This window comes from Devosia psychrophila (assembly GCF_000971275.1).
Taxonomy (GTDB): domain Bacteria; phylum Pseudomonadota; class Alphaproteobacteria; order Rhizobiales; family Devosiaceae; genus Devosia; species Devosia psychrophila.
On record NZ_LAPV01000170.1, the window covers coordinates 1 to 100,747 of the forward strand.

The 100,747-nt window shown below is 61.8% G+C and carries 84 protein-coding genes and 3 pseudogenes; 47 read left to right on the plus strand and 40 right to left on the minus strand.

The features are described from left to right. A partial coding sequence (locus tag WH91_RS19195) for a transposase (protein WP_046172632.1) occupies nucleotides 1-326 on the plus strand: 326 nt, incomplete at its 5' end. An 83-nt stretch (nucleotides 327-409) separates the two neighbouring features. Here WH91_RS19195 and WH91_RS19200 read toward each other — a convergent pair. The 8 genes from WH91_RS19200 to WH91_RS19235 all read right to left on the minus strand — a co-directional run bounded on the left by WH91_RS19200 (nucleotide 410) and on the right by WH91_RS19235 (nucleotide 14,455). After that, a complete protein-coding gene (locus WH91_RS19200; protein WP_046172633.1) occupies nucleotides 410-649 on the minus strand; it encodes a type II toxin-antitoxin system Phd/YefM family antitoxin in 240 nt (79 codons plus the stop codon). A gap of 116 nt (nucleotides 650-765) precedes the next feature. Continuing rightward, a complete protein-coding gene (locus tag WH91_RS19205; protein ID WP_158409612.1) occupies nucleotides 766-4,071 on the minus strand; it encodes an efflux RND transporter permease subunit in 3,306 nt (1,101 codons plus the stop codon). Nucleotides 4,072-4,103: 32 nt separating this feature from the next. Continuing rightward, entirely contained in the window at nucleotides 4,104-5,375 is a 1,272-nt protein-coding gene (locus WH91_RS19210; RefSeq protein ID WP_052952985.1) for an efflux RND transporter periplasmic adaptor subunit, read from the minus strand. Between the two features lie 15 nt (nucleotides 5,376-5,390). Next, on the minus strand, nucleotides 5,391-5,939 hold the full coding sequence (locus tag WH91_RS19215) for a PadR family transcriptional regulator (protein WP_046172634.1): 549 nt from the start codon (nucleotides 5,937-5,939) through the stop codon (nucleotides 5,391-5,393). Between the two features lie 193 nt (nucleotides 5,940-6,132). Next, entirely contained in the window at nucleotides 6,133-6,957 is an 825-nt protein-coding gene (gene cysQ, locus WH91_RS19220; RefSeq protein WP_052952986.1) for a 3'(2'),5'-bisphosphate nucleotidase CysQ, read from the minus strand. A gap of 71 nt (nucleotides 6,958-7,028) precedes the next feature. Beyond that, nucleotides 7,029-8,300 (minus strand): AGE family epimerase/isomerase, encoded by a 1,272-nt coding sequence (locus tag WH91_RS19225; protein WP_074797569.1) that lies wholly within the window; start codon nucleotides 8,298-8,300, stop codon nucleotides 7,029-7,031. Between the two features lie 272 nt (nucleotides 8,301-8,572). Continuing rightward, nucleotides 8,573-9,523, minus strand: coding sequence for a class 1 fructose-bisphosphatase (locus WH91_RS19230; protein WP_046172635.1), 951 nt, complete (start codon nucleotides 9,521-9,523; stop codon nucleotides 8,573-8,575). A 252-nt stretch (nucleotides 9,524-9,775) separates the two neighbouring features. Continuing rightward, nucleotides 9,776-14,455 (minus strand): NAD-glutamate dehydrogenase, encoded by a 4,680-nt coding sequence (locus tag WH91_RS19235; protein ID WP_052952987.1) that lies wholly within the window; start codon nucleotides 14,453-14,455, stop codon nucleotides 9,776-9,778. 303 nt (nucleotides 14,456-14,758) lie between these two features. Here WH91_RS19235 and WH91_RS19240 point away from each other — a divergent pair, with 303 nt between their 5' ends. Further along, complete coding sequence (locus WH91_RS19240) at nucleotides 14,759-15,796, plus strand: sulfate ABC transporter substrate-binding protein (RefSeq protein WP_046172636.1); 1,038 nt, start codon at nucleotides 14,759-14,761, stop codon at nucleotides 15,794-15,796. A gap of 249 nt (nucleotides 15,797-16,045) precedes the next feature. On the opposite strand, the gene WH91_RS19245 is transcribed toward WH91_RS19240, so the two are convergent. Together WH91_RS19245 and WH91_RS19250 are read right to left on the minus strand one after the other, a co-directional pair. Next, nucleotides 16,046-16,327, minus strand: coding sequence for a DUF6894 family protein (locus WH91_RS19245; protein ID WP_052952988.1), 282 nt, complete (start codon nucleotides 16,325-16,327; stop codon nucleotides 16,046-16,048). 68 nt (nucleotides 16,328-16,395) lie between these two features. Next, complete coding sequence (locus WH91_RS19250) at nucleotides 16,396-16,947, minus strand: flavin reductase family protein (protein WP_143078169.1); 552 nt, start codon at nucleotides 16,945-16,947, stop codon at nucleotides 16,396-16,398. Between the two features lie 105 nt (nucleotides 16,948-17,052). Here WH91_RS19250 and WH91_RS19255 point away from each other — a divergent pair, with 105 nt between their 5' ends. The 5 genes from WH91_RS19255 (at nucleotide 17,053) to WH91_RS19275 (ending at nucleotide 21,290) form a co-directional block, all read left to right on the plus strand. Beyond that, nucleotides 17,053-17,766: a helix-turn-helix transcriptional regulator gene (locus WH91_RS19255; RefSeq protein WP_428040670.1), complete on the plus strand. Its 714-nt coding sequence runs from the start codon at nucleotides 17,053-17,055 to the stop codon at nucleotides 17,764-17,766. Then, entirely contained in the window at nucleotides 17,763-18,254 is a 492-nt protein-coding gene (locus WH91_RS19260) for a group III truncated hemoglobin (RefSeq protein ID WP_342028114.1), read from the plus strand. Before WH91_RS19255 ends, WH91_RS19260 begins: the two co-directional genes overlap by 4 nt. Before the next feature lie 263 nt (nucleotides 18,255-18,517). Continuing rightward, nucleotides 18,518-19,378 carry a sulfate ABC transporter permease subunit CysT gene (cysT, locus tag WH91_RS19265; protein ID WP_046172701.1) on the plus strand — a complete coding sequence of 287 codons (861 nt, stop codon included), beginning with the start codon at nucleotides 18,518-18,520 and terminating at the stop codon, nucleotides 19,376-19,378. Continuing rightward, entirely contained in the window at nucleotides 19,368-20,237 is an 870-nt protein-coding gene (cysW, locus tag WH91_RS19270) for a sulfate ABC transporter permease subunit CysW (protein WP_046172637.1), read from the plus strand. Before cysT ends, cysW begins: the two co-directional genes overlap by 11 nt. Before the next feature lie 15 nt (nucleotides 20,238-20,252). Next, complete coding sequence (locus tag WH91_RS19275; protein WP_046172638.1) at nucleotides 20,253-21,290, plus strand: sulfate/molybdate ABC transporter ATP-binding protein; 1,038 nt, start codon at nucleotides 20,253-20,255, stop codon at nucleotides 21,288-21,290. A 130-nt stretch (nucleotides 21,291-21,420) separates the two neighbouring features. Here the strand turns inward: WH91_RS19275 and WH91_RS19280 are convergent, their stop codons facing one another. After that, nucleotides 21,421-21,861, minus strand: a complete 441-nt coding sequence (locus WH91_RS19280; RefSeq protein ID WP_082102277.1) for an Lrp/AsnC ligand binding domain-containing protein — start codon at nucleotides 21,859-21,861, stop codon at nucleotides 21,421-21,423. A 275-nt stretch (nucleotides 21,862-22,136) separates the two neighbouring features. Between WH91_RS19280 and putA the strand changes: the two genes are divergently transcribed. Beyond that, nucleotides 22,137-25,628, plus strand: a complete 3,492-nt coding sequence (gene putA, locus WH91_RS19285) for a bifunctional proline dehydrogenase/L-glutamate gamma-semialdehyde dehydrogenase PutA (protein ID WP_046172640.1) — start codon at nucleotides 22,137-22,139, stop codon at nucleotides 25,626-25,628. A 114-nt stretch (nucleotides 25,629-25,742) separates the two neighbouring features. Here the strand turns inward: putA and WH91_RS19290 are convergent, their stop codons facing one another. The 4 genes from WH91_RS19290 to WH91_RS19305 are packed head-to-tail and all read right to left on the minus strand — an operon-like array spanning nucleotide 25,743 to nucleotide 29,300. Further along, entirely contained in the window at nucleotides 25,743-26,498 is a 756-nt protein-coding gene (locus tag WH91_RS19290) for an ABC transporter ATP-binding protein (RefSeq protein WP_046172702.1), read from the minus strand. Beyond that, nucleotides 26,495-27,382, minus strand: coding sequence for an ABC transporter ATP-binding protein (locus tag WH91_RS19295; protein ID WP_046172641.1), 888 nt, complete (start codon nucleotides 27,380-27,382; stop codon nucleotides 26,495-26,497). The genes WH91_RS19290 and WH91_RS19295 overlap by 4 nt, the downstream gene beginning before the upstream one ends. Continuing rightward, nucleotides 27,382-28,284 (minus strand): ABC transporter permease, encoded by a 903-nt coding sequence (locus tag WH91_RS19300; protein WP_046172642.1) that lies wholly within the window; start codon nucleotides 28,282-28,284, stop codon nucleotides 27,382-27,384. The genes WH91_RS19295 and WH91_RS19300 overlap by 1 nt, the downstream gene beginning before the upstream one ends. After that, a complete protein-coding gene (locus tag WH91_RS19305; protein WP_244542398.1) occupies nucleotides 28,284-29,300 on the minus strand; it encodes an ABC transporter permease in 1,017 nt (338 codons plus the stop codon). The genes WH91_RS19300 and WH91_RS19305 overlap by 1 nt, the downstream gene beginning before the upstream one ends. Before the next feature lie 187 nt (nucleotides 29,301-29,487). On the opposite strand from WH91_RS19305, the gene WH91_RS19310 reads away from it, so the two are divergent. The 13 genes from WH91_RS19310 to WH91_RS19370 all read left to right on the plus strand — a co-directional run bounded on the left by WH91_RS19310 (nucleotide 29,488) and on the right by WH91_RS19370 (nucleotide 46,431). Further along, complete coding sequence (locus tag WH91_RS19310; RefSeq protein WP_046172643.1) at nucleotides 29,488-30,168, plus strand: helix-turn-helix domain-containing protein; 681 nt, start codon at nucleotides 29,488-29,490, stop codon at nucleotides 30,166-30,168. After that, nucleotides 30,165-31,748 (plus strand): ABC transporter substrate-binding protein, encoded by a 1,584-nt coding sequence (locus WH91_RS19315; protein WP_046172644.1) that lies wholly within the window; start codon nucleotides 30,165-30,167, stop codon nucleotides 31,746-31,748. Before WH91_RS19310 ends, WH91_RS19315 begins: the two co-directional genes overlap by 4 nt. A gap of 352 nt (nucleotides 31,749-32,100) precedes the next feature. Beyond that, nucleotides 32,101-33,207 carry a M24 family metallopeptidase gene (locus WH91_RS19320; RefSeq protein WP_046172645.1) on the plus strand — a complete coding sequence of 369 codons (1,107 nt, stop codon included), beginning with the start codon at nucleotides 32,101-32,103 and terminating at the stop codon, nucleotides 33,205-33,207. A gap of 99 nt (nucleotides 33,208-33,306) precedes the next feature. Beyond that, on the plus strand, nucleotides 33,307-34,308 hold the full coding sequence (locus WH91_RS19325) for a LacI family DNA-binding transcriptional regulator (protein ID WP_158409613.1): 1,002 nt from the start codon (nucleotides 33,307-33,309) through the stop codon (nucleotides 34,306-34,308). Nucleotides 34,309-34,599: 291 nt separating this feature from the next. Continuing rightward, nucleotides 34,600-36,513 carry an ABC transporter substrate-binding protein gene (locus WH91_RS19330; RefSeq protein ID WP_046172646.1) on the plus strand — a complete coding sequence of 638 codons (1,914 nt, stop codon included), beginning with the start codon at nucleotides 34,600-34,602 and terminating at the stop codon, nucleotides 36,511-36,513. Nucleotides 36,514-36,918: 405 nt separating this feature from the next. Next, nucleotides 36,919-37,911 carry an ABC transporter permease gene (locus WH91_RS19335; RefSeq protein ID WP_046172647.1) on the plus strand — a complete coding sequence of 331 codons (993 nt, stop codon included), beginning with the start codon at nucleotides 36,919-36,921 and terminating at the stop codon, nucleotides 37,909-37,911. Between the two features lie 29 nt (nucleotides 37,912-37,940). After that, complete coding sequence (locus WH91_RS19340; RefSeq protein WP_244542399.1) at nucleotides 37,941-39,059, plus strand: ABC transporter permease; 1,119 nt, start codon at nucleotides 37,941-37,943, stop codon at nucleotides 39,057-39,059. Continuing rightward, the gene (locus WH91_RS19345; RefSeq protein WP_046172706.1) at nucleotides 39,049-40,071 is read left to right on the plus strand and encodes an ABC transporter ATP-binding protein; all 1,023 of its coding nucleotides are present in this window, start codon (nucleotides 39,049-39,051) and stop codon (nucleotides 40,069-40,071) included. Before WH91_RS19340 ends, WH91_RS19345 begins: the two co-directional genes overlap by 11 nt. Beyond that, nucleotides 40,068-41,102 (plus strand): ABC transporter ATP-binding protein, encoded by a 1,035-nt coding sequence (locus WH91_RS19350; protein WP_046172648.1) that lies wholly within the window; start codon nucleotides 40,068-40,070, stop codon nucleotides 41,100-41,102. The genes WH91_RS19345 and WH91_RS19350 overlap by 4 nt, the downstream gene beginning before the upstream one ends. After that, nucleotides 41,102-42,955, plus strand: a complete 1,854-nt coding sequence (locus WH91_RS19355) for a DUF2264 domain-containing protein (protein WP_046172649.1) — start codon at nucleotides 41,102-41,104, stop codon at nucleotides 42,953-42,955. The genes WH91_RS19350 and WH91_RS19355 overlap by 1 nt, the downstream gene beginning before the upstream one ends. Next, nucleotides 42,952-43,962, plus strand: a complete 1,011-nt coding sequence (locus WH91_RS19360; protein ID WP_425285350.1) for a hydroxyacid dehydrogenase — start codon at nucleotides 42,952-42,954, stop codon at nucleotides 43,960-43,962. Before WH91_RS19355 ends, WH91_RS19360 begins: the two co-directional genes overlap by 4 nt. 196 nt (nucleotides 43,963-44,158) lie before the next feature. Then, nucleotides 44,159-45,799 carry an acyltransferase gene (locus WH91_RS19365; protein WP_046172651.1) on the plus strand — a complete coding sequence of 547 codons (1,641 nt, stop codon included), beginning with the start codon at nucleotides 44,159-44,161 and terminating at the stop codon, nucleotides 45,797-45,799. Next, nucleotides 45,796-46,431 (plus strand): ThuA domain-containing protein, encoded by a 636-nt coding sequence (locus WH91_RS19370; protein WP_046172652.1) that lies wholly within the window; start codon nucleotides 45,796-45,798, stop codon nucleotides 46,429-46,431. The genes WH91_RS19365 and WH91_RS19370 overlap by 4 nt, the downstream gene beginning before the upstream one ends. Nucleotides 46,432-46,570: 139 nt before the next feature. Here WH91_RS19370 and WH91_RS19375 read toward each other — a convergent pair whose 3' ends face one another. After that, the gene (locus WH91_RS19375) at nucleotides 46,571-47,287 is read right to left on the minus strand and encodes a class I SAM-dependent methyltransferase (RefSeq protein WP_052952990.1); all 717 of its coding nucleotides are present in this window, start codon (nucleotides 47,285-47,287) and stop codon (nucleotides 46,571-46,573) included. 294 nt (nucleotides 47,288-47,581) lie between these two features. On the opposite strand from WH91_RS19375, the gene WH91_RS19380 reads away from it, so the two are divergent. The 9 genes from WH91_RS19380 to ku (WH91_RS19415) all read left to right on the plus strand — a co-directional run bounded on the left by WH91_RS19380 (nucleotide 47,582) and on the right by ku (WH91_RS19415) (nucleotide 60,889). After that, entirely contained in the window at nucleotides 47,582-49,336 is a 1,755-nt protein-coding gene (locus WH91_RS19380; protein ID WP_052952991.1) for a putative bifunctional diguanylate cyclase/phosphodiesterase, read from the plus strand. 271 nt (nucleotides 49,337-49,607) lie between these two features. After that, entirely contained in the window at nucleotides 49,608-49,688 is an 81-nt protein-coding gene (gene kdpF / locus WH91_RS26235) for a K(+)-transporting ATPase subunit F (protein ID WP_082102279.1), read from the plus strand. 14 nt (nucleotides 49,689-49,702) lie between these two features. Next, nucleotides 49,703-51,412 (plus strand): potassium-transporting ATPase subunit KdpA, encoded by a 1,710-nt coding sequence (gene kdpA, locus WH91_RS19385; protein ID WP_046172653.1) that lies wholly within the window; start codon nucleotides 49,703-49,705, stop codon nucleotides 51,410-51,412. An 8-nt stretch (nucleotides 51,413-51,420) separates the two neighbouring features. Further along, complete coding sequence (gene kdpB, locus WH91_RS19390; protein ID WP_046172654.1) at nucleotides 51,421-53,475, plus strand: potassium-transporting ATPase subunit KdpB; 2,055 nt, start codon at nucleotides 51,421-51,423, stop codon at nucleotides 53,473-53,475. Between the two features lie 150 nt (nucleotides 53,476-53,625). Then, nucleotides 53,626-54,192 (plus strand): potassium-transporting ATPase subunit KdpC, encoded by a 567-nt coding sequence (gene kdpC, locus WH91_RS19395; protein WP_046172655.1) that lies wholly within the window; start codon nucleotides 53,626-53,628, stop codon nucleotides 54,190-54,192. A gap of 1 nt (nucleotide 54,193) precedes the next feature. Then, the gene (locus WH91_RS19400) at nucleotides 54,194-56,854 is read left to right on the plus strand and encodes a sensor histidine kinase (RefSeq protein WP_046172656.1); all 2,661 of its coding nucleotides are present in this window, start codon (nucleotides 54,194-54,196) and stop codon (nucleotides 56,852-56,854) included. Beyond that, nucleotides 56,851-57,534 carry a response regulator gene (locus WH91_RS19405; RefSeq protein ID WP_046172657.1) on the plus strand — a complete coding sequence of 228 codons (684 nt, stop codon included), beginning with the start codon at nucleotides 56,851-56,853 and terminating at the stop codon, nucleotides 57,532-57,534. The genes WH91_RS19400 and WH91_RS19405 overlap by 4 nt, the downstream gene beginning before the upstream one ends. Before the next feature lie 76 nt (nucleotides 57,535-57,610). Continuing rightward, nucleotides 57,611-59,908, plus strand: a complete 2,298-nt coding sequence (locus WH91_RS19410; protein ID WP_046172658.1) for a Tex family protein — start codon at nucleotides 57,611-57,613, stop codon at nucleotides 59,906-59,908. A gap of 102 nt (nucleotides 59,909-60,010) precedes the next feature. Beyond that, nucleotides 60,011-60,889 carry a non-homologous end joining protein Ku gene (gene ku, locus WH91_RS19415; protein ID WP_046172659.1) on the plus strand — a complete coding sequence of 293 codons (879 nt, stop codon included), beginning with the start codon at nucleotides 60,011-60,013 and terminating at the stop codon, nucleotides 60,887-60,889. Here the strand turns inward: ku (WH91_RS19415) and ku (WH91_RS19420) are convergent. Both ku (WH91_RS19420) and xth read right to left on the minus strand, forming a co-directional pair. Beyond that, nucleotides 60,886-61,707 (minus strand): non-homologous end joining protein Ku, encoded by an 822-nt coding sequence (gene ku / locus WH91_RS19420; RefSeq protein ID WP_046172709.1) that lies wholly within the window; start codon nucleotides 61,705-61,707, stop codon nucleotides 60,886-60,888. The two genes, ku (WH91_RS19415) and ku (WH91_RS19420), sit on opposite strands and share 4 nt — an antisense overlap. Before the next feature lie 80 nt (nucleotides 61,708-61,787). Beyond that, on the minus strand, nucleotides 61,788-62,558 hold the full coding sequence (xth, locus tag WH91_RS19425) for an exodeoxyribonuclease III (protein ID WP_046172660.1): 771 nt from the start codon (nucleotides 62,556-62,558) through the stop codon (nucleotides 61,788-61,790). A 149-nt stretch (nucleotides 62,559-62,707) separates the two neighbouring features. Between xth and WH91_RS19430 the strand changes: the two genes are divergently transcribed. Further along, nucleotides 62,708-63,196, plus strand: a complete 489-nt coding sequence (locus tag WH91_RS19430; protein WP_046172661.1) for a YidB family protein — start codon at nucleotides 62,708-62,710, stop codon at nucleotides 63,194-63,196. Nucleotides 63,197-63,238: 42 nt separating this feature from the next. On the opposite strand, the gene WH91_RS19435 is transcribed toward WH91_RS19430, so the two are convergent. The 4 genes from WH91_RS19435 to WH91_RS19450 all read right to left on the minus strand — a co-directional run bounded on the left by WH91_RS19435 (nucleotide 63,239) and on the right by WH91_RS19450 (nucleotide 68,203). Then, nucleotides 63,239-64,369 (minus strand): zinc-dependent alcohol dehydrogenase family protein, encoded by a 1,131-nt coding sequence (locus WH91_RS19435; protein WP_046172662.1) that lies wholly within the window; start codon nucleotides 64,367-64,369, stop codon nucleotides 63,239-63,241. 89 nt (nucleotides 64,370-64,458) lie between these two features. Continuing rightward, nucleotides 64,459-65,457, minus strand: a complete 999-nt coding sequence (locus WH91_RS19440) for an ABC transporter permease (protein WP_046172663.1) — start codon at nucleotides 65,455-65,457, stop codon at nucleotides 64,459-64,461. Next, the gene (locus tag WH91_RS19445) at nucleotides 65,454-67,085 is read right to left on the minus strand and encodes a sugar ABC transporter ATP-binding protein (RefSeq protein ID WP_046172664.1); all 1,632 of its coding nucleotides are present in this window, start codon (nucleotides 67,083-67,085) and stop codon (nucleotides 65,454-65,456) included. Before WH91_RS19445 ends, WH91_RS19440 begins: the two co-directional genes overlap by 4 nt. A 2-nt stretch (nucleotides 67,086-67,087) precedes the next feature. Beyond that, nucleotides 67,088-68,203: a sugar ABC transporter substrate-binding protein gene (locus WH91_RS19450; RefSeq protein ID WP_046172665.1), complete on the minus strand. Its 1,116-nt coding sequence runs from the start codon at nucleotides 68,201-68,203 to the stop codon at nucleotides 67,088-67,090. A gap of 269 nt (nucleotides 68,204-68,472) precedes the next feature. On the opposite strand from WH91_RS19450, the gene WH91_RS19455 reads away from it, so the two are divergent. After that, nucleotides 68,473-69,534: a LacI family DNA-binding transcriptional regulator gene (locus WH91_RS19455; protein ID WP_046172666.1), complete on the plus strand. Its 1,062-nt coding sequence runs from the start codon at nucleotides 68,473-68,475 to the stop codon at nucleotides 69,532-69,534. Nucleotides 69,535-69,567: 33 nt separating this feature from the next. On the opposite strand, the gene WH91_RS19460 is transcribed toward WH91_RS19455, so the two are convergent. Together WH91_RS19460 and WH91_RS19465 are read right to left on the minus strand one after the other, a co-directional pair. After that, entirely contained in the window at nucleotides 69,568-71,361 is a 1,794-nt protein-coding gene (locus tag WH91_RS19460) for a hydantoinase B/oxoprolinase family protein (protein WP_046172667.1), read from the minus strand. A gap of 5 nt (nucleotides 71,362-71,366) precedes the next feature. Continuing rightward, the gene (locus tag WH91_RS19465) at nucleotides 71,367-73,424 is read right to left on the minus strand and encodes a hydantoinase/oxoprolinase family protein (RefSeq protein WP_046172668.1); all 2,058 of its coding nucleotides are present in this window, start codon (nucleotides 73,422-73,424) and stop codon (nucleotides 71,367-71,369) included. 205 nt (nucleotides 73,425-73,629) lie between these two features. On the opposite strand from WH91_RS19465, the gene leuC reads away from it, so the two are divergent. Genes leuC through WH91_RS19495 form a run of 6 tightly spaced genes read left to right on the plus strand, consistent with a single transcriptional unit; the run spans nucleotide 73,630 to nucleotide 79,619 of the window. Next, nucleotides 73,630-75,048 carry a 3-isopropylmalate dehydratase large subunit gene (gene leuC / locus WH91_RS19470; protein ID WP_046172669.1) on the plus strand — a complete coding sequence of 473 codons (1,419 nt, stop codon included), beginning with the start codon at nucleotides 73,630-73,632 and terminating at the stop codon, nucleotides 75,046-75,048. Then, nucleotides 75,041-75,691 (plus strand): 3-isopropylmalate dehydratase small subunit, encoded by a 651-nt coding sequence (leuD, locus tag WH91_RS19475; RefSeq protein WP_046172670.1) that lies wholly within the window; start codon nucleotides 75,041-75,043, stop codon nucleotides 75,689-75,691. The genes leuC and leuD overlap by 8 nt, the downstream gene beginning before the upstream one ends. Continuing rightward, complete coding sequence (locus tag WH91_RS19480; protein ID WP_046172671.1) at nucleotides 75,688-76,326, plus strand: isochorismatase family protein; 639 nt, start codon at nucleotides 75,688-75,690, stop codon at nucleotides 76,324-76,326. Before leuD ends, WH91_RS19480 begins: the two co-directional genes overlap by 4 nt. Further along, complete coding sequence (locus tag WH91_RS19485; protein WP_046172672.1) at nucleotides 76,323-77,204, plus strand: isocitrate lyase/PEP mutase family protein; 882 nt, start codon at nucleotides 76,323-76,325, stop codon at nucleotides 77,202-77,204. The genes WH91_RS19480 and WH91_RS19485 overlap by 4 nt, the downstream gene beginning before the upstream one ends. Next, nucleotides 77,201-78,139 carry a 3-hydroxyacyl-CoA dehydrogenase gene (locus WH91_RS19490; protein WP_046172673.1) on the plus strand — a complete coding sequence of 313 codons (939 nt, stop codon included), beginning with the start codon at nucleotides 77,201-77,203 and terminating at the stop codon, nucleotides 78,137-78,139. The genes WH91_RS19485 and WH91_RS19490 overlap by 4 nt, the downstream gene beginning before the upstream one ends. Before the next feature lie 10 nt (nucleotides 78,140-78,149). Next, nucleotides 78,150-79,619: an NAD-dependent succinate-semialdehyde dehydrogenase gene (locus WH91_RS19495; RefSeq protein WP_046172674.1), complete on the plus strand. Its 1,470-nt coding sequence runs from the start codon at nucleotides 78,150-78,152 to the stop codon at nucleotides 79,617-79,619. A 248-nt stretch (nucleotides 79,620-79,867) separates the two neighbouring features. On the opposite strand, the gene WH91_RS25600 is transcribed toward WH91_RS19495, so the two are convergent. The 11 genes and pseudogenes from WH91_RS25600 to WH91_RS19535 form a co-directional block, all read right to left on the minus strand. After that, on the minus strand, nucleotides 79,868-80,740 hold the full coding sequence (locus WH91_RS25600) for an isocitrate lyase/phosphoenolpyruvate mutase family protein (protein WP_244542396.1): 873 nt from the start codon (nucleotides 80,738-80,740) through the stop codon (nucleotides 79,868-79,870). Nucleotide 80,741: 1 nt separating this feature from the next. Further along, nucleotides 80,742-81,364 (minus strand): annotated as a pseudogene (locus WH91_RS25970) (tripartite tricarboxylate transporter permease). After that, nucleotides 81,295-81,681: a tripartite tricarboxylate transporter permease gene (locus tag WH91_RS25980; protein ID WP_052952993.1), complete on the minus strand. Its 387-nt coding sequence runs from the start codon at nucleotides 81,679-81,681 to the stop codon at nucleotides 81,295-81,297. The pseudogene WH91_RS25970 and the gene WH91_RS25980 overlap by 70 nt, the downstream one beginning before the upstream one ends. Nucleotides 81,682-81,862: 181 nt before the next feature. Further along, nucleotides 81,863-82,150 (minus strand): annotated as a pseudogene (locus WH91_RS26240) (tripartite tricarboxylate transporter TctB family protein); the annotation flags it as partial. A 75-nt stretch (nucleotides 82,151-82,225) separates the two neighbouring features. Next, a complete protein-coding gene (locus WH91_RS24975) occupies nucleotides 82,226-82,870 on the minus strand; it encodes a Bug family tripartite tricarboxylate transporter substrate binding protein (protein WP_199533552.1) in 645 nt (214 codons plus the stop codon). 30 nt (nucleotides 82,871-82,900) lie between these two features. Further along, entirely contained in the window at nucleotides 82,901-83,233 is a 333-nt protein-coding gene (locus tag WH91_RS24980) for a hypothetical protein (RefSeq protein WP_199533553.1), read from the minus strand. Between the two features lie 2 nt (nucleotides 83,234-83,235). Continuing rightward, nucleotides 83,236-83,628, minus strand: a complete 393-nt coding sequence (locus WH91_RS24985; protein WP_199533554.1) for an ABC transporter permease — start codon at nucleotides 83,626-83,628, stop codon at nucleotides 83,236-83,238. A 644-nt stretch (nucleotides 83,629-84,272) separates the two neighbouring features. Continuing rightward, complete coding sequence (locus WH91_RS19525) at nucleotides 84,273-84,905, minus strand: NAD(P)-dependent oxidoreductase (RefSeq protein ID WP_046172676.1); 633 nt, start codon at nucleotides 84,903-84,905, stop codon at nucleotides 84,273-84,275. A 462-nt stretch (nucleotides 84,906-85,367) separates the two neighbouring features. After that, the gene (locus tag WH91_RS19530) at nucleotides 85,368-85,766 is read right to left on the minus strand and encodes a PAS domain-containing protein (RefSeq protein ID WP_052952995.1); all 399 of its coding nucleotides are present in this window, start codon (nucleotides 85,764-85,766) and stop codon (nucleotides 85,368-85,370) included. A 61-nt stretch (nucleotides 85,767-85,827) separates the two neighbouring features. Then, the gene (locus WH91_RS23760; RefSeq protein ID WP_199533555.1) at nucleotides 85,828-86,151 is read right to left on the minus strand and encodes a hypothetical protein; all 324 of its coding nucleotides are present in this window, start codon (nucleotides 86,149-86,151) and stop codon (nucleotides 85,828-85,830) included. Nucleotides 86,152-86,245: 94 nt separating this feature from the next. Continuing rightward, nucleotides 86,246-86,674, minus strand: a complete 429-nt coding sequence (locus tag WH91_RS19535; protein WP_046172677.1) for a fasciclin domain-containing protein — start codon at nucleotides 86,672-86,674, stop codon at nucleotides 86,246-86,248. A gap of 424 nt (nucleotides 86,675-87,098) precedes the next feature. On the opposite strand from WH91_RS19535, the gene WH91_RS19540 reads away from it, so the two are divergent. The 3 genes and pseudogenes from WH91_RS19540 to WH91_RS19555 all read left to right on the plus strand — a co-directional run bounded on the left by WH91_RS19540 (nucleotide 87,099) and on the right by WH91_RS19555 (nucleotide 89,946). Further along, nucleotides 87,099-87,683: a helix-turn-helix domain-containing protein gene (locus tag WH91_RS19540; protein ID WP_046172678.1), complete on the plus strand. Its 585-nt coding sequence runs from the start codon at nucleotides 87,099-87,101 to the stop codon at nucleotides 87,681-87,683. Nucleotides 87,684-87,786: 103 nt separating this feature from the next. Then, a pseudogene (locus WH91_RS19550) lies at nucleotides 87,787-88,805 on the plus strand (IS3 family transposase); the annotation flags it as partial. A 160-nt stretch (nucleotides 88,806-88,965) separates the two neighbouring features. Then, nucleotides 88,966-89,946: an NAD-dependent epimerase/dehydratase family protein gene (locus WH91_RS19555; protein WP_046172680.1), complete on the plus strand. Its 981-nt coding sequence runs from the start codon at nucleotides 88,966-88,968 to the stop codon at nucleotides 89,944-89,946. Nucleotides 89,947-90,030: 84 nt separating this feature from the next. Here the strand turns inward: WH91_RS19555 and WH91_RS19560 are convergent, their stop codons facing one another. After that, on the minus strand, nucleotides 90,031-91,026 hold the full coding sequence (locus tag WH91_RS19560; RefSeq protein ID WP_046172681.1) for a substrate-binding domain-containing protein: 996 nt from the start codon (nucleotides 91,024-91,026) through the stop codon (nucleotides 90,031-90,033). A 232-nt stretch (nucleotides 91,027-91,258) separates the two neighbouring features. On the opposite strand from WH91_RS19560, the gene WH91_RS19565 reads away from it, so the two are divergent. Together WH91_RS19565 and WH91_RS19570 are read left to right on the plus strand one after the other, a co-directional pair. Next, the gene (locus WH91_RS19565) at nucleotides 91,259-92,038 is read left to right on the plus strand and encodes an ATP-binding cassette domain-containing protein (protein WP_074797574.1); all 780 of its coding nucleotides are present in this window, start codon (nucleotides 91,259-91,261) and stop codon (nucleotides 92,036-92,038) included. 5 nt (nucleotides 92,039-92,043) lie between these two features. Beyond that, nucleotides 92,044-93,042 (plus strand): ABC transporter permease, encoded by a 999-nt coding sequence (locus tag WH91_RS19570; protein WP_046172683.1) that lies wholly within the window; start codon nucleotides 92,044-92,046, stop codon nucleotides 93,040-93,042. A 35-nt stretch (nucleotides 93,043-93,077) separates the two neighbouring features. On the opposite strand, the gene WH91_RS19575 is transcribed toward WH91_RS19570, so the two are convergent. Genes WH91_RS19575 through WH91_RS19590 form a run of 4 tightly spaced genes read right to left on the minus strand, consistent with a single transcriptional unit; the run spans nucleotide 93,078 to nucleotide 96,960 of the window. Next, complete coding sequence (locus WH91_RS19575) at nucleotides 93,078-93,986, minus strand: NAD(P)-dependent oxidoreductase (RefSeq protein WP_046172713.1); 909 nt, start codon at nucleotides 93,984-93,986, stop codon at nucleotides 93,078-93,080. 18 nt (nucleotides 93,987-94,004) lie between these two features. Beyond that, entirely contained in the window at nucleotides 94,005-94,661 is a 657-nt protein-coding gene (gene otnC / locus WH91_RS19580) for a 3-oxo-tetronate 4-phosphate decarboxylase (RefSeq protein WP_046172684.1), read from the minus strand. Then, complete coding sequence (otnK, locus tag WH91_RS19585) at nucleotides 94,654-95,922, minus strand: 3-oxo-tetronate kinase (RefSeq protein ID WP_046172685.1); 1,269 nt, start codon at nucleotides 95,920-95,922, stop codon at nucleotides 94,654-94,656. The genes otnC and otnK overlap by 8 nt, the downstream gene beginning before the upstream one ends. A 15-nt stretch (nucleotides 95,923-95,937) precedes the next feature. Beyond that, the gene (locus WH91_RS19590; protein WP_046172686.1) at nucleotides 95,938-96,960 is read right to left on the minus strand and encodes a LacI family DNA-binding transcriptional regulator; all 1,023 of its coding nucleotides are present in this window, start codon (nucleotides 96,958-96,960) and stop codon (nucleotides 95,938-95,940) included. A gap of 149 nt (nucleotides 96,961-97,109) precedes the next feature. On the opposite strand from WH91_RS19590, the gene ltnD reads away from it, so the two are divergent. The 4 genes from ltnD to WH91_RS23765 all read left to right on the plus strand — a co-directional run. Next, complete coding sequence (gene ltnD / locus WH91_RS19595; RefSeq protein WP_046172687.1) at nucleotides 97,110-98,027, plus strand: L-threonate dehydrogenase; 918 nt, start codon at nucleotides 97,110-97,112, stop codon at nucleotides 98,025-98,027. 2 nt (nucleotides 98,028-98,029) lie between these two features. Next, nucleotides 98,030-98,815, plus strand: a complete 786-nt coding sequence (otnI, locus tag WH91_RS19600) for a 2-oxo-tetronate isomerase (protein ID WP_046172688.1) — start codon at nucleotides 98,030-98,032, stop codon at nucleotides 98,813-98,815. Then, nucleotides 98,815-99,702 (plus strand): NAD-dependent epimerase/dehydratase family protein, encoded by an 888-nt coding sequence (locus tag WH91_RS19605; protein WP_046172689.1) that lies wholly within the window; start codon nucleotides 98,815-98,817, stop codon nucleotides 99,700-99,702. Before otnI ends, WH91_RS19605 begins: the two co-directional genes overlap by 1 nt. Before the next feature lie 884 nt (nucleotides 99,703-100,586). Beyond that, nucleotides 100,587-100,747, plus strand: a 161-nt coding sequence (locus WH91_RS23765) for a transposase (RefSeq protein ID WP_144408352.1), incomplete at its 3' end; no start/stop codon positions are given.

Sequence of the window (100,747 nt, forward strand, 5' to 3'; positions counted from 1 at the left end):
AGGGCATGATGCTCCATCTGGCGGAAATCTCAGCCGCCGTGGCACCGGGGGCCCATGCCGTGCTGCTACTCGATCAGGCCGGATGGCACATCTCCGCCGCACTCGTGGTGCCCGCCAATATCACCCTGTTGCCGCTGCCCTCGAAATGCCCCGAACTCAATCCGGTCGAAAACGTCTGGCAGTTCATGCGCGACAACTGGCTCTCGAACCGAATCTTCAAATCTTATGAGGACATCCTCGATCACTGCTGCTTTGCTTGGAACTGCCTCATCAAGCAGCCATGGCGCATTATGTCGATCGGGTTGCGCAAATGGGCACATGAGTGAGTATCGATGAGACTTGGTATTAGCTGTTCTGTATGTATCCAGATCACATCGTCCAGCGTTAAATAGATGCGGCTGGCCATGGCTTATTTCGCCAAAGCTTCATAAACCTTACCCCAACGCTTCAAGCTCTCGCCATGCAATTTTACAATAAGCGGGTTGACCCGCGGGATATTGCTCTCTGCAATCAGCGCTCCATACTGCTCTGACGACAAAACAACCGCCACGTCGCGCCCATTCTTTTGGATGCGCACCGGCTCGGCCTGCGCCATCTCCAGTACCTGCCCAAACTTGTTTTTGGCGTCGGTTGCTGAGATTTTTGCCATGACACTCTCCGTCAGCTAAAATAGCCAATGAAATATTGCCATTTTAATTTAGCGAGCGGCACGCAAACAAAAAAGGCCTGCATCGCTGCGGGCCTTTTCCAATTTATGTGCCGATCCTATTCGGCTGCTTCGGACCGATCCGGCTTGCTGGTGTTCTTTTCCTTGTCCACCAGTCCGGCGTCAGAGCTGACGATGTACCGCCTGCTGCCATCGGCGTCGGCGGGGATTTCCACGGCCATGCCATCGAACCCTGCCGGTGTTGCCATGGCGGGCTGACGGCCACGGCCCGAGACCCAGCGGGTCAGCCGGCCGAAATTATGCCCGGTACCCTTCATCTGGATCCAGATCACGCTTGGCGCAGTGATCATCACCGGCACCATGATAAGCGTCAGGAGGGTCGAGAAGAACAGGCCGGAGACCAGTGCCGCCGACAGGTGGATGAACCACGAACCAGCCAGGCCACCGACCACCACTTCGCGGCGGATGAAGTCGAATTCCACATTCGCCCACATCGGGATCACTCCCAGTGCGGTGAGGAATGCGGTGAGCAGCACTGGACGCACGCGCTGTGCGGCCGTCAGCAGCATCGCCTTCACTGGCTCGACTCCCTGGTGACGGTTGTAATCGTTGTAGGTGTCGATCAGCACGATGCCGTTCTTCACTACGATACCGGCTAAGGCAACGATGCCGAGACCCGTCATGATGGCCGAGAAGCTCATCCCCGTCGCCAGCATGCCTAGCAACACGCCGGCCACCGACATCACCACCGTCGAGAGCGTCACCATAACCTGGTAGAAGCTGTTGTACTCGAGCAGCAGGATAAAGAAGATCAGGAACAATGCCATGCCCAGTGCCTGCACGATGAAGGCATTGGCGTCTCCGGCCTGTTCCTCGGCGCCGGTATACTGGACGGTTATTGTATCAGGGAACGGTTGTTCCTTAACCCAGGCCTGCAGCTCTGCAACGCGGTCGGCGGCAAACACACCCTCCGGCAGGTCGGCCAGATTGGCAGCCACCGGCATCTGGTACACTTGGTTGCGGCGCGAGATATTGGCCACCTTCGGTACGGCTGTCCGAGTGATGAAGTTGCTGACCGGGATCATCCCCGTAGCCGTGGCAATCCGCATCGAGTCGAGCGCGTCGAACGTGCGCTCGTTTTCTGGCAGGCGCACCTTGATGTCGAGTTCCTTGCCGGTATCGGCATCTCGATAGGTGCCCAGGTTCACGCCGGAGGTGACGAGCTGCACATAGGGCGCCAGTTCACGCACACCGATGCCATACTTGCCGGCCTCGTTGCGGTCGATGGTGATCTGCCAGTCGATGCCGGGGGAGGGACGCCCGTCTTCGATGTCCACCGTGTTCGGCATGCCCTCGATATGCTCGCGGATCGCCGCCACGACGGGGACCAGATCATCGTAGTTCGTGCTTTCAACGCGAACATTGATGGCTTTGCCTGCGGGCGGTCCGTTCTCGGCTGCCAGCACCTGGATGTCGAGACCGGCGAAGCTTTTGACGCGCTCGCGGATGTCGGCGAAAATCTTCTCCGCCTTGACGCGGTTGTTGTAGCTGACCAGCTGCAACTGGAAGTTGCCGATGGTGTCCGGCGGCGTGGTGCTGAAGGCGCCGGTCGCGCCGAACTGCATGATCACGTCCTGGATGCCCTGGACCTGCATGATCTGGCCGCCGATATCGCTCATCATGTCGCGGACTTCTTCAGGCGAGTAGTTACCTCGTCCAACCACGGCCACGGTCGCAAATTCCGGTTCCGATGCAGGGAAAGCCTCGACGCCGGTCGGATTGGCGATATAGGTGGCGAAAATGCCAATGATGATGGCAAAGCCTACCGCCAGCGTCGGGATTGGCCAATGCAGCAGGTGCTCCATCGTCCGCACATAGATGCCGGTCAGTCCCTTGATCTTCTTGGGGTCGAACTTGTCGGCATACATGACCAGGTCGGCGGCTTCCTTGGCCTTGGGGTCGACATGGCTCGAAGCGATGAATGCGCCGATCACCGGCATGAAAATCAGCGCCGAAATCAGTGATGCGACCATGACGATGATCACGATCATCGGCAGGTAAACCATGAACTTGCCGATGATCCCCGGCCAGAACAGCAGCGGGATGAAGGCGCCCAGCGTGGTAAAGGTCGCGCCCAGCACCGGCACGAACATCTTGCGCACGGCCAAGATGAACGCTTCCTTCTTGGAAACGCCCTCCATCAGCTTTCGCTCGGCATATTCGACGACCACCACAGGGTCGTCGACCAGCACGCCCACCGCGATCACCAGGCCAAACATCACCATCATGTTGATAGTCATGCCCAGCGTCTGCGCCACGAGAAACGCCATCATGAACGACAGCGGGATCGACAGGCCGATCATGATCGCGGGGCGAATGCCCAGCGTCGCCACGCAAGTGATCAGCACCAGCGCCACGGCGGTCAGCACGGCCGCTTCAAGCGAGCGGAACATCGACGTGGTCGTTTCGGCCTGATCGAGGAAGAAGCTGTAATTGACGCCCTCTGGCCATGCCTTGGCCAATTCCTCGGTCGTTGCCCGCACCTTGGCGGACACGTCGATGATGTTGGTTCCAGTCTTCTTGGAAACGCCCATGATCAGGGCCGGGGAGCCGTTTACCGTCGTATACTCGGTGGCGTCGGCCAGCGTACGGGTAACGGTCGCCACGTCGCCGAAGGTCACGACCGTATTGCCGTCGGTCTTCAGCGGCAGGTCGTAGACGTCCTGCGGATTGGTGATCAGGCCGGGCACTTCGATATTGAACGAGCCCTGGCCGGTGTTGAGCGTACCGCCCGGCACCACCATGTTGTTGCGGTTGAGCGCGTCGAACAGCTGGCTTGCCGTCAGCCCGTAGGCTTCCAGACGCAGCAGGTCGATGCGGACTTCGAGGATTTCGTCGCGCGCGCCCGACAGTTCGGCCTCGCGAACATCGGCCAGGCCTTCGAGCGCGTCCTGGAGGTCTTCAGCGCGACGCACCAGTTCCTTCTCAGGCGCGCTGCCGTAGACGGCGACCGAAATAATCGGCTGTGCGACCAGATCGACTTCAGCAACAATCGGGTCATCGGCATCGGCGGGAAGCTTGGACTTCAGCGCATCCATGCGGGCGCGAGTGTCCGAAAGAACCTTGTCCTTATCCGCATTGATATCGAACTCGAGGAAAATCGAGGCGTGGCCGGTGGTCGAGGTTGATGTGATATTCTCGAGGTCCGGCAGCGTCGCCAGTTCCTCTTCGGCCGGCTTGGCCAGCAGTGCTTCCGCATCGCGCGGGGAAACGCCGGTCTGGCTGATCGAGACGTAGAGGTAAGGTACGTCGATGGCCGGAAAGCTCTCCTTGGGCAGAGAGACATAGGCCGAAATGCCGGCCGCGAGCATGATGACCATGACGGTCAGGACGACACGCGGCATCCGAAGGATTCTGACGATAAACTCGACCATGATCAGACGCTTTCTGCGCTAACGACGGGGGCGGCGTCGGCGGGAGAGGCATTGACTGCCTGTCCGGCATTCACATTTTCCTGGCCTACGGTTATCACGTCGGCGCTGGCCGGCAGGCCGCTGACCCACATGCCATCGCGGGTGTCGCTGACAATGGTGACTTCGTGGAATGCCACTTTGCCATTTTCCACAGTCCGCACGCCGAGCACGCCCTTGTCGTCAAGCGTCAGCACCGACTGCGGCAGCAGGTGTCCGAGCGTGCTGCCCAGCGTCACGGTTGCCTGGGCGGTGATGCCATCACGGATCGACAGGTCGTCATTGGCGAATTCGATTTCGACGGGGAAGGAGCGGGTTGCATTGTCGGCCGTCGAGGAAATGAACGTCACCTTGCCTTCGACCTCGGCGCCAGTCACCATTGTGATCTTGGCTTCGAGGCCCGTGCGCGCCAGCCCGATCCGCGATTCCGGCACCTGGCCGATGAACACCATTGGATTGAGCTGCACGATGGTCGCGCAGGGCTGGCCCTGCCCCAGCATGGAGCCAGCCACGGCAACCGGGTCCTGCACCATGCCGGCTACCTTAGCCTTGATTTCGGTGCGGTCGAGTTCGGCCTGGGCATTGTCGAGTCCGGCCTGTGCTGACGAAACCGCTGCCTTGGCGCCGCTCAGGGCAACCTCGACGGCGCGTCCGGTATTGGGAGCTGCAAGGCCCTTGGAACGGAGTTCGCTATTGGTATCGAAGTCGAGCTGCGCCTGAACCAGACCTGCGTTGGCCTGTTCGAGACTGGCCTGCCCCTGGGATACGGCGGCAACGCGCGTGCCCTGGTCCAGCGTGCAGAGGGCATCACCCACGGCAACCTGCTGGCCCTTGGTCACATGCACCGCATCAACGATGCCGGCGGTTTCGGCCATGGAGGTAACCGAGGACTTGGCCTGGGTGCGGCCGCGCAGCGGCACGTCGATCTGCATTGGCTGGGCGGTGTAGGTGACGGTGCGGACCGTCTGCAGCACAGCGTTTTCGCCGCCCTCGGCGTCATTGCGCTGCGCAATGGTCATAGCCGGATCAACCTCTGGTTCCGGATGTTCGGCCAGCACGCCGGCCTCGGCCAACGTATTGTGCAGCGGGCCGTGTTCGGATCCTTCGATCACCGAAACGATCGGCTTTTCGCCATTACCGGGGCCATTGCCGCCAACTACGAGAGTTCCTGTCGCCAACCAGCCACCGATCCCAACCAGGATCAGTAGTGCTAGGCCATAAGAAAACAGTGCACGCATGAAGTATTCGCCCCTTTACTCAGCCGCGTCTTTTTTCGGCTCGGCTCGCGCCAATGTGATCAGTTCGTGCATATGGGAGCGCATGTGCCTTTCGGCAAGCTCCATGATAGCACGTCCGTAATTGATGACCCATGTGTCACCGGCATTGCTGCCAAGCTCCGAGGCGGCCTCTTCAAGCTGCTTGCGGTTGTCCATGAGTTTCTGCAAAAATTCCTGGGACCGTGCCTCCACCAGATCGGCGGGAAGTATATGGGCAAAGCGCGCCAGCAATAGAAATGGGCTGCGGAACATGTCTGGCCCTAGGGGGCCTGAAAGTTCTTCGGCAAAAGCCTCGCGGCCCGCCTCGGTGATGCAATAGACTTTCTTGGCCGGCTTGCCGACCTGTTGCTCGGTCCGGCTGGTCACGAGCTTTTCGCTCTCCAGCTTGGCCAGGGCAGGGTAGATTGAGCCAAAGCTCGCTTCGACGAAATACGAGCACTCGCCATCGACGCAGCGCTGCCGGATATCATATCCGGTTGCTTCGCCCTCATAGAGGATCGATAAACATAGAGTTCTGACGTTCATGCGCGCTGGGTTCCGCGGACCTATGCTGGTCCGATATATGCCGGGTGTGTATAGGTCCGGCCTGGATCGCGCAAGTTGTACGGCCCGACTAATCGAGCAGATCAGTTAAGATCAGATTGCATGGCTCGTTCGAATATACGGCGTTCTTGAAGTTTCGACCGGATTCCCCCACGAAAACGCCAAGACCATTAGTCTAGGCGAGCAATCGCGTCATTTCCCCTGCCGCCCGTCGGGCCAGTTCCATGCTCGAAGCCGCCACGAAATACGGGTTCAGGAACGCCACGTTGTGCTTGCCATAGCGCATGCGCTCCCCATCTAGCGTGACGACCGCACCGCCGGCTGCCTCAAGCACCGCCTGTCCGGCTGCGGTGTCCCATTCGCAAGTTGGGGTAAAACGCGGATAGAGTTGCGCATCGCCGCGTGCCAAAAGACAGAACTTCAGCGACGATCCGACCGATACATCGGCTTCCACATCCAGAGTCTGGCACAGGCCCGCGAGTGCCGCATGCCCATGCGACCGGCTCGCCACGATCCGCAGCCGGTCGGCCGAAGCCACCGCGATGCTGGTTCGTTCCGACGCTGTCCCGCTCAGCGTGTTGCAGAACGAGGCGCCCGTCGCATCGCCAATGAAGGTTTCGCCCGTCACCGGCGCCAGCACGACACCCATCACCGGCAGGCCAAATTCCACCAGCGCGATATTCACCGTGAACTCGCCATTGCGCTTGATGAATTCCTTGGTGCCATCCAGCGGATCCACCACGAAATACCGATCGCCCAGCGTCGGGATAATCCCGGCCGCCACGCTCTCCTCGCCCAACACAGGAATGCCGGTCGGCCGAAGGTATTCAAGAATAATCGCCTCGGCCGCTGCATCCGCCTCGGTCACCGGCGAACCATCGGACTTGCTCACAGCGGTAATCGGGCGTGCATAAACGTCGAGGATCACGCGCGCCGCAGCTACCGCCGCGTCGAGCACCAGCGTCGTCAGTCCCTCGTCGGTCGGCATGGCAGTGGTCATCTGGCGTCCCACATATCTGGCCGCTGCTTTACGCTCCGGGCATTGCGCATGCAACACCCGGCCGCGCCGCGCTAGACGTGCGTCTTCATTGTATGATCCGCCTCGATAATCGCCTTGGTTAGGCTCCCATGAGCCGGATACAGCGGGATCAGGCATGCCTGCAGCGCGTGATAAATGTCCGGCTTGCCGACAAACAGCCGCGACGTCGGCGTCAGGTCTTCCTTCAACTCGCTGAGCCAGCCGCCGCGAGCGTGGTCGATCACATGGTTCTCGGCATAATCCCACAGCTTACGATACCAGACCTCGAAATAGTCGCTATTGTCATAGGCAGAAATATAAGCCGCCGCGCTGATCGCCTCGGCGACCGGCCACCACAGCTTCTCGCGCATGATCGGCTGGTTGTCCCAGTCCAGCGTGTAAAAGAACCCGCCGTGCTGCTTGTCCCAACCAAGCTCCACCGATTGGCGGAACAGCTCCCGCGCCGCCCCTGTCATCCACGACGAGTGCTTTTCACCGAGTATCCACAACTGATACAGCAGCCGCGACCACTCCAGCCAATGCCCCGGTGTTGAGCCGGAAGGGCGGAACATCTCGTTGCCCTCATAGCCCTTGTCGAGCACCCAGTTCTCATTGAAATGCTCAGCCACCCGATGCCCTAGCGGCACCGCATTCTTGAGAATGATCAGCTCGGCAATCCGCTCCGCCTTCTGCAGATAATCCTTGTTGCCCGTAGCCTCGAACGCCGCCATCAGCGCCTCGGTCATATGCATATTGGCGTTCTGCCCGCGATACGGCAGCAGTTGCGACCAGTCCTGATTATACTCATCCCGCATCGAGCCGGTCTTGTCGTCCCAAAACCGCGTGTCGATCACCTGCGTCACGTCGGCCAGCATCTGATCCGCAAGAGGATGTCCGACCAGCTTGGCACTCGACGCCGCCAGCAGCACGAAAGCATGCCCGTAAGCTTGCTTGGACCCATCGGTCACGCCGCTATCATCCAGCCCCCAAACATACCCACCATGCTTGGCGTCGCGATGATGGTCCCAGATATAACGCATCCCGTGATCGACGATCTCGTCCGACCCCGGCCGCCCCAGCAGGCTCCCCAGCACCGCGCAATGTACCATCCGCGTCGTCACATGGATTTGCCGTGTAGAATTGTCCACATCCAGCGGCACGCCTTCGTCGTCCAGCTCGAAAAACCCGCCCTTCGGATTGATCGATGGCGACTCGAAGAAGTCGTACAGATTGTTGGTCTGCCGCATCAAATACTGCTGATGAAACGGCCGCTGCGGCCACGGGCTAGAATTCGTCTTGGCAAGCGTCAACGGCACATCGGTCATAAAAGGCTCCTCACTACCCGAGCTATAGCCAGCCGTTGGCAACGTTGCAATTACGGAGGTCTAAAACCACACCCGGCGTGTGCGGCCCACCCCACCCTCAATCCCTCCCCATCGAGGGGAGGGATGCGCAAGCTTAGCCGTCAGTGTTCATCGCCTCCCTCCCCCTTGTGGGCTTCGAATGTGCCCAAAGGGCCAAATCGCTCCAGTGGAGCGATTTGAATGAAGAAGGATTGAGGGTGTGGGTAGTTTAGGCAGGGATATTCGAGGCAAACCTACCCCTTCGCGTACCAACCCTCGACCCGCGCAACTTCCTCCGCCGATCCCAATATCACCGGCACCCGCTGATGAATCCCCGTCGGCACCAGCTCCAATATTCCCTCGCGGCCAGTCGTCGATTTCCCGCCCGCGGCTTCCACAATCATCGCCATCGGATTGGCCTCATACAGCAGCCGCAGCCGGCCGCCCTTACCAGTGGTCTCGCTATCCAGCGGATACATGAAAATCCCGCCGCGCATCAAAATCCGATGGATATCCGCCACCATCGACCCCACCCAGCGCATATTATACCGCTTGCCCGCCGACCCCGTTTCGCCTGCAACATTCTCTGCCACATAGCCCTTGGTCGCTGCGTCCCAAAACCGTTCGCGGGCCGTATTGATCGCATACTCGCCTGACGCTTCAGCCACCGCCACCGTATCCAGCGTCAAGACGAACTGCCCCGCGCCATCCAGCGTAAACACCACCACACTCGCCCCAAACGTCAGCACCAGGCTAGTCGCCGGCCCATAAGCCGCATATCCGGCCGCCAACTGGTCCTTGCCCTGCTGCAGCAATCCCTTGCGCGCATCCAGGACCGAAAAAATCGTGCCCACGGTGACGTTTACGTCGAGGTTCGAAGATCCATCCAACGGATCGGTGGCCACCATGAAGTCACCCTGATTCTCCAGGTGAACCGCCTCATCCAGCTCTTCCGACACCAGAATCGAAATCTCGACATTTTCCCGTATGTGATTCAAAACAATGTCGTTTGAGATCACATCGAGCGCCTTCTGCGCCTCGCCCTGGACATTGGTATGCCCCGCCAGCCCGGTATGGCCCTCGATCGGCGCCAACCGCAAAACCGCAGCAATCTCCGCACTCGCCGCCGCCATCGTCGCCACCACCGACGCCAGTTTCGGATCGACAGTCTGTGCAGCAAGCCAGTCGGCAAGGGTCGTGGTCATGTAAAAACTCCAGGCAAGGGCAGGGTGCCCCAGTGTCCCCAACTACCGCCCAGAGGCAAGGCCAACTTTGGCATGAGTGTTGTTTCGACGGATCAGCACAAGAAGCGTCCTTGTCGGATACCCCCACCCAACCTCCCCCTGATAGGGGGAGGAGCTTGCCCGGTGACTGCCTGAGATAGTGCCCGAAACTGGATAGGATTCCTCCCCCTCATCAGGGGGAGGCGAGGTGGGGGTACCCCAAAAAAGGCCTCATCAGCTCTCCTGCGCCAAATCCGCCAACAGCCCTGCCGCCACGCTCAACCGAGACACCGTAAGCACCCCCTGCGTCAGTTCCTTCACCGCCTCAGCCGTCCGCGCGATCCCGGCCCGACCCATCCACGCCACCACGCCGCCCTCGGTCTTCAACACGTCCGCAGTCAAATCGCGCTGCGCCCGCATCAAATTAGCCAGCGCCCGGTCCAGTGCCATCCGGTCGAACCGGTCGCTGAGCCGGATATCCCGCCCCTGTTCCACCACAGGCCACAGGTTAAAGGTCGCGAACACCCCAAAGAATGCCGCCGCCCCGTCACCCACTGAAACGCCTGCGCGTTCGCTGACCAGCACGATATCGCTGGCATAGCTCAGCACCGGCAGCTCGGCGATCGACTGCGCCAAACCCTCGGATATACCCTGAGCCACCAGCGCTGCCACCGTCTCGGCAATCCGCTCGGCCAGCGAAGCCGGCAGCGTATGCGTCATGAGCCCGCGCAGCGCCGCCACCCCGGCAGCGTGCCGCTCGACCAGCCCGGCCAATCCCTGCGTCACATCGGAATTGCGCAGGAACCACAGGCTTTCCTGCCGCAGCAGGTTCATCACGGCGGCGTACAGTCCAAGCTGGACTTCGCCCGCCACCGCGCCATCAAGCCCATCGATAGCTGTATTCAGCGCCGTCAGACCATAGACGTCCCGCGTGGCGGCATAGGCCAACGCAACTTCGCCCGGGCTGGCACTCGTGGCCGCCGTCAATTCGCTGACAAATGCCGGCCCGCCACGATTGATCATCGCATTGGCCAGCACCGTGGCGATGACTTCGCGCTTCAGCCGATGCTGCGCCACCTGCTCCGGATACGCCGAACGCAGCGTTTCCGGGAAATAGCGATACAGCTCGCCCGCCAGGTAGCCATCGTCGATCGCCTCGCCCTCTAGCAGGTCCGCATAAAGCGTCAACTTGGCGTAGGCCAGGGTCACAGCCAGCTCCGGCCGCACCAATGCCGTGCCGCTGGTGGCTCGCGCATCGATCGCCGCATCCGTCGGCAAAAACTCCACCGCCCGGTCCAGCAGCCCGCGCTCTTCCAGCTGCTCGATCAGTTCCCGATGATCCGGCAACTCGTCCAGCCCCGCCTGCTGTGCCAGTGAAATCGCCAGCCCCTGCAGGTAATTGTTGCGTAGGCACAACGCCGCAACCTCACCGGTCATCGTGACCAGGAACGCATTTCGATCCTCAATCTCCAGCGATCCGTCGTTCAGCAGCGGCGCCAGCGCAATCTTGATATTGACCTCGAGATCGGACGAATTCACCCCCGCCGAATTGTCGATTGCATCGGTATTGATCCGGCCGCCCTTGAGCGCATAATCCACCCGCCCGCGCTGCGTGACGCCCAGGTTCGCCCCTTCGCCAATCACCTTGGCGCGCAGATCGGCGCCGGTAATGCGGATCGCGTCATTGGCCCGGTCGCCCACCTCGGCATCACTCTCCACCGCCGAGCGCACATAGGTCCCAATCCCGCCAAACCACAGCAGGTCCACATAGGCCTTCAAAATCGATGTCATCACCTCGGCCGGCGTTGCATGCGCCACATGCAGCCCCAGAGCCGCCTGCATTTCCGCAGTCAGCGCGATGGCCTTGAGAGACCGCGAGAACACCCCGCCGCCTACCGAAATCAGCCCCTTGTCATAATCCTGCCAGCTCGACCGGGGCAGGGCGAACAACCGCTGTCGCTCGGCAAGGCTCGTCACGGCATCCGGGCTCGGATCGATGAAAATATCGCGATGGTCGAATGCCGCGATCAACCGGATTTCGGGGCTCAGCAACATGCCATTGCCGAACACGTCGCCGCTCATGTCGCCGATGCCGACCACGGTGAAGGGTTCGCGCTGGATGTCGCGGTCCATCTCGCGGAAATGCCGCTTCACCGCCTCCCAGCCGCCGCGCGCCGTAATGCCCATCTTCTTGTGGTCATAGCCGGCAGAGCCACCCGAGGCGAACGCATCGCCCAACCAGTATCCACGCGAAATGGCGATGCCGTTGGCGGTGTCGGAAAAGCTCGCCGTGCCCTTGTCCGCCGCCACCACTAGATAAGGATCGTCCCCATCCCGCCGTATCACATCCGTTGGCGGCACCAGGGCGCCGTTGACCAGATTGTCCGTCAGATCCAGCAGCGCGCCGATGAAAATCTTGTAGGCGGCGACACCCTCGGCGGCGAAAGCCTCTCGCGCCATCCCGGCCACCAGGTGCTTTGGCACGAAACCGCCCTTGGCCCCCACAGGCACGATTACCGCATTCTTGACCTGCTGCGCCTTGACCAGCCCCAGCACCTCGGTACGGAAGTCCTCCGGCCGGTCCGACCAGCGAATGCCGCCGCGCGCAATGGCGCCAAACCGCATGTGTATGCCCTCGACGCGCGGCGAATACACCGAAATCTCGCGATACGGCCGCGGCGCCACCATGGCTTCGACCAGCGACGCGTTAAACTTGATCGCCAGCGCCGGCATCCGCTTGCCCTCGGCGTCGCGCTGGAACGCATTGGTCCGCACCGATGCTTCGATGAGGTTCACAAACCGCCTGATGATCGTGTCCTCGTCTAGCGACGCCATAGCGTCCAGCGCCGCCACGATGCGCTCCCTTCCCGCCTCGCCCGCCACTTCGCGCTCAGCCAATTCCGGGTCATGCAGCGCGTTGAACAGTGCCACCAGCGCGGATGCCGCCTCGCTCTGCTTCACCAGCACATTGGCAATATAGCGCTGCGAATACGACGTCCCGATCTGCCGCATGTAGCGCGACAGCGCACGCAGCAGGGCCGCGTCGTTCCAGCCGAGCTGAGACCGCGACACCAGCGCATTGAGCGCGTCGCTTTCCGCCAGCCCATCCCAAACCGCCAGCAGTCCTTCCTCGATTGCTGCACCGCGCGTCGCCACATCGAAGCTGCCCTCGGCCGGTTCCAGCACCATGTCGTGCAGATAGCGCTCGACGCCATCGCGCGGCACAATCGTATAGGTCCGCTCGTCGATCACCCGAAAGCCGAACGCTTCCAGCATCGGCACGCGGTCGCTCAGCGGAATGGCGCTTTCACGATGATAGAACTTCAGCCCCAGCGAGCCGTCGGCCCCGGTCCGCGTCCGCAGCCTGATCGCTACGCCGGCGCCGTTCCCCAGGCCGCGCATCACCTCTATATCGTCCAGCGCATCGGCCGCATTATTACGCGACTGATACGCCGCGGAAAACGCCCCGCGATAATCGCTGATCGCCGCCGGATCGACTGCCGTTGCCGCCAGAACATCGCCAAAATTGCTGGTTAGCGCCGAAACACGCTCCTCCAGTTCTGCCCGGCTCGGCTGCGGCGTCGGCCCGGCCACCCGGCCGATGATTACATGCAACCGCACCAGTTCCCCTTCCGGGAAATGCGGATAATAGGCTGAAACGCGCCCGTCATGGACCTGCGCCAGGTAACGCGCGATCCGGGCTCGGGCCTCGCTATCGTAGCGGTCGCGCGGCACATAGACCAATACCGAGACGAAATTGTCGAACCGGTCGATCCGCGGCAGCACCCGCACCCGTGGGCGTTCGTATAGCCCCGCAATGGCGGTGGCGAATTCAAACAATTGCTCGACGCCGATCTGGAACAGCTCGTCGCGCGGATAGCTATCCAGAGCGCTGAGCAGCGTGCGCCCGTCATGCCCCAGCGGATCGACGCCAGATTTGCGCATCACCTCGGCAATCTTGCGCCGGATGATCGGAACATCGGTATGCGGCGTCGCCTGCGCCTGCGCCGTGAACAGCCCGACGATGCGCAATTCGCCCAGCGCCGCGCCGTCACCGCCAAACAGCTTGATGCCCACATAATCCATATGCACGCGCCGGTGCACCCGCGCCCGCACATTGGCCTTGGTCACCAACAGCGCTTCGTTGCTAGCCATGAAGGCCGTATGCTGCGGCGTCGATTCCACAAAGGTCGGGCCGCTGCGCAGCACCTTGAATTCCGGATCGCGCAAAATCCCCAGCCCGCTATCAGCCAACGGCTCCAGCCCATCGGCGCTTAGCCGGTATTCGCGCATCCCGAGGAAAGTGAAATTGTGCTCGATCAGCCAGTCGAGAAACCGTAGCGGCTCGTCCTTCTGCGCCGCGGGGCTCCGCTCCAGTGAACTGATGGCCCGTCGTAGCCGTTCCAGCATCGGCTGCCAGTCACGCACTGCGCTGGTGACCTCGTTCATGGTCGCCTCGACCTCGCGGGTCAGCGCGTCGACATCGGCAACCGGATCGCTGTGGATATGCAAGAGGCTCAGCGCCCGCCCGCCATTGTCGATGACCTGCCCTTGCCACACCTTGACCACCGGATGGGTGAACAGCTTGACGGTGCCGCCCGCCGCACGCACCGCTGCCAGTGCCGAATCGACGATGAACGGCATGTCCGGCGAAATCACATCCAGCACCAACGCATCGCCCGCATGCGCCGGCTGTGTGGCGATCAACCGGCTGTCGTCGCCATCAAAGGACAGCAGGTTCTGATAGGACCGCCGCAGGTTTGCCTCGAACTGCTCAGGCGACACAACCCCCAGGTCCTCGCCGTCCGTCGCCAGCACCGCCGCCCTCAGGAAGCGTGCAAAGCCCGCGTCCTCGCTCGCCAATGCTGCAGCCCGCTCCAGCAGGGCCGGACGCCTCGATTGTCCCAGGTCCATTCATCGACTCCCCAATTCGCAAGACCAGTCTAGGCATCCAATGCCCGCATGTCGCCATTCACTTCGATGATAGCCGCTTACCGCGATGGCTCCATGACAGCCGCGCATTATGGTCTCGGCAAGCGTCTGGAATGAATTTGCGTGCCATTGACCCTTTCATCGCTTCGGGCCATGTTTTTCTCGCCAGAGTGCCAATCGCAGCAAAGCGTTTTCTCGCGCGCTCAAAAGGCGCGAGGTCGCCATCTTGCGATACCCTAGTGGTCTGGTAGTCTTTCAGTCATTCGATCTCAGCGGGAGACAGAGATGAAGAACGCTTCCAAATTTATCGCCTACACCGCCCTTGCCGCGTCACTCACGCTGGGCTTTGCGGTCACGGCGCATGCTCAGGATCGCACCCTGATCAACGTCAGCTACGATCCGACACGTGAACTCTACCAGCAGTTCAATGAGGCGTTCATTGCCCATTGGAAGGCTGAAAAGGGCGAGACTGTCGCTATCGAAAATACCCATGGCGGCTCCGGCGCTCAGGCCCGTACCGTCATCGACGGCCTCGAAGCCGACGTGGTGACCCTAGCGCTTGAATCCGACATCAACGCCATTTCCGATGCCAATCCCAAGCTGATCCCCGCCGATTGGCGCGGCACGTTCGAAAACAACAATGCGCCCTACACCTCGACCATCGTGTTCCTGGTTCGCAAGGGCAATCCTGACGGCATCGCCGATTGGGGCGATCTGATCAAGGACGGCGTCGAAGTCATCACGCCAAATCCCAAGACCTCAGGCGGCGCTCGCTGGAACCTGCTCGCTGCATGGGCTTGGGCCAAGGCACAGCCCGGCGGCTCTGATGAAACCGCACAGGCATTCGTCACCGAGCTCTACAAGCACGTCCCCGTGCTCGATACCGGCGCACGTGGCTCGACCACGACATTCGTGCAGCGCGGCATCGGCGATGTTCTGCTGGCTTGGGAAAACGAGGCCTATCTGGCCCTCAAGGAACTCGGCCCCGACGCCTTCGATATCGTGACCCCCTCGGTCTCGATCCTGGCCGAACCTCCTGTCGCTCTGGTCGTCGGCAATGCCGAAAAGAAGGGCAACACCGATCTGGCCCAGGCCTATCTCGAATATCTCTATTCGGATGAAGGCCAGTCGATCGCTGCCGCCAACTACTACCGCCCGTTCAAGCCTGAAGTTGCAAAGCCCGAAGACGTCGCCCGCTTCGGCAAGGTCAACCTCGTGACCATCGCCGACTTCGGCGGCTGGCGCGAAGCCCAGCCCCACTTCTTCGGCGAAGGCGGCATCTTCGACCAGATCTACACTGGCACCCCTGCCGCTCCCCAATAACTTCGCAGGTGGTCTGCGCAGCAGATGAAAGGGTCCAGTGGAGCCTTTCAAACCAAGAAGGCCATGAGAGCTACGCTCGAAAGGCTAGTCCTCCCAGACGCACTTGCGCCGGCCCCAGTGGCCGGCGTTTTGTTTGGAAACTGTGCTACGATGACGTCTGTCGACAGGCTCAGGATGAGGTCTGCTGAGAACTAAAAGTAGACCTCATGGTGAGCCCGCGGAAGCACGAGGGCGTGGCACAATCGCTCTTCAATGTACGGTATGCACACCCACCGGCTCATCATCCCCGCCAGTCCCGACCTTCGGCCCGGCCCAGAACACAATATACAGCAGCTCTTCCCCCGCCGCGTCGGTGATCTCGATCGACCTCGGCAGTCGCGTATCGCCGCCCGTACTTGCCGCACGCTCGACGATCGCCTTGGCCAAGGAGGCGGCATTGCGCTCTGCCGCCTCGAGGTCCGGCAGGTCACTGCCGTCCGTGTCGGGGATCAGTTGGTCATCGGTGCGGTAGTGAAAGTAGAATCGGGGCATGCGCGCCTCCCTCGAAGAGGAAATGCCCAAGCAGGCAAGGAGTTGCCAGCCTGCCAGCTTCAGTGCGGTCAGTCGAGGCCGGTCAAGCCATGATATTGGTGGCGCTGCCACAATAGCGGCGTCCGGCTCGTTGTGTTTTCCGCCTCGATTATGGCTCCCGCAAACAGCACATGCGTTCCCGTCTCCATCGCGCCGATCACCCCGCAGTCGAGCGCCGTGACCGCGCCCTGCAACATCGGATGCCCCGATGGCCATTCGCCCCACTGGCCGCGGCTGAACCGCTCTTCGGCCACGACCCGCCCCGCAAAGGCATCGGCAACCTCGCTCTGGTCATCAGCCAGCATGGCAAAGGAAAACCCCCCCGTCTTTGCGATCAGGTCAGCCAACCGGCTCAATATGTCGATTGAAATGAGAATTGTTGGCGGGTTTATCGACAGCGACATCACTGACGTCACCGTCCGCCCGATCCGCTCGTCGCCGCGTCGCGCCGTCACGAGGCTAACGGTGGAAGCCATCGCCGCCATGGCGGAGCGAAACTCCGCATTGCCAACAACGGGCCGGCGGGAAGGGCGCAGATGCATGGTGTCGGGCAATTCGAAGTCAGCCATAATGCTATTCAATTCTCTCTCCGGGCATAACCATCAAACGCCCACCACTGCGTCGTTCTAGCTGCGAGGACACTGCATCGCTTGCAATTTAACGCTGCGCCATCTAATTTCCAAGTAATGACTTTGAAAACCTCCGGCGCCAATATGTCAATCGAGAACTGGGACAACACGGCTCGACCCGGCGTCGCCGCGGCTTGGTCTCCGCGCAGCCCGGCCGAGCGCGTATTGATGGCGCTCAAGATGCATGGCGCCCTGTCGTCCGCAGAACTGGGCAGCAAGCTTGCCACCACAGGTGAAGCGGCCCGCCAGCAATTGGCCCGCCTTGCTGAAGAAGGCCTGGTCGCTTCTGCCAGCGAGGCCAGGGGCGTCGGTCGCCCCACCCAGCGCTGGAGCCTCACAGCGGCCGCCCAGTCGCGCTTCCCCGATACCCACGCCGCACTGACCGTTCAACTGCTCGACATCGTCCGCACGTCCTTGGGCGAAGCCGCGCTCGAGACTCTGATTTCCGTTCGCGAAGCCGAAACCCACACTGCCTATCACTCCGTCATCGCCGCTGATTTGCCTCTCCGCGACAAGGTCGCCGCGCTCGCCGACCTGCGCTCCGCCGAAGGCTATATGGCGGGCTGGAGCGAGGAGCCGGACGGCACGCTGGTCCTCGTCGAAAACCACTGCCCGATCTGCGCCGCCGCCACCGCCTGCCAGGGTTTTTGCCGCGCTGAACTCGACGTTTTCCGCTCCATCCTCGGCAGCGAAGCGACCATCCAGCGCACGGAGCACATCGTCTCAGGCGGCCGCCGCTGCACCTATTCCATCCGAAAGACCGACGCATGAGCGACGAAAACCCGCGCCCGCCGGTCGGCACCCAGCACCAGCGCGTCGGCTGGGAAACCCCCGCGGGTCTGGACGAAGCCATGATCCGCACGGTGGTCGATCGCTTCTACGACGACGCTCGCAGCGATCCAATTATCGGCCCGGTGTTTAATCGCATCATCGCCCCCGAAGCCTGGCCGCACCACCTCGCAACCATCGCCGATTTCTGGAGTTCCATGCTCCTGGGCACCGGACGCTACGCCGGTCGCCCCATGCCCAAGCACATGGCTATCCCCGAACTGTCCGATGCCCACTTCATGCGCTGGCTCGCCCTGTTCCGCCGCACCGCCGAAACCGTCTGCCCACCCGAAATCGCCGCCCTGTTCATTGAGCGCTCCGAACGCATCGGCAACAGCTTCCGCATGAACATCTATATGCGCCGCGGCGAAGACATTACCGCCATGGCCTCGCTCGAGCGCGAAACGCCGACTTGGACACCGCCGAAATAATTCCAGCCTTCCCAGTCGACACCCTCCCCCTCGCGGGGAGGGTCAGGGAGGGGGCAGTTTAGCCCCGATCCAGACGTCACTCCCACCACAATCTCCATTCCTGCCCCGCGCTAGTACAATTTTCTTCGCCCACTTGCGCAAACGCCACGGGCTCGCTTTGATAAACCCGACCGATCCACTAGGGTCGCGACCGCCGCACCGGGTTGAGAGGTCGACATGAACAACGCCGCCAATTTCCCCACCAGGGCTGCCGTTTGAGCACCGTGGCCTCGACTGCGCCGCGTCGCGCCTGGAGTTTCCGCCAGCCCAGCGTCATTCCCGGCTTTGGCCTGACGCTCGGCTTTACGCTCACCTATTTCTCGCTGATCATCCTGATTCCGCTGATTGCCCTGGCGGTTCGCTCGGCTGGCCTCGGCCCCGAGGGATTCTGGAAAGCTGCCACCGATGCCCGCGTGCTCGGCTCGCTGCGCGTCAGCTTTGTGACCGCACTGATCGCCGCCGGCGTCAACGTCGTCTTCGGAACGCTGATCGCCTGGGTGCTGGTGCGCTATCGCTTCCCCGGCCGGCGCATTTTCGATGCCATAATCGATCTGCCCTTTGCGCTGCCAACCGCTGTCGCAGGCATCGCGTTGACCGCCATCTATGCGCCCAATGGCACTGTCGGCTCGCTTTTCGCCCCGCTGGGATGGCGCATTGCCTACACGCCTGCGGGCATCGTCATCGCCATGATCTTCATCGGCCTGCCTTTTGTAGTGCGCACTATCCAGCCCATTCTCGAAGAGGTCAGCCACGAGGTCGAAGAAGCCAGCGCCACCCTCGGCGCCAACCGCTTCCAGACCATCATCCACGTCATCTTCCCAAGCCTGATGCCCGCAATTCTCACCGGCTTCGCGCTGGCCTTCGCCCGCGCCGTCGGCGAATACGGCTCGATCATTTTCATTGCCGGCAATATTCCTTTCGTCTCGGAAATCGCGCCGCTACTGATCTATATCCGCCTGCAGGAGTTCAACTATGTCGGCGCAACCGTCATCGCCACCGTCATGTTGTTGATTTCCTTTGCTCTGCTGCTGGCGATCAACTTGATCCAGGCCTGGTCGCGTCGGAGGTATGGCTATGGCAACTAAGCTCCGTGCCCAAACCAAGCGCCGTCACTCGCCCACCAGCGAAAGACGCTCGGTTCAACTGCTGCTGATAGGTATTGCAGTCGCTTTCATGGCGATTACCCTGGTCCTGCCGCTTTACTCGGTGTTCCACGAAGCCCTTAGCAAGGGCGTTGGCGCCTTCTTTGCTGCGCTCGGCGAAAAGGACGCTCAGGCCGCCATCCGGTTGACCCTGCTGGTCGCCGCCACTGCCGTGCCGCTCAACGTGGTTTTCGGCCTTGCCGCCTCCTGGGCCATCGCCAAGTTCGAGTTCAAGGGCAAGGCCTTTTTGATCACCCTGATCGATCTGCCCTTCTCGGTTTCGCCGGTGATTTCCGGCCTCGTCTACGTGCTGCTGTTTGGGGCAGGGAGCTTCCTCGGTCCCTTCCTTAAGAGCTACGGCATCGAAGTGCTCTTCGCGCTGCCCGGCATCGTGCTGGCCACCATTTTCGTCACCTTCCCCTTCGTCGCCCGCGAGCTGATCCCGCTGATGCAGGATCAGGGCACTGGGGACGAGGAAGCGGCGCTGTCGCTTGGGGCCAACGGCTGGCAGACTTTCTGGCGCGTCACCATTCCCAATATAAAGTGGGGCCTGCTGTATGGCGTGCTGCTCTGCAACGCCCGTGCCATGGGCGAGTTCGGCGCCGTCGCTGTGGTCTCAGGCAAAATCCGCGGCCAGACCACCACCATGCCGTTGCAGGTGGAAATGCTCTACAACGAATATAACGCCGCGGCGGCTTTCGCTCTGGCATCGATGCTGGCCTTGCTTGCGCTGGTCACGCTGGTATTGAAGTCAGTGCTGGAATGGCGCTTTGGCGAAGAAATTGCCGCCGGCAACCACTGATAGGAATATGTGTCTATGGAAGTTCGCGTTCAAAATGTGCGCAAGGAATTCGACCGGTTCCCGGCGCTGCATGACGTCTCGCTTGACATTCGTTCGGGTGAGCTGATCGCGCTGCTGGGCCCCTCTGGCTCAGGCAAAACCACGCTGCTGCGCCTTATTGCCGGCCTTGAAACGCCAACCGCCGGCAAGGTCTTCTTTGGTGATACCGACGCGTCCGAAAAGACCGTGCAGGAGCGCAATATTGGCTTTGTGTTCCAGCACTATGCCCTGTTCCGTCACATGACAATTCTCGAGAACATCTCATTTGGTCTGAAAGTCCGCCCACGCTCGTCGCGTCCGCCGGCCGGCGAAATCCGCCGCCGCGCCATGGAACTGCTCGATCTGGTGCAACTGTCCGGCCTCGAAAAACGCTATCCGAATCAGCTTTCCGGCGGTCAGCGCCAGCGCGTCGCCCTGGCTCGCGCCCTCGCCATCGAACCCGCCGTGCTGCTGCTCGACGAACCCTTTGGTGCCCTCGACGCCCAGGTCCGTCGCGAATTGCGCAAATGGCTGCGCGAAATCCATGATCGCACCGGCCACACCACGGTCTTTGTCACCCACGATCAGGAAGAAGCCCTCGAACTCTCCGATCGCCTCTGCGTCATGAGCCAGGGCAAGATCGAACAGGTCGGCACCCCCGACAGCGTCTACGACCACCCGACCTCGCCCTTCGTCTTTGGCTTTATCGGTGAGTCGAGCGAATTGCCGGTTACCGTCGAAAATAACGAACTCTGGGTCGGCGGTCGCGCGATTGGCGTTCCCGCTGGCGATGCGCAGCCGGGCGAAGCCCGGCTGTTCTTCCGCCCGCACGATGTCGAATTGGTAGAGCACGACGCCTCACTGGCCGGCGTCGTCAGCACCAACCGCCGCGTCGGCGGCACTCGCCGCGTCGAGCTTGAAATCGGCGGTGCCGGTCACCTGGTCGAGGTCGATCTGCCGTTCGATCACCCGGCTGGGGAAAAGACCCGCCTCGCATTCCGTCCTCGTCGCTGGAAACTCTTTCCGGCTGTTTGAGTCCGAGCAGACGAATTTATCGCAGGCTGGGTCGAAAGTGTCGGGTTGCGAGAACTGGACTGGAGCGTGCTTAAGTACGTGAACTCCCGAAGCGCAGCTAACCGGCATTTCCAGGCCGGCCTCAGCTAAATTATTCGTCGTCCTTCACGGCCTCCATGGACACATGCGTACTTGTGTGGGCGACGTGGGGCAGGGCGCTGATCCGCTCACCCAGCACCTCGCGATAGTCGGCGATATCCTTGGTTCGCACCTTGAGCAGGTAGTCAAAGCTCGACGCAATCATATGCGCCTGCTCCACCTCGGGAATCGCCCGCACAGCCTTATTGAAAGCCGTCAGCGCCGCCTTGCGCGTATCGCTCAGCTTCACTTCGACAAACGCCACATGCGACAGCCCGAGCCGCTTCGGATCGATCACCGCGCGATAGCCCAGGATATATCCCGCCTTTTCCAGCCGGGTGATCCGCGCCTGGCACGGCGTCTTGGACAGGTTCACCCGCCGGCTCAGCTCCGCCACGCTGATCCGCCCATCCTTAACCAGTTCATCCAGGATGCGCCGGTCGATCTGGTCCAAAGTCGCGTGAGTGACAGTTTTCACGGGTGTATGTCCTGCTGCGGGCCAACAACATAACGCCACGTTCTGCCATCCGCCACACAAACAGGCGAAACGCCTACCTATCCTCTGTCATTGTGTTTTCAACGTAAGCTCATCAAAATCGCGATGTCATCCCGACGAAGGCCTGGACCCATCCTGAGATCCCTCCGCGATCTGTGAAGGTGCAATCGTCTCAGGATGGATTCCGGCCTCCGCGGAATGACTCGATGGGAGATGAGAAGCAGGGTTCACACATGTCCTACATTACCGCCGCCCGCCAATCCCTCCATGCCCACAATCTCGCCGACGAAACCCAGCTCGTCCGAGACCTGATAGCGGCCACAGGCCTCGACGCTGCGGCGCGGCAAAGCATCTCTGCCCACGCCGAAAGTCTCGTTACCACCGTGCGCAAGGGCAATCGCCTCAGCCTGATGGAGAGCTTTCTCGCCGAATACGGCCTCGCCACCGATGAAGGCGTGGCGCTGATGTCCCTCGCCGAAGCCCTGCTGCGCGTACCCGATGCCGAAACCGTCGATGCCCTGATCCACGACAAGGTCGGTGGCTCCAACTGGGCCTCCCATTTCGGCGGCTCGTCCAACCAGCTCGTCAATTTCTCCTCCTGGGCTCTCAGCCTAACCGCCGACGTGCTCGGCGATCCCGAAGTCGGCCCCAAGAATGCCCTGCATCGCGCCATCGCCCGTCTCGGTGAGCCGGTCATTCGCACCGCCGTTGCACAGGCCATGCGCCTGCTCGGCAGTCAGTTCGTCTTCGGCCGCACCGTCGACGAAGCCATCCAGAACGCCAAAAAGCCCGAAGCCCTCGGCTATCGCTACTCCTACGACATGCTCGGCGAAGCCGCCCGCACCTCTGCCGATGCCGCCCGCTACTTCGACGCCTACGCCGCCGCCATTGCCAGCCTCGCCCCCCATTGCAAGGCCGCCTCGGTCCGCGAAAATCCTGGCATTTCGGTAAAACTCTCGGCGCTGCACCCGCGCTACGAGTTCGCCCAGCGCCACCGCGTCATGGCCGAACTGGTTGAATTGACTCGTAAACTTGCGCTCGCCGCCAAGACCGCCAACATGGGCTTCAACATTGACGCCGAGGAAGCCGACCGCCTCGATCTCTCGCTCGACATCATCGCCGAAGTCCTTGCCACGCCCGAACTGGCCGGCTGGGACGGCTTCGGCGTCGTCGTCCAGGCCTATGGCAAACGCGTCCTGCCGCTGATCGACTGGCTCGAAGCCACCGCAAAATCGCTCGACCGCCGCATCATGGTCCGCCTGGTCAAGGGCGCCTATTGGGATGCGGAAATCAAGCGCGCCCAAGTCCTCGGCCTCGACGGCTACCCGGTGTTCACCCGCAAGGCCTCCACCGACATCAGCTACATCGCAGCCGCCAAAAAACTCTTCGCCTCGCCCCACATCTACCCGCAGTTCGCCTCGCACAACGCCCACACCGCCAGCGCCGTGCTGCATCTCGCCGCCGAAGCCGGCCGCTACAATGACAGCTATGAATTCCAGCGCCTGCACGGCATGGGCGAGCGCCTCCACGAAGTCCTGCGCACCAATCACGGCACCCGCACCCGCATCTACGCCCCCGTCGGAGCCCACAAGGACCTTCTCGCCTACCTCGTCCGCCGCCTCCTCGAAAACGGCGCCAACGGCTCCTTCGTCTACCAGATCGCCGACGAAGACATCCCAGCTGCGACCGTGGCCAAAGACCCGATCGGCAAGACCCTGGCCCTCGACGCCATCCCCAATACGGCCATCCCTGCACCCAGCGCCATCTTCGGCCAACGCCGTAACTCGGCTGGTCTCGACCTCACCGACCCCATCGCCTTCCCGGCCATGAAAGCCGCCCGCGCCGCCTTCCAATCCACCCAGTGGCACGCTACGCCGCTTCTTACCCAGATCAACCCCCTCCCCAACCCTCCCCGCAAGGGGGAGGGTGCCGCATCGAGTTTCGGCCAAAATGCTGCCACAAACCCAGAGCGTCACCTCCCCCGCGACGAGGGAGGTTGGGAGGGGGTGCCGGTTGGCCCCAATGTCTTGACCAACCCCGCCGACCCCGCCGACCACCTCGGCACCGTAACCAACGCCACCCCCGACGACGTCACCGCCGCCATCGCCGCAGCCACCGTTTCCACCTGGCCCCAAACCCCCGTCGCCACCCGCTCCAACCTTCTTCGCGCCACCGCTGACCTTTACGAGCTCCACCGCCCCGAACTCTTCGCCCTGCTCGCCCGCGAAGCCGGAAAATCCTGGGCCGACGCCGTCGCCGAAGTCCGCGAAGCCGTCGACTTCCTGCGCTACTACGCCGAGCAAGTCGAGGGCCAAACCATGGCTCCCTCTCGCGGTCCCATCGTCGCCATCTCGCCCTGGAACTTCCCGCTCGCCATCTTCACCGGCCAGATCGCCGCGGCGCTCGCCGCCGGCAATCCCGTCCTCGCCAAGCCCGCGCCGCAAACCCCGCTGATCGCCTTCAGAGCCGTCCAGCTGATGCACGAGGCCGGCATTCCGCCTGATGCCATCCAACTCCTCCCCGGCGCCGGCGGGATCGGCACCGCGCTCACCGCCAATCCGTCCATCGCCGGCGTCGTCTTCACCGGCTCGCTCCCCACGGCCCGAAAGATCGACCAGGTGATGGCGGCCAATCTGAACCCCACCGCGCCGCTGATTGCCGAGACCGGTGGCCTCAATGTCATGATCGTCGACTCCACCGCGCTGCCTGAGCAGGCCGTGCGGGATATCCTCGCCTCCGCCTTCCAGTCCGCCGGCCAGCGCTGCTCGGCCCTCCGCGTGCTCTACATCCAGGACGACGCCGCCGACCGCACCATCGAAATGCTCAAGGGCGCCATGGACGAGCTAACCCTCGGCAATCCATGGCACCTGAGCACGGACATCGGCCCCGTCATCGACGAGGCCGCCCGTACCAAAATCGAAACCCACATCGACACTTACGAGCGCTCTGGGAATCTGATTCACCGCTTGAACGCACGAGGGGAGGGCACCTTCGTCGCCCCTGCCGTGCTCCGCATCAACGGCATCGCAGACCTCACCGAAGAGATCTTCGGCCCCGTCCTTCACGTCGCCACCTTCAGGTCCGACCAGATCGATCAGGTAATCGCTGCCATCAACGCCTCCGGCTTTGGTCTCACCTTCGGCCTCCACACCCGCATTTCATCGCGCGTCCGCCAGGTCTCCAACACAGTCCATGCCGGCAATATCTACATCAACCGCAACCAGATCGGCGCCGTCGTCGGCTCCCAGCCTTTCGGCGGCGAAGGCCTCTCCGGCACCGGCCCCAAGGCCGGTGGCCCGCACTACCTGCCGCGCTTCACGCTCGGGTACGGCCACGCCGAAATCGCCCCGCTGCCGCTGCCCGGCCCAACCGGCGAAAGCAATGTCATGCATACCGCACCGCGCGGTTCTCTCCTCTGCCTCGGCCCGACCACGTCCGACCAGCAGGCCCAGGCCACCATGGCCGCCATGCTCGGCAACACCGCTATACTTGCGGAACTGGACTTGCACGCCTTGAGCTATGTGAAAACCTTTGACGCCGTCGCCTACTTCGCCGACGACAGCACCCTCCGCGCCATCCGCATCGCCCTCTCAGGCCGCAGCGGCGCCATCATCCCACTGCTAACCTCGGCCGATGAGGGCAACCGCCTCCGCCTCGAACGCCACGTCTGCATCGACACAACGGCGGCGGGTGGTAATGCTTCATTGATGGCGCAAGCGGGGTAGAAGGAAGAATACCCCCACCTAGCCTCCCCCTGAAAAGGGGGAGGAATCTGGCCGGTGGTCGTCGCAAACCGTGCCCAAAACCCGATCGGATTCCTCCCCCTCATCAGGGGGAGGCTAGGAGGGGGTACCTACGAGGACTATTCCCTCAGTCGCCGCCAACAGCTCCTGCGAATAGGCCTCGACCAACTTCCCCTGCTTCAGCAACGCCACATCCGCCACCTCGACAATCCGCCCATGCCGCATCACGGCCAGTCGGTCGCACAGGAAGCTCACCACCGGCAGGTTGTGCGTTACCAGCAGATAGGTCAGCCCCTGTTCCCGCCGCAGCCGCTTGAGCAGGTTCAAAATCTCGGCCTGCACCGAAACATCCAGCGCCGACGTCGGCTCGTCCAGCAGCAGCACCTTCGGTTCCAGCATCAGCGCCCGCGCAATCGCCACGCGCTGCCGCTGCCCGCCCGACAACTGGTGCGGAAAGCGGAACCGGAACCGCTGGTCCAGCCCCACCGCCATGAGCATCGCCGCCACCCGCTCGCCGCGATTGCCCACGCCATTGATCGCCAGCGGCTCGCTCAGCGCCGCATCGATGGTCTTGCGCGGATGCAGCGACCCATAGGGGTCCTGGAACACCATCTGCACCTGCCGCGCCACCCGCCGCTCGATGCCATGCGTCCGTGGCCGTCCAAGCACCGATATCCCCCCCGTCCAGTCCGGCGCCAGCCCGGCAATGGCGCGCAAGATCGTCGACTTGCCCGAGCCGCTTTCGCCCACCAGCGCAAAGCTCTCGCCCTCGGCAATATCGAGATTGACCCCGTGCACGACCTTGCTGTCGCCATAGGAAATATCGACATTGTTGAGTTCTATCGCGCTCATGTGCCCGCCCATTGTGTCCGGTCGAGCACCGGCAGTTCGTCGCGTTGTTCATTGATGGTCGGCATCGCCGCCAGCAGCCCGCGCGTATAGGGATGGCTGGCATTTTCCAGCTCGCCCGCCGCGCATTCTTCCACCACCACGCCCGAATTCATCACCAGAATCCGGTCGCAGTAGCGCGACACCAGCCCCAGGTCGTGGCTGATCAGAATCAGACCCATGCCCTTGGTCGTCACCAGGTCGTCAATGATATCAAGCACCTGCGCCTGCACGCTGACGTCCAACGCCGAGGTCGGCTCGTCGGCAATCAGCAATTCCGGCTCCGGGATCAGCATCATGGCGATCATCACCCGCTGCCCCATGCCGCCCGAAACCTCATGCGGATACAACCCCGCCACGCGCTTCGGATCGTCGATCCGCACCGAGTCGAGCATCGCCCAAATCCGCTCGTTCACCTCGCGGCGCGGCAGCCGGGTGTGCGTCACGAGCGCCTCGCCGATCTGTTCGCCCACCGTCATCACCGGGTTCAGCGAAAACTTCGGGTCCTGCATCACCATGGAAATCCGCGCGCCGCGGATCGATCTCATCTGCTTTTCGCTCTGGCTCAACAGGTCGATTCCGTCAAATTCCATCCGGTCAGCCGTCACCAATCCCGGCTTGCGGATCAGCTTGAGGATCGACCGGCCCGTCATGGATTTGCCCGACCCGCTCTCCCCCACGATCCCCAGCCGTTCCTTGCCGACCGAGAACGAAATCCCCTTGACCACCTCGACCCGGCCGCGATGCGTCGGAAAACTGACCCGGAGATTTTTCACCGAAAGCAGTGGTTCTGCGCCTCCCTCCCCCTTGCGGGAAGGGAATGAGGGTGGGGGTGCTCCGTTCGCCATCACTTCCCCTCGCTCTTCGGATCGAGCACATCGCGCAAGCCATCACCGAGGAAACAAAACCCCAGGCTCACGATGATGATGGCAAAGCCGGGCATGGTCGCCACCCACCACTGGTCGAGAATGAAGGTGCGCCCACGTGAAATCATCGCGCCCCATTCCGGCAGCGGCGGCTGCGCCCCCAGCCCGATGAACCCCAGTCCGGCCGCGGTCAGGATCACGCCGGCCATGTCGAGCGTCACGCGCACGATCATCGAAGAGGTACACAGCGGCAAAATATGCTGCACGATGACCCGCAGCGGATTTGCCCCCTGCAACTGCACCGCCTGGATGAACTCCGCATTGCGGATCGTCAGCGTTTCAGCCCGGGCAATGCGCGCATAGGCCGGCCACGAGGTGATGGCTATCGCAATAATCGCATTGTTGATCCCCGGCCCCAGCGCCGCGACGAACGCCAGCGCTAGGATCAGCTTGGGCATCGACAGGAATATATCGGTAAAACCCATCAGCAGCCGATCGGTCCAGCCGCCGAAATACCCGGCCACCGCACCCACCAGCAGCCCCAGAGGCGCCGAAATCAGGGCCACCAGCCCGACGATGGTCAGCGTGATCTGGGACCCATAAATCACCCGCGAAAAGATATCGCGCCCCAGCTCGTCCGTGCCCATGAGGTTTACGCCAGACGGCGGCAGCAGCCGTGCCTTTAGGTTCTGTCCGGTCGCCGAAAACGGTGCAATCCACGGCGCAAAGATCGCCGTCAGGATCAGCACCAGGATGATCACCCCGCCCAGCGCCGACAGCGGATTGCGCAGCAGCGCCATGAACACCCGATAGGCCCGCCCCGCATTGGCCTGCCACAGCGAGGTCGGACTATCCTCAAGCAACCAGTCGCGTGTGCTTGTCATCAGCGGGCCCTCGGGTCGAGGACGCGGTACAGCACGTCCGAAATCTTGTTGATGAAAATGAACACCGCGCCGATCACCAGCGTCGAGCCGAGCACCGCATTCATGTCGGCGTTGAGCAGTGCCGTGGTCAGGTAATTGCCGATGCCGGGCCACGAAAACACCGTTTCGATCATCACCGAACCCTCGAGCAGCCCGGCATAGCTCAGCCCGATCACAGTAATCAGCTGGACCCTGATGGGATTGAACGCATGCCGCCAGATCACCACGCGCTCCGGCACGCCCTTGACCCGCGCCGTGGTCACGAATTCCTGGTTCAGCTGGTCCAGCATGAAACTGCGCGTCATGCGGGCGATATAGGCCAGGCTGAAGAAGCCCAGCACTGAAGCCGGCAAAATTAGGTGGGTGATGGCATTGAAGAAAATGTCGAACTCACCGGCAAGCAGGCTGTCGACCAGCAACAGCCCGGTCACCGGCGACACCAGCCCGTCATAGAAAATATCGAGCCGCCCCGGTCCGCCGACCCAACGCAGCCGGGCATAAAACAGCGCCAGCCCGACCAGCCCCAGCCAGAACGCCGGCATCGAATAACCCAGCAGGCCCACAATCCGGATGATCTGGTCGATCCAGCTGCCCTGCCGGCTGGCCGCGATGACACCGAGCGGCACGCCGACGACCACCCCGATGATGATGCCGATCGTCGCCATTTCCAGCGTCGCGGGAAAAAACCGACTGATATCCTCCACCACCGATCGCCCGGTCGAAACCGAGCGCCCAAGGTCGCCGGTGAACACCCCGACCACATAGCGGAAAAACTGCACCGGCAGCGGCTGGTCCAGCCCCATCTGCACCCGCGCCGCTTCATAAACCGCATTGGTCGCCCGGTCGCCCACCACGGCCAGCACCGGATCGATTGGGATCACACGTCCGATAAAGAAGGTGATGGCGAGCAGCCCCAGGAAGGTGAGGAAAACCGTCACCACAAATCCCGCGATTGCCGACACGCGACGACCCCATATCCGCTTTCTGTGCGAGGTCGGGGCAGGGGACAGAGCAATCTGCGGTTCAAGGCTCAAACGGAATTCCTTTTGCAAAAACAGGAATTTGCGCCCGCCAGACGACTCTCCAGCGGACTGTGAAGGGCTTCACATTTCGCTTTCACCATACAGAAAACTTTGCTTATATCAAAAAAATTATGGTGGTTGGATGACAAGCGGAGCGCTGGCCAAGGTCGAAAGTGGAGGGCACCCCAAGGTGGGTGCGCTCATTCGTGCCCGTCGCCGCCAGCAGCAGATGACGCTCGAAGCGCTGGGCAAAACCGCCGAAGTTTCGGTCGGTTATCTCAGCCAGGTCGAGCGCGATCACGCTACCCCGTCGCTGGGTACGCTGGCCAGCATCGCACGCGCCCTCGGCGTCGGCATCGACTATTTCGTTTCTGCCCCCAAGCCCGAAACCGCGCTGACCCGCGCCGCCGAGCGTAACCGCTTTTCGGTCGATGGCTCCTCCATCATCTATGAGCGCCTCGGCACCGATTTCCCGGGCAACATGCTGTCCAGTTTCGTGATGACGGTGCCGCCCGGCTATCGCTCTGAAACCGTCGCCCATGAGGGCGAGGAGCTGCTCTACGTGCTGGAAGGCGCCATCACCCAGCGCCTCGATGGCGAGGAAATGGAAATGTGCGCCGGCGACAGCCTGCATTTCCGCGGCAATCGCCCCCATTCCTGGTCAAACCACACTGACTTACCTGCGCGCCTGCTCTGGACCGGCACGCTCACCCTCTTCCGCTCCTCGGCCAAGCCCTCCCGGCAGGTCGCGGCGGCAGCAAAACCCGGCGCCAAGCCGGCAAAAAACAAGAAAATCGTCAAACCACAGGAGAAACGCTCATGAAGATGCTTCGCGCAGCTTTGCTTGCTACCGCATTGTCGCTTCCGCTCGTGGCCGGTGCCTATGCCGCGACCCCGGCCGATGCTCTGGTCATTGCCCAGAACATCGACGATATCGTCGCGCTCGACCCGGCTCAGGCCTACGAATTTACCTCGGGCGAGATCAACACCAACGTCTATGACCGCCTGGTCGGCTACGAGGCCGAGGACACCACGGTCCTGGCCCCCGGCCTCGCCTCCGAATGGGTGGCCGACGATGCCGCCAAGACCATCACCTTCACCCTGCGCGACGCGACTTTCGCATCGGGCAACCCGGTCCGCCCCGAAGACGTGGTGTTCTCGTTCAACCGTGTCATCACGCTGAACCTCACCCCCGCCTTCATTCTCACCCAGCTTGGCTGGACCCCCGAGAACATGGCCGACATGGTCAGCATCGCCGATGGCAAGGTGGTCGTGACGTATGAGGGCGATTTTTCCTCCGCCTTCGTGCTCAACGTACTGGCCTCGCGCCCGGCCTCCATTGTCGATGAAGTCCTCGTCACCGAAAATGCCGTTGGCGAAGACCTGGGCAATGCCTGGCTGAACACGCATTCCGCCGGCTCGGGCCCCTTCGTCATGTCCGATTACCGTCCGGCTGAAATCGTTCGCCTCACCGCCAACGAGACCTATTTCCGCGGCGCTCCGGCAATGAAGACCATCATCATCCGTCACGTTGCCGAAGCTGCCACCCAGCAGCTTCTGCTGACCTCGGGCGACGTCGATATCGCCAAGAACCTGACCCCTGACCAGATCGCCAGCCTGCCGGCCGACACCGTCAAGGTCGAAACCTTCCCGCAGGCCGCCGTCCACTTCCTGTCCTTCAATCAAAAGACCGAGTCGCTGACTCCCCCAGCCGTCTGGGAAGCCGCCCGTTATCTCGTCGATTACGACGGCATGACCGAGACTTTCCTCAAGGGCCAGATGGAAAAGCACCAGGCCTTCTGGCCAAAGGGCTTCCCCGGCTCCTATGACGAGACGCCATTCACCTATGACGTCGAAAAGGCCAAGCAGATCCTGGCTGACGCCGGCGTCGAGACCCCGATCAACGTCACCCTCGACGTGATCAACTCGACCCCGTTCACCGACATTGCCCAGTCGCTGCAGGCTGGCTTTGCCGAAGCCGGCATCAACTTCGAAATCCTGCCCGGCACCGGCGCCCAGGTCATCACCAAGTACCGCGAGCGCACCCATCAGGCCATGCTGCTGTATTGGGGCCCAGACTTCATGGACCCCCATTCCAACGCCAAGGCCTTCGCCTACAACTCGGACAATTCCGATGCCACCTACACCGCAACCACCACCTGGCGTAACGCCTGGGCCGTGCCCCAGGAATTAAACGACAAGGTCACCGCAGCCCTCGCCGAGCCCGATCAGGCCAAGCGCAACGAGGACTACATCGAGATCCAGAAGGAAGCCCAGGCCTCCTCGCCGATCGTGATCATGTTCCAGGCCGCCCTGACCATCGCCATGGCCAACAATGTGGATGGATACGTCAACGGCGCCACGTCCGACTTCGTCTACTACCGCCTTGTGACCAAGGAATAAGCTTGGAGCCGGCCCTCACTTCCTACCTTCTCCCCGCGGGAAAGGGTGCTAAAAGGGCGGATGAGGGGGCATTGCTTGAAGCCAATGCATCAGTCGACAATCCCTCCCCCCTTGTGGGGAGGGAGAGCGAGATAGGACTTAGCTTCAGCTAAGTCCGTGATCGAGCAGGGTGGGGGTGCGAGAGCCCTCATATAAGAGCCAAACCACCCCCGCCCAGCCTCCCCCTGATAGGGGGAGGAGCCGTCCGGAGCGTTTGGTATCATTGTGCCGCGGACGTGATGTTGCTCCTCCCCCTATCAGGGGGAGGCTAGGTGGGGGTACCCCCCTTCAAAAAACACTACGAGCCCCAAAAATGAGCAACCCGACTCTCACGACCCGCATGGCCAATCTTCGCGCCCGGATGACGGCGACCGAAACCGACCTCGTGGTCATCGGTCCGTCGAGCCACATGATGTACATGGCCGATCTCTCGCCCCACGGCGATGAGCGTCCGGTTTTTCTCATGGTCTCGCAGAGCTTTGCCGGCTTCCTGATGCCTGCGCTCAATGTCGACAGCGCCCGCCGGCACACCGATCTGCCCTTATTCCCTTGGGCCGATGCCGAGGGCCCCGGTGCTGCGTTGCAGGATCTGCTCAACGCCACCGGCGTGCCGCGCGTCAGCCCATCCATTGTCCTCGATGAAACCATGCGCGCCGATTTCGCGCTGCTGGTGCTCGATGCGCTGCCCGGCGCCAAGCGCCGCTTCACCACCGATACGGTCAGCTACCTGCGCTCGCACAAGGACGAGGACGAATACCGGCGCCTCAAGGCCGCCCACCTGCTCAATGACCGGGCTGTCGAGGCCGCCTTTGCCGCGCTCAAGCCCGGCATGACCGAACTCGACGTCGCTGCCCTCATTGGTGCCTTCTACAAGGAGAATGGCGCGACCACCGAATTCTGCTCAGTCTGTTTCGGCCCGAACGGCGCCTTCCCCCACCACCATACCGGGACGACCCCGTTACACCTGGGCGACGCCGTGCTGATCGATACCGGCTGCCGCCTCGATGGCTATCCTTCCGACATGACCCGCATGGGCTATCTTGGCTCCGCCCCCGAAGGTTACGGCCAGATCCACTCTATCATCGATCGCGCCGTCGATGCCGCCATTGCTGCTGCCAAGCCCGGTGCCCTGGCCAGCGAGGTCGACAAGGCCGCCCGCGATGTGATCACCGCCGCGGGCTACGGCCCCAATTTTCTGCATCGCACCGGGCATGGCCTCGGCATCGACGTGCATGAGACGCCCTACATCACTGCCACATCTGAAACCGTGCTCGAAGAAGGCATGGTTTTCTCAATAGAGCCAGGCATTTACCTACAGGGCCAGTTTGGCCTGCGCCTCGAAGAGATCGTCACTATCCGCAATGGTGTGGCGGAAGTATTCTCGGAAATGCCACGCACGGCCATCTCTGCAGGCGTCTGACGCGACGCGTGGTGCGGCATAGGGCCATGATATTTCGGCAGCGCTCTTGCATTGCTCAAAAAACGCAAATATTGCGTAGATCATGTGCAGGATATCCTCGTGACCCAGAAGCGTTCAAATCAGACTGACATAGCGCAAAGGCTCGGCGTGTCTGTAAGTACCGTCTCGCGGGCGCTGGCCAATGAGATTGGCATTAGCGACACTGTGCGGCGGGATGTGCAGCGGATGGCGCGGACGCTGGGGTACAAGTCCAAGCATAGCATGGCTGGGGCAGGTGGGGATAAACGGGCGGTGGCCTTAGTGCCACTGGGCAGCGCGACCAGTGGGTTGTCGGGTTTCTATTTCGGCATTGTCGAGGGCATGCGGGCGCAGGCCGCGGCGTTGGGCGTGGCGCTGGATGTGCGGCTGGTCAACGAGTCCGTGGTGACGCTGGACCTGATCAAGAAGCAGATCGCGCAGGCCGGGGCAGGTGGCGTGCTGCTGGCCGGCATCGATGCCTGGGACGAACTGGCAGCCTGGTCGGAAGAGGCAGACGTGCCGGTGGTGCTGGTCAACGGCAGCGATCCGGGTATGCGGGTCAGCTCGGTTTCTCCCGCCAACTTCTACGGCGCCTTCATGGCAACGCAGCGCCTGCTCGATGCCGGACATCGCAAAATCCTGCACTACACGCACAGCTACCGGCCGACAATTCGTCAACGCCAGCGGGGGTTTGAGACCGCAATCGGCCGGACGCCCGGCGCTATTGGCACCATCGTCAATACTGACCAACGGCTCACCAAGGAGTTGCTGGGCGATATCCTGGCAGGCCGTCATGACTTCACGGCGGCTTTCATCTGGAACGATATTGCCGCAGTCGAAATGCTTGAGGGCCTGTACGGGCCGCAAAGCCCGCTGCCACCGACGTTCTCGATTGTGGGCTTTGACGACCTGCCGCTGGCCAGCATGGCGACGCCACGGCTGAGCACGATCCGGGTGGATCGCGAGGCCATCGGGCGCGGCGCGGTGCGCCTGTTGGCCGAACATATCGATGGCGAGCGCGCAGTGCAGCAGCTCGAAATTGGTGTTACCATGGTCGAAGGCGAGACGGTTTTCGCTGTCTGACAAGCACCAGGATTCGGGGATAGGCCTCTGCGCCACGCGTTAACGCATTGTGCCCAAAATGTAGCGCACCCCCTCCAATTGGCTAGCGTTGAGTTAGCATTTCACTAGCCGTTTTGTAGCATGTCGTGACTTGTCCGCCGGGTAGGCCATTGGCTTTTCAACGCAAAATGAACAAAATTGCGTAATTTGCGTGATTTGCGCAAAATACTTGCGATTGCGCAAAATCTCCCCTAGCTTGGAGGGGCGTCACGAGGCGCCGGGCCGGAAACGACGGCCACAAGGGAGAGACAGATGAACCATTTCCGACTTAGGCCCGGGCTGCGTACCGGCCGCGTCGTTACCGGCGCACTCACCGCCATGTTGCTGATGGGCGGCGCCGTATTTGCCCAGCAGCAATCCCCCATGCTGGACGGCATGGATTTGCCGCCGGTGGCTGAGCGCCTGCCAAGCAATCCGCTGGTGGTCACGCCGGTCGACAGCATCGGCACCTATGGCGGAACCTGGCGCTCGGCTTTGCGCGGTGGCCTCGACAACGCCTGGATCGCCCGCACCGTCGCCTATGACGGGCTGGTGCGCTACGATCGCGAGTGGAAGCAGATCGTCCCCAATCTGGCCGAAAGCTGGGAGGTCAGCGACGATTCCAAGACCTATACGTTCAAGCTGCGCGATGGCCTGAAGTGGAACAACGGCAAGCCGTTCACCAGCGCCGATATCGCCTTTGCGGCTGAGCTGTTCAGCGAGCCGACCTATGGCGCTGGCACCTTCATGAAGAACCCGAACAACCCGGTGAAGGTCGAAGTGGTCGACGACATCACCTTCAAGCTGGTGTTCGAAAAGCCCAATGGCGTCATCATGGACGACCTTGCCAGCGTCAACGGCCTTACCGTTGTTTCATTGAGCAAGGACTACTGCAGCCAGTTCTATCCCAAGTACAATCCCAATGCCGCCGAAGAAGCCAAGGCCGCCGGCTTCGAGACCTGGGAATTGTGGATGGGCAACCGGTGTTCCTGGGCGACCGAAACCATCCGCTTCGCCAATCCCGACCTGCCTTTTATGAATGCCTGGATGATCGAGGAGCCCCTGACCGGCGACGCCAGCCGCGCGACCTTCGTGCGCAATCCCTATTACTGGAAGGTCGACACCGAAGGTAACCAGCTCCCCTATATCGACAGGCTCGACATGCGCGTCTCTGACTCGCTCGAAGAGCTGACACTGATGGCACTGAACGGCGAGATCGACTACCAGGACCGACATATTGCGACCGTCGCCAACCAGCCGCTGTTCTTCGACGGGCAGGAAGCCGGTGATTATCGGCTGGGCGAAAACATCCCGTCAAACATGAACACGCTAATACTCCAGTTCAACTTGAACCATGTCGATCCGGTTCGGCGCGAGCTGTTCCAGAGCAAGGATTTCCGCATCGGCGTCAGCCATCTGATCGACCGCCAGGAAATCATCGACGTGGTCTTCACCGGGCAGGGCTCGCCCGCCCAGGCCGCGCCGCGCCCGGAATCGCCGTTCTACGACGAGGAAATGTCGCTTCAATATACCGAGTTCGATCCCGAAGCCGCTGATGCCGCCTTCCAGGCAGCAGGCCTCGGACCCAAGAATGGCGATGGTTTCTACACCATGGCAGATGGCTCGCCGCTGGTCGTCACCATCGACATCATCTCCTCGTTCCGCTCGGAATGGGTGGACATGATGGAGCTGCTGCAGCTCCAGCTTGAGGCCGGTGGCATCAACATCGAGCTCAATAACATCGACCGCACGCTGTATTACGACAAGCGCCCGACTGGCGATTATGACGCCCAGATATGGCAAGGCGACGGTGGCCTCGATGTGATCCAGGAGCCCCGCTACTACATGGCCAGCGGCGATGAATCGGTCTGGGCCTATCGTTGGGCACAGTGGTTCAACGGCTCCCGTCCTGAAATCGCCGAAGAACCCGCCGAGTGGGCCAAGCAGCAGATGGAGCTGATGAACCAGCTCCGTGGCGAGGGCGACCCCGCCAAGCGCGATGACCTGATGAAGCAGATCCTGGTGATCGCGAAGGAAAACTTCCCGGTGATCGGCGTCAGCCTGCCCGGCAACGGCTACTACATCGCCAAGAACAATATGCGGAACATCGCCGAGCCGATGCTGCACGCATACCTGTTCCCGACCCCCGGGCCCTACGATCCGTTCCAGTGGTACTTCGCCGAATGAGGCCGTCCCGGACCTCTACTGCGCCGGCCATCTACCGCGGTCTCCTGCGCTTCCGGTGCTCACGTACCCAAACGTACGCTGCGCGCCGGTTCTCGGAAACCACGGCATCTGACTCGGCGCAGCGAGGTTCGGGACAACCTCTGGAACGGCCTCCCGCCTCTCGCGGCGCTCCCCGTGCCGCGAGAGGTTGGCCAAACTTCCCACCTTCTTCCATTGCGGGAGAAGGTGCCCCGAAGGGGTGGATGAGGGGTCGCTGACCCCGTCCCTTCCCTGCACCTCCCCCCTTGGAGGGGGAGGCCAGGTGGGGGGCGAGAGCCCCGATATCGTGGCTAACGCCCCCTCCCTAAATCCCTCCCCTCAAGGGGCAGGGTGTCGACTGAATGATCCGTTACAGGAGACACGCCCATGCTTGGTTTTTTCGGCAAACGGCTGATCGCAATGGTGCTGACCATGTGGGCGGTGAGCTTTGTAGCTTTCGCCATCATCCAGCTGCCGCCGGGCGACTATCTGACGACCTATATGGCGACGCTTGCCGCCAATGGCGATCGGGTTGACCCGGCCACCATCGAGGCGCTGCGCCGCCAATACGGTTTTGGCGAGCCCTATATCATCCAGTACTGGAAGTGGATTTCCGGCATCGTGCTGCGCGGCGATTTCGGGCAGAGCTTTGAGTGGAAGGCGCCCGTAACGACGCTGATTTGGGGCCGGCTGGGCAATTCCATCCTGCTCGAAGGGCTGGCCGTCATCGTGATGTGGCTGGTCGCCGTTCCCATCGGCATTTATGCGGCGGTTCGCAAGTATTCTCTCGGCGATTATCTCGCTACCATCGGCGGTTTCCTCGGCCTCGCCATTCCCAATTTCTTCTTTGCTCTGATCCTTATGTATCTCAGCTTCGTCTGGTTCGGCGAAACCATCGGCGGGCTGTTTTCGCCTGGCATGGAAACGGCGCGCTGGAGTCCGGCCCGCATCTGGGATTTCCTGAGCCACGCCTGGGCGCCCATCCTGGTGCTGGCGACCGCCGGCACGGCGGAACTGATCCGCATCCTGCGCGCCAACCTGCTCGATGAACTCAAGAAACCCTATGTGACGACGGCGCGGGCCAAGGGGCTCAGCGAATTCCGCACGATTCTGAAATACCCCGTGCGGGTTGCGCTCAATCCGTTGATCTCCACCATCGGCTGGCTTCTGCCGGCCCTGGTATCCAGCTCGGTGCTGGTCTCGGTCGTGCTCAACCTGCCGACAGCCGGACCGCTGCTGCTGCGCTCGCTCACCAGCCAGGACATGTTCCTCGCCGGCGCGATCATCATGCTGCTGGGAATGCTGACGGTGATCGGCACGCTGATCAGCGACCTGCTGCTTGCCTGGATCGATCCTCGAATTCGCTATGGGAGCAAGTGATGGCCGTGGACACCATGACCCACACCTCAATGGCCGCCGAAGCCGCGGGCATGCCACGCGCCAAGCGCGAAAGCCACTTCGGGCTGATGTGGCGGCGTTTCAAGCGTCACCGGTTGGCGCTGGTCAGCCTGTGGATCGTCATCGCCTTCTATCTCGTGGCTCTGCTGGCCGAGTTCCTGGCTCCAACCGATCCGTCGGCCTATAGCGCGCGCTACACCTATGCGCCGCCGCAGGGCATCCAGTTTTTCTCAACCAACGAGGACGGCTCCTGGCGGTTTTTCCCGCATGTGAATGGCTATGCCAGCGAAGTCGATCCCAAGGCGATGCGACGGACCTTCGTGCTCGATCCCGAGGTCGAAATCCCGGTGCAGTTCTTCATTCCAAGCGAACCATACATGCTGGCTGGGGTTATCCCCATGTCGGTCAAGTTCATGGGCGTGACCGAGGCGCGGGCACCATTCTATATTCTGGGCGCCGACCGGCTGGGCCGCGACCTGTTGAGCCGGCTGATCCACGGCACGCGCATTTCGCTCAGCATCGGCCTCGCCGGCGTGACGCTGAGCCTGTTCTTCGGCATCGTGGTCGGCGGCTTTGCCGGCTATTACGGCGGACTTTTCGACAGCGCGGTGATGCGCATCATCGAGTTCATCCGCTCTATGCCGACCATTCCGCTGTGGCTGGGGCTGGCAGCCGCCATGCCCAAGGACTGGAGCGCGCTACAAACCTACTTCGCCATCACCATCATCCTCAGCCTGATCGGCTGGACCGAACTGGCGCGCGTGGTGCGAGGGCGTTTCCTGTCGTTGCGGACCGAAGATTTCGTGACGGCGGCGCAGCTCGATGGAGCCAGTGACTGGCGGATTATCACCCGGCACATGGTCCCGAGCTTCATGAGCCACATCATCGCAGCGGCAACGCTGGCCATTCCCGGCATGATCCTCGCCGAAACGGCTTTGTCGTTCCTCGGATTGGGCCTGCAGGCGCCGATCGTCAGCTGGGGCACGCTGCTGCAGGACGCGCAGAACATCCGCACCCTCGCGAGCGCCCCCTGGCTACTGACGCCGGGGCTCTGCGTGATCGTGGTCATCCTTGCAATGAACTTTTTTGGAGACGGTCTCCGTGATGCCGCTGATCCCCATGGGCGATAAACCCATCCTTTCCATCTCCGACATGTCCATCGTGTTTTCCTCGCCCGACGAGGCCGATATCGAGGCGGTGCGGCAGGTCGATCTGACGCTAACGCCGGGCAAGACGCTGGCGCTGGTCGGCGAAAGCGGTTGCGGCAAGTCGGTCACGGCGCGGGCCGTGCTGCGGCTGCTCGACAAGAACGCCGATATCCAGCGTGGTTCGATCATCTTCGCTCCGGGCGACGCCGAGGCGACCGATATCGTCCAGCTCAGGCAGGACAGCCTGCCGCTGCGGGCCATTCGCGGCAACCAGATTTCGATGATCTTCCAGGAGCCGATGAGCTCGCTCTCACCGGTGCATACCATCGGCGATCAGATCGACGAGATGATGGTGATCCACGAGGGGCTGAAGCCGAAACAGGCGCGGGAGCGGACCGTGGCACTACTCGATCAGGTCGGCATTCCGGGCGCTCGGGAACGTGCCGACGCCTATCCATTTCAGCTCTCCGGCGGCCTGCGGCAGCGCGCGATGATCGCCATGGCGCTGGCCTGTACGCCGAAAGTTCTGATCGCCGATGAGCCGACCACGGCGCTGGATGTAACGACGCAGGCGCAGATTTTGGACCTGCTGCGGCAGTTGCAGGCGGACTTTGGCATGGCCATGCTGTTTATCACCCATGATCTCGGCGTCGTCGCCGAAATCGCCGACGAAGTTGCGGTGATGTATCTCGGCGACGTGGTCGAGCAGGGCAGCGTGTTCGACGTCTTTGCGGCGCCCAAACATCCCTATACCCAGGCGCTGATGAGCTCGATCCCCAAGATGGCGCGCAAGGCCGACCGAGTGCGGCTGTCGCCAATCAAGGGCACGGTACCGGCGCCCAGGGATCGGCCGCAGGGCTGTGCCTTCACCAGCCGCTGCCCCTATGCTTTCGAGCCCTGCGCCACGATCCGGCCTGAGCGCACGGCCATCGGCGACAACCACCATGCACGGTGTCACCTGTTGACGCGTCAACCTGCGGAGGCCGCGGCATGAGCACGCTGCTGAGTGTCGAACACCTGTCAAAGCATTACACGCTGAGTGGTGGTCTCTTCGGCAAGGAACGCCGGCTCGACGCGCTGACCGATATCAATCTCACGGTGGAGGCGGGCGAAACCCTCGCCATCGTCGGCGAAAGCGGCTGCGGCAAGACTACGCTGGGGCGCTGCATCATTGCGGCGCAATCATCAAGCGAGGGCAGGGTGGTGTATCACCCCAAGTCCGGTGGCGACGTCGAGCTGACGGCGCTGAGCAAGCGCGAGATCAAGCCGTGGCGGAAAGACATCCGCATGATCTTCCAGGACCCGATGAGTTCGCTCAACCCCAATATGCGGGTGTTCGACATTGTCGCCGAGCCGCTGCGCATCCACAAGATATGCAAGGGCAGGGAACTCGAAGAGCGGGTGATCTCGACTCTGGAGAAGGTCGGAATTCCGGCCGAGGCAGTGGGACGTTATCCGCATGCGTTTTCGGGTGGCCAGCGGCAGCGCATCGGCATCGCCCGGGCGCTGGTGCTCGACCCCAAGCTGGTGATCGCCGACGAGGCGGTCTCGGCGCTGGACGTTTCGATCCAGGCGCAGGTGCTCAACCTGCTCGAAGACCTCAAGGCCGAGTTCGGGCTGACCTATATCTTCATCAGCCATGACCTCGGCGTAGTGAACTATATCGCCGACCGCGTGGTGGTGATGTATCTCGGCCATGTGGTGGAAAATGCGCCCACCGAATTGCTGTTCGAGCGGCCGCGCCATCCCTATACCGAACTGCTGCTCGAGGCCCTGCCCATCGCCGATCCGCTGCGCCGCAAGGGTCGCAAGACCGAGGCACGCGGCGAAATCCCCTATCTCGGCAATCGCCCGGTCGGCTGCCCGTTCAACACCCGCTGCAAATATGCCGAGGACCGCTGCCGCACCGAAAAACCGGCGCTGCGCTCCATCCACGGCAGCGCGCAGGAAGCGGCCTGCCACTTCGCCGAACAGCTGAGTTTGAAGGGCGCCTATGACGACGCGCCGACCAAGGAATTTGCCTGATGACCTATGATCCCGTGAGCGCCAATCCGCTGCATGGCAATCCGCTCAAAAGCCGCGCCGATGTGGAAAAGGCGCTCCATGACCTGTTCAATCCGCTGCTGCCATTCTTCTCCGAGGGCGGTGCGCGGGTGCGGTTGGACGGAGCGGCGGCGCATTTCGATCGCGCAGCGGCTGATCTCGAAGGCTTTGCGCGTCCGCTATGGGGGCTGACGCCGCTGGCGGCGGGCGGTGGCCGTTTCGATCATTGGGAATTGTATCGGCGCGGGCTGGCCAATGGCACCGACCCCGAGCATCCTGAATATTGGGGCACGGTCAATTCGACCGACCAGCGCATGGTCGAGCTAGCGGCCATCGGTTTCACCATGCGGCTGTTGCCGGACAAGGTTTGGCAACCACTATCGCAGCAAGCCAAGAGCAATCTCGCAGCATACCTCAAGCATGCTCGCAGCTTCGACTACGCAGATAACAACTGGAAATTCTTCCGCATCCTCGTCGATCTCGGGCTGGAGGAATGCGGCGTCGAGTTTGACCGTTCGCTGACCGAAAAATATCTCGAAGAACTGGACGCATTCTATCTGGGCGACGGCTGGTATCGCGACGGCAATGTGCGGCGCATCGACCACTACATCCCCTTTGCCATGCACTTCTATGGCCTGATCTATGCCGCGCTCGCCAAGGGCGATGACAAGCGTGTCGCCGCCTATAAAGAACGTGCAACCTTGTTTGCCAAGGACATTCGCCACTGGTTCGACGAGGATGGCGGCACGCTGGCCTTCGGTCGCAGCCTGACCTATCGCTTTGCCTGCGGCGGCATCTGGGGCGCGCTGGCCTTTGCCGATCTTGAGGCGCTGCCCTGGGGTGAGATCAAGGGACAGTATATGCGCCACCTGCGCTGGTGGGCCGACAAACCGATAGCCAATCGCGATGGCGTGCTGTCGGTGGGCTATGGCTATCCAAACCTTTTCATGTCCGAAAGCTATAATTCAGCCGGCTCACCCTATTGGGCGCTGAAGGCCTTTTTGCCCCTGGCATTGCCGGCAGATCATCCGTTCTGGACCGCGGAGGAGAGTAAAGCGGTGACCGACGATGCGCCGATCCCGCTCAAGCATCCGGGCATGGTGATGATGCATACGCCGGGCAATGTGGTGGCGCTGTCGAGTGGGCAGCAGAACTGGCAGATGCGGCACGGCAGCGAGAAATACGCCAAGTTCATCTATTCCAGCCGCTATGGTTTCTCAGTGGAAGTCGATGAACGCGCCTACAATATGGGCGCCTTCGACGGCGCGCTTGCCTTCTCGGACGATGGGCGGCACTACCGGGTGCGCGAGAATAATGAAGTCGCCCAGATTGCCGGCGACACTTTGTTTGCGCGCTGGAAACCGTGGACCGACGTGACGGTGGAAACCTGGCTACTGCCAGCCAGTCCCTGGCATATTCGGGTGCACCGGATCACCACCCCGCGCACTTTGCACGCCACCGAAGGCGGCTTTGCCATCGAACGAGCCGATCTGAATGCCGATACCTACATCGACGAGCCCGGCAGTGGCGCGGCCAAGAGTGAGACCGATGTGAGCGCCATCGTCGACCTTGCCGGTCAGCGCGAGGGCAGGGCGCATAGACCCTATCCCAACACCAATCTCATCGCATCCAAGACTATCGTGCCGCAACTGCGTGGCGAAATTTCCGCAGGCACGACGGTGTTGATGACTGCGGCGATGGCATTGCCGGCGGGCGATGCGGCGGAGGCAGCATTGCGCCAACCACCGGAGGCGCCAGACATCACCGAGCTCGAAGCGTTGTTTGCCCGCGAGGGTGTCGATGTCAGCGCCATTCTGGTGCCGGAGCGCTTTTGATGGTGCCCAAACTCGCCTTTGCCATGGCGGCGGACAAGACCAGGCATGTGTTCGACGATGAGGCGCTGGCGCGGCTGTCGCGGACTTGCGATATCGTCCGAGCCACGCCGCTTGAAGAGTTTTTCAGCGCCGAAGCGCGTAGGGTTCTGGGTGAAATCGACATTCTCGTCACCGGCTGGGGCTGCCCGATGGTAACGGCGGAGGTGGTTCGCGCGGCGCCCAACCTCAAGCTGATCGCCCATGCGGCGGGCACGGTGAAATTCACGCTCGATCCGGCAGTCTACGAGGCCGGCATCCGGGTTACCCATGCCGCTGACGCCAATGCCGTGCCGGTAGCGGAATATACGCTGGCGGCGATCCTGTTCGCCAACAAGCGGGTGTTCGAACTGCGCGACCGCTATCGGGCCGATCCGGGTCGGCGCAGCACCTATGCCCTGATGGATGAGCCGATCGGCAATTATCACCGCACCGTGGGGCTGGTCGGCGCGTCGCGCATTGGCCGGAGGGTTGCGAAAATGCTGGCAGGCTTCGACTTCACCGTTTTGCTCAGCGACCCATTCGTGACCAGGGGCGACCCGGTGCTGGCCGGGGCCGAACTGGTCGATCTCGATACGCTGATGGCGCGCTCCGATGTCGTGTCGGTGCATGCACCGTCGCTGCCGGAAACGCGAGCCATGATCGGGGCACGGCAATTCAAGCTGATGAAGCATGGCGCAGGTTTCATCAATACGGCGCGCGGCGCGGTGGTGGACGAAGCGGCGATGATCGCTGAGTTACAGACCGGGCGCATCCACGCGGTCATCGACGTGACCGACCCGGAAATTCCCGAAGCCGGATCGCCCCTCTATAGTCTGCCCAACGTATTTCTGACCCCCCATTTGGCCGGGGCCGTCGGCACGGAACGACTGCGGCTGGGGCAGTTGGCCATCGAGGAAGTTGAACGCTTCGTAGCGGGCAAGGCGATGGAATTCGAGATCGAACCGGCCCTGCTTGAGCGGCTGGCATGACGGCCAGCGACCGAAGTATCGCGCAGTCGACACCCTCCCCCTTGCGGGGAGGGATCAAGGGAGGGGGCTGTTTGGCCCCGTTGTAAGAACCGCCCTCGACGGCGGAATTTGGGGATGTGGGAGGCCGGCCATTGGGGCCAGACGTCCCCTTGCTGACCCTCCCCGCAAGGGTGACGACTGAGGAATTGATGAACCTATGAAACCGCATATAGTTGAAAATCCGCCGATCGACGCCGAGCACGAAGCCCGCCTGCAGTTCCTGACCTGGGACCGCACTCCCGCCGACATCGAGGCGCCCGAACATCGGGCGCGGCAGGCGCATTGGGTGCGGGTGGCGGGCGGCAGTTTTCATCCGACAGCCTATGTGGCAGCCGAAGCCGCGATCTTTACCAGCCATCTGGTACTGGGCGAGCAGAGCTGGATTGCCGGGCATGCGCTGGTGCGCGGCGACGTGGAATTTGGCGCCCACAGCACAGTAAATTCCTACGCGATGATTTCGGGCAAGGTGCGCTGCGGCGATGGCGTACGCATTGCCAGCCATGTGACCATTGTCGGGTTCAACCACGGCTATGACGACCCCAGTGTACCGATCCACACGCAGAAGCATGAAAGCCTGGGCATCGTCATCGAGGACGATGTGTGGATCGGCGCCAATGCGGTGGTGCTGGATGGGGTGACCGTCGGGCGAGGCGCGGTGATTGCGGCGGGGGCGGTGGTCAGCAAGGACGTGCCGCCAATGGCCATCGTCGGCGGCGTTCCGGCCAGGCTGGTACGCTATCGCGGACAAAGGGGGAAGACCGACGCAGTTGCGGCTTTAGGCCGGCTGGGTGTCATGGCCAAGTCGCAATTGCCGGAGGTGCTCGCCGCCTATCGCGAGGGCGGCGAATATGTATCGCGCGAGGCCGATGGACAGGCGCGGCGCAGTGCCCGGCATCGCAACGATGCCATCGAGTTGGCTGCCGGTTTCGACACGCTGCCAGAAGGACTGGATGTCGCGGCGACGCTGACCGAATTGCAGGCAATGCAGGACCCCGTAACCGGACTGTTTCCCGATCCGCATCGACCCGTTGCGTTGGGGGTGCCGATGCGCGACGACGGGCTGGCGCTATATAATGTGCTCTCGGTTGGCTACGCCATCGAGGTTCTGGGCGGGAAGCCGCTGTATCCAATTCCTGCTGTCGAACTTGAGGCGCCCGAACTGTGCGACTGGCTGGAAAGCCTGACCTGGCGCGGGCGGGCTTGGACCGCCGGCTCGGTGGTCGATGCGATCGGCACGGCGCTGTATTACAATGCCCGATATTTTACGACCGGGCGGGCACGCGAAACGCTGTTCGGCTGGCTGGCAATGCAGCAGAACCGCGCGACCGGCCTGTGGGGATCGCCAACGGCGGACGAAGGCCTGTTACAGCCGGTCAATGGTTTCTACCGGCTGACCCGCGGCACTTATGCGCAGTTTGGGCTGCCAGTGCCCAATGCCGAGCGCGCGGTGGATTCCGTGCTGCTGAACTATTGCAATTATGGCGGCTTTTCGGGCCCGACTTACACGGCCTGCAATCTGCTCGACACCGTGCACCCGCTGCTGCTGTGCCTCCGGCAGACCGATTATCGACGCGCCGAGGCCGAGGCGATTGCCCGTGCGGTTGTCGGGCGAGCCGAGGAGCGCTGGGTGCCTGGGCAGGGCTTCGCCTTTGCCGATGGCCAGGCGCCGAGCCTGCAGGGCACGGAAATGTGGCTCTCGGTAGTCCACCTGGCGGCGGAGCTGCTGGGTATCGCCGACAGTTTTGCCTTCGTGCCGAAGGGCGTGCATCGGATGCGCGCGGTGGGATTGGGCCTATGAAAAAGGCGCTGGTGGTCTGGGGTGGCATGCAACTGCACACGCCTGAGCGCGGAGCACATGTGGTGTGCGCGTTGCTGGAAGCAGAGGGTTTTGCCGTAACCGTGACGCCGGAATATGATGCGCTGGGCGCCGACGATGTCGGCAGCAATGACCTCGTGGTGCCGGTGATCACTGATGGCACGCTGGCGCCGGAGAAAATGGACCGGCTGATTGCGGCGATCCGGGCCGGGACGGGGCTCGCCGGCTATCACATGGGGCTGGCGACGAGCTTTCGCAGTTCGGTGCCGTTCCGCTATGCAGCGGGCTGTTACTGGGTGCAGCATCCGGGCAATATCATCACCTATCGAGTGGATGTGGGCGATCATCCGCTGCTGGCGGGGATAGAGAGCTTCGAGCATACCTCGGAGCAGTATTATCTAAACTACGATCCCGCAGTGGATGTGCTGGCAACCACTGTGTTTTCGGGGGAATTTCATCCCTGGCGCAAGGACGTGGTGATGCCGGTGGTTTTCACGACCATGCATGATCAGGGGCGGGTATTTTATTCGTCGCTGGGGCATACGGCGGATGAACTGGCCGGGGGGCCGGTGCGGGAGATTTTGCGTCGCGGCCTGCTTTGGGCAGCTCGGTAAAGTCCCTGTTTGGGTCCCCCACCTTGCCTCCCCCTGATGAGGGGGAGGAACTTCATCGAGTTTTGGGCACTTTCTTGGACAATCACCAGTCAGATTCCTCCCCTTTTTTCAGGGTGAGGCTAGGTGGGGGTATTCTTCCTTACTGCTGCTGTGCCGCCTCGGCCTGCCGCTGCAGTACTTCCGACTCCGGCAGTGCGTTAGCGTATTGCAGCTCGCGATTGGCGCGGTTCCAGAAGGCCGGGTGGACGCGATCGAGCAGAGCCGGCGGGGTAGACGCGAGGCCTACGGCGGCCGTGGCGTCGAGATACAGCACGGCGTTTTGGCGATACCAGGCGGGGATATCCTCGTCGCTCCAGATGACGGGGCGGATCACGTCATAGGCCAGGTAGCCGTGCGTCGCGAACAGTTCAGCCCACCAGCTTTGCCATTGTTCATTGCGATGGCCCACGCCGCCCTGGCCGGGGAGGGCGGCGCTGAACAGCACGGCGGGCGCCAATGCCACGAGGTCGGCGACGAAGCTGACGGCGCGTTCTGACGACAGGTGTTCGGCCACTTCCAGTGACATTGCGAGATCGACGCGGGGGCCGCTGAAGCGCTGTTCGAGGTCCTGTGGCGCAAAGGCGATACGCGCATCGTCGAGCATGGCGGGCGTGACCCAGTCGCCCTCGATGCCGAAAGCGGTCTCGGCACCATCCGCGAGGGCGGCCGCCAGCCATGTGCCGGTGCCGCAGCCGATATCGGCGACGCTGGCTCGGGGCAGGCTTGGTGGCAGTGCTGCCAGCAACCGGCGCGCGGCGTGAACGGTGTGGGCGCGGCGGTCTTCATAAAAGCCGGCAGGATAGAGCGAGGCGGTCATGCGGAAAATCCCTGAAGTCGCCTCAGACTAAACCGGGCTTTCATCCAAGGCTAGAAGCCGAGTTGTCATGCCCTGCCGGTGTTGCGCAGCGGTCCGGGCCCGCATAATCGCGTTCATCAACGACACCATGCCGCTCTAACACCATCCGCCCCCGCTGCGGCGGGGCGGTCTCTATTCCGAGCTAATGCATTGCCAACGGCCAATTAAGAGCTTCGAAAGTCCCGTAGGGTAGCGTCCGATCAGCGTCGATAACTGACATTAGCCGAGCTCAGAAATCTCGGTCGGGCGGAAACGATGAACAAACACCAGCTCTACGCAGCACCAGAAGGTGGCTGTGTTGAATCTCACGGTGCAGGACTAGATCCTGCAGGCCTGGAGCTCGACCTCGTCAGCACCAGAGCCTTCCTCGACGCGGTGGTCGAAAGCATTCCGCATATGGTCTTTGTCAAAGACGTTCTCGATGGACGGTTCGTGCTGCTCAACCGGGCCGGCGAACAATTGCTTGGACTCAAGCGCGAGGACCTGATCGGCAAGACTGATTTCGACCTGTTCTCGCCCGACGATGCCGAGCGGTTCCGCACGGCAGATCGCGAGGTGGTCGCCTCCCAGAAGTTGGTCACGATTGAAAACGAGCCGCTATCGACGCCCGACGGTACGCGTTCGCTCAGGACGCAAAAGGTCGGCGTGCCGGATGCCCATGGCAATCCTCGGTATCTCCTCGGCATCTCCGAGGATGTGACCGAACGGCTCAAGGTCGAGGAGCGTAATCGCCATCTTTCGTTGCATGACATCCTGACCGACCTGCCCAACCGACGCTCCTTCGAAGCGGCTCTCAACCACGAATTGATGAACCGAAACAGGTTCAGTCTGCTCGTGCTCGATCTGGATGGGTTCAAGGTCATCAATGACACCATGGGCCACCGTGCCGGCGACGACCTGCTGCGGCAGTTGTCCAGTCGTCTAAGTGAGGTCAAGGGCGAGCATGACTTTCTGGCGCGGTTGGGTGGCGACGAGTTTGGCGTCATTCATCGTGCGGCAACGAAGAAATCGTCGACGCAACTGGCGAGCCGGCTGATATCGGCACTGACCAAGCCGTTCGAGGTCGAGGAGCGCCTTGTCAGCGTCGGCGCAAGCCTCGGAATCGTGCTGTCTCCCGATTTTGGCAACACGCCCGATAACCTTACCAAGCGAGCGGATCTGGCGCTCTACGCCGCCAAGGCTGCGCACAGAGGCAGCCATGTCTTTTTTGAACCGGCGATGGAAGAGAAGGCCGACACCGAGCATTATCTTCGCGAAGAGCTGGCATTCGCGCTCAAGCGGTCGCAGCTCCATATCGTCTACCAGCCGATCGTGGACACGCGCAGCGGCAGGATCGTGTGTTGCGAGGCCCTGCTGCGATGGACCCATCCGCAGCTCGGGCCGATATGTCCGGATGATTTCATTCCTGTCGCCGAAGCCTCGGGACAGATCGCGGCGATCGGAAAATGGGTGTTGGAAACGGCATGCAAGGAGGCCAGAAATTGGCCGTCCGACATCCGGCTCGCCGTCAACGTTTCACCTCGACAGTTCACCGGGTTCGGCCTGGCAGTGATGCTGGCGCGCATTCTCGAACGCACCAAGCTTGCCCCCAGCCGTCTTGAGCTTGAGATCACGGAATCGATCTTCCTGACGGACAGCGACGAAAACGTCCGCCTGCTCAACCAGATCAAGCATCTGGGCGTGCGCATCGCTCTGGACGATTTCGGCACGGGTTATTCCAGTCTGGCCTACCTGCGCAAGTTTTCGTTCGACAAGCTCAAGATCGACAAATCCTTCGTGTCGGACCTCGCCACTTCCGACTGCAATCTGGCCATTGTTCGAGCCATCATTGGCCTGGGAAAGAGCTTTTCGGCCGTCGTCACCGCCGAGGGCGTCGAAACCGAAGCGGAACATGCCCGGCTGCTTGAGGAGGGCTGCGAGCAGTGCCAGGGACATCTGTTCGGCCGTCCAGTCGAGGCAAAGCTGATCCGGGAAATGTTAGGCCACTCACGAGATCGTCGCGCCTGCTGACCAGCAGACAAGCATCTAAGCAGCTTTGCAATATCAGCGAAGCCCCTTCGCCTTAGGCTCAGCGTGCCTCCGAGGCTTATGCCGTCCTTATGAAATCTTTATGCCGAAAATCCTCTTTCGGTATGGCAATTTGACGGGCACCAGGTCCACTGCATGAGCCTTACTTCAAGAGGCTCATCATGCTCGATCTTGCATATATCGCTCTGGGCGCCGGCACGCTGATCGCACTCGCGATCTACGCCACTGCGCTCAACCGGCTGTGAGCGCCGCCATGCTCATCATTTCCTTCCTCATCGCCCTCGCGCTGGCCGTCTACCTCGTGGTGACGTTGCTGGCGCCTGAACGTTTCTGACACTCGGAGCCATCATGTCCCTTTCCGGCTGGCTGCAAATCGGCTTCGTGCTGATCGTGGTCCTTCTGCTGGTCAAGCCGCTCGGCCTTTATATGGCTCGCGTCTTTACCGGCGAACGCACTTTCCTTTCACCCGTCCTCGGTCCCGTCGAGCGCGGCTTTTACGCGCTTGCGGGCGTTCGCACCGACAAGGAGCAAGGCTGGCTCGGTTACACGATGGGCGTGCTGGCATTCAGCCTCGCCGGCTTCGTAGTGCTGTATTCCATGCTGCGCTTGCAGAATTTTCTGCCGCTCAATCCGCAGGGGTTTGCTGGCCTGTCGCCAGACCTTGCCTTCAACACCGCGGCCAGCTTTGTCACCAATACCAACTGGCAGAGCTATGGTGGCGAGACCACGATGAGCCATCTCAGCCAGATGCTGGGCCTCACCGTGCAGAACTTCGTCTCGGCGGCCACAGGCATTGCCGTGGCCATCGCGCTGACCCGCGCCTTCGTCCGCTCCGGCGTCAACGAGCTGGGCAACTTCTGGGTCGATCTAACCCGTGCAACGCTCTATGTGCTGCTGCCGCTGGCCATCGTGGTCGCATTGGCTTTTGTCGCCATGGGCCTGCCGCAGAACCTCGACGCCAATTTTGTGGCTACCACGATCGAGGGCGTTCAGCAGACTATCGCCACCGGACCGGTCGCCAGCCAGGAAGCCATCAAGCAACTCGGCACCAATGGCGGCGGCTTCTTCAACGTCAATGCCGCGCATCCGTTCGAAAACCCGACGGCGTTCAGCAACTACCTCAACATCATTGCCATGCTCGCCATCTCGGCAGCGCTGGTTTACACCTTTGGCCAAATGGTCGGCAATCGCCGTCAGGGCTGGGCGCTGATCTCGGTCACCGTCATCATGCTGGTGATTGGTACCGGCGCCATCTATTGGGCTGAGAGTTTCGGCAATCCGCTGCTGACCGCGGTTGGCGTCGATCCGTCGATGGGCAATTTCGAAGGCAAGGAAGTTCGTTTCGGCCAGGCCATGAGCGCGCTCTATTCTGCGGTCACGACAGGCCTGTCCAATGGTGGCGTCAACGCCATGCATGGCTCCCTGACGCCTCTGGGTGGCCTGGTTCCGATGTTCCTGATGCAGCTTGGCGAAGTTCTGCCGGGCGGTGTCGGCTCGGGGCTCTACGCACTTTTGGTCTTTGCAATCCTGGCAGTGTTCGTCGCCGGCCTGATGGTCGGACGCACGCCGGAATTTCTTGGCAAGAAGGTCGAAGCGCGCGAGATGAAGTTTGCCATGCTGGCCGTACTCATCCTGCCGCTGGTGATCCTGGGTTTTACCGCCATCTCGGTCGTAGCTGACTTCGGTACCAGCTCTATCCTGACGCCCGGTCCGCACGGACTTAGCGAAATCCTCTATGCCTACACATCCGCCGCAGCGAACAACGGCTCGGCCTTCGGTGGCCTCACCGCCAATACGCCCTGGTACAATACGACATTGGGTATCGCCATGCTGCTGGGACGCTTCGCTTACCTGGTGCCAGTGCTGGCCATTGCCGGTTCGCTGGTCGCCAAGCCGCGCGCCGCTGCATCCAGCGGTACCTTCCCGACTGACAAGCCGCTATTCGTCGGCCTGCTCATCGGCGTCATCATCATCCTGGGCGGGTTGCAGTTCTTCCCGGCCCTGGCTCTCGGGCCCATCGTCGAGCACTTCGTAATGCTCGCCGGCCAGAGCTTCTAGGAAACATCATGTCCACTCAAGCCAAGATATCTATCCTCTCGCCGGCTATTTTCCTGCCGGCCCTGCGCGACGCCGTAATCAAGCTCGACCCCCGCCAGTTGATCCGCAACCCGGTGATTTTCGTCACCGAAGTCGTCGCCGTTCTGGTCACCGTTATATTTGTTCAGGATGCGTTCAGCGCCGCGGCCGAAATGCGGTTTTCCGGCCAGATCGCGCTTTGGCTCTGGTTCACCGTGCTGTTCGCCACCTTCGCGGAAGCCGTCGCCGAAGGGCGCGGCAAGGCACAGGCGGAGAGCCTGAAGCGCGGTAAATCCGATCTCGTGGCAAAGAAGCTGCGGTTCCCATCCGATGCCAACAACCGGGCCTTCGAGAGCATCCCGGCAACATCGCTCAAGATCGGCGACATCATCCTGGTCGAGGTCAACGACCTGATGCCTGGCGACGGCGAAGTCATCGAGGGCGTCGCCTCGGTCAACGAAAGCGCCATCACCGGTGAATCCGCTCCGGTGATCCGCGAGGCAGGCGGCGACCGTTCCGCCGTGACCGGCGGCACACAGGTGATCTCGGACTGGCTTAAGGTCCGCATCACCACCAAGCCAGGCGAAACCTTCGTCGACCGCATGATTGCGCTCATCGAAGGGGCCAAGCGCCAGAAGACGCCCAACGAGATCGCGCTGTCGATCCTGCTCTCGGGCCTGACCTTGGTGTTCCTGATCGCCGTCGTGACGCTCTATGGTCTCGCCGCCTATTCCGGCACTGACCTGTCAGTTGCTGTTCTAGCCGCGCTGCTGGTGACCTTGATCCCCACCACCATCGGTGGCCTGTTGTCGGCCATCGGCATTGCCGGCATGGATCGGCTGATCCGCTTCAACGTCATCGCCACCTCCGGCCGTGCCGTGGAAGCAGCCGGTGACGTCGATACGCTGCTGCTCGACAAAACCGGCACCATCACCTTCGGCAACCGCATGGCCTCGGAATTCCTGCCCGTGGCCGGCGTCACCGAGAAATACCTCGCTGAGGCCGTACTGCTAGCCAGCCTGTCCGACGAAACCGCCGAAGGCCGTTCCATCGTGGCACTGGCGAAGTCTGATTTCTCCCTGAGCGTGCCGAAGATACTGCCTAATGGCACGACCAGCATTGCGTTCTCGGCCCAGACTCGTATTTCGGGCATCGACATCGAAGGTCGCCGCATCCGCAAGGGTGCCGTCGACGCGGTGCTGAAGTTCGTCGGCCTCGACAAAACCACTGCTGCCGCCGACTTCAACAAGGCCGTCGATGCCATCGCCCGCTCCGGCGGCACCCCGCTCGCAGTGGCTGAAGCCGATCGCCTGCTTGGCGTCGTCCACCTCAAGGACGTGGTCAAGCCCGGCATCAAGGAACGCTTTGCGGCACTCCGCGCCATGGGTATCCGCACCGTCATGGTCACCGGCGACAACCCGGTTACCGCCGCCGCCATCGCCTCGGAAGCCGGCGTCGATGATTTCATCGCCGAAGCCACGCCGGAGCAGAAGCTCGACTATATCCGCAAGGAACAGGTCGGCGGCCGCCTCATCGCCATGTGCGGCGACGGCACCAATGACGCGCCCGCCCTGGCCCAGGCCGACGTCGGCGTGGCCATGCAGTCCGGCACGCAAGCTGCCCGCGAGGCCGGCAACATGGTCGATCTGGACTCCAGCCCGACCAAGCTCATCGAGATCGTCGAGATCGGCAAGCAGATCCTGATGACCCGGGGCTCGCTGACGACGTTCTCGATTGCCAACGACGTGGCCAAGTATTTCGCCATCATCCCGGCGCTGTTCCTGGTCACCTATCCCGAGTTGGGTGCGCTCAACATCATGGGGCTGGCTTCGCCACAATCGGCAATCCTGTCCGCCGTGATCTTCAACGCCCTGATCATCGTGGCCCTGATCCCGCTCGCCCTGCGCGGTGTCAAATACCGGCCAGTCGGCGCCGCCGCGCTGCTATCCCGCAACCTGCTCGTCTACGGCCTTGGTGGCCTCATCGCCCCCTTCATCGGCATCAAGCTGGTGGACATGGCCGTGACGGCTTTGGGGCTGATCTAATGTCTTTCAACCATCCGCTTCGCCTCCCTCGCCCTTGAGGGGAGGGATCGAGGAGGGGGTCCCTTTGTGTGCATCTAAGGGGCCCCTACTCTCAACCCCTCCCTCGTGAGGAAGGAGAGGCCAGTCAAACATTCAATTCAGGAGACGCAAATGCTGTCCCAAATTCGCCCCGCTATAGTGCTTACCCTGCTACTTTCGGCCGTAACCGGCCTTCTCTATCCACTCGCTATCACCGGAGCGGCGCAGGCCGCGTTCCCCGGCCAGGCCAATGGCAGCCGCATCGAGCGCGACGGCGTGCTCATCGGCTCCGATCTGATCGGGCAGAACTTCAGCGCTCCGAGCTATTTCTGGCCACGTCCGTCGGCCACCGGTCCCGACCCCTACAATGCGGCCGCGTCGAGTGGCTCCAATATCGGGCCGACCGGTAAGGCGCTGGTAGAGCGAGTTGCCGCCGCAGTCACCGCAACCGGCCAGACCTCGGTACCCGCCGATGCTGTCACCGCCTCCGGCTCGGGTCTTGATCCGCACATCACGCCGCAAAATGCCGCGACCCAGGTTGCCCGCGTCGCCACCGCCCGCAACGTCGAACCATCCGTTATCGAAGCTGCGCTTGCCGATGTGACGGAGCAGCCGATCTTGGGTATATTCGGGGAACCGCGCGTCAACGTGCTGCGCCTCAACCTAGCGCTGGACGAGGCCGCGCCTCTCGGAAACTGATATGGCTCGCCACACCGAAAAAGAGCGGCCCGATCCAACGGCCCTGTTGCAGCTTGCCGCGCGCGAAGGCCGTGGCAAGCTGACGGTGTTTCTCGGCGCCGCGCCCGGCGTCGGCAAGACCTACGCGATGCTGGAACGGGCCCGAGGGCTCAAGGCACAGGGCGTCGATGTGGTCATCGGCCTCGTCGAAACCCACGGCCGGGGCGAAACCGCCCGGCTGGCGGAAGGGCTTGAGACCCTGCCGCGCCAGGGGGAAGGCGACGCCTATCGCGAATTTGATCTCGACGCGGCCTTGGCCCGGCGACCGGCGCTGCTGATCGTCGATGAGTTGGCGCATTCCAACGCCCCCGGCTCGCGCCATCCCAAACGCCACCAAGACATTGCCGAGCTGATCCACGCTGGCATCAATGTGTGGACCGCGCTCAATATCCAGCACCTCGAAAGCCTGAGCGATCTGGTGGCACGGATCGCCGGCATTCCAGTGCGCGAGACGGTACCGGACATCGTGCTCAAGACCGCCGACGAGGTGATCCTGGTCGATCTGCCGCCGGCCGAGCTGATCGCGCGGCTCAACGAGGGCAAGGTCTACCTGCCCGATAATGCCGCACGGGCGCTGGATGGCTTCTTTAAACCCGCGACGCTCACGGCATTGCGCGAACTGGCCTTGCGCCGCGCCGCCGATCGGGTCGACGACCAGATGGTCGAGTTCCTACGCCAGAGTGCGGTGGAGGGCCCTTGGGCCACAGGTGAGCGACTGCTGGTCTGTGTAGGCCCCGATACCATGTCGGAAAAGGTGGTGCGCACCGCCAGCCGCCTTGCTTCGGGCCTCAACGCACGCTGGCTGGTGGTGTCGCTCAACCGTCCCGACGCCGCGCTGCCCAGCCCGGCCGATGCGGTACGGCTGGAAGAGGTGTTGCGCCTCGCCGAGCGTTTCGGCGCGGAGACCCGGCGTGAGTCCGCCAGCGATTTCGTCGACGCCATCCTGCGCATCGCGCGCCGCGAACACATCACCCAGATCGTCATCGGCCGCCCCACGACCACGCGCTGGCTGCGGCGCTCGCTGCCCGATGCGCTGCTGCGCCAGGCCGGCGAAATCGGCGTGCATGTGGTGCCCGGTGCAACCAGCAGTGCCGGCCGCAAGCCGCGCCGCCGGCTGACCCTGCCGGAATGGGCATTAACGCTTGGCTTACCGCTTGTCTCGGTTGGCGCGACGACAATCTTCGGGCTGGGCCTGACAGCTCTGGTGGCGCTGCAGAACCTCTCGATGCTGTATCTGGCCGCCGTGCTGGTGTCGGCGGTGATTGCGGGACGCGGTTCCGCTCTGGTGGCGGCGGCGCTGTCATTTGCCGCGTATAATTTCTTCTTCATCGAGCCCACCGGCGCACTGACGGTGGCACAGCCGCAGGAAGTGCTGTCGCTGGTCATCTTCGTCGCCGTGGCTTTTGCTGCCGGGCAATTGGCGGCGCGGCTGCGCGAACAGGCCGACCTTTCCCGCCAGCAGGCACGGCAGAGCCAGGCGCTGCTCGATTTCTCGCGCAAACTCTCCGGCGCTCATGGGCAGGACAGCGTGTTCGACGCCATCGCCAGCCACCTGCACACCAGTCTCGGCCGCCCCGCCGTGGTGCTGGTGCCCGACGACAGCGGCGATCTCGACCCGGCCGCCGCGTGGCCGCCGGAACAGGCACTCGATGGCACCGAACTGACTGCCGCCCGTTGGGCCTTCGACAAGAAGGAGCCGGCCGGCTTTCTCACCGGCACCCTGCCGCAGGTGCGTTACTTGTTCCGCCCGATCATCGCTGCGCAGCGCATTCTGGGCGTTGCCGGCCTGGGCATGGGGCCCCGCGATGTGCCCTTGGCTGCGGACGAGGAGCGTACCCTGATTGCCCTGCTCGACCAGGCGGCCATCGCCATGGACCGCGCTCGTTTGAACCGGGAAAGCGCGATGGCCTCGGTGGCGCGCGAAGGCGAGAAGGTGCAAGCGGCGCTGCTGTCGTCGCTGTCGCATGACCTGCGCACACCGCTGGCCTCGATCACCGGCGCGGTAACCACGCTTCGGCAACTTGGTGAAAAGCTCCCCGTCGAAACCCGCGAAGACCTACTGCTGTCGATCGAGGAAGAGTCGGTCCGCCTCAACCGCTTCGTCGCCAATCTGTTCGACATGACCCGCATCGAGGCGGGCATGATGAAGGCCCGGCGCGAGGCTATCGATCTCAACACTGTGGTTGCCAGCAGCGTTGCTCGGGCCAAACGGCTGCATCCAGACCTCCTGATAGACATCAGCCTTGCGCCCAACCTGCCCAGCGCGCTGGGCGACGGCACGCTGCTCGAACAGGTGCTGTTCAACCTGCTCGACAACGCGCGCAAATATGGTGCCGCAGAGCAGCCGGTCTCGATCTTCGCCAAGGCCGAGGATGGGCACGCCACCATATCGGTCACCGACCAGGGCAAGGGCATTCCCGAAGCGGACCTCGAAAAGATTTTCGAAAAATTCTATCGTCGCGCCAAGAGTGATGGCCGCCCTGCCGGTACCGGCCTCGGGCTCTCTATTGCGCGCGGACTGATGACGGCGATGGGCGGCACCATCAAGGCGACCAGCCCCGCCGTCCGAAAGCGTGGTACGCGCTTTACGCTGCGCCTGCCGCTGGCCACAAAGGAAGAATGATGCTGCAACGCATTCTGGTGGTCGACGACGAGCCGCAAATCCAGCGGTTCCTCAAACCGGCCTTGATCGCAGCAGGTTTTGATGTCGAGACCGCGGGCACCGCCGCCGAGGCAAAGCGTCTTGCCGCCACGCGCGCCCCGGCGCTGATCGTACTCGACCTCGGGCTGCCCGATGGCGACGGCAAGACGGTGATCGAGACGGTGCGCGCCTTTTCGTCGGTACCGATCATCGTGCTGTCGGCCCGTGACCAGGAGATAGAAAAGATCGCGGCGCTAGACTTGGGCGCCAATGATTATGTCGAGAAGCCCTTCGGTATCGGCGAGCTTCTGGCCCGCATCCGCGTTGCCCTGCGCCATGCCGAGCCCGGCCCGTCCAGGCTACAGCCACGTCAGTTCGGAAATATCACGCTCGACCACGAACACCGCCGCGTGCTGGTCGATAACCTGCAGGTTCACCTTACGCCCAAGGAATTCGATCTCTTCGAACTGCTGGCCGCCAATGCCAATAAGGTGGTTACCCACCGTCAAGCCTTGACCCAGATTTGGGGGCCTGCGCACCAGGATGATGCCCAATACCTGCGCGTCGTCATCGGCCAGCTCCGCGCCAAGCTGGAATTCGACGCTCGGAGCCCAAAACACCTGTTGAGTGAACCGGGCGTGGGTTACCGACTGATCGAGTGAGGAAATCGTCCGCGCTGGGTGTGAGCTTCGGCCTGGGGCGACTATGGTGACGCCAGCCGAAACAAGAAGTTGATTCATGTCCGCACTCGACACCCGCATTGCCGCCCAGATCGCCACCGAAGTCGCCGCCCGTCCCGAACAGGTGCGCACCGCGGTGGAACTGCTCGACGGCGGGGCCACGGTGCCGTTTATCGCGCGCTACCGCAAGGAAGTGACGGGCGGCCTCGATGACACCCAACTCCGCCTGTTGGCCGAGCGGCTGACCTATCTGCGCGAGCTGGAATCGCGCCGCGCCGCCATCCTCAAATCTATCGATGAGCAGGGCAAGCTCACCAGCCCGCTGACCGCCTCGATCATGGGCGCCGCCACCAAGGCTGAACTCGAAGACCTCTATCTGCCGTTCAAGCCAAAGCGCCGCACCAAGGCCGAAATCGCCCGCGAACGCGGCCTGGGTCCGCTGGCCGAAGCCATCCTTGCCAATCGTGCCGCCGAGCCCGTGCTGCTGGCTGAAGGCTACATCACCGAAGAGGTTCCCGGGACCAAGGAAGCGCTTGAGGGCGCGCGCGACATCGTCATCGAAGGCCTGTCGGAAAATGCCACCCTGCTTGGCCGGCTCCGCAGCTACATGCGCGACAAAGCCGTGCTGAGCGCCAAGGTGCTCAAGGGCAAGGAAGAGGCGGGAGCCAAGTTTTCCGACTATTTCGCCCATTCCGAACGCTGGAACAAGGTCGCCGGCCACCGTGCCCTCGCCATGATGCGCGGTCGCGATGAGAACTTCCTCGGCCTCGAAATCGAGGTGGACGCCGACGTCACCGACGCGGTCAAGCCGGTGGAGCGCTTCGTCGCGGTGGCACTTAATGCTCAGGGCAATGGTGCGGGCGACAAATGGCTGCGCGAAGTGGCTGGTTGGGCCTGGCGCACGCGCCTGCGCGTTACGCTCTCAATCGACCTGATGGTCGAGCTGCGCGAGCGTGCTGAAGTCGAGGCCATCGCCGTGTTCGCCCGCAATCTCAAGGACCTGCTGCTGGCCGCTCCTGCCGGCGCGCACGCCACCATGGGGCTCGATCCCGGCATCCGCACGGGCGTCAAGGTCGCGGTGATCGACGCCACCGGCAAGGTGCTTGATACCGAAACCATCTACCCGTTTCAGCCACGCAACGACGTGATGGGCGCGCAGGCCGCCATCCAGGCGCTGATCAAGAAGCATGGCGTACAGCTGATCGCCATCGGCAACGGCACCGGCAGTCGCGAGACCGAAAAGCTGGTCGCCGACTTGATCGAACGCCTGCCTGCGCCCAAGCCGACCAAGGTCATCGTCTCGGAGGCCGGGGCGTCGGTGTATTCCGCCTCGGCGCTGGCCGCGGCGGAATTTCCCAATCTCGATGTATCCCTGCGGGGCGCCGTCTCCATCGCCCGCCGCCTGCAGGACCCGCTGGCCGAACTGGTCAAGATCGAGCCCAAGGCGATCGGCGTTGGCCAGTATCAGCACGATCTCGATCAATATCGCCTCGGCCGCTCGCTCGACGCCGTGGTCGAAGACGCCGTGAACGCCGTGGGCGTCGATCTCAACACCGCATCGGCCCCGCTGCTGGCGCGAGTCTCGGGCCTTGGCCCGTCGGTCGCCGAAGCCATCGTGACGCACCGCGACGCCAATGGCCCGTTCCGCTCCCGCAAGGCGTTGCTCGAAGTGCCGCGTCTCGGCCAGCGCACTTTCGAGCAAAGCGCCGGCTTCCTGCGCATCACTGGCGGCACCGAGCCACTCGACGCGTCCTCGGTGCATCCTGAAGCCTATGGTGTGGCCCGCAAGATCGTCGTCGCCTGCGGCCGCGATCTCCGCACCATCATGGGCGACAAGTCGGCCTTGTCGGGCCTCGATCCAAAGAGCTTCGTCGATGACCGCTTCGGCCTGCCGACGGTGCGTGACATCCTCGCCGAACTGGAAAAGCCCGGCCGCGACCCTCGCCCGGCTTTTAAGACCGCCACCTTTGCCGAGGGGGTCGATGACATCAAGCACCTCAGGCCCGGCATGGTGCTGGAAGGCACCGTCACCAACGTCGCCGCCTTTGGCGCCTTCGTCGACATCGGCGTGCACCAGGACGGGCTGGTGCATGTCTCGCAACTGGCCGACAATTTCGTCAAAGACCCGCACGAGGTGGTCAAGGCAGGCGATGTAGTCAAGGTTCGCGTTGTGGAAGTCGATGTGCCGCGCAAGCGCATCGGCCTGACCATGCGCAAGGAAATCGACACCGACGCGCCGCGCGAACGCCCGCGCGAGAAGCCGATGCGCGCCAACCAACGCCTACCACAGGAGGCGCCACGCAGCACTGGCTCGCTCGGCGATATGCTCAACGACGCCATGCGCAACAAGAAATAGCCTCCGCAGGCCAAGCCGTCCTAGGCCCGAGACATCTGCTGAGTTCTGGAATTTGGAACGGCATCGGCGCGGCGTCCGTTCTGCATGGAAATGGAGGATGGTATGGCAGCGCGCGCAGTCTGGACCGGTGTGATCAAGATCTCCGAGATCATTTGTCCGGTAAAAATGTATACTGCCGCAACGACCTCCGACCGCATCGCTCTGCATATGGTCAATCGAAAAACCGGCAACCGGCTTCGGCGCGTCTATGTGGACGACAAGACCGACAAACCGGTCGAAGCCGCTGACCAGGTCAAGGGGTATGAGACCCACGAAGGCTCATACGTCGTCCTGGAGCCCGAGGAGATCGCAGCGGCGGTCCCCAATAGCGACAAGAGCCTGACTGTCGACGCGTTTATCGCGTGCAATCGGATCGAACCGACCTACTTCGACAAGCCCTATTATCTCCTGCCGGCGTCTGACGCGACCGAGGACAGCTTCGCGTTGATCCGTGATGCGCTCCGCAATCAGAAGACTGCCGCTATCGCGCACACCGTCCTCTTCCGTCGCCTCCGTCCGGTCCTGATCCGGGCGCACCGGGACGGTCTCATCGCGACCACCCTCAATTTCGACTATGAGGTGCGGTCGTCGAGGGATGCTTTCAGCGGTATCAAAATGCGCAAAATCGAGCCGGAAATGCTCAAGCTGGCGCAGCATATCCTCAAGACCAAGGCCGGGAAGTTCGAGCCCGAAAAGTTCGACGATCGCTACGAGGAGGCGCTGGCCGACCTGGTGAAGGCGAAAATCGAAGGGCGCAAGGTTGTGCCGTTGCGTCGGCCCGAGCCGACCAAGTCGAACGATCTGCTGGAAGCTTTGCGGCTCAGTGCCGGTGGGGCCGAGGCCGCAAATGATGAGGCAGCGCCGAAAAAGGCCAGGGCGACAAGGAAGAAAAGCGCGGCTGCTACCAAGCCCGCTGCCGCCGCGCGTCGAAAGGCCAGCTAGCGGCGCGGCGTCTTTTTGGCCTCCGGCTTGCCTTCGAGGCTCTTCTTGAGCGCGGCCATGAGGTCGATGACATTGCTCTGGGGCTCACCGACCGCCTGATCTGCCTTCTGGGGCTTGGTCTTTCGCTTGGTCGACTGCTTGGATTTGATGATCTCGAGCAAACGGTCCTGGACCGGATCCTTCACCATCGTCTCAGACCACGTGGTCGTGCGGTCGGCAATGATTTCCTCGACCATGGAGAGCATTTTTGCGTCCGGCTTGTCGGCCTTGACGCTTTTCCAATATTCATTCTCATCGCGAACTTCGTCGCCAAAACGCAAGGTCCACAGGATGATGCCATTATCCCAAGGCTGAAGCATTACCGCGCGTTCGCGGCCGCCCATTACCAGCCTGGATATACCCACTACGTCGGCCTCTGCCATGGCCTCGCGAATGACGGTGAATGCCTCTTCGCCGACCTCATCGGCTGGCACGACGAAGTAGGGACTGTCGTAGTAGACCCATTCGATCGTATCGGATTCGACAAACTCATCGATGTCGATTGTCCGCGCGCTCTCTAGCTGGACCGCGTCCAGGTCTTCTTCCTCGAGGATAACATAGTCGTCTTCCCCCTTTGCATAGGCTTTGGTCTGGTCATCGTCATCGACTGCCTTGCCGGATACCGCGTCGACATATTGCGTGTGGATGCGGTATCCGGTCTTGCGGTTCAGTGTGTGGAAACGAAGCTTCTCGCCCTGGGTGGTGGCCGGAGACAGCGTCACGGCGCAGGTCACCAGTGAAAGCTTGAGATAGCCTCTCCAATAGGGTCGAACCGCCATGACAAGCTCCTGCATTGATGGAACTCAAACGCCAGATGTGGCGCTCCGTTCCGTAGTTGCAGGCAGTGTGCGACGTGAGGTTAGTGAAGCACTATCCAGGTTGGCGCATGGTCGCTGGACTTGTCCCAGCCGCGGACATGGCGATCGACGCCTGCCGAGACCAATCGTTCGGCCACGTTCGGGGCCAGCAGCAGGTGGTCAATCCGCAGACCGGCGTCACGGCCATAGGCGTTGCGGAAATAGTCCCAGAACGTGTAAATGCGCTCGGCTGGGTGAAGCGAGCGGAGGGCGTCGGTCCAGCCCTGATCGACTAGAGCGCGATACGCCTGCCTGACCTCGGGCCGAAACAGCGCATCGTCCTGCCATCGCTCTGGCTTGTAGACGTCGAGGTCGGTGGGCATGACATTGTAGTCACCTGCCAGGATCACGGGTAGCCCGCTGTCGAAGAGTCCCTGAGCGTGCCTGGTAAGCCGCTCGAACCAATTCAGCTTGTAGTCGAACTTTGGACCTGGTGCAGGGTTGCCATTGGGCAGGTAGAGACAACCTATGATGATGCCGTCGACTGCCGCTTCCAGATACCGGCTGTGCAGGTCAAGGTCGTCTCCGGGCAGACCGCGCCGGGTTTCGACAGGGGTGGCACCCCGGACGAGGATCGCTACCCCGTTCCAGCTCTTTTGACCGAGCCAAATAGCGCCGTAGTCGGCCTGCTTGATCGCCGCCATGGGAAACCGCTCGTCTGGCGCTTTCAGCTCCTGCAGGCATACGACATCGGGCTGTGCCTCCTCCAGCCACCGCAGCAAGACCGGAAGCCGCCCGTTCACGCCGTTGACGTTGTAGGTAGCCACTTTCATCGGCGATGCCCTCGGTCGTCCTGATGACCTTTCAATGCGCCGGGTCAGTGTTCGATCCGTTCGACCCAGGCGGAACCACCGTTGGGCCGCACCGTTTGTCAGGTGAGACTACTCACGGCAAACCACGCCAAACGTAAGGACGGACTGCTATGGCCAATTCTCCTTCTCTCGTCGCGCTGCTCGGACTGCTGGCAGTTGCCGGTTATCAGAACCGGGACCGAATTTCCGAAGCCCTCAAAGGTGTCCAAGGTGGAACCGGCGGGCAGGCGCAGGGCGGCCTCGGCGGAATGCTGGGCGGCCTTGGTGACCTTTTCAATGGCAAGTCCAGCGGTGGCAATGTCCTGACCGGCGGGCTCAATGACCTCCTCGATAGTTTCCGCGGCAACGGCCAGAAGGAAACCGCCGATTCCTGGACCACGCCGGGCGTCCCAACTCAGGGCCTCAAGGCGCATGACGTTGAAGCCGCCATCGGCAAGGATACTTTGACCCAGCTGGCAGCCACCACCGGGATTTCATATGACGACCTGCTGCAAAGACTATCGTCCAACATTCCCGACGCAGTGGATCGCCTCACCCCCGAAGGCCGCTTCCCGAAGACGGATGATGAAGCCCGCGACAGTCTGCTCCGCACCACGTAAGAGTGTGAGGCAACCGTCCTGTAGGTGTCGTCGCGCGCCGGGCTATCGCTCCATCGTGACGACGCCGCGCAGCAATTTTCCTTCGCGGAGCTTGTCGAAGCCGGCGTTGATGCTGGTGAGCGGCATGACTTCAGACAGCAGTTTTTCGACTGGCAGAATGCCGCGCTGATACATGCGCACGAAGCGGGGGATGTCGCGGGCCGGCACGCAAGAGCCTAGATAGCTGCCGCGCACGGTCTTCTCCTCAGCGACAAGGCTGACCGCTGGAATAGGGAATACTGCGGTCGGCGAAGGCAAGCCTCCCGTGGTTAGTTGGCCGCCGCGTCGGGCGATTTGGTAGCCCAGTTGCAAGGCATGAACTGAACCCGCCAGTTCGATGGCGTGATCGACGCCGCCATCCGTGGCTGCCTTAATCGCATCAGCGGCACCTTCGCTGCCGGCGATGAAGACGTCCGTGGCGCCCATGCTCAGCGCGAGGTCGAGTTTCTCGCGCGACAGGTCAACGGCGATGATCTGTTCGGCGCCCGCAGCGCGTGCTCCAAGCAAAGCGGCCATGCCGACGCCGCCAAGGCCGATGATGGCGACTTTGTCCCCGGGCGTAACCTTGGCGCCGTTAAACACCGCGCCAACTCCTGTGAGCACGGCGCAGCCAAACAGCGCCGCCTGTTCGAACGGCAACGACGAATCCACCCTGACCAGCGACTTGCGCGAGACCGTGGCGTATTCGGCGAAGGCCGAGACGCCGAGATGGTGATTGAGATCGTGCTCGACTTCGCTCAGCCGGCGTTCGCCCGATAGCAACACGCCGGCGCCGTTTGCAGCAGCGCCCGGCACGCAGAGGGCAGGGCGCCCGTCCGAGCAGCACGGGCAACTGCCGCAACTGGGCACGAAGACAAACACCACATGGTCGCCTATCGCCAGGTCATCGACGCCCGGTCCAAGCGCCTCGACGACGCCGGCCGCCTCGTGACCCAAAACCATCGGCAGTGGCCGCGGCCGATTGCCGTCGATCACCGACAGGTCCGAGTGGCAGAGGCCTGCTGCCATCACTTTGACCAGCACTTCGCCTTGGCCGGGGCCGGCTAGATCGATCTCGGCGATGCGCAGCGGTTTCGACAGCGCATAGGGAGCTGGTAGACCGGACCGTTCGAGGATAGAAGCACGGATTTTCATTGCCGGCCTCGTTACCCTTTGGCCGTTTCGGCAATCTTGAGATGAGTGGCCATGATGGTCCTCCTGCGCTTGTCGCGCCTTAGTTGTCGTCAGCCGATGTCGGATGCTTCGCGGCCGCGGGTAATCTGGGAAATGGTGACCGCCGCAATCAGCGCGCCGCCATTGAACACGTTGGTGACCCACAGCGGGATTCCGAGCATCGACAGCCCGGTAATGCCGGTCGCGAGAAAATATACCGCGACCAGGGTGCCCCATGGATTGAAGCGACCCGGCTGGATGGTGGTAGCGCCAAGGAATGCCGCAGCGAAGGCGGGCAACAGAAAGTTCAGGCCCGAATAGGGATCTGCCGAACCCAGAACACCCGCGTAGAGAATGCCCGCGCCCGACGCCAGCACGCCGGACATAACGAGGGCACCGACACGCACCTTGTTGACGGCAATGCCGTTGAGACGGGCGACCTCGCGGCCACGGCCGACGAACAGCAGTTTACGGCCAAGCGGGGTGTAGTCGAAAATGTACCACATCACCAAGGCGGCGGCCAAAGCGTAATAGAAGGCATAGGGAATGCCGAACAGGCGGTAGCCCACTGCGGCCATGATCAGCCCGTTGTCGATGCCGCCGATGGTCGAGGAATTGGTCATCCACTGCACGAGGCCGCTCATCAGCGAGGTCGAGCCCAGCGTCACCACCAGCGATGGCACGCGGAAATAGATGATGAACAGCGCGTGGAACAGGCCCACCAGAACGCCCATGCCAAGCACGATCACCAGCATCAGGCCGATCGGCATCTGGTGCCAGACGTTGAGCACGCCAATGGTCGAGGCCGAAAGCGTCAGCGTGGCGCCGACCGAAAGGTCATAGTCGCCAGCGGTCAGCGGAATGATGATCGCCAGTGCCAGCAGCGCTGCCGGTGCATAGGAGGCGAACATAATCGAGAAATTGCCCCAGTTGAAAAACGCCCGAGGCATCACGGCGCTGAACAGGCCGATGATAATGACCCAGACCAGCAGCAGCGCGATGCGCTCGAACTGGCGCGCGTAGTTAACCGCGGGTTTGTCGGCGGGTTTGGTCGAGATCGTGTCGGTCATGGTGCAACCCGCGAGGTGAGGGGTGAAGTGGAGGCAGGAGCGGCGGTTGCGTAGCACGCTTCCGAAATGCCCTCCTTGGTCAGCGCGTCGCCAACAAGCTCGGTGCAGATGCTACCCTTGGAAAACACCAGCACGCGGTCACAAATTTCGGCCAATTGCTCGGCTTCCGAACTGGCGCAGATCACCGACATGCCCTTGGCAGCGGCGGCGCGCAAAGCGGCAAATATCTGCTGGCGGGTGCCGACATCGACGCCCTGAGTGGGTTCGTCTAGCAACAACAGAAGCGGGGAGCGGTTCATCCAGCGGGCGATGAGCACCTTCTGGGCGTTTCCGCCCGACAGTGCCGAAAGCTTGAGGCCCGGATCGTTGGGACGCACTTCGAACGCCGCGCCAAGCGACTTGGCCTCGCGCACCATGGCCCGATTGCGCATGAAGCCGCCCTTGAAAAACCGGCTGACGTCGGGGAGGAACAGGTTGTCCACGATGGGCAGGCTATCGACGCCGCTCGCGCCCTGGCGGTCGCCGGGCAGCAGGGCAAAGCCCATGTCGATGGCTGCTCGGGGCGATAATGCGGTCTGGGCAAGTTCAGCGCCGCCATCGACTGTGATGGTGCCGGAGCGCGCAGGATGGGCTCCAAACACCAGGTAGGGAACTTCGCCATAGCCGGAGCCGATCAGGCCGGTCAGCCCGAGAATTTCACCCTTGCCGACATGCAGGTCGGACTTCTGCAGCATCTTGCCTGAGAGGCCGGAAATACGCGCAAAAACTGGACGCTCGACAGGGCCTCCCGCGGGGCGAGCGGTCTTGAAAAGATTGCGTCCGACGATCATCTTGACGATGGCTTCGTGGCTGGCTTCGTCGCGCGTCAAGGCGCCCGCCATTTCGCCGTCACGCAAGACGGTAATGGAATCCGTGATCTCCATGACTTCGTCGATGTCATGGGAGATGAAGATGACACTGGAGCCCGACTGGGTGATCGAGCGGACCATGGAAAAAAGCTGCTCGACGCCGGCGGCAGGCAAAAATGGGGTTGGTTCGTCCAGTAGCACAAGACCGGGGCGACCGGTGATGGCGCGCGAAGCCTCGATTTCTTCGAAGGCGCGAACAATGGCGAGCAGGGCGCGCTGAACCGGCGTCAGCCGGTCGACGCGTTCATTGGGGTCGAGATCGAGACTGAAGCGCGACAGCGCCTGGCGCGCAGCGCGGTCTTGCGTAGACCAGTCGATATAGAGCGCTTTGCCTGAGGTCAGCGGCACGAGGCGCAAGTTTTCGAGCACGGTGAGCGACGGGATAAGGCCAAGGTTTTGGTGAACGAATGCCATGCCGAGCCGGCGATAGTCGCCCGGCTTGAGCGGTAGGCTCACTGCATCGCCATTGAACTGCATCGTGCCGCCGTCATCGGGCGCATGAAAGCCGGCGAGGATCTTGACCAGGGTAGACTTGCCAGAGCCATTTTTGCCCAGCAAGCCGTGCACTTCGCCCGGCATGACCTTGAACGATACGTTCTGCAGCGCCTTGGCGCCGCCGAAGGTCTTGGAAATGTTGGAGACCGACAGCACCGGGAGCGCCTGAGGCGCCCCCGGATGGTTTGTCGGACCTGATAGTGTTTGATCCGACACGCCGGTCATTATTAGAGGCCCCACAGCGTGCGGAAGCCGGACTTGTAAGCATCGCCATAGCCGGTGTCGAACTGGGCCGGGGCGCCGGCTTCGGCAACGTTGCCCTTGTCGAAGATATAGAACGGCACGTTGAGTGCAGTCGGCGTCTTGAGGCCACACGCGTCGCGCAGATGGCCGTCGATGGTGGCGTATGCGATCCAGTCGAGGCTTTCACCGATGTCCATGTCAGCCATGCCCTGGGCGATGAAGTCGAGCACGAATGGCGTGCCGTTGAAGGTTGCGAGCTTGACTTCGCCGGTTTTGCCGGCGAGGCGCAGCGCTGGAACCACGAACTGGCTCATCGAGTCATAAATCGGGATGATGACGTTGATCTCGGGGTTGGCCTGCACTGCAGTCTGCACGGCCGGCTGAATCTTGGTACCCCATTCGGTCGCGCCGACATTGATTTCCTGCACGATCTTGCAGTTCGGGCAGTTCGCCGCGAGCTGCTTCTTGAAGTTTTCGACCAGTGGGATGGTGGGCGGAACGTCGGTCGAGATGACCAGCGCGATATTGGCCTTGCCTTCGGCGGCGACGGTTGCCCAATCCGCAAGGATTGTGCCGACTTCGCCGAAGCCGATGGTGAGCGAGCTCGAGACCACTGGGTGCTGTTCAAAGCTCGGATCATAGAAGTGCGAGGTCATCACCTTGACGCCAGCGGCCTTGGCGGCTTCGAGCTGCGGCGCGACGGTGCCGGGATCGATGCCCGAAATCAGGTCGATGATGTCATACTTTTCGCGGGTAGCGAGCTCGATGCCCTGGACCCACTGGGCGGGCTGGCCCTGGTTTTCCCATTCGCGGACTTCGAGGCCCACTTCGGCACCGGCAGTCTTCATGCGGTCGATAATGCCCTTGAGGAAGGGATTGCCGCTGTTGTTGGGGATCGACATCATCTTCTTGCCGGCGGCACAGGCCTTGGCGTCGAAGGGCTCACCCGGCGCCACGAATTCGGGCGTCGAAGCGTATTTCGCAAGGTTTTCGGTAGCACGGGCGACGCCGTCGGTGACTTCATCTGCAGAGGCAGCCCCAACCATGCCGGCAAACATCGCTACGGCGGCCACTGAAGCAAATAGCGCACGTTTTTTCATTGAATTCTCCCTGTCCCGCACCACCAGCCCCCCTCGGGCACATAGTAGTGCATGCGCATGCATAGTGAGCGCAAGCTTTGAAACAAGTCAATCAGGCGGTCGAAAATCTTTGGGTTTTTGGAAGATAACAAGGCCGCCGCTTTTGCAGGCTAGATGCACAGAAATGCAGCATCTTTCCATTGAATCCATGCCCTTCTGCAGCTAACGATGATGCGGGGACAGATCGTGCATGCGCATTCTAGAGTCTGGCGCCCAGGAAAGAGAGCACGATGGCGCGCAAGAGCTCCAGATCAACTTCATTCGACGTCGCCGCGCTTGCCGGAGTGTCCCAGTCGGCGGTGTCCCGGGCATTTACCACCGGATCGCGAATCGCCGATGAAACCCGCACCAAAGTCCTCGAAGCGGCGCTGAAGCTCAATTACGTACCCAACTCCATTGCCAGCAGCCTGACCACCAAGCGCACCAATATCGTTGCGCTGATCATCGGCAATCTGGACAATCCGTTCTACGTGCATGTGCTGCACACCTTTAGCCGCCGCCTGCAGGAGCAGGGGCGGCAGGTGCTGATCTTCACCGTCGAGCCCAATTCCGAGAGCGACGAAGCCATCATGCACCTGCTCAAGTACCAGGTGGATGGTGTGGTGCTGACCGCGGCACAACTGTCGACGCGCATGATCAGCCTGTGTCACGATCGCGGCATCCCCATAGTGCTGTTCAATCGCTACATTCCCGGCTCCGATGCCTCGGGCGTGCGTTGTGACAATGTCGCGGGCGGGGCGCTGATCGCCGAGGCATTCCTTGCCGCTGGAGCCAAGAATTTCGCGCTGATCACGGGCGATCTCAAGGGCACCACCAGCCAGGACCGCGTACGCGGCTTCGTGGGCCGGCTCCTCGAAGGCGGCGTCAAGCGCACCCGGATTGTCGAAGTCGAAGGGCACTCGTCCTATGAGGGCGCCTTAAACGCCACCGCGAAGCTGTTCCGGGATCAGAACAGGGTGCGGCCCGATGCGCTGTTCGGCGTCAACGACATCATGGCAATGGCGGCCATCGATGCTTTGCGCCATCGCATCGGCCTGCGCGTCCCAGAGGATTTGATGGTAGGGGGCTTCGACGATATCCCCGAAGGCCGCCGGCTTCCCTATCAGTTGACCACCGTCCGCCAGCCCATCGAGCAGATGGTCGACGAAACGCTGCAGCTCCTGCATCTCGACGACCCCACCGAGCCTATTCCTCGCGGCATAGACCGGCCAATCAAGGGGCGCCTGATCTGGCGCAACACCATTCCCGTGCCCCTGAGTCATCGCTGGACCGAGCCGGAAATCCAGAGCTAAAAAAAACGGGGCCTTGCGGCCCCGTTTTTGTTTTTACTCAGCGGCCTGTCGTTCAGGCGGCGTGTACCCGAAGTCGAACGCCGACGGTTCGCCGCGGACTTCTTTGGCCGAAGCCCGTAACTTGGCGGTGGCATCGACGTCGGGCTGGTTGGCCTCGGTCAGCACCACGCCATAGGCTGTTTCGGCCTGCGCGCGGGAGACCAGGCCATAGCGCACGTCACGGGCAACGATGGCCGCATCGCGATCAAGCGGATCGCCCCAGCCACCGGAGCCGGCAGTCTTGAACACCACCCTGTCGCCCGGATAAACCTTGAGATTGTCGATCTTGGACGGAATGCGGGTCGGCTCGGTCTCGCCGGCCTTGATCACCCACTTGCTGGACGTGCCGCCGTGCAATCCGCCGTTGATGCCCCACGGCGGTACCACTTCGCGATCGTCATGGATCGACACATTGCCCTTTTCGAGAACGCGATAGACCTTCTCGATGCCTGCGCCGCCACGATGCAGGCCGGGACCACCTGAGTCCTGGATCGGCTTATAACGCTCGATCAGCACCGGGTAATAGTTCTCGATATATTCGATCGGCGTGGCCGAAAACAGCGGCCACCAGGCATGGCCGTCGAAGCCATCGCCCTTGGGACGTCCGGGGACGCCGCCGAACAGCAGTTCCATGAGCTGGAAGTACTTTCCGTTCTTGTCGGTGCCCGAAAAGATGAAGTGAGGGCTGGTGCCGTAGCCGGCCGCAGCCGAAAGCTCCGGCACGACTTTGCCCAATGCACCCGACTGGCAATCGAAGAAGCGCGTGTGGGTATTGAGGCGGTTCGAGAGCGCCGCGGGAAAGCGCGGATTGAGCAGGCTGCCTTCGGGGAGCACGATCTCGAACAAGTCGTAAAAGCCTTCGTTGAACAGCACCGAAGGGTCGAACGACATGATCATGTAGACGCCGAAGAACAGTTTGCAGAGCCCTTCGTGGATGTGGAAGTTGATCGGCCCTTCCGCCTGAGGGTCGGTTCCAGTCCAGTCAAACACGGCGATGTCGCCGCGCCGGTAAATGGTCAGCGTCATCTTGAACGGGCCATTGCCGAGGCCATCGTCATCGACATAATCGGTGAAGCTGACGGCTTCCTCGGGGATGTACTTCTGGATCACCACGCGCATGGCTTCGCGGGTGCGGGCCAGTAGCATGTCGCAGGCGGTCATGTAGGTATCGCGGCCAAAGCGCTCGCACAGTTCGCGAACGCGGACCGATGCGGTGCGGCAGCCGGCAATCAGGGCCATCAGGTCGGCCCGGTTCATGTCCGGGGTGCGCGAGTTGTTGAGCATGATGTCAAGCACGCCCTGGTTGAGCACGCCCTTGCTGTAGATCTTTACCGGCGGTACGCGCAGGCCTTCTTCCCAGATAGTGCGGGCATTGGCAGGCATCGAGCCGGGCACGGAACCGCCGACGTCTACCATGTGGCCGAAGATCGACGAGAAACCCACCAGCACGTCCTGGTGGAAAATAGGCAGCATCACGCACCAGTCATTGTTGTGCGAGATCGAGCCCTTGGAGGCGTAGGGGTCGTTCCAGACGAAGATGTCGCCCTCATTGACGTCGCCGCCGAACTTTTCGACGACGGCTGGAATGTAAGAGCCGAACTGCCCGACGACCATCTGGCCGCGTTCGTTGCAGATCATCGGGAATTCGTTGTGCTGCTCGCGGATCACCGGCGATAGCGAAATGCGCACTACAACGCCGTCCATTTCATAGCGGGCATTCTTGAGCGCGTTCTCGATGATATCGAGGGTAATCGGATCGACTTTGGTGCTGTCTGTCTTGATGGTCATGGCGCTCAATTCCCCTTCGAAACGGGCCAGATCAGAATATTACCATGCGTGTCGATCTCGGCGTAATGCGCCGGCAGCAGCACGGTGGTGGTGTCATATTGGCGAATGATCGCTGGGCCCTCGACCCGCGTACCCACGCCAAGCTTGTTGCGATCGTAATGCGGCGTGTCCTGCCAGGCGCCATCGAAATAACCCGGACGAGTTTCGATGACTGCAGCCGCAACGTCGGTGCCGACGCCTTCCGGCACGACTTCATCGACCGGCTCGGTTGCGCCGCGCGCCACGACGCGGAGCGCAACCAGCTCGATAGGCACGGTGAAGCGCACGCCATACAGCCGTTCGTGGATATTGTGGAAATCGGCCAGCGTCTGGGCCAATGCGCCCTTGTTCCGAACGTCTTCGGCACTGACCGGCACGGCGACTTCAAAACCCTGCTGTTCGTAGCGCAAATCAAGCGAATAGGTGATCGACGCGTCGGCGTCGCTGACTTCCTGCTCGGTGAGCCAAGCCTGCGCCTTGCTCTCAAGATCGGAAAAGCGGCTCCAGACTTCGGCTGGATCGAGCCCGTTGGTGGTGCGGATGTAAGTCTGCACGAACTCGTTGCGGAAGTCGGCTTCGAGGAAACCCAGGGCGCAGAGCACGCCGGGATTGGGCGGCACCAGCACGGGGTAGCAGCCCAGCAATTCGGCGACGGCATTGGCATGCAGCGGGCCAGCACCACCAAAGGCTACGATGCCGAACTCACGCGGATCGAGCCCGCGCTGCACGGTGATGACCCGGAGCGCCCCCAGCATGACTTCGTTGGCGATATCGATAATGCCCTTCGCAGCATCCTCTGGCGACAGACCAAGCTGTTCGCCGATGCTGGCGACGGCCACGCGGGCGCCTTCTACATCGAGATGCATGTCGCCACCCAGTAGAACGGGCGGCAAATAGCCCAGCACCACGTTAGCGTCGCTGACAGCGGGCTCGGTGCCGCCGCGGCCATAGGATACCGGGCCGGGACGGGCGCCGGCGCTGCGCGGGCCGACGCGGAGCGAGCCGGTCAGCTCGGACACATCGGCGATCGAGCCGCCGCCGGCGCCGACGCTGCGCACGTCGAGAGTTGGTACCTTGGCAGGGAACATACCCACTTCGGTGGAGCGCGAGATCGCGGCTTCGCCATCGATAATAACGGCGACGTCGGTCGATGTGCCGCCCATGTCGAAGGCCAGCAGCTTGGGAAAGCCTGAGCGGCGCGACAGCATCATGGTGGAGGTAACGCCGCCGGCCGGGCCGGACAACACCGTATGCACAGGACGCTCGGACGCAGCGGCAGCACTCATCAGCCCGCCGTCGGACCGCACGATGTGAAGACGTGCCGTAACGCCGTTCTCGGCCAGCCGCTGCTCGATGCGCGACAGATAGCGCTTCATGATCGGCCGCACATAATCGTTCATCACCGTGGTGATGGCGCGGTCGTATTCACGGAATTCGGGAAGAATTTCCGATGACAGCGAAACTGGAATTTCAGGGAAACGTTGGGCGACGATATCGCGCAAGGCGCGTTCGTGCTCGGCATTGGCATAGGAGTGCATCAGCGAGATGGTCAGGGCCTCGATGCCCGAGGAGCACAGCTGGTCGATCATCACGGTCGCGGCGGCGATGTCGAGTTCACGGACCACTTCGCCGCGCGCATTGATGCGCTCCGGAATGCCGCGCGTATCGGCAAGCGAGGCCAGGGGATCGGGCTTTTCCATGTTGATCCAGCCAAACAGCGGGCCGGGCGTCCAGGACTTGGCGAGATGCAGCGTATATTCGAAGCCTTCGGTGACCAGCAGGCCGACGCGTGAGCCTTTGCCTTCGAGCACTGCGTTGGTCGCGACCGTGGTACCGTGCAGGATCAGCTCTATGTCGGACGGCAGGATGCCCGCCTTCTCGCAGATCAGCTTGACGCCCGCGACGACGCCGATCGACTGGTCTTCCGGCGTCGATGGTGTCTTGGCCTGGAAGGTGCGTTTGCCCTTCTCGTCGTGCAGCAGCAGGTCGGTGAAAGTGCCGCCAACGTCTACGCCCAATCTCATGTCTCTACCCTTGTCTGCATAGTCGTTCCCTGTCCGCGCAGCACCCTCATCCTTTCGGATATTGCATGCGCATTCACTTGAGCATAGATTGCGCTTCGACACCTCCGCAAGTGCAAAGATTGCCGGGCTCTCCAGATTTTTTGCATGTTCGCGAGCGGTCGTGCGGCTACACTCCATGCATAGGCTTTCCTGGTCACGGCACCCGATGAACGCACTCACTCTCTACGACAAGGTCTGGCGGCAGCACGTGGTCAAGGATTACTACGACGGCACCAGTCTGCTCTATATTGATCGACATCTGGTGCAGGAGGTTTCAAGCCCGCAGGCCTTTGCCGGATTGGTGTCGGAAGGCCGCAATCTGGTGCGTCCGGCGGCCCATATCGCGGTTGCCGACCATGCTGTGCCCACGCGGCTGCGCCACATGCCGTTGCCCGATGGGCTTGCCGCACGGCAGGTTTCGCGTCTGCAGGCCAATTGCGAGCGCTTCGGCGTGCACTACATCGGCATGAACGATAACCGGCATGGCATCGTCCATGTCATCGGGCCCGAACTGGGGTTTACCCTGCCGGGACTCACGTTGGTTTGCGGTGACAGCCACACCTCCACCCACGGCGCCTTCGGTGCCATCGCCTTCGGCATCGGCGCCAGTGAGTGTGAATGCGTATTCGCAACGCAGACGCTGCGGCAGCAGAAGCAAAAGACCATGCGCGTGACGCTGACAGGGGCGTTGCAACCGGGCGTCGCGGTCAAGGATATCATCCTCGCATTGATCGCGCGCATCGGCACCAATGGCGGCGTCGGCCACGCCATCGAATACGCGGGCCCGACCATCGCCACCCTGTCGATGGAAGCCCGCATGACCCTGTGCAATATGTCGATCGAGGCAGGCAGCCGCGTCGGCATGATTGCCCCCGATGATGTCACCATCGCTTATGTGCGCGGCCGCAAGCTTGCCCCGACAGCCGAGCAGCGCGACGCCGCAGAAGCCTATTGGCTGAGCCTTGCTACCGATGCCGACGCCACATTCGATCGTGAGGTCGAACTCGACGTGTCAGCTCTCGTGCCGCATGTTTCGTGGGGCACCAATCCCGGCGAGACTGCGCCGGTGTCCTCAATCATCCCCGACCCGGCCCTTGAGACCGATCTGGCGCGACGCGCCAAGATGGAGCGTAGCCTGCGTTATATGGCCCTTAAGCCAGGCATGCGGCTGGACGAGATCGCCATCGACAAGGTTTTCATTGGCTCCTGCACCAATGGGCGCATCGAGGACTTGCGGCTCGCCGCCCAAGTCGTGGTCGGCCGACAGGTGGCGTCGACCGTTTCAGGCATTGTCGTGCCCGGCTCGGCCTCGGTACGTCTGCAGGCGGAAGCCGAAGGGCTTGATCGGGTTTTCACGGACGCCGGCTTTGAATGGCGCGATGCCGGATGCTCGATGTGCGTCGCTATGAACGATGATCGCCTGGAGCCGGGCGATCGCTGCGCCTCCACCTCCAACCGCAATTTTGAAGGCCGGCAAGGGCAGGGCGGCCGCACCCATTTGATGAGCCCCGCCATGGCCGCCGCCGCTGCCATTGCCGGGCATCTGGTGGATGTACGCAGTCTCGAGGCCCTATCGAATGGATAAATTCGTTACGCTCACCAGCGTCGCCGCGCCCTTGCCCGAGGCCGACGTCGATACCGACATCATCTTTCCCGCACGCTTCCTGCTGCTGTTGGACAAGGTGGGTCTGGGCAAGCATCTGTTCCACGAGCGCCGCCACGCGCCGGGCGGTGCAGCGACCGATTTCGTGCTCAACACCGCCCCCTTTGACGAAGCCAAAATCCTCGTAGCCGATGCGAATTTCGGCTCGGGCTCCAGCCGCGAACAGGCTGTGTGGGCGCTTTCCGATTTCGGCATTCGCTGCGTCATCGCGCCCAGCTTCGGCGAGATTTTCTATTCCAACTGCTTCAAGAATGGCGTGTTGCCAATCGTGCTGACCGGCGAGGCGCACCGCAACGCCATGTCTGCGGCGGCGAGCGGCCAACTTTTCGTGGTGGACCTCGAGCGCCAGACGGTCACCTTCCCCAACGGACCCGCAACACGGTTCGAGATCGATCCCTATCGCCGCCGCGCCCTGATGCTCGGCCTCGACGAAATCGGCGGCATTCTGGCCGAGGACGCCGACGATATTGCCGCCTTCGAAATCCGCCATCGGGCCAGTCAGCCTTGGTTGTTTCTCGACGATGGGCGGCTGGACAGGCTTTTTGACGAAACGGAAGACCAATGAGCGACCAGGATCTATCGCAGAACTACAAAGACGCTTTCGGCAAGCGCATCGGCTTTGGCAAGCGTCCGGCGCTGATCATGATCGATTTCGTCGAGGCCTATTTCGATCCAAGCTGCGCGCTTTATGCCGGCGTCGAAGAGACGCTGGTCAGCGCCTTGCGCCTGCAGGCGGCGGCGCGAGCGGCCAATGTGCCCGTAATCTATACCAACGTCGTCTACAACAAGACGGCGCTGAACGGCGGACGGTTCTATCAAAAGTCGAGGACGCTGCACAATTTCCTCGAGGGCAGCCCGATGGGCGCCTGGCCCAAGGGGCTGGTGCCGTCCGAGGATGAACTGGTCATTTCCAAGCAATATGCCAGCGCCTTCTTCGGCACCTCGCTGGCTTCGACACTGACTTCGCTGGGCATCGACACCCTCATCCATACTGGCGTTTCGACCAGCGGCTGCATTCGCGCCACCTGCGTCGACTGCAATTCCTACGGCTTCATTCCCATCATCGTGCGCCAGGCAGTCGGTGATCGCCACCCGGCGCCGCATGAAGCCAATCTCTTCGACATGGACGCCAAATATGGCGACGTGGTCTCCGAAACTGAAACCATCACATATCTCCAAAATCTAGGATTGAACCCATGAGCAAGCCCAGCCTCAAGGCCGCACTGGCGTCCGGCCAGTTCGTCGTTGCCCCCGGCATCCACGACATGATCACGGCTGTGGTCAGCAACAAGGTGGGCTTCGATTTCGTCTATGCCTCCGGCTATTGGATGACCGCCTCGGCCTATGGCCTGCCCGATGCCGGCATTGCCAGCTATACCCAGATGCTCGACCGGGTGGCCACGCTGTGCCGCACTGCCAATGCCTCTGTGATTGCCGATGCCGACACCGGCTATGGCGGGCTGCTGAATGTGCATCACACCGTGCGTGGCTTCGAAGAGGCCGGCGCCGTGGCGATCCAGATCGAAGACCAGGAATTCCCCAAGAAGTGCGGCCACACGCCGTTCAAGCGCGTCGTGCCGATGATCGACATGGTCGAAAAGGTCAAGGTCGCCGTCGAGGCGCGCCGCAATCCCGAAACCCTGATCATTGCGCGCACCGACTCACGCCAGATCGACGGCTTTGAAGGCGCCATGAAGCGCGGCATTGCCTATGGCGAAGCTGGCGCCGACATCGTCTTTCTTGAAGCGCTGGAAAGCGAAGAAGAGATGCGCATCGCCTGCTCGCGCATCAACAAGCCAATGATGGCCAACATGGCCGATGGCGGCAAAACGCCGATCCGTTCGCAGGCCCAGCTCGCCGATATCGGCTACAAGCTCGCCATCTTCCCATCGGCCACCGGCCTCGCCGCTGCTGCCGCCGCCGAAAATGCCCTGCAGGTGCTCAAGGCCGAAGGCACTTCCAATTCGCCCAATACTAAGCTGTTCAGCTTTGCCGAGTTCAACACGTTGATCGGCTTTGAAGAAGTCTGGGACTTCGAGCGTCGCTGGGCTCGCCCAGTTACGACAGCCGCCAAATGAGCCGCGTCGCCTGCATTGGCGCTGGTACAGTTGGACGCGCCTGGGCGGTGGTTTTCGCTCGGGCCGGCTACGACGTGGGGCTGTTCGACGCCATCGAAGGCGAAGTGGAGCGCACCGCCATTCCAGGCGCGCGCCGCACGCTCGAATTGCTGGCCGAAAACGGCCTGTTGACCGAGGATGTCGATACGGTCGTGGCGCGCATCAAATCGGCCAGCTCGATAGCGGAGGCTGTGACAGGCGCCATCTTCGTGCAGGAAAGCGTGCGCGAGGACGTGGCGGTCAAGCGCGAGGTCTTCACCGAGATCGCCGCCCACGCGCCCGCCGAAGCCATCCTCGCATCCTCGACCTCGGCCATTCCGGGTTCGGAATTTCTCACCGGATTTCCCCACCCCGAGCGCGCGCTGGTCGTCCATCCGGTCAATCCGCCTTCGCTGATCCCGCTGGTCGAACTCTGTGGCACCGGCGTCACCTCGCCTGAAACCATCGCCGCTGCCCGCCAGTTGATGACCGACGCCGGCATGCGACCCATCGTGCTGAAAAAGGAGATCGACGGCTTCATCCTCAATCGCCTGCAATTCACGCTGGTGGCCGAGGCGCTACATCTGGTGGGCGAGGGCTATTGCACCCCCGAGGACATCGACGCGGTGCTGACCGATGGCCTCGCCTTGCGCTGGGCCTCCATCGGTCCGTTCGAGGTGGCCCATCTTAACGCACCAGACGGGTTGCAAGGCTTCGTCGATCGTCTTGGCCCGATGATGCGCCAGCTTGGAGCCGCCGCGCGAACCGATTATAACTGGACGCCCGAGCAGATCGCCAGCGCTCACGCCGAGCTGTCCCAACGCGTCCCGCTCGACACCATCGCCGAGCGCCAGGCCTGGCGTGATCGGCAAATCCTGGCCTTGCGCCAGATGAAATTGCGCGAGCAGAACGTCTAGGAGACCCGCCATGACCACCCGTTCCCTGAACCTCGCGGATCCATCGCTGCTGGTCGACAAGGCATTTGTAGCAGGCCAATGGGTGGTGGCGCCCGACCGCACGACCATTGAGGTCACCGATCCGTTCGATGGCGCGCTGGTCGGCACCGTGCCCAGTCTCGATGTCGGCAGCCTGCGCCGGGCTATCGACGCTGCCCACGCTGCGCAGCCCGGCTGGGCCGCCAAGACCGCCAAGGAGCGCTCGAACATCCTACGGTGCTGGTTCGACCTGATCATCGCCAATGCCGACGACCTGGCGCTGATCCTGACCAGCGAACAGGGCAAGCCGCTGGCCGAGGCCAAGGGCGAAATTATCAGCAATGCCGGCTATATCGAGTGGTTCGCCGAAGAGGCCAAGCGCGTCGATGGCGATATCATTCCCGGCGCCAGTCCGGGCCAGCGCATCCTGGTGCTGAAGCAACCGGTCGGCGTCTGTGCCGCCATTACGCCATGGAATTTCCCCAACGGCATGATCACCCGCAAGGCCGGCCCAGCCCTGGCCGCCGGCTGCACCATGATTTTAAAACCCGCATCCCAGACCCCACTTTCGGCTTTGGCACTAGCGGTACTAGCCGAGCGCGCCGGCATTCCGGCCGGTGTGTTCTCCGTGGTGACCGGGCAGGCCAAGGTGTTCGGGCAGGAATTCTGCACCAATCCCAAGATCGCCAAGATCACCTTCACCGGCTCGACCGAAGTCGGCCGCTGGCTGATGCGCGAAGCCGCTGGCGGCATCAAGCACCTGTCGCTCGAACTGGGCGGCAACGCGCCCTTTATCGTGTTTGACGATGCCGATATCGACGCCGCAGTCGAAGGCGCCATGACATCCAAATTCCGCAATTCCGGCCAGACCTGCGTCTGCGCCAACCGGCTCTATGTGCAGGACGGCGTCGTCGAGGCGTTCACCACCAAGCTGATCGCCAAGGTCAAGGCGCTGCAACTGGGGCAGGGCTCGCAGCCCGGCACCACGCAGGGGCCGTTGATCGACGAGCACGCCGTCACCAAGGTCGAGCAGCACGTCGCCGATGCGCTCGGCAAGGGCGCGACGCTGCTGCTGGGCGGCAAGCGCAGCGCGCTGGGCAGCACGTTCTTTGAGCCGACCGTCATTGGCGGGGTGACGCAAGACATGCTGGTGACGCAGGAAGAAACCTTTGCCCCGCTGGCGCCGATCATCAGCTTCAAGGACGAAGCCGACGTCATCGCCATGGCCAACGACAGCGAGTTCGGCCTCGCCTCCTACTTCTACGCCCGCGACATGGGCCGCGTCATGCGCGTAGCCGAAGCCCTGCAAGCCGGCATGGTCGGCGTCAACACCGGCGCCCTCGCCAACGAAATGGCCCCCTTCGGCGGCGTCAAACAATCCGGCCTGGGCCGCGAAGGCTCACGCTATGGCATGGATGGATATCTGGAGCTGAAGTATGTGTGTTTGGCGGGACTCGGGTAGGGCGACGGTATAGCGCTGACCCCAGCGTTTCATCGGCTGGCGAGTGACCACCCGCTTGTGGCAGCTCACTTCGATCACCGTCAGGCCCCGAACCTGACGGGTCCGGGGCGTTTCTATTTGCGGGTCGGCACTTCCATAGCCCAACCACCCTCGGTGCTAAGCATGGCTGTGCCGATGATGCAGATCAGTGTAGTGCGGGTGCTTGTGCCGCATCGGCTCATGGCGGTGCCAATGTGAATGCGGATCGCTCACCGGCCCGTCGGGGTATGATGGTGATGATCGTCGTGAGTGTGCGGGTGATCGTGTTCCAGTGCCTCATGAGCGTGATCATGGTCGGAAAGGTGCAGCCATAAGCCAAGGCCCATCAACAACCTTGCCAGAACCAGCTGCACGGTGATCGCATCGCGGAAGATCATAACGGCCAGTATTGCGCCGATGAACGGCGCCAGCGAAAAATGGGCCCCCGTCCGGGCGGCCCCTAAATGGCGCAGGCCGAGCATGAACATTACAAGGCTAACGCCGATCCCGAAGAAGCCGACCACGGCACCCGCGCCGATCAAGCCGATACCAGGCAGGGCAGCGCCAAGGGACAGGGCCAGCAAGACATTCGCGCATCGGCAACCAGACCCTTGATCATGGCGATCTGCACCGGATTGGCCACCGATAATTTGCGGGTCAGATTGTTGTCGATGCCCCAGCACAGACAGGCGGCAGCTATGGTCGTTGAGATGCCCGCATTTCTTGGGCAAAATCTGGTCTTCGATATGCACCGCTGCGGCGCCGGCATCCTCGAAGGAGCAGACCATGTGCATCACGTTGAGCGCCTCGCCGAAGCCCGTATCGCCGTCGACCAGCACCGGCAGCCCGCTGGCGCGAGCGACCTGCCTTATGAAGAAGCTGACCTCTTCGATCGTCGTGATGCCAAGATCGGGCAGGCCCATCGAGGCGCTCATGGCAGCGCCCGACAGATACAGCCCCTCGAAGCCGGCAGCCTTCGCCTGGAGGGCCGCCATGCCGTTATGCGCGCCGGGCAGCCGCGCGATGCCCGGTTGAGCAAGCAGGGCCCCGTAGCGATTGCCGGCCGGATGCTTGGGGAGGTCGCTCCCGACGAGGTAGGTCATGTCACTCAACCTCCACGGCATTGCGGTTGCGCCGGCGGGCAAAGCCGGGGAGCAGCAGCGGTATGATCAGGACGCCGGCGGCCATGGTCCAGAGCACGATGGAGATCGGGCTCGACCACAGTAGTATGCCCACGTCGCCGCCCGACAGCGACAGCGAGCGGCGCAGGCTCTGTTCGAGAATCCTGCCGAGCACAAGGCCAAGGATAAGTGGTGCCATTGGCACGCCGATCCGGCGGAGCAGATAGGCGGCAAAGCCCAGCCCGACCATCAGGACGAGATCGAAAGTGGTCGACTTGCCGGAATAGACGCCGATCGTGCTGACTACAACGGTGAAGGGCATCAGCACCCATGCCGGCACGGAGAGCAGGCGGGCGAAGAGGCCGACCAGCGGGATATTGATCGCCAGGAGGATCACATTGCCGATGAATAGCGAGGCGATGAGGCGCCAGACCAGTTCGGGCGGGGAATTGAACAGGGCGGGGCCGGGGTGAGGTTGTAGAGGGTCAGCACGCCCTGCATGATGGCGGTGGTGCCCGAACTCGGGATACCCAGCGTCAGCATGGGGATGAAATTGCTGTTCGACGCGCTGTTATTTGCGGCTTCCACCGAGGCCAGGCCCCGCATGTCGCCATGGCCGAACTTGCTGCCCTCGGGGTGGCAATTGCGGAGCCGACGAAGGGCGTCCAGGCCGCCAGCGACAGAGCGACGCCGGCCTGACCCTGGCGGGCGAGCGGATAGCCCTCGATGGCAGCCATGACGGCCGAAGCTTCGCCGGGAACATTGAGCAGGATGGCGCTGATGCGGCCGCCGTATTCGGAGCCGACACAGATCGCCGCCATCAGGATGAGCGAGGATTCGGGCGGCAGGCCCAAGGCGAATGCCACTGGCACAAGCATAGCGACGGCGTTGATGGGCTCGTGGCCCGGCAGCACGCCAACCATGGTGCCGACGAAGGAGCCGATGGTTGCAAGGAACAGATTGGTCGGGCTGAGGGCAACACCGAAAGCCAGTCGCCAAGTAGGAAAGAGTCTCCATCAGAGCAGCCTTCCCAGCAAGGCCGCTCGGCAGCACGACAGCAAGGACGCGATCAAACAGCAGGTAAGAGGAAATCGCGATGATCCCGCCGGTCAGCAGGCCCTGCCACCATTTGGCGCCGAAGAGCATGGCAATGGGGATCATCAAAAGCGTGGTGGAAAGGATGAAGCCGAGCGGCTGGAAAAGCAGGGCATGGGCCAGAAGGCTGACCGAGAGACCCAGCAGGGCCCGGTTGACCCCGGGTCCTGCCGAAGGGACCGCGCCCCCGCCCGTGATCGTCAGGATCACGCCGCAGATAGCGATGACTGCGGCAGTGATCAGGGGGAAAGCCTTGGGCCCGACGGGTTCGTAGGCAATGGCGCCTCGAGGCCCCAGCCAAAAGCCGCCATGAGCGCCGCGAACAAGAGCGCGGCAACCCCGAGGGTGCGGTCGTTGGTCATGTGGCCTTTCCTACTGCGTAGCCAAGCCAAACTCGGTCGCCAGCGTGTTGTAGTTGGCAACCTGCTCGCCAACGAAGGTGCCCGTTTCCTCGCCCACGATCGGCAGGGGGAATAGGTTTCGCTGCTGGAAAGCCGCGGCATAACCGGGCGTTGCCATGGTCGTGGTGAAGGAACCGACCCACCATTGGTAGTCAGCGTCGCTGACATCGGGGCCGACATAGAAGCCGCGCGCGATGGGCCACTGGATGTCGTAGCCCTGTTCGGCGGCGGTCGGCACCTCGGCCTGCTTGCCGGGCAGACGTTCGTCCGAGAACACCGTGAGGAGCTTGAGCGGGGCGCCGCCATCGATGGCTGCCTGGCTGTCGCCCAGATCGTTCATGCAGACGTCAACATGGCCGCCCTGGAGGGCCGTGGCGCAATGGCCGCCGCCTTCGAAGGCCACAAAGCGCATGGCCTTGTAGTCAATGCCCGCAGCCCGCGCCAGCAGCGCCGCCTTCATCCAGTCCTGGCTACCGATCGTGCCGCCGGCGCCGATGATGACCGAGGTCGGATCGGCCTTGATGGCAGCGACGAGGTCTTCGAGCGTGGTATAGTCGCCATCCTGCTGCGTGACCACCGCACCATAATCGGAGCCGACAACGGCGACCCAGCGCACATCCTGTTCGTCATATTCGCCGAACTTGCCCTAGGCGATGTTGAGCAGCGAACCGGCGGAAAACGCCACGATGGTGCCTGGCTCGGCCCGGCGCTGGGCGACGATGGCATTATAGGCCACGGCGCCGATGCCGCCCGGCATGTAGGAAATGCGCATCGGCGAGGGGACCGCGCCGGATTCGGCGAGCGTCGCCTGGGCCAGCTTGCAGGTGATGTCGAAGCCGCAGCCGCTGGGGCCGACAAGGCTTACGAATTCACCTGGTTGCACGTCGAAGGAAATATCCTCGAGCGCCCGGACCGGGCCATCCTTGACCGACTTGCCGGGATGGCGGAGCAAGATCAGCGGTGTGCTGGGATTGTCCATCGTCATGTCTCGTCTCGCAGCGACACTCGCCAGCGGGCAACGCGGTTTTCCGTGAAGCGCAGCGGAGCGGTGATCAGGGTGCCCAGCGCCATCAGCACGATCACCACTGCGAAATATTTGTCCATCTGGAACCGATTCCCCGCTGCAACCAGCAGTCCCCCCAGGCCCGACTGCACCATCGTGAGTTCTGCAATTACCGTGCCGACCGTGGAAATCGCGGCGCCGATCCTGAGGCCACTGAGAATGGAAGGCAGAGCATCGGGTACCATAACCTTCCAGAACAGGTTGAAACGATTGGCGCCAAAGGCACGGGCCATTTCCACCAAGTCCTTGTTTGAGTTGGCGATACCGGCAGCGGTATTGATGAGGATCGGAAATAGGGCCGCTTTCCACACCACCACGATCTTGGCCTCTGTATAAGCCCAAACCAGACGATGATCAGCGAAATGAAGGCAGCACCCGGCGTCGAGTTCATGGCGTTGACTAATGGTCCAAGACCCGGCCGATTAAGCGGAAGCCCCCGAGCAGAATGCCCTGCACGATGCCGGTCGAGGCCGAAAACAGGAAACCCTGTCCGATCACCGTGACGGATTCGCCCAAAGCCGTAGCATGGTGCCATCCGACCACATCTTGATGCTCTCATCCAGCACGTCGGTCGGTTTGGGCATAATGGGTTTGCCCGACGTCGCATTGAGCGCGAACATCGAGCGGCCCAATATGGGCATCGGCGGCATTACACCCGCCCAGAAATTGGCAATGGCTGCGTAAATTCTACCGAAGAGCCCCGCTAAAAACGGGGGGATTACCATCTTCGATTTCTACACAGGGCGCGAGGTATTGGCCGGCAGGCTCCGGTGTTCAATCTGCGGCTAATATTATCCGACCTTCGCGTTTGGCCATGCGGGACGGAGCAGCCAGGGAAAGCCCAAGCGTGGTCTCTGTTCAGTCTCACAACCAAACCAAATCACAACCTGCTGAAACTCTTCAACTCTTTGGGTTGGGTCTCAGGCTCCGCGGATAATCCCTGAATACCCAGCATCTAGTTGACCAGCACAGGAGCTTGATGAATGTACGTCCGATCCTCGATCTGTCGAACGAGGAACTCGGCGACGTCCGCGCGCGAGATGATCCCGTTTCGCCACTGAGAGAAATCAGAAAGGATCTTGTAGCGTCCTGTCCGCGGTCCACCGGTCAGAACTCCAGGCCTCGCGATCGTCCAATCAAGCCCGCTCTCCTGGATCAAACGCTCCTGCAAACTTTTGTCCCTGTAGGCTCGACCAAAGACAATCTGGAACGGCAACCGCTGCAGGCCGCTGATGCGCGCGCTGCTGTCTCCAGCTCCAAAACCAGTCACACAGATCAGACGTTTAACGCCATGGCCCCTCATCGCCGCGATCAGCACCCGGGTCGCGTCCGAGAACAGGTGCACAGGCCGGAACAAGTCTCCGAATCCGACGCCTAGGGTCTGAATAACGACGTCCACCCCAACAAGTGCGGCCTCTACATCCTCGATCTTCAGCGCGTCGCCCCGAATCTTCTCGAGGTTAGAATTTGAGATCGAGATTGCGGCAGCGGATCGCGCCAGGGCGCGCACATGGTGACCTGCATCGAGGACTTGGCGGGTCGTTTCCAAACCGATCCCTTTGCTGGCGCCGATAATCAATACACGCATGATGGCCTCATTATTCCAGAATTGAAGATATCACTCGACCACAACCTGGATGGCGATGCAGGTGGCGAAGGCTACGCGCATGGGCACTTCTGACGTTCTCGGAAAAAGCCAGCGCGACGGAGAGGAACACGCGGCGTGAGGCGTTCGTAAGCGGCTCCGCATCATCGAGACTTGAACAAAAGCCTGATGCGGTTGAAGCGCGAGCGGAGGGCTGTCCGTGTCGAACGTGGCGTAAGGTTTGCGGCAGTTGTTTTGCTCGCCGGCATGATATCCTCGCAGTTGCCGGCCTCGGTGGCCTTGACGCTTCGGCTTTCGATCACGGCGGCTGATGGGCTCGCGTCCCGACCATGCACTGCCATGGTTGGTCGGGGTCCACATTATACGTCCCAAACCAGCTTCGACAACCGTTTGGAGGCACACAAGAGCCCGACCGTCCAAACCCGACACCTTAGAAAGGACCTCTCAGAGGACCGGCACCTCGCGCTGGATTGCAACCCAGGCAACTATTTTCTTGGCTACTTCGATCGGCACCACACGCCAGTACATCATGAAGGGTGTGCCGTCCTTCTTGTAGTTAATCGCTTTGTCTTCAAATTTCCCACCCGACTTCAGTGCGTCGGAAAGCTTGGTGATCACCTTCTCGTCTGTTTCCGGGCCTTGGAGAATCCGAGGTGTCTTGCCGATGACGGAAGAGGGTTCATGACCAGTTAGTTTTTCAAATGCATCGTTGGCATAAATGATTTTTCCTTCCGCCGATGCTTCTGTGATCAGGATTGAATCAAAGCTATTTTCTGCCAAAACCTGAAGCAAGGCCAGCCCACCGTCAGCTCCATTCATCAGTTTTTCAAACGTATCGGACATTCTAACTTCCTCTCTGAGTAGAACACGCTACCTATGACTATGCCGGTCCGTGACGGCGCGGTCAGGGCTTGTTTTGACCTTTGGGACTATCTTGTTCTGGACGAGCAGAACCAAGGACAAATAATTCAGGTTTCGCGGTAGCTGCTGTCCAAGTGGCTACAGTAACAGCCGCGGCCGCGATTAGAACAGCGTGACCGATCACGTTAACGGCCATGAACGTGTAACTTCCAACTGCCAACGCAAAACTTATAGCCCACATAAAACCCAGGGCCTGCAAAACATAATGGCGGGTGGCGACATCCGGGATGTGACGAAGCGGACTAACCTCATTGTTGAACAAAAAATTCCAACAATAGACGACGAACTTTCTTATGGGAGTAAACATGGGTAGCACTCACCAATGATTGAGAATTTAAAGTGGAAGAACGGGTCACCTGCCTTGAGAGCAGGCGACCCGCCTCCCTTCACAGCACCAATCGCTACGCAGCCTGTGGAAGAACCACGGTGTCGATCACGTGAATGACGCCATTTGACGCAGCGATGTCGGCCGAGGTGACCGTCGCATCATTGATCATGACGTTGCTCCCGTCCACTTTCACATGGAGCAACTTGCCGTTTACGGTCTTGGCTTCTTTGATCTTGACGACGTCGGCAGCCATGACCTTGCCGGGCACGACATGGTAGGTGAGGATCGCGGCCAGCTGTGCCTTGTTCTCTGGCTTCAACAGGTTCTCAACCGTTCCCGCCGGGAGTTTGGCGAAAGCGGCGTCTGTTGGGGCGAAGACCGTAAATGGTCCGGCTCCCTTCAAGGTTTCGACCAGGCCTGCGGCACCGAGAGCGGCCGCCAGCGTCTTAAATTGACCAGCCGCAACCGCGGTGTCGACAATGTTCTGCGTATTTGTGGTCATATCATTTCTCCATTCGCCAATTTTCAAAGGGGTTATGGCGATGCACCCTATTGTCGCTTCTATTGTCGGATCGCCTCGGTCGCGTGGCTTGTCAGCTTGCCTGACCGCGCCATCATGGGCTTTGGGCGATCCACATCTTTCCTTGACTGACCGGGCTAGTTCGATGGCGGCAACAAACGGTACCGATAACGTGGATGACGCCGTTCCAAGCTTCGATCCGCGGTCGTAACCTTTGCATTGTTGATCACCATGTTGCTGCCTCAGTCGGCCGTGTTTATCGCGGCCCCTTGGCGTCAATTCAGTATTTGAATATAAGGCAAATGAAGATGACTGTCATGCACATTGTCGTGATAAGAACATATGTTTTCACTTGTAGACAATTTGTTTATGTTTTTTGATCACCAAGAAAGAAAGGGTGTGAGCCATGCTTTCGCAAACCTTGGCCACCGGCCTTGAGAGCTATGAGATTGGCCCGAAAATCAGGGCGCTTCGCCTTAGGAAGAACCTCGGGCTCGTGCAGCTCGGTGAGCACACCGGCATGTCATCAGGCATGTTATCGAAGATCGAGCGGGGACAGCTTTTCCCGACGCTTCCGACGCTGCTCAAGATCGCCATGGTCTTTGGCGTCGGCCTCGAGCATTTCTTCGTTGATTCAAAAGACCGGCCGACGCTCGCCGTCGTCAGAAAAAAGGACCGGTTGCGCCTGCCGGACCGTCCGGGCGCCGAGAACCCTTCCTATTTCTTCGAGAGCCTCGACTTCCCTGTCAGCGATCGAAAGATGGAGGCCTATTGCGCGGAGTTCGAACCGAACTCGGGAGCGACGGAGCCCCACAAACATTCAGGCGCAGAAATCATCTATGTGATCAGTGGTCAGCTTGCCGTGAACGTTGACGGCGAGGACACGTTATTGGCCGAAGGCGATTCCATGTATTTCGATTCTGGATTCCCACACAGCTATCGCCGTCAGGGAAGGGGCACCTGCTCGGTAATTGTTGTGGTCTCGGGATAGCCTGGCCGCGTGTCCGCCGAACCGGCAGCAGCTCACAACACGAGGCTGACACTCCGCTAATCGGCGACCCAATCTGAGCCAAATTATCTGACGACGGACGAAACAGATTACGCAATGGTGCAGCCTGCTTCTGGAAGGCGCTGCAGATGTTTTTGGCGGCGAGGCCCGCGCTGAGCCGACCGCGCCGACAGTGGATGTAAAGACACTGCACGCCAAGATTGGCCAGTTGACGCTGGAGAACGATTTTTTGGAAGGAGCGCTCAGCAAAGCCGGCCTGCTGAGCGCAAAGCGATGATCGATCGGGATCATGAACTATCGGTGACCCGGCAGGCGTTGGTGCTCGATATCAGCCGGAGCAGCGTCTACTACCTGCCACGCCCGGTCTCGCCCGGCGATCTGGCACTGATGCGCCGGATCGATGAACTGCATCTGGATTACCCGTTCGCCGGCGCCCGCATGTTGCGTGATCTGCTGGGTTGGGAAGGGTTTGCTGTTGGCCGGCTACACGTGAGCACGCTGATGAAGCGGATGGGCATCGAGGCGATCTATCGCCGGCCCAATACCAGCAAGCCTGCGCCAGGCCACAAGGTCTATCCCTACCTGCTGCGCAGGCTGGCGGTGAACCGGCCCAATCGGGTCTGGGCAATCGACATTACCTACATCCCCATGGCGCGCGGCTTCGTCTACCTGGCGGCGGTGGTGGACTGGTTCAGTCGGCGGGTCTTGGCCTGGCGGCTCTCGATCAGCATGGACGTGAGCTTCTGCATCGAGGCGGTTGAGGAGGCTCTGGGTAAATACGGCGCCCCCGAAATCTTCAACAGCGACCAGGCCAGCCAATTTACCAGCATGGCCTTCACCGGCCTGCTGCGCGACAATGGCATCGCCATTAGCATGGACGGCAGAGGGGCATGGCGCGACAATGTCTTCGTCGAGCGGCTTTGGCGGTCCATCAAATACGAGGAGGTTTACCTGCGCGCCTATGACGCCGTCTCGGACGCGCGAACCTTGATCGGCAAATACCTGGCCTTCTACAACAGTGGGCGCCCTCACTCGAACCTTGACCGCATGACCCCGGACGAGGCCTACTTCAATGCGCTGATGCCAATTCCGGCAGCGGCATAACCAAGGCCGAAATTCACTTAGCCAAGCCCCGCAGGCTGTTCAGACAAACCGAGCCACCTCTTGACCCGCTATTGACATCAGCCAGTGCTGGTTTGACGAAAGCTCGTTACTGCTGCCCGCAAACTTGCCTTGGTCTAAGCAAAACGCGAAAGGGGCGATTATGTTGGTGCTTGTCACAGGAGCCACCGGCAAGGTGGGTCAGGTCCTGCTGGAGAGCCTGCTGTCGGAACCGCGGTGGGCCCATGCCCGCATTCGGGCATTATGTCACAATCGGTCGATGCCACCACAAGACCGGCTCGAGATCATACGCGGTTCGATCGCCGATCGTGCCGTGGTCGAGATGGCCATGGCGGGGGTAACCCATGTCATTCACATGGCAACGGTCAAGGAAGACCCGCTGACGGCGATGGATGTGTCGGTCAAGGGGATGTTCTGGCTGCTCGAGGCGTTTCGCGTCAGCCCAACCGGCCAGCAGTTCATGCTGATCGGTGGCGATTGCGTCGTCGGCCACATCATCATGCCCTATGACGCGCCGATCACTGAAAACTCGCCCCGGAAGCCTTATCCGGGAGTGTATGCACTTTCGAAGTTGCTCGAAGAGGTCATGCTGGAGCAATATTACATCCAGTATGGCATCAACGGTTGCTGCCTGCGCTCACCATGGATCATGGAAAAAGACGACTTCCGGTATGTCTTGAGTTTTGGCGCCGATCAGTTCGGGGGTCCCGGCTGGGACGAACTGATCACACCTGGAGATCGCGAACGGTTTCATGCACAAGGCTTGGTGCCGTTGCTCATAGACGCCACCGGCAGACCCCTTAGGCGAAATTTCGTGCATGTGAGCGATCTGGTTGCGGCCATTCTGGCGGCGCTCGATAATACGGCTACCCGCCAGAACCTGTTCAACATCGCCATGAATTCGCCCGTGGACTATGGTGAGGTTGCCGCTCGGTTGGCCGAGACCCGCGATCTTGCAAGCGTTCGGGTCGAGACGCCCTTTCACTCCAACTGGCTGGACAATAGCAAGGCGCGTCTTACGTTGGGCTGGGCGCCAAAGATCAACCTTGAGCGTATGGTGGACGATGCGTTCGCCTATGTCCGGGCCAAAGACGATCCGCGCAAGGTCTGGTATGTGGGTTGAGGTCAGGGCCGGGCGTTCCGGCCGGCGTGGGTGCCAACTGAGTTTGGAGCGCGCCGGATCGGCGCGCTCCACGCATCTCGTGTCCTATTTCTGGATGCAGGTGTCGACCGTGTCCTTGGTGCATTCGTCGAGGCCGGTGAACACCGGATCGGCAACCGGCTTGCCCTCGATCAGGTCGATCATCACCGACGGCGCCAGATAGCCCATTTCGAAAGGCCGCTGGCCCACCAGCGCCGTAACCAAGCCCTCCTTGGCCAAAGCCACTTGGTCACCAATCGTGTCGGCAGCGCCAATTGCAAAGTCGTTGCTCGCGATCCGGTCGGCCAGTGGCCCGATCAGGTCGCGATAGGGCTGCGGGGCCCCGAACATCGGCCAGCCGCCCATGATGCCGAAGGCGTCGAGATCAGGATTGGCAGCAAGGATGTCGCTCATCGCCTGCACACCCTTGGCGCCGTCATCATTGGTGAAAACGGGGCAACCGGCGACTTCGGTCCAGCCGCCTTCGCCGGCCAGCGCCGCGAGGCCGTCCTGGCCCGTCAGGGCGTCTCGCATGCCCTGCGCACGCTGCAGAATGTTGTCGGCAGCGGCATTGCCTTCGATGGTGCAGATGGTGCCGCCATCGGGCTTGGCAGCTTTGATGTATTCGCCGATCTTGCGGCCCATCACATAGTTGTCGGTGCCCAGATAGGTCCTGCGCAAACCGGCATCCGCCTTGCTCAGGTCGGCGTCTAGCGTCATCACCGGAATGGTGGGTGCGGAGCTTTTGATCGTATTGGCGATCAGAGGTGCATTTGACGGCGAGACGGCCAGGGCGGCGGTGTTCGGATTGCTGAGCATGTCCTGCAGGATCTGGGCTTCGCCGGCTTCATCGGATGTCGATGCAGGGCCGGTGTAAAAGCACTCGTACTCGGAATCAGCGTTCTCGGAATTCCATTTCTGGCAGCCCTGGTTAATGGCTTCGAAGAACGGATTGTCGAGGCCCTTGACGACGATAACCAGTTGTTTTTTTGTTTGAGCAAAGGCCGGTGCGGCGCCAAGCGACAGCGCCGCGACCGCGACCAGTAAGGCAACTTTCTTCATTGATATTCTCCCGATTGCGACAGCGCCGTCCGCGAGCGGGTTGGCCCAGCTCCACGGCCTCCTTGGCCTGCCGAAATAAGGCTAAGCCCGATCAGACTGACCAGTCAACAATTAATAGGATTAATCGAGGCATGGCCGTTGACGGCCAAGAATCCATTTGCATATGTGGCTTTAGGTTTCGTCCTGGGGAGGAGAAGCCGAGAGCACGAGCGCCTGTGAATCACATTCCGACTTGAATGAGGATTCTCGCTTACTTGCGGAAGGACAAACGGTGGCGATCTTAGAACTTTCCAATATTTCCAAGCACTTCGGTGCCATCCAAGCCGTCAACGACGTCTCGTTCTCGCTCGAAGCGGGCGAGGTGGTCGGGCTTATGGGGGACAACGGCGCCGGCAAGTCGACGCTGGTCAAGATGATCGCTGGCAATTTCTTGCCCAGTGAAGGGTCCATGCGGATGGAGGGGCAGAGCCTGGTCATGCACCGGCCGGTCGATGCGCGCCGGCACGGCATCGAAATCGTCCACCAGGACCTGGCGCTATGCAACAACCTGACAGCCGCTGCCAACGTATACCTCGGCCGTGAAATCCATCGCTGGTTCGGGCCCCTGCGCGTGCTCGACTATGGCACGATGTACCGGCGGGCCGGCGAAATCTTCGCGGAGCTCAAATCGGAAACCCGACCGCGCGATCTCATCCGCAACATGTCCGGCGGACAGCGCCAAGCCGTTGCCATTGCACGAACACGTTTGTCAGAGGCCAAGCTGGTGCTGATGGATGAGCCCACGGCGGCAATTTCGGTGCGACAGGTGGCCGAGGTGCTTAGCCTGATCCAGCGCCTGCGCGACCAGGGAGTCACGGTAGTGCTGATCAGCCATCGCATGCCGGACGTTTTCAGCGTCGCCGACCGGGTCATCGTGCTGCGGCGCGGTCGCAAGGTTGCCGATAAGCTCATCGCAAACAGTTCGCCTGAAGAAGTAACCGGGCTCATCACCGGCGCCATTGAAAAGGTCTAGGGCCCATGACAACCACACTTGATCAGACAATCGCGAAGAAGCAGCACAATTGGCGGTCCACGTTGCTCAAGAGCCAGACCTTCTGGGTGTTGATCGCCATCATTGCAGCATGCGTGTTCCTTTCACTGGCCACCGATTCGTTCGCCACCTCCAAGAACATCTTTAACATCACGCGCAACGTCACCTTCACCGCGATCATCGCGCTGGGTATGACGATGGTTATCATCATCGGGGGTATCGACCTGTCGGTGGGCTCGGTGCTGTGCCTGTCGAGCATGGTATTGGCGGTGACCATGCATGCCGGCTACGGGCTCGAGATTGGCGTTGTTGCCGCGCTTCTGACCTCGCTGGCGGTGGGGGGCTTCAATGGGGTACTGGTGGCCTATCTGGGATTTCCACCCTTCGTCGTGACTCTGGGAATGCTCTCCATCGCGCGAAGCCTGGCTATGGTTGCATCTAATAATACCGTGGTGTTCGAGTTCGGCCCAGATCATGATCGACTGCTCGATCTTGGGGGCGGGGCGTGGTTCCTGGGCATCGCCAATCCCGTGCTCTACATGGTCGGACTGGCGCTGATCGTGGGGTTTGTGCTGCGCTGGACCAAGTTCGGACGCCACCTTTATGCAATCGGCGGCAATGAGAACGCGGCGACGCTCACCGGCGTACCGGTGCGGCTGATCAAGGTTGCCGTCTACATGATTTCGGCCTTGTCCGCCGGTATTGCCGGCATCATCCAGACCGGCTGGCTGGGGGCGGTCACCACCAATATCGGGACGGGCATGGAGTTGCAGGTCATCGCCGCGGCGGTGATCGGGGGGGCCAGCCTTGTCGGCGGCGTCGGCACAGCCCTCGGCGCCTTGGTCGGCGCCGCGCTGATCGAAGTTATCCGAAACAGTCTGGGGCTATTGGGAATCAACGCCTTTTGGCAAGGTGCGTTCATCGGGGGATGCATCATCATCGCTGTCGGATTCGAGAGGGTGCGGCAGCTGCGATCATCCGACTAACGCGATGGGAGCCCCCTTGCCCAAAGGGGGCTCCGTCACTTCGCTCCGCCGTTGAGCCGGTCGATATAAGCGGGCAGCATCGGCACATAGTCCTTGGCACCGCCAGCGGCGATCGCCACGCCATAAGAGTTTTTGACCGCATTCCCAACCGGGTTGACCAGCCCCGCCCCGTCTGCCATCGCCTCAAGATAGCGCAGATCCTTGAACGCATTGGCCAAGCTGAACTTGTGTGCCTCACGATCACCCTCGAGTGTGAAGCGCATGAAGGTCTGGTAGAAGCCGCAATCCATGCGGCCACCCCGGATCACCTGATCGAGGCGATCTGCCGAAATCCCGACCCTGTCCGCCAGGGCCAGAGCTTCGGCGTAGATGGCGCCATAGCCCAGTGAAATGAAGTTGTTGAGCAGCTTCATGCGGTGTCCGTCGCCGACGCCACCGATATGGACGATCTTGCCAGCCCAGGTGCCCAGCACGGGCAAGACGCGTTCGAAAACCACATCCTCGGCGCCTACCATGGTATCGAGCGTACCATCCCAAGCCTCCTTGGGCGTGCGGCTGAGCGGCGCGTCGACATAGTCAATGCCGGCATTCTTGAGTTCTGTGGCAAGCTTGACCGTCGAGCTGGGGTCGGAGCTTGAACAGTCGATCACAACGGAACCGGCCTTGAGCGTGGCAGCCAGCCCTGCGGCACCGCGAACCAGCGCCTCGACTTCCGTCGAGCCGGTGACACAGAGGAAAACGATGTCGGAGCGGCCCGCCAGTTCGGCGACCGATCCGGCCTCGATCGCCCCGCGACCCTGCAAGTCCTCCACCGGCGCACGATTGGTGTGTCCCATCACCGTAAGGGCATAGCCCTTTTCCACGATGTTCTTGGCCATGCCATGACCCATCAGGCCAAGGCCGATGAACCCGATGGCGTCACGGGGGTGCGGAGCGTCAGACATGGTCATTCCTTCTCAAAACTATTTGGGATCGAAGCGTTGGCGCAGGACAGCAACCTGCTGTGAGGTGAGGGGTCGGATGGCACGCGTGCCGAGCAGCAGGAACAGGCGCGCCGTTTCCTCCAGCTCCTCGGTGGCATATTGGGCATTTGCGAGGCTGGTGCCGGCCACGACCGGCCCGTGATTGGCCAGTAGCACGGCATGGTGCGCGCCGCTGAGGGCACCCACGGCCTTTGCCAATTCGGCATCGCCCGGCGGCAGGTAGGGGACCAGCGGAAGCCGGCCTACCCTCATGACGTAGTAGGCGGTCAGCGGCGGCAAGACGTCGAGCGGGTCAATGCCCTCCAGCATGCTGACCGCCACCGAATGGGTCGAGTGGAGATGTACTACGGCCCGCGCATCCTGCCGCTGGCTATACATCGCCAAGTGCAGTGCACCTTCCTTAGTTGGTGCGTCGCCCCCGATGTGGCGGCCGGTGCTGTCGAACAGCGAGAGCCGCGCCGGGTCGAGATCACCCAAGGAGGCATTCGTCGGCGTCATCAGCCAGCCACCCTCATCGAGGCGAATGCTGATATTGCCGGTTGAGCCGAATGTCAGGCCACGCTCGAACAGGGATTTCCCAACCTTGACGATGTCGGTACGGGCCAGATTTTCAGCATGCCGAATGGAGTCAATCATCGAGCTTGTCCCACGCAGTCAAAAAGAAATCAGGGTCGCCAAAATTACCCGACTTAAGTGCCAGTGCCAGATCGGGCACGCCGATGCTGCGGGTCCAGGGAACGCCTGGCGCAATTTGCGGACCAATGCGGAGCGCCTGCGCGCCGAGCGCCGCCACCACCGCGCCCGAGGTTTCCCCGCCGGCAACGAGGAAACGCGAAAATCCTCTGTCACGCAGAATGACGCTGACCTCTGCCAGCAGGCTTTCCACCATCTCGCCTGCCCGCTCGATACCGAGGCTGTGCTGTACCACGCGGACAGAGGCAGGATCATCGCTAGAATAGACCAGCGCCGGTTCCTCCGCATTTTGGGCCACAATCCATTCGGCCACGCCGGCTGCATTCTGAGTGCCCGCGGCAATCTCGGCCGGCACGATGCGGAGCGCCGGCATGCGCGCGCCGATAGCTGCTGCCACTTGCCCACGGGTCGCCGCCGAACATGATCCGGCCAGGATGACCGAGCGACCAGCCGGCGCGGCCATGCTAGCGACTAGCGGCGTCGTGCCGATCTTTCCCTGCCGCCGAAAATTGTCTGGCAGACCCATGGCGATCCCCGAGCCGCCCGTGATGAGCGTCGCATCCGCCAGTGCTGTCCCCAGCACCCGCAAGTCCGCGTCAGCAACGGCATCGGCAATCATCAGTTTTTGCCCAACTGCTGCTGCTTCGTTCAAAGCTACCTGCACGGCGCGTGCTCCAGCGGCCACGACGTCCAGTGGCAGCAAACCCACCTTGCCGCGCGTCTGCCTTTGCAGGACCCGGACAAGATTGGCGTCCCGCATTGGCGTCAGCGGGTGGTCTTTCATCGGTGAGTCCGACAACAAGGAGTGCCCGACAAACAGATGTCCCTGATAGACCGAGCGGCCGGCCGCGGGGAACGCCGGACAGGCAATCGCAATCTCCGCCCCCAGGAGATCCAGCAGCGCTTCTGCCACCGGACCAATATTGCCGGCATCGGTGGAATCAAAGGTCGAGCAATATTTGAACAGAAGCTGCTCGGCGCCCGCTGCCAGCAACGCCCGCGCTGCAGCAAGGCTCATTTCAACAGCATCGCCAGCTGCAATAGTGCGCGACTTCAGGGCCACCACAACCGCCTCAGCATCGCCAAAATCGGTATTGCGGGGAGGTACACCGACAAATTGTACTGTTCTCATGCCGTTGCGGGCGAGCATCAGGGACAGGTCGGTCGCTCCGGTCAGATCATCGGCTATAGCGCCAAGCAGCATGTGAGGTTCCTCGTTTCAGGCCGTCGCGCCGGGCAGTATCTGGTAGCCCGTATCGATGATTTCGGTTTTTCCGGGCCGTTCGCGCTGCGCCAGCACCCGGTCAATAGCTGTTTTGCCAGTCAGGAACCGGTTGGACCGCATGGTCGAGAGCGGCATGGGCAGCGCCTGGCCGATATCGAGGCCGTTAAAGCCAAACAGGGCAAGGTCGTCCTTGGGCCGGATCCCTGCACCAAGGCAGTGGAACACTCCGCCGAGTGCCATGTCGTCATTGGAAAACACCACGACATCCGGTGTGGACCCGCGTGCCAGCAGCGCTGCCAGCGCGTCCCGCCCCGCCTGCGTCGAGCTCGGTCCGACGTTCCGCACGCTCTCCACCAGCGCGAGGCTTGCTTCCGCCAGCGCTGCCACCAATCCGTCGTGGCGCAGTTTGGCCCGGCGATCGGCCATCCAGTCATGCCCGACATAACCGAACCGCCTGTAACCACGGCCCACCAGATAACGGCCGCTGTCATGGCCTGCCTGCCAGTGCGAATGTCCAACAGCCAGATCAATCGGCGCGCTATCGATGTCCATCAGTTCGGCGACACGGACGGCGCTGTTATCGAGCATGGCTCGCGCTGCCGGAGTATGCTCAAAGCCTGCCAGCACCATAGCCTCTGGTCGCCAGGCCAACAGCGAGGCAATCAATTCTTCTTCAATGGCGAGGTCGTAGTCGCTGACGCCGATCACCGCCTGAAAGCCTGTCCCCACCAATGCCGCGCGGATGCCGCCAAGCACTTCCGGAAACACGATATTGGTGAGCGAGGGCACGATGACGCCAACCAGCTTGGAGCCAGAAGACGCTAGCCCACCTGCCAGTCGATTGGGGACATAACCCGTCTCGCGCACAGCCTGCAGCACGCGTAGGCGGGTGGCTTCGGCGATGGGCCCCGTATTGCGCAAAATGCGCGACACTGTGATTTCGCTTACGGCAGCGCGGCGCGCAACCTCGCTGAGCGTTACGCCCTGCCGCCGTCCTGCCAAACGCTTGCCAACCATGCAAGGACCGCCTTCTAGCTTTTGCAGTTGATTGACACCATGGCTGCCGTAGGGCAATTATCGTCTATAATGACAGCGCTACCATAGCCCCTATCCGCTGCTATCGGCAACCGGTGTTCGTCCGGTGCAGCAAATGAGGAAACCGACAAATGTCCGCAGGCACGACAAGCACGATAGCTATAATCGGCCTTGGCTCGATGGGGCTGGGTATGGCTCAGTCGGTGCTGCGCGCGGGCCATGTCGTGCGCGGCTATGACGTAACTCCCGCGGCAACTGCCGCTCTTGCGACCGCCGGCGGCGTTGTCGGCAGCAGCCCCGCGGATGCTGCCATGTCAGCCTCCATCGTAGCCGTTGTAGTGGTGAATTCGGCCCAGACCGAAACGGTGTTGTTTGGTCCAGCTGGCATTGTCCCGGTGATGCAGTCGGGCAGCGTGATCATCTCCTGCGCCACAATGGCGCCCGCTGTTGCCCGCGCACTGGCCGCGCGTTGTGCCGAGAGCGGCGTGCTCTACCTCGACGCCCCGATGAGCGGTGGTGCGGCCCGTGCCGGTTCGGGCGAACTCACCTTCATGGCTTCCGGAACCCCAGAGGCGTTTGCCGCCGCCCGCCCGGCGCTGGATGCGATGGCGGGCAAGGTCTACGAACTCGGCGACGAGGCGGGCATTGGCGCCTCGTTCAAGATTGTCAACCAACTGCTGGCCGGGGTGCATATTGCGGCCGCCTGTGAGGCCATCACTTTTGCCAGGAAGCTGGGTCTCGATATTGCCAAGGTCTACGAAGTAATTACCGCATCGGCAGGAAATTCCTGGATGTTCGAGAACCGTGTGCCCCATATCCTGGAAGGCGATTATGCGCCCAAAAGCGCGGTCAACATCTTCACCAAAGATCTGGGGATCGTTAGCGATATCGGTCGCGCCGAAACCTTCCCGCTGCCGATCGCGGCGTCGGCCCTGCAACTGTTCCTGATGACTGCTGCCGCGGGCATGGGGCGCGACGACGATGCCTCGCCTGCAAGGCTCATCGCCCAGATCACGGGTATCGACCTGCCCATGCGCAAGGACGCCTGAGCATGGTCAAGCTGGCCGCCAACCTAACCATGATGTTTAACGAACACGGCTTTCTCGACCGCTTTGCCGCTGCGGCCGATGCAGGGTTCACGGCCGTCGAGTTCCTGTTTCCCTATGACCATCCGGTCGACCAGATCGCCGAACGGCTGGACCGCAACAATCTGCAGCTGGCACTGTTCAACCTGCCGCCCGGAGACTGGAGTGCCGGGGAGCGCGGTATGGCCGCAGTACCTGCGCAGCGTAGTGCGTTTCCGGGATCGGTTGCGCTGGCCATCGAATATGCCAGTATTTTGAAGCCGGCACGCCTGCATCTTATGAGCGGGCATGGCCGACGCGATGATCCTGAGGCGGTCGCCGCCTATCGCGACAATATCGCGTTGGCCTGCGCCGCGTCCGCGCCCCTCGGCATCGATATCGTCATCGAGCCGATCAACAATCGGGATATGCCGGGCTATTTTCTCAACAATTTTGACTGGGCTGCCGCGCTGATTGAGCAATTGGGCCATCCCAATCTCAAGCTGCAATACGATATCTATCACCGCCAGATTTTGCATGGAGACGTGCTGACGAGCCTTGCCGCGCTCCTGCCAATTATCGGGCATGTGCAGATTGCGGCGGTGCCGCATCGGCACGAACCGGGCAGTGGCGAACTGGACGATATCGGCATCCTTCAGAACCTCGATGCCTTGGGCTACACCGGTTTTGTCGGCCTGGAATATCGGCCAATGGGCGACACGGTCGCTGGCCTCGTCTGGCGCGACCGCCTTACTTCGATGGAGAACCAATAATGAGCAAGCGCATCGTCTTTACTGGCGGCAGCGGCAAAGCCGGACGCCACGCGGTGCCTTACCTGCTCGACAAGGGCCACGACGTCCTCAACCTTGACCTCGTGCCGCTCGACCAGAAGGGCGTCAACACCGTGGTGACCGACCTGACCGATAGCGGGCAGGTGTTCAACGCGCTCTCGATGCATTTCGACATGGCAGAGTTTGCGTCTGGCATGGGGCCGGCGCCGGTGGACGCGGTTGTCCATTTCGCCGCCGTACCGCGCGTCCTGCTCAGGCCCGACAACACCACGTTCGCCGCCAACGTTGCATCGACCTACAATGTCATCGAAGCAGCGGTAAAGCTGGGGATCAAGAAGGTCATTATCGCATCCAGCGAGACCACTTACGGGGTGTGCTTCGCCGAGGGCGACAGGGATTTTCACAGTTTTCCGTTGACCGAAGACTATGACAGCGACCCGATGGACAGCTACGGCCTGTCAAAGGTCGTCAACGAAAAGACCGCTCGCGCCTTTGCCATGCGGAGCGGCATCGACATCTACGCCCTACGCATCGGCAATGTCATCGAGCCGCACGAATACACCATGTTTCCCGGCTTCCTGGCCGACCCGGCGTCGCGCAAGCGCAATGCCTGGAGCTATATCGATGCGCGTGATCTCGGGCAGATCGTGGACCTTTGCATTGCCAAGGACGGCTTGGGATACCAGGTGTTCAACGCCGTCAACAATGAGATCACGGCGAACACGCCTACCGTCGAATTCCTGCGCAATTGGGCCCCCAACTCCCCAATCACAGGGGAGATTTCGGGCTCGGAAGCGCCCATTTCCAACCGCAAGATTCGGGACGTTCTGGGTTTCGCGGAGCAACACAACTGGCGCAAATACGTGTAAGCACCTGGTCTGCGCGTTCTGATGTCCGCTCTTGGCGAGCAGTGCGTGTGCCCTAGGCGTCTGAAATGGAGCGCGCCGCTGACACCAAAGGACCCTTGCTTCCAGCGTCGACCGCAGGTGTGAACCTTTTCTCTGGTACTTCCCCTAAAAAGTAAAAGCTTGCGAACTGTAAGAACGCCAGCCGGACAATCATACCAACAAAGTCGGATGCACGCTTCGCACTGTCGAAAACAGCATTGCGCTCTGCCTCAAACTCACTGTCGCACATTGTGAGGGCTCTTGGCGCAATGAATGCACCGACACCAATGATCCTGTTCCAGACTCTTCGAAGCCAGCCCGTCTCACCCTCATTGGATTTGGCATGAGCATAGGCAGAGGCGCCGATTCTAGGCAGCCATTTGAACAGGTAAAGCTGCTACCCAAACGGCGCAACAGCCGCCTGCTACAACATTCCGTTAAGTATTTGGTTCGTTGATAAAAGTTAGTTGGCTGGGGAACTTGGATTCCGTGTGAGAATAGGTTCTTGCCGCAAGCCGTTGAAATTTAACAGGAAATTGAAGTCGCTACACGCTTGTGTGGAAGTTTGAGTGGCAGTCTGTGTGGAGGTTTTCACACAACAGATTAAGGGTCAACCTTCGCCCTCATGCCACGTTCGTTTAGGTATCGTTCAAGCACGGGATTACGTCGACGAGTTGGTCGGTGCGCTCGATGGAAAACACCTGTTCCGGCCCGGATGCGGCTATGTCTCTGAACGGACTCTCGTAGAGCAGTTTGGGATCCATGACGCCCTTATCTGTCAAATGCACGAACACTAGGTCGTGTTGACAAACTGGATTCCCAAAACGTCTTTGCTGTGATTCAAGACTGCTTTTTAGGAGGCGGTTTTGGCACGCGGGGATTTGTCGGACGCAGAGTGGCGGCTCATTGGAGAGCTTTTGCCGGCTGAACGAGGGCGCAAGTCCCGACCAGCGCAAGACAATCGCCGTTATCTGAACGGCATGCTCCATGTTCTGCGGGTTGGCTGCCCCTGGCGCGACATGCATGA

Coding starts and splice junctions, on each gene's coding strand:
- WH91_RS19240 (WP_046172636.1), top strand. CDS start 14,759: ATGAAGAACGCTTCCAAATTTATCGCCTACACCGCCCTTGCCGCGTCA.
- WH91_RS19235 (WP_052952987.1), bottom strand. CDS start 14,455: ATGGACCTGGGACAATCGAGGCGTCCGGCCCTGCTGGAGCGGGCTGCA.
- WH91_RS19350 (WP_046172648.1), top strand. CDS start 40,068: ATGAGCACGCTGCTGAGTGTCGAACACCTGTCAAAGCATTACACGCTG.
- WH91_RS23760 (WP_199533555.1), bottom strand. CDS start 86,151: ATGTTTACTCCCATAAGAAAGTTCGTCGTCTATTGTTGGAATTTTTTG.
- kdpA (WP_046172653.1), top strand. CDS start 49,703: ATGTCCCTTTCCGGCTGGCTGCAAATCGGCTTCGTGCTGATCGTGGTC.
- WH91_RS19440 (WP_046172663.1), bottom strand. CDS start 65,457: ATGACCGACACGATCTCGACCAAACCCGCCGACAAACCCGCGGTTAAC.
- WH91_RS19215 (WP_046172634.1), bottom strand. CDS start 5,939: ATGAACGTCAGAACTCTATGTTTATCGATCCTCTATGAGGGCGAAGCA.
- WH91_RS19260 (WP_342028114.1), top strand. CDS start 17,763: ATGAGCGACGAAAACCCGCGCCCGCCGGTCGGCACCCAGCACCAGCGC.
- WH91_RS19375 (WP_052952990.1), bottom strand. CDS start 47,287: ATGACCGCCTCGCTCTATCCTGCCGGCTTTTATGAAGACCGCCGCGCC.
- WH91_RS19310 (WP_046172643.1), top strand. CDS start 29,488: ATGACAAGCGGAGCGCTGGCCAAGGTCGAAAGTGGAGGGCACCCCAAG.
- WH91_RS19555 (WP_046172680.1), top strand. CDS start 88,966: ATGTTGGTGCTTGTCACAGGAGCCACCGGCAAGGTGGGTCAGGTCCTG.
- WH91_RS19335 (WP_046172647.1), top strand. CDS start 36,919: ATGCTTGGTTTTTTCGGCAAACGGCTGATCGCAATGGTGCTGACCATG.
- WH91_RS19405 (WP_046172657.1), top strand. CDS start 56,851: ATGATGCTGCAACGCATTCTGGTGGTCGACGACGAGCCGCAAATCCAG.
- WH91_RS19275 (WP_046172638.1), top strand. CDS start 20,253: ATGGAAGTTCGCGTTCAAAATGTGCGCAAGGAATTCGACCGGTTCCCG.
- WH91_RS19480 (WP_046172671.1), top strand. CDS start 75,688: ATGAGCGACCAGGATCTATCGCAGAACTACAAAGACGCTTTCGGCAAG.
- ltnD (WP_046172687.1), top strand. CDS start 97,110: ATGTCCGCAGGCACGACAAGCACGATAGCTATAATCGGCCTTGGCTCG.
- WH91_RS19445 (WP_046172664.1), bottom strand. CDS start 67,085: ATGACCGGCGTGTCGGATCAAACACTATCAGGTCCGACAAACCATCCG.
- WH91_RS19210 (WP_052952985.1), bottom strand. CDS start 5,375: ATGCGTGCACTGTTTTCTTATGGCCTAGCACTACTGATCCTGGTTGGG.
- WH91_RS19485 (WP_046172672.1), top strand. CDS start 76,323: ATGAGCAAGCCCAGCCTCAAGGCCGCACTGGCGTCCGGCCAGTTCGTC.
- WH91_RS19430 (WP_046172661.1), top strand. CDS start 62,708: ATGGCCAATTCTCCTTCTCTCGTCGCGCTGCTCGGACTGCTGGCAGTT.
- kdpC (WP_046172655.1), top strand. CDS start 53,626: ATGCTGTCCCAAATTCGCCCCGCTATAGTGCTTACCCTGCTACTTTCG.
- WH91_RS19455 (WP_046172666.1), top strand. CDS start 68,473: ATGGCGCGCAAGAGCTCCAGATCAACTTCATTCGACGTCGCCGCGCTT.
- WH91_RS19255 (WP_428040670.1), top strand. CDS start 17,053: ATGACTTTGAAAACCTCCGGCGCCAATATGTCAATCGAGAACTGGGAC.
- WH91_RS19230 (WP_046172635.1), bottom strand. CDS start 9,523: ATGACCACGACCCTTGCCGACTGGCTTGCTGCACAGACTGTCGATCCG.
- WH91_RS25600 (WP_244542396.1), bottom strand. CDS start 80,740: ATGACCTACCTCGTCGGGAGCGACCTCCCCAAGCATCCGGCCGGCAAT.
- WH91_RS19590 (WP_046172686.1), bottom strand. CDS start 96,960: ATGGTTGGCAAGCGTTTGGCAGGACGGCGGCAGGGCGTAACGCTCAGC.
- WH91_RS19490 (WP_046172673.1), top strand. CDS start 77,201: ATGAGCCGCGTCGCCTGCATTGGCGCTGGTACAGTTGGACGCGCCTGG.
- leuD (WP_046172670.1), top strand. CDS start 75,041: ATGGATAAATTCGTTACGCTCACCAGCGTCGCCGCGCCCTTGCCCGAG.
- WH91_RS19370 (WP_046172652.1), top strand. CDS start 45,796: ATGAAAAAGGCGCTGGTGGTCTGGGGTGGCATGCAACTGCACACGCCT.
- xth (WP_046172660.1), bottom strand. CDS start 62,558: ATGAAAGTGGCTACCTACAACGTCAACGGCGTGAACGGGCGGCTTCCG.
- WH91_RS19200 (WP_046172633.1), bottom strand. CDS start 649: ATGGCAAAAATCTCAGCAACCGACGCCAAAAACAAGTTTGGGCAGGTA.
- ku (WP_046172709.1), bottom strand. CDS start 61,707: ATGGCGGTTCGACCCTATTGGAGAGGCTATCTCAAGCTTTCACTGGTG.
- otnC (WP_046172684.1), bottom strand. CDS start 94,661: ATGATTGACTCCATTCGGCATGCTGAAAATCTGGCCCGTACCGACATC.
- cysW (WP_046172637.1), top strand. CDS start 19,368: ATGGCAACTAAGCTCCGTGCCCAAACCAAGCGCCGTCACTCGCCCACC.
- WH91_RS19575 (WP_046172713.1), bottom strand. CDS start 93,986: ATGTCTGACGCTCCGCACCCCCGTGACGCCATCGGGTTCATCGGCCTT.
- WH91_RS19205 (WP_158409612.1), bottom strand. CDS start 4,071: ATGCCGCGTGTCGTCCTGACCGTCATGGTCATCATGCTCGCGGCCGGC.
- WH91_RS19245 (WP_052952988.1), bottom strand. CDS start 16,327: ATGCCCCGATTCTACTTTCACTACCGCACCGATGACCAACTGATCCCC.
- WH91_RS24980 (WP_199533553.1), bottom strand. CDS start 83,233: ATGGACAATCCCAGCACACCGCTGATCTTGCTCCGCCATCCCGGCAAG.
- WH91_RS19530 (WP_052952995.1), bottom strand. CDS start 85,766: ATGTCCGATACGTTTGAAAAACTGATGAATGGAGCTGACGGTGGGCTG.
- putA (WP_046172640.1), top strand. CDS start 22,137: ATGTCCTACATTACCGCCGCCCGCCAATCCCTCCATGCCCACAATCTC.
- WH91_RS19345 (WP_046172706.1), top strand. CDS start 39,049: ATGGGCGATAAACCCATCCTTTCCATCTCCGACATGTCCATCGTGTTT.
- cysQ (WP_052952986.1), bottom strand. CDS start 6,957: ATGACCACTGCCATGCCGACCGACGAGGGACTGACGACGCTGGTGCTC.
- WH91_RS19340 (WP_244542399.1), top strand. CDS start 37,941: ATGGCCGCCGAAGCCGCGGGCATGCCACGCGCCAAGCGCGAAAGCCAC.
- WH91_RS19225 (WP_074797569.1), bottom strand. CDS start 8,300: ATGACCGATGTGCCGTTGACGCTTGCCAAGACGAATTCTAGCCCGTGG.
- WH91_RS19465 (WP_046172668.1), bottom strand. CDS start 73,424: ATGAGATTGGGCGTAGACGTTGGCGGCACTTTCACCGACCTGCTGCTG.
- WH91_RS19450 (WP_046172665.1), bottom strand. CDS start 68,203: ATGAAAAAACGTGCGCTATTTGCTTCAGTGGCCGCCGTAGCGATGTTT.
- kdpB (WP_046172654.1), top strand. CDS start 51,421: ATGTCCACTCAAGCCAAGATATCTATCCTCTCGCCGGCTATTTTCCTG.
- WH91_RS19330 (WP_046172646.1), top strand. CDS start 34,600: ATGAACCATTTCCGACTTAGGCCCGGGCTGCGTACCGGCCGCGTCGTT.
- WH91_RS19315 (WP_046172644.1), top strand. CDS start 30,165: ATGAAGATGCTTCGCGCAGCTTTGCTTGCTACCGCATTGTCGCTTCCG.
- WH91_RS19410 (WP_046172658.1), top strand. CDS start 57,611: ATGTCCGCACTCGACACCCGCATTGCCGCCCAGATCGCCACCGAAGTC.
- leuC (WP_046172669.1), top strand. CDS start 73,630: ATGAACGCACTCACTCTCTACGACAAGGTCTGGCGGCAGCACGTGGTC.
- WH91_RS19570 (WP_046172683.1), top strand. CDS start 92,044: ATGACAACCACACTTGATCAGACAATCGCGAAGAAGCAGCACAATTGG.
- otnI (WP_046172688.1), top strand. CDS start 98,030: ATGGTCAAGCTGGCCGCCAACCTAACCATGATGTTTAACGAACACGGC.
- otnK (WP_046172685.1), bottom strand. CDS start 95,922: ATGCTGCTTGGCGCTATAGCCGATGATCTGACCGGAGCGACCGACCTG.
- ku (WP_046172659.1), top strand. CDS start 60,011: ATGGCAGCGCGCGCAGTCTGGACCGGTGTGATCAAGATCTCCGAGATC.
- WH91_RS19355 (WP_046172649.1), top strand. CDS start 41,102: ATGACCTATGATCCCGTGAGCGCCAATCCGCTGCATGGCAATCCGCTC.
- WH91_RS19535 (WP_046172677.1), bottom strand. CDS start 86,674: ATGACCACAAATACGCAGAACATTGTCGACACCGCGGTTGCGGCTGGT.
- WH91_RS19605 (WP_046172689.1), top strand. CDS start 98,815: ATGAGCAAGCGCATCGTCTTTACTGGCGGCAGCGGCAAAGCCGGACGC.
- WH91_RS19540 (WP_046172678.1), top strand. CDS start 87,099: ATGCTTTCGCAAACCTTGGCCACCGGCCTTGAGAGCTATGAGATTGGC.
- WH91_RS19400 (WP_046172656.1), top strand. CDS start 54,194: ATGGCTCGCCACACCGAAAAAGAGCGGCCCGATCCAACGGCCCTGTTG.
- WH91_RS19290 (WP_046172702.1), bottom strand. CDS start 26,498: ATGAGCGCGATAGAACTCAACAATGTCGATATTTCCTATGGCGACAGC.
- WH91_RS19300 (WP_046172642.1), bottom strand. CDS start 28,284: ATGACAAGCACACGCGACTGGTTGCTTGAGGATAGTCCGACCTCGCTG.
- WH91_RS19435 (WP_046172662.1), bottom strand. CDS start 64,369: ATGAAAATCCGTGCTTCTATCCTCGAACGGTCCGGTCTACCAGCTCCC.
- WH91_RS19460 (WP_046172667.1), bottom strand. CDS start 71,361: ATGACCATCAAGACAGACAGCACCAAAGTCGATCCGATTACCCTCGAT.
- WH91_RS19365 (WP_046172651.1), top strand. CDS start 44,159: ATGAAACCGCATATAGTTGAAAATCCGCCGATCGACGCCGAGCACGAA.
- WH91_RS19320 (WP_046172645.1), top strand. CDS start 32,101: ATGAGCAACCCGACTCTCACGACCCGCATGGCCAATCTTCGCGCCCGG.
- WH91_RS19560 (WP_046172681.1), bottom strand. CDS start 91,026: ATGAAGAAAGTTGCCTTACTGGTCGCGGTCGCGGCGCTGTCGCTTGGC.
- WH91_RS19380 (WP_052952991.1), top strand. CDS start 47,582: ATGAACAAACACCAGCTCTACGCAGCACCAGAAGGTGGCTGTGTTGAA.
- WH91_RS19495 (WP_046172674.1), top strand. CDS start 78,150: ATGACCACCCGTTCCCTGAACCTCGCGGATCCATCGCTGCTGGTCGAC.
- WH91_RS19295 (WP_046172641.1), bottom strand. CDS start 27,382: ATGGCGAACGGAGCACCCCCACCCTCATTCCCTTCCCGCAAGGGGGAG.
- WH91_RS25980 (WP_052952993.1), bottom strand. CDS start 81,681: ATGGTTGGCGTGCTGCCGGGCCACGAGCCCATCAACGCCGTCGCTATG.
- WH91_RS19525 (WP_046172676.1), bottom strand. CDS start 84,905: ATGCGTGTATTGATTATCGGCGCCAGCAAAGGGATCGGTTTGGAAACG.
- kdpF (WP_082102279.1), top strand. CDS start 49,608: ATGCTCATCATTTCCTTCCTCATCGCCCTCGCGCTGGCCGTCTACCTC.